The organism is Bradyrhizobium sp. AZCC 1578 (genome assembly GCF_036924675.1).
In the GTDB taxonomy this organism is placed as follows: Bacteria; Pseudomonadota; Alphaproteobacteria; order Rhizobiales; family Xanthobacteraceae; genus Bradyrhizobium.
Map to the genome: position 1 here is coordinate 5,203,435 of NZ_JAZHRZ010000001.1, position 113,072 is coordinate 5,316,506.

Consider the following 113,072-nt stretch of genomic DNA (forward strand, 5'->3'; position numbering starts at 1 on the left):
TGCATGTGTTTCCGGAAGCGATGCGCGGCACCGGCGAGGGCTCGCGGCCCTATGATCTACGTCCGAACTCCACGATGACCAACGCGACGGTCGCGGATTCCGTGGTCGGCAATGACGGCCACGCCCTGACGATCAAATACAAAGGCGGCGAGAAGAAAGTCGTGGTCTCTCCAGAGACGCCGGTCGTGACCTACGTTCCCGCCGACAAATCGGACCTCAAGCCCGGCGCCAAGGTGATCGCATTCATGAAGAAGCTGCCGGACGGCTCACTCGAGACCAGCCGCGTCAGCGTCGGCCGCGACGGCCTGACCCCGCCGATGTGAAGCCGCCTACTGGAATAGCTACCTCCGTGCGGTGTTTGCGTTGAGTTAGGCGCCAATACATCTCGGGAGGAACACCATGCTGAAATCTTCTTCATGGCCGCGCGGGTTTGCGGCCTCGCTGGGCCTTGTCGCGCTGTTTGCCGCGGAGGCCTGGGCACAGCAGCCACCGACAGTGCGCATTCGCGGCACCATCGAGGCCGTCGACGGGCCCATGCTGTCGGTCAAGTCGCGCGAGGGCGCCGACATGAAGGTCCGTCTCACCGACAATGTCGCCGTGTTCGGCGTGGCGAAGACCGCGCTGTCCGAGATCAAGGAAGGCTCCTACATCGGCGTCACTGGCATGCCGGAGCCGGACGGCACCCAGAAAGCGGTCGCGGTGCATATTTTTCCGGAGAACCAGCGCGGCGCGGCCGAAGGTTTTCGGCCGTGGGATCAACGCCCGAACTCGACCATGACCAACGCCACCGTCGCCCAGACGGTGAAGGGCACCGATGGCCAGAATATTTTGGTCAAATACAAAGACGGCGAAAAGAAAGTCGTGGTGCCGCCGGATACGCCGATCGTCACCTTCGTCGCCGGCGACAAGTCCGAGCTGAAGCCGGGCGCCAAGATCATCATCTTCGGCGCGGTGAAGAAGGACGACGGCACGCTGGAAGCCGCGCGCGTCAATGTCGGCCGTGACGGGATCACACCGCCGATGTGAGTGTGCGTCGCTCCATCCCCACGTCGTCCCCGCGAACGCGGGGACCCATAACCACAATTGCCTATTGCAGATGGAAGGCATCCACCACATCGCCTAACCGAAGGGCCGCGGCGTATGGGTCCCGGCGTTCGCCGGGACGACGAGAGAGTTTGATCCGTCGCTACACCGCCAGTACGCGATCGTCGATCTCGGCAATCGTATTGACGCCGCACAGCCCCATCGTGGTGAGCATTTCCTTAGCCAGGATGTCGAGCGCCTTGGCGACGCCGGCTTCGCCGCCAGCCCCTAGGCCATAGGCATAGGCGCGGCCGATCATGCATGATTTGGCGCCGAGCGCGAGCGCGCGCACCACGTCCTGGCCGGAGCGGATGCCGCCGTCGAACATGATTTCCATCTTCGAGCCGATGGTATCGACGATTTCGGGCAGCACCTCGATCGAGGACGGCGCGCCGTCGAGCTGGCGGCCGCCATGGTTGGAAACCACAATCGCCTGCGCGCCGGTCTTGGCCGCGATTTCGGCGTCCTCGACGTCGAGAATGCCTTTGAGGATCAGCTTGCCCGGCCAGATCGAGCGAATCCAGTCGATGTCCTTCCAGTTCAGCGAGGTATCGAATTGCGACGCGGTCCACTCCGAGAGTTTGGTGAGATCCTCGGTGCCTTTGACGTGGCCGACAATGTTGCCGAAGGTGCGGCGCTTGCCGCGCAGCACGCCCGCGACCCATGACGGCTTGCTGGCGAAATCGATCAGCTTCGACAGCGACCATTCCGGCGGCACCGTCATGCCGTTCTTGATATCCTGATGGCGCTGGCCGATCACCTGCAAATCGACGGTCAGCACCAGCGCCGAGCATTTCGCCGCAATGGCGCGCTCGATCAGCGATTTGATGAAGCCGCGGTCCTTCATCACGTAGAGTTGGAACCAGAACGGCTTGTCGACGCTAGCTGCGATATCCTCGATCGAGCAGATCGACATTGTGCTTTGGGTGAAGGGAATGCCGGCGGCCTGCGCGGCGCGGCAGGCATGAATCTCGCCGTCGCCATGCTGCATGCCGAGCAGGCCGACCGGGGCAAGAATCAAGGGCATCGCGGCCGGCTCGCCGAGGATCGTCGTGGAGAGATCGCGCTTGGAGACATCGACCAGGATGCGCTGGCGGAACTTGATCTGCTGCAGATCCTCCGAATTGGCCCGCAGCGTGTCCTCGGTGTAGGAGCCGCGGTCGACGTAGTCGAAAAACGCCTTGGGAACCCTGCGCTTGTGCAACTGGCGCAGATCCTCAATGCAGGTGATATGCTTCATGGACGTCCCGGCCCTTCTTGAACTTCTTCGCTGCGTCGTCATCTAGCATGGTTGGATGGCCAGCCAAATCGCGTCTCGGCGCCACTCCCGGGAGGATATCCCATGACCGGACCGCGCAAAGCCGCCCCCGTCGAGACCGGCCCGGCCGATCGCGAGGAAAAACGCCGGCTCGACGACGCTCTGGACGAGGGGCTGGAGGAGACCTTTCCGGCATCCGACCCGGTCAATGTCACCCAGCCGCCGCCTTCGAAAGGAGACCAGCACGTCAAGCGGAGCGGTTGAGCCGGCAGGCCGATGGCTGCCTGGCGTGAATTATTGCCTTTTGGCCGCCAATGGCCGTAATGATTCATCATATTTTTTGAAGCCATTTTAGCGGGCGAAGGATTATAACCCCCAGCACGCTACGATGGAGGCGTTCGGGATTCGTGGCCGCAAGGCCTTGAAGAAGTCCCGGAAAGGCTGGGGGTCACATGAGCCGCAAATATTTCGGTACCGACGGAATTCGGGGCCGCGCCAATGGTTTGATCACGCCGGAGCTCGCGCTCAAGGTGGGGCAGGCGGCCGGCCTGGTGTTTCAGCGTGGCGATCACCGCCACCGCGTCGTCATCGGCAAGGATACGCGGCTCTCCGGCTATATGATCGAATACGCCATGGTGGCCGGATTTACCTCGGTCGGCATGGACGTGCTGCTGCTCGGCCCGATGCCGACGCCGGCGGTCGCGATGCTGACCAAGTCGATGCGCGCCGATCTCGGCGTGATGATTTCAGCGTCGCACAATCTGTTCGAGGACAACGGCATCAAGCTGTTCGGTCCGCAGGGCTTCAAACTGTCCGACGACGTCGAAAAGCAGATCGAGCAATTGCTCGACGAGCCGATCGACCGCCGCTTGGCGCAGAGCGCGAGTCTCGGGCGCGCCCGCCGTATCGACGGCGTCCACGACCGCTATATCGAATTCGCCAAGCGCACGTTGCCGCGCGAGCTCTCGCTCGACGGCCTGCGCGTCGTGATCGATTGCGCGCACGGCGCGGCCTACAAGGTGGTACCGGAAGCGCTGTGGGAGCTTGGCGCCGACGTAATCGCGATCGGCGTCGAACCCGATGGCTTCAACATCAACAAGGAGTGCGGCTCGACCTCGCCGGAGGCGCTCGCCAGGAAGGTGCGCGAGATGCGTGCCGATATCGGCATTGCGCTCGATGGTGACGCCGACCGCGTCATCCTGGTCGACGAGCGCGGCCACGTCGTCGACGGCGACCAGTTGCTCGCCGTGATTGCGCAAAGCTGGAAGGAAGACGGCCGCCTCGCCAAGCCCGGCATCGTCGCTACCGTGATGTCGAATCTCGGGCTCGAGCGCTTCCTCGAGGGGCAGGGCATCGGCATGGTGCGCACGCCGGTCGGCGACCGCTACGTGCTCGAGCAGATGCTGTCGCAGGGCTACAATCTCGGCGGCGAGCCATCGGGCCATATCATCCTCTCCGACTACGCCACGACAGGCGACGGCTTCGTCGCCGCGCTGCAGGTGCTGGCCGTTGTGCAAAAGCTTGGCCGCCCGGTGTCGGAGGTCTGTCACCGCTTCGATCCGCTGCCGCAGATACTGAAGAACGTACGCTATCGCTCCGGCAAGCCGCTCGACCACGCCGAGGTCAAATCGGCGATCATGGACGGCGAGAATCGTCTCAACGGCCATGGCCGGTTGCTAGTGCGTTCGTCCGGCACCGAGCCTGTGATCCGCGTGATGGGCGAGGGCGACGACCGCCTCCTGGTCGAGGAAGTCGTCGACCAGATCGTCAACGCGCTCGGCCACGCTGCGGCGGCATAAGCACGCTTTATCCAAAGGACACGTGATTGCTGATCGGCGGTGCGCAGGAGCGCATCGCAGCTATCGGCTATTGCTGCTGGTCGCAACCGGGCGGGCGACGTAAAACGCGGCATTGCGTCAGCGAATCCTTTTCGGGAATGCGCCGTTGAACAAGCCCGTCATCGTAACTGAGGAAACCGCGACCGCGCCGGTGGTCGTGCCGGACGCGGCGCCGGGGCTCGCTGCGAAAGCGGCCGTGGCGGGGCCGGCGTATGTCGTGCTGGCCGGCATCAGCTTCTCGCATTTCCTCAACGACACCATGCAGTCGTTGATCGCCTCGGTCTATCCGATCCTGAAGGATGCTTACGCCCTCGACTACGCGCAGATCGGCATGATCACGCTGGCGTTCCAGTTCACCGCGTCGCTGCTGCAGCCCGTCGTCGGGCACTTCACCGACAAGAAGGCGCAGCCGTTCTCGCTTGCGATCGGCATGGGCTTTACGTTTTTCGGCTTGCTGTTGCTCAGCGCCGCGCATCTCTATCCGATCATCCTGATCGCGGCGGCGCTGGTCGGACTGGGGTCTGCGGTGTTTCACCCGGAGTCGGCACGGATTGCGCGGCTGGCGTCCGGCGGGCGCTACGGCTTCGCGCAGTCGGTGTTTCAGCTTGGCGGCAGTTTCGGCACGTCGATGGGACCGGTGCTGGCGGCGCTGATCGTGGTACCGTTCGGCCAGCCCTCGATCGCCTGGTTCTCGTCGATCGCGTTTCTGGCGATCGTGATCCTGTGGCGGATCGGCGTCTGGTACAAGCCGCAGATCACGACGAAGAAAACGGCGGGGGTGGAACGTCATCCGGACCTGCCGGATTCCCGGCGCGTCAGAATCGCGCTCGCAGTGCTGGTTGCGCTGTTGTTCTCGAAGCAGCTTTATGTGTCGAGCCTGTCGAGCTATTACATCTTCTATCTGATCGAAAAGTTTCAGGTGTCGACGCAGGCAGCCCAGCTCTACCTGTTCCTGTTTCTTGCCGCCAATGCGGTGGGCGCATTTTTCGGCGGGCCGCTCGGAGATCGCTTCGGGCGCAAATACGTGATCTGGTTCTCGATCCTCGGCGCGCTGCCGTTCACGCTGGCGCTGCCCTATGCCGGCCTCGTCGGCAGCGCGGTGCTGACGGTGATCATCGGCCTGATCATTTCGTCAGCGACGTCGTCGATCATCGTGTTTGCGCAAGAACTGATGCCGCATCGCTTCGGGATGATCTCCGGCGTGTTCTTCGGCGTCGCCTTCGGCATCGGCGGACTTGGCGCGGCGGTGCTCGGCAAGCTTGCCGACCACACCGGCATCGCCTTCGTCTATCACCTCTGCGCATTCCTGCCCGCGCTCGGCCTGCTCGCAGTGTTCTTGCCGAAGATGCCGAAGCACGCGCGCTGACGCGTTTGCGCGAGGCGAGGGCGGAAGCTCGCTACATCAACAAATTCTTAACGGTGCGGTGGCGCGGATTCTTCTCAATACATCGTTAGGACGTATGGCGGTTTCGCCCATTATTATTCGTGTTGCAAACGCACCGAGACTCGTGTCGCAACAGCGCGGGAAAAAGTCATAGATTGTCAACCTTAAAAATTAGGGTTAAGCGCCGTTTAAGCATTTAATGCCATCGTCCGTCCGTGGATTTTTGAAGTGGGGCCTTTTGCAGTCAGCCTCACCGGACAAAAGGACGAGCCCATGCGTAGCGTTAAGTCTTTCATTGCCGCCGGTGCGGCCACTTTGTTGTCCCAGGCGGCGTTTGCCGCCGACATGGCGATTGCGCCGCCTCCTTATGCTCCGGCCCCGGTGGTCGAGGATTTCGGCGGCTGGTATCTGCGCGGCGACATCGGCATGACCAATCAGAGCGCGAAGAGAATTGACAGCTTGACTGCGCAGACCTTTCCAACGACGACCGTGGGTCTAGGCTTCGACAGCTCGATGCTATTCGACCTCGGTGTCGGCTATCGCTTCAACAACTGGTTCCGTGCGGACGTGATCGGCCAATACCGCGGTCGCGCCAACCTCCACGGCTCGGACACGGTCGTCCTCGGGCCCGACGACATCGGAGTCAATAACTACACCGGCAGCAAATCCGAGTGGGTTGTCATGGCGAATGCCTATGTCGACCTCGGAACCTGGTGGTGCATCACGCCGTTCATCGGCGCCGGTGTCGGTGGGTCGTACAACAAGCTCAGCGGCTTCCGCGACGACGGCGTTCGCTACACCGCAGGCGCCCTGTCGAACAGCGTTACCTACTTCGCCGACAATGGGAAGTGGAATTTGGCCTGGGCGGCCCATGCCGGTCTCGCCTACAAGGTCAGTCCAGCGTTTACCGTCGAACTCGCCTACAGCTACATGAATCTCGGCGATGCAGCCCCCGGCAACTTCCGTGCGTTCGACAACAGCATCTCAGGTGCATCGTCGATCAAGATCAAGGACATCACCTCGCATGACGTCAAGCTTGGCGTGCGTTGGGATCTGACCAGCCCGGAGGTCTACGCACCGCCGCCGCTGATCCGCAAAGGTTAATCGCGACCTTCATTCGTTAACATTTGCAGACGGCGCGGGAGCTCTTCCCGCGCCGTTTGCTTTTGACGGATCGCGATGCAGAGCTGCGACCGCGAAAAATGTTTGCCTGCTTTCCGGCGAGATTGCGCCAATCGGAAGGCGCAACAACCATTGGTTAAGGTTAACAGGCGATGATCAGCGCCAAGTTCAGAGTTTTCCGATGGAGCGTTGCGATGCGTCGTTTTTTGTTGATGGCGGTGATGTGTGGAGCGGTAAGCGGTGCGCAGGCGGCTGACCTGCCGTTTCTCCGCGGTGGTTTCACCGACGGGCTGAGCACCAGCACAGTGAACTGGCAAGGCGGCTACATCGGTGGACACGCCGCCTATGGCACCTCAGACATGAATTTCGCAGGTTCGACGAGGACCATCGCGGCGCGCCTCATGGACGGCCTTGAGATGGAGCAGGTCCAGCAAATATCCCAGTGGCCGGTCATGGGAAAAGTTTCCGCCCACGGAGAGGGGTTTGGCGGATTCGTCGGTTACAATTTCCAGTGGACCGACGTCGTCGTGGGCGTTGAATTGAATTACACGCACGGCAAGTTCGGCGGTTCGCAGACCGGCAGCATGTCGCGGTTCTTTACGCTTCCTTCCGGGTACACGGTTGGCGCGACCTATCAAGGGACTGCGCAGATGAATATTTCCGACATGGGAACGCTTCGGGTCCGCGGCGGCTACGCGTGCGGTTCGTTTCTCCCTTATATGTTTGCCGGCATAGCGCTAGGGCAGGCCGATATCATTCGCACCGCCCGTGTTTTCGGAACTCAGGTCAATCCGGCTGCCGCGCCAGGCTTTCAGAACGTGCCGTTCGATATCAGCGCAACCGACGCCCAGTATAGCCACTTGATCTACGGCTATTCGTTCGGTCTCGGCACCGAAATAATGCTGATATCGAATCTGTTCATGCGCGCGGAATGGGAATACGTGCGCTTTGCCACTTCGGTTGACACCAGCATCAACACGGTGCGGGCCGGCCTCGGCTATAAATTCTGACTTGCGGCGCCGGTCAGGCGCCGTTGACAGAATTGCCGCCGCCTGTTGCACTACCGCCCTAACGAGGGCGGCGCATGAAGATCTACGGCGATACGAATTCCGGCAATTGCCTGAAGGTGAAGTGGATATGCGACCATCTCGCGCTGCCCTACACCTGGATGGCGGTCGATACGCTCAAGGGCGAGACGCGGACGGCGGAATTTCTCAAGCGCAATGGCGCCGGCCAGGTGCCGACGATCGAACTCGACGACGGCCGCACGCTGGCGCAATCCAACGCCATCATCCGCTATCTCGCCCGCGATTCTCGTCTCATTCCGCAGGATGCGTTCGCGGAAGCGAAGATGGACGAGTGGCTGTTCTGGGAACAATACAGTCACGAGCCCTACATCGCCGTCTGCCGCTTCCAGATGTTCTACCTGAAGAAGCCGGCCTCCGATCTCGATCCTGAAAAGGTCAAGCGCGGCTATGCGGCGCTGGCGCGGATGGAGCACCAGCTTGCGCTGACGCCGTTCCTGGTCGGCGACACCATCACGCTCGCCGACGTATCGCTACTGGCCTATACCCGCGTGGCGCACGAAGGCGGCTTCCATCTCGACGGCTACGCCGCAGTGCGCCGCTGGATCGGCGAGACCGAAAAATTCCTCGCCCTTGCGCCGGCGCGGTGACTTCACCGGAACGCATCATGACTGAGATTGCGAAGGTCACCATCCGCTCCGCGCGCCGCGAGGACGTCGGCACCATCATCGCCATGCTGGCGGACGATCCGCTCGGCGGTGCGCGCGAGCGGATCGAAGACCCACTGCCGCAATCCTATTTCACGGCCTTTGAACGGCTGCAGCACGACCCGAACATCTTTCTCGTCGTCGCCGAGGACGGCGAGGGCGCCGTGGTCGGTTGCCTGCAGCTATGCATTCTGCCGGGGCTGAGCTCGCAGGGCGCCTCGCGCGGCCTGATCGAGGATGTCCGCGTCGCCAGCCGCTGCCGCAGCCGCGGTATCGGCGAGCAGATGGTGCAGTGGGCGGTTGTGGAAGCGCGCGCGAGGGAATGCAGACTGGTCGAATTGCTGACGCATCACACCCGCGTCGATGCGCAGCGGTTTTACGAGCGGCTCGGCTTTGCGCGCAGCCATGTCGGCATGACCTTGCGATTTTGATAGCCATAGCGTTTTCGAGCGAAGCCTGTCCCGCACGTGATGCGGGATGGAATCCGGTTCGCGTAAAAAAAACGCGTCAGTAAAGGTCAGCCAACCGCGGTTGAAGCGCGCTTGCGACGAATGCCTGAGGTAGTCGTCACTGTGCGATCCGGTTAACAAGCGATAAACTACGCATGCGTCCGTGATTTTACGGACCGGAACGTCTCCGCTATGCCGGGCTCTCCCATGGGGCTGTGGGCAGCTTGGGGATTTCCAATGAAAAAATATTCGATTGTCCGGATCGGAAGCGAATATGTCGTGCAGGCAGGGGACACCAGCATTTTGAAGGTCTCGAGCCGGGAAGAGGCCGCCAAACTGGTCACCGATGCCGCCGAACTTCTGCAGCAGGAGCCGGCTCCCCGCGTGGACGAGGAGCCATCAATCGAGCGTGAAGCGCCCGAAGCTTCTTGACGATCGGGCCCGATTCCCCTAATGACCGCGGCGGGACACCTCCCCCCAACGGGAGGCTTACTATCTGGAAGGATAGATTTATGACCGTAGCGAAGCCCGCTTCGCGGCCGAACGTGCCGCATTTTTCCTCCGGCCCCTGTGCCAAGCGCCCCGGCTGGAATCCCCAAAATCTCAAGGACGCAGCCCTCGGCCGCTCGCACCGCGCGAAGATCGGCAAGGCCAAGCTCAAGCTCGCGATCGATTTGACGCGCGAAGTGCTGGAAGTGCCGGCCGACTACAAGATCGGCATCGTGCCGGCGTCCGATACCGGCGCGGTCGAAATGGCGTTGTGGTCGCTGCTCGGTGCGCGCCCCGTCACCACGATCGCCTGGGAATCCTTCGGCGAGGGCTGGGTCAGCGACATCGTCAAGGAATTGAAGCTCAAGGACGTCACCAAGCTGCACGCCGGCTATGGCGATCTTCCCGATTTGAGCAAGGCCGATCCGGCTTCCGACATCATCTTCACCTGGAACGGCACGACCTCAGGCGTGCGCGTGCCAAACGCCGACTGGATCAGCGCGGACCGCCAAGGCCTCACGATTTGCGACGCGACGTCGGCTGCGTTTGCGCAAGCACTCGATTTCGCAAAACTCGATGTGGTGACGTTCTCCTGGCAGAAGGCGCTGGGCGGCGAGGCTGCGCACGGCATGCTGATCCTCTCACCGCGCGCGGTGGAGCGGCTCGAGACCTACAAGCCGGCCTGGCCGCTGCCGAAGATTTTCCGCCTCACCAAGGGCGGCAAGCTCAACCAGGGCATCTTCGAGGGCGAGACCATCAACACGCCGTCGATGCTGTGCGTCGAGGACTATCTCGATGCCCTGAACTGGGCGAAATCGATCGGCGGCCTGAAAGCCCTGATCGCGCGCGCCGACGCCAACACCAAGGTGCTGTCGGAGTGGAAGGCGAAAACGCCGTGGATCGACTTCCTGGCCAAGGATGCGTCGATCCGCTCCAACACCTCGGTGTGCCTGAAGTTCATCGATCCCGCGATCACCTCGCTGACCGCCGACGCGCAGGCCGAGTTCTCCAAGAAGCTGGTTGCGCTGGTGGAGAAGGAAGCCGCCGGTTACGACTTCGCCTATTACCGCGATGCGCCCGCGGGCCTGCGGATCTGGTGCGGTGCCACGGTGGAGGCCTCCGACGTGGCCCTGCTGACGCAGTGGATCGACTGGGCGTTTGCCGAGACCAAGGCCGCGCTGCCGAAGGCGGCTTAACTCGTCTCCTTAGCCGTCGTCCCGACCAAGCGAAGCGCGAGCCGGGACCCACAACCACAGCACGGAGTATGGGTCCCGGCTCTACGCGCCAAGAGGCGCTTCGGCCGGGACGACAATCGATTTCCTGAAGGAAACATTCAGATGTCCAAACCCAAAGTTCTCATTTCCGACGCGCTATCTCCCGCAGCCGTCCAGATCTTCAAAGATCGCGGCATCGAGGTCGACTTTCAGCCCAATCTCGGCAAGGACAAGGACAAACTCGCCGAGATCATCGGCAATTACGACGGCCTGGCGATCCGCTCCGCGACGAAGGCGACCGCGAAGATCATCGACAAGGCGAAGAAGCTCAAGGTGATCGGCCGCGCCGGCATCGGCGTCGACAACGTCGAGATTCCCGCGGCGACCGCCAAGGGCATCATCGTGATGAACACGCCGTTCGGCAATTCGATCACGACCGCTGAACACGCGATCACCTTGATGCTGGCGCTGGCGCGTGAAATTCCGCAGGCCGACGCCTCGACGCAGGCCGGCAAGTGGGAGAAGAACCGCTTCATGGGCGTCGAGATCACCGGCAAGACGTTAGGGGTGGTCGGCTGCGGCAACATCGGCTCGATCGCTGCCGACCGCGCGCTCGGCCTGAAAATGAAGGTGGTCGCGTTCGATCCGTTCCTGTCGCCGGAGCGCGCCAAGGATATCGGCGTCGAGAAGGTCGAGCTCGACGAACTGTTCAGGCGCGCCGACTTCATCACGCTGCACACGCCGCTGACCGAGAAGACCAGGAACATCATCGACGCGGCGGCGCTCGCGAAGATGAAGAAGGGCGTGCGCATCATCAACTGCGCGCGCGGCGGTTTGGTCGACGAGCAGGCGTTGCTCGATGCGCTGAATTCCAAGCATGTCGCCGGCGCCGCCTTCGACGTCTTCGTCGAGGAGCCCGCCACCAACAACGTGCTGTTCGGCCATCCCAACGTGATCTGTACGCCGCATCTCGGCGCCTCCACCACGGAAGCGCAGGAGAACGTCGCGCTGCAGGTCGCCGAGCAGATGTCGGACTATCTTCTCACCGGCGCGATCTCGAACGCGGTGAACTTCCCATCGATCACGGCGGAGGAAGCGCCGAAGCTGAAGCCGTTCATCGAGCTCGCCGAAAAGCTCGGCTCGTTCGCGGGCCAGCTCACCGAGAGCGGCATCCTGAAGACGGAGATCACCTATGAGGGACACGTCGCCGAGATGAAGATCAAGGCGATCACCTCGGCGGTGCTGTCGGGTCTGCTGCGCCCGATGCTGGGCGAGGTCAACGTGGTCTCCGCGCCGGTCGTCGCGAAGGAGCGCGGCATGGTGGTCGACGAGATCGTACGGGCGGCGCAGAGCGATTACGAAAGCCTGATCACGGTGACCGTCACCACCGAACGGCAGGAGCGTTCCGTTTCCGGCACCGTCTATCACGACGGCAAGCCGCGGCTGGTCGACATCAAGGGCATCCGGGTCGATGCCGAGTTCGGCAAGTCGATGATCTATGTCACCAACGAGGACAAGCCCGGCTTCATCGGCAGCTTCGCCAGCCTGCTCGGCGACGCCAAGATCAACATCGCCACCTTCCATCTCGGCCGCGTCAAGCAGGGCGGCGACGCCATCGCGCTGGTCGAGATCGACGGCCCCGTGCCGGCCGACGTGCTTGCCAAGGTGCAAGCGCTGCCGCAGGTGAAGCAGGCCAAGGCGCTGGCGTTTTAAAGCGCGCATCCCCTTCCTTCTTCCGGGGAAGGTGCTTCGCCGCGGTGCTGCCGCGGCGAAATCCCGATCGAACCGATTGCTTCCTCGCCGCGTCTCATGACTGGGAGTGGTGGGCGTCGTTTGTCCGCCGCCATCCGGCGGGCGGTTCAGGAGGGTATCCATGCGATTGATTGCGAACAGCTTTTTGACGACGAGCCTCGTCGTTCTGACGGCGCTTGCCGCCGGTGAGGCGCAGGCCGCCGACATCGCCGCGAGCTCGGCGGTCGACGCTGTCACCGTCTATCCCGACGGCGCCAGCGTAACGCGCCTCGTCACGCTCGATCTGCCGGCCGGCGAAAATTCCGCTGTTCTCAAGGATTTTCCGCTCACGCTCGACCCCACGTCGCTGCGGGTCGAGGGTGAGGCCGGCGCAAAGCTCACGATCGGCGCGATCGACGCCAGGCCGCCGCGCGCGGCGCCGCCGGTCAACTTGCCCGAACTCGACAAGCGCATCGAGGCGCTGAAGGACGAGCGCGTCAACCTGCAGGGCGCGATCGATGCGGCGAGAGCGCGGCGCAAATTCGCCGAGCGATTTGCGGATATCGCGCCGGTCGGGATCGGCGACAAGGGCGAGGCGCGGCCGGTATCTGAATGGCGCGCGGCCTTTGCCGCGGTCGGCGAGGAAGTTGCGAGCACTGAGGCCGCGATCCGCGATGCCGAACGCAAGCAGCGCGACCTCGACCGCGAAATCGCGCGCCTCGAGCAGGACAAGGCCCAGAAGCCGCCGAGCAAGCTGGAAGTGCGGATCGAGCTCGCGGCGGCTGCAGCGACCAAGGCGACGCTGCGGGTGACCTATGCGGTGCGCAGTGCGCGCTGGACGCCGCTCTATGATGCCCGTCTCGATACCGGCGCAAAAGACCGCAAGCCCGCGCTCGAACTGGTGCGCCGCGCCGAAATCACGCAGGCCACCGGCGAGGACTGGTCCAATGTCGCGCTCAGTGTCTCCACCGTGCGAACCGCGCGCGGCGGCAGCGCGCCCGAACTCAATCCGCTGATCGTGCAGTATCCGCAACCGCCGCGGCCTCAGGCGTCCGTCAGCGGTGCGATAGATAATAGGTTCCGCTCGGCGCAGGCGCCTGCCGCTAAGGTGGCGGAATCCCTCGCCGAACGTGCCGACGAACAGCAGGCCACGGCTGATGTCAGCGGCTTCCAGGTGGTGTTCAAAATTCCCGGCCGCGTCAGCCTCGGCGCCAGCGAAGGCGCCAAGAGCCTGCGCGTCTCTAGCGTAACGCTCGCGCCCGATCTCGCGGTCCGCGCTGCGCCGGTGAAGGACCCGACCGCGTTCCTCGAAGCGAACTTCAAGCAGAACGAGGACGCGCCGCTATTGCCGGGACGCGTCTCGATCTACCGCGACGGCGTCTTTGTCGGCCGCGGGCAGATGGCCGCCGCGGCCAAGGAGGAGACCGTGCGGCTCGGCTTCGGCGCCGACGACAAGATCAAGATCGAACGCGCGGTTCTCAAGCGCAACGAGGGATCGGCCGGCCTGATCGTGACGACCTCGAAGACCGATGAGCGCGCGTTCAAGACCACCGTGCGCAACGGCCATGATTTCCCGATCCGGATCGCGATCGAGGATCAGTTGCCGGTCAGCGAGAACGAGGAGATCCAGGTCGAAATGCTGCCGTCCACGACGCCGCCGACCGCAAGCAACGTCCGCGACAGACGCGGCGTGCTGGAATGGGCGTTCGAGGCCAAGCCGGGCGAGGTGAGGGACATCAACTTCGCCTGGCGGATCCGCTGGCCCAAGGACAAGGGCGTGGTGATGGTGCCGGCGGGCTAAGGCTGTCTGGCCGCGAAAGGGGCCGTCATTGCGAGCGAAGCGAAGCAATCCATATCTCCGCGCGGGGATAGATGGATTGCTTCGTCGCTTTGCTCCTCGCAATGACGGGGAGGCTTCGTCTTACTTCGCCTTCAAGAATTCCCCCACCTCCAGCAGCACGAACTCGTTATCGTCAGCCTTGTTGGGATCGCGGCTCGACGAAAACGGCAGATTGTTGTCGTTGCCGACGATGATATGCGTCTCGTCGACGCGTTCGACGTTCTCGATGGTGAAGAACGGAAAGGTCAGCACGCCGTCATTGAGCGGTTTGCGCGCCTTCTTGTCGGGATCCTTGATCTTCATCAGGTCGACATAGGCGACCTTGCGCACCGGCTTGCCGACATTGGCGTCGGAGAGCTCGATCTTGTAGACGCGCTTGAATTTGGCGAGGTCCGCAAAGCAGCTCTCGCCGCGCTGACCGGCCGGGCAGGCCTTGTCGGCGGTGCCTTCGCCATTGTCGCGCTCGATGATCAGGCCGTTTGAGGCGTTGATCATGTTGAAATCGCCGATGGCGTGGCCGTTCTGCTCGAACACATAATGCCAATAGCGGCCGGTGAATTTTTCGGCCGCGACGTCGAATTCGAGGATCCGCGCGGCTTCCTTGCCGTCGACTTTTTCGAAGTCCTTCTTCTCGGCATCCCACAGCGGGCCCTCGAGCAGGCCGTAGAGAAACTTGCCGTCCTTCGAGCCAGCAAAACCTTCATAGCCCTTGGAGCGGCGGAGGTTGACGGTGGTGTAGCTCGCGCCTGGAGCGGCAGGCGACTGCACCGACCAATGATCGGGAGAGCGCACCGGCTTGCCGTCGGCGGTGGTTTCGAACACCGCCAGGACCTTGCCGGTCTTGTCGGCCTTCAGCACATAGGGCCCGAACTCGTCGCCGATCCAGAAGGTGTCGCCGATGATCTGAAAACCTTCGGTGTCGAAATCGGCGCCGGTAAGATAGCGCTTGGCGGTGTCCTCATGGAGGATGCGGAACGACACCTTCTTGTCGGGATCGTGCAGGAAGACGGTTTCCTGTCGCTCGATCTTGCCGCTCGCCCAGTCGATCTTGTGCCGGTTCAGATACAGCATGGAGTCGGCCGAGTTGTAGCGCGAGCCCATGCCGTTGTCGGTGAGCACCCAGAACGAGCCGTCCGGCATCACCTTGATGCCGGAATGGCCCTGCAGCGGCTGGCCCTTGAACGGCAGCGAAACGCCGGTCGGGCGTTCGTAGGACTTGCCCATCACGGTGCCCGCGGCGTCGACGCGGCGGCCGGTGGTGTATTTGCCTGATGTCTTGAGATCGTCTGGCGCATCAGCGGGCGCGTCGATAAAGGTCTGCGCCGGCAGCACGGCGTGGCCCTTCAGCGTGGCGGGAAACTCGCCTTCACCTTGAGCGAAGGCGGCGCCGGCCAGAAACATGGACGCGACGGAGCAGAGCAATGACACGCGCATGGCGGATCTCCTGTTGAATGGCGATGCGGTGTGTCTTGCGCAGCGGCTGTTACAACCGGCTGACAGTTTTGTGAAAGCCGCGTAACGGCGTTGGATAAGGCTGCGGTTTCGGTGTTACTGCGCCGCAGCCGGCCGCATGGTTTGCGGCAGCAGGAACGGCACGCCGGCGTCGGTATAGTCGATCTTCACGTCGACCTCAAAAATCCGGCGGATGGTCTCGGCCGTGATCGCATCGCTGCGGCCGCCATCGACGGCGAGCTTACCCCGATGCAACAGCACGATGCGGTCGGCGAACCGCATGGCGAGATTGAGGTCATGCAGCACGGCGATAACGGCCGTGCCGTTCTGCGCGCGCCGCTTCGCCGTCTCCACCAGGTCGATCTGGTGGCGCATGTCGAGGCTCGAGGTCGGCTCGTCCAGCAGCAAGAGTCCCGGCCCATGCTGCGTCTCGCCGCAGGCGAGCTGCACCAGCACGCGGGCGAAATGCGCGCGCTGCTGTTCGCCGCCCGAGAGCGTCGGTAATTGCCGTTGGCTGAAATGCGCCAGATCGACCTCGCCGAGTGCCGCATCGACCAGCCGCTGCGCGGCGGCGCGGCCGGCGTCACCCGCGCCCATATGGACGATCTCCTCGACCGTGAACGGGAAGGTGACGTTGACATGCTGCGACAGCATCGCGCGGTGGAAGGCGAGAAGGCGCGGCGGATAGCTTTGGATGTCGCGCTGCTTCAGGCTGATCTGGCCGCGCGTCGGGCGGAGATCGCCTGACAGCATCCGCAGCAGCGTCGATTTGCCGGCGCCGTTGGGGCCGACAATCGCGACCATCTCGCCGGGGGCAACGCAAAGATCGATGCCATCGACCAGCGTGGCGCCGCCAACGACCATTGAAACCGACTGCGCTTCGAGAACGGCGGTCATAGCGAAACCAGCCCGCGCTGGCGGAGCAGCATCGCCAGAAAGAACGGCGCACCGATTGCTGCGGTCAGGATGCCGATCGGCATTTCCGCGGGCGCCACGATGGTGCGGGCCAGCGTATCGGCGCCCACCAGCAGCACCGCGCCCAGCAGCATGGAAGCGGGTAACAGCAACCGGTGCGCCGGCCCGATCACCAGCCGCAACAGATGCGGCACCACGATGCCGATAAAGCCGACGACGCCGCAGACCGAAACGGCCACGCCCGTCATCGCCGACACCAGCACGATCGAAATCCGCTTCAGTCGTTCGACATCGACACCGCTATGGAACGCCTCGGCCTCGCCCAGCACCAGCACGTCGAGTCCACGCGCGATCGAGAGGCAGGCGATCGCGGCACATCCCAGCACCGGCGCCAGCGTGGCGAGCTTGGGCCAGGTCGCGCCACTCAGCGAGCCCAATAGCCAGAACGTGATGTCGCGCAACTGGCGATCGTCGGCGATGAACACGAGAAGGCCGATGCCGGCATTGGCGATCGCGGCAATGGCAATGCCGGCCAGCAGGAAAATCGCGATCGACGTCCGCCCGGAGCGGCTCGCGATCGAATAAAGGATGACGGTGGTCGCGAGCGAACCGGCGAACGCCGCGACCGGCAGCAACTGATGCTGCATGAAGCGGAAGTTCTGGCCGATCTGGCTGTCGGTGAAGACGATCGCAGCCGCTGCCGCCAGCGCGCCGCCGGAGGAAACGCCGACCAGTGCGGGGTCGGCGAGAGGATTGCGAAACAGCCCCTGCATGATGGCGCCCGATGCCGCGAGCAGCGCGCCGATCATCGCGGCCGCGCCGATCCGTGGAATCCGGATCGACCACAGCACGAGCTGGTCGCGCGCGAGGCTTGGACCTGCAGAACCCTCGCCCCACAGGCCGAGTGCGGCCGGCAGCCGCGCCAGCGGAATTCCGGCAGCGCCTACCGTCAGCGCGATCAGCGCCGCACCGGCCAGCGCGGCGAACAGGCAGATGAGGGTCAGTGAGGCCGGAGGGCGCAACGCGTATCCGCTGCGGCGCTTGGCGCTACCCTCGGTCAGAACGGTCATTTCCGGCAATCGGCGGTGAGTGCCGCAGGCTTGAATTTCTCGGCCTGCGGCGCCAGCGCCGGATAGAGCTTGATCGAGAGATCGCGGGCGGCGGCCGCCGTGCGCGGCCCGAAGCCGAGCAGATAGAGGCCTTCCATCGAGATGAAGGCCTTGTTGGCCGCAGCCGGCGTCAGCGCGAAGGCCGGATGGACGTACACGGCTTCGGCGTCCAGCGAGTCCTTGCCGCGCTGGATCGAGAGCACGACGTCGGGCTTCGCCGCGACGATCGCCTCGTCGTTGATGGGTTTGTAGCCTTCGTAGCCATCGATGGCGTTGATGCCGCCGGCAAGCGCGATGATCTCGTTCGCTGCGGTGTTCTTTCCGGCGGCCATCGCCCGGCCGTTCAACAGCGACATCACGAACATCACGCGCACCGGCTTCGTCACCTTGGCGCGTAGCTCGCGCAATTGCGTCAGGTCGTCCGACACCGCCGCAGTCAGGCATTCGGCGCGCTTGTCCGCGTCCATGGCGTGGCCGACCAGCTTGATCTTGTCGAGCAGGCCGGCTTCCGAAAACGTGTCCGGCACCAGCACCAGCGGCACCTTGGCGGCTTCCAGCACGTCGATGGTTTCCTTCGGCCCGGAGCCTTGCGCTGCCAGCACCAGGGAGGGGTTGAGCCCGAGCACGCCCTCGGCCGAAAGCTGGCGCATGTAGCCGACATCCGGCTTCTCGCGCGCCGCGGCCGGATAGAGGCTGGTCGAGTCGACGCCGACGAGACGGTCCTCGAAACCGAGCGCATAAAGAATTTCCGTGATCGCGCCGCCGATCGAGACGATCCGCGCGGGGTCTGCGATGGTGACGTCGCGATCACGGGCATCATGCACCGTAACGCCCGCAGCGAGCGCGACGCCGCCGAGCAGGAAACAGCCCGCGGCGGCCGACACTGCGAGCGTGCGACAAACTGTCATTTCCGGTTCACCAGGTAAGTCACTTCGTCAGGATCAGCTTGTTCTGCGACGTCAGCCGCAGACGGTAATGCTCCTCGCCATGCGCGATGATGATTTCGCGCTCGGTGGCGAACAGTTCGCGGCTGTCGATCCGGTTGCCGCTGATGGCAAGCGATCTGGTGGAGGCGGGATTGCCGGCTTGCGTCCGGGCGGCTCCGAGCTTGTCTCCTGTTGTCGCGGACATTTTGTGCTTTGGTGCCCCGAAAAATTCAATCGATCCACGCTTGTATAGTTGGGCGCGCCCGCAATCCAACCGCTGAACTTTACAATTGATATAAAGTGCCTGATGCGGTTCTTGACCGCCCGGGAACCGCCACGTAACCAAGCATGATGCGATGTTGGCACAATGCCTGCATCCTGAATGTGGCAGCCAGCAAGCAGCTCGCAAGTTACGCGTAGCGCCCGCCAGCCAGACCTAAAAGAATATCGGGGCTGGGGTTGTATGGCTGACGGGGCTAGGATTTCGCGCGCCCTCTTGTTGGGCGCGTCGGTGTTTTCAATTGCATTGCTGGTCGGGGAAGCCGGCAACGCGCAGACGGCGGGTACGCAGGCTGCAAGCGGCGCGTCCGAGCGGCAGAAGCAGCCGCGGCGCAAGCCGGCGAAGCCGCCGCAGGAGCAGCAGGCAACGGCGCCGGCGATGAATGCGCGGGCGCAGATTGGAGCCGCGCCGGTGCAGTCGCTCGATACCCTTACGGTCGTGGCGTCGAAGACCGAGGAGCGCGCGATCGACGCGCTGGCGCCGGTCAGCGTGGTGACGCTGGAGCAGATTCAGGGTCGCCAGGCCAGCACACTCGGCGGTCTCCTCTACAACATTCCCGGTGTCTGGGTGCAGGATCGCGGCGATGAGCCGTCGACCTCGATCAATATCCGCGGCCTGCAGGATTTCGGTCGCGTTGCCGTGGTGGTCGATGGTGCGCGGCAGAACTATCAGCGCACCGGCCATTTCGCGAACGGCTCCTTCTTCCTCAACCCGGAACTGGTCAGCAGCATCGACATCGTGCGCGGTCCGACGGCCAACATCTACGGTTCGGGCGCGATCGGTGGCGTGGCGTCGTTCCGCACCAAGGACATCGAAGACGTCGTGCGTCCGGGCGAGCGTTGGGGTGTGGACGCCAAAACCATTCTCGGAACGAACTATGGCCGTGCCTTGGGCTCGGTCTTTGGCGGTGTTCACGTCAATCCGAATGTCGATGTGTTCGCCGGCGGTACCTACAGCACGCAGGAAAGCTACAAGGACGGCACTGGTTTCGAAGTCGCCAATACCGGAAACCGGCTTACCGCCGGCCTCGCCAAGGTGACGGTGCGTCCTGCTGACGGACACGAAGTCAAGCTGGGCACGATATTCCAGGAAGATCTTTACAACGTGGGCCAGCCGCCGCGCCGGGCCGGTGATCCCAATTCCACCAATGCGAACGGGACCAATAACCTTTTCGGCACGTCGATCTACAGGACGGACGTAAAGAACTACACGACGACGCTCGGTTGGAAATACTCGCAGCCGGACGACAGGGTTTTCGACTGGGATGCGAAGGTTTATTGGAATCGCACCGAGAACGACCAGATCAAGACGTTCCACACCAGCACGACTCCCTCCGCCTTTTGCGGCGGCGTGCCGGGCAATCCGGTCTCCGGCTGCATCGGCGACAACCGCGGTTACCTGCTCGATACGGTCGGTTTCGACGCGCACAACACCTCGCGCTTCGAGTATGCGGATTGGCACCATGCGGTCACCTACGGCGCCGATGCGTTCCAGGACAACGTGAAGACTGCCGACCGGCGCGGTACTTCGGATGTCACGACTCCGGGCGGTAGACGTACAGTGTCTGGCGGCTTCGTGCAGTGGAAGGCGACATACAGCAACCTGCTGGAGACGATCAGCGCCCTTCGCTACGACAACTACAGCCTGGAATCGGGGGCGACATCATCAGGGGGCGACCGGCTATCGCCGAAGATCACGGTCGCCTTGATGCCGGTGGCGGTGGTGACGCCCTATGCCAGTTACGCAGAAGGCTACCGCGCGCCGTCGATTACGGAGACGCTGGTCAACGGCCCGCATGCCGGCGCTACGGCCTTTGATTCATTCTTCCGTTGTCCGTCAGGTACCCCGGGCCCGGGAGCCGACTCGACCTTCTGTTTCCTGCCTAATCCGAACCTGCGCCCAGAGGTCGGCAAGAACAAGGAAATCGGATTCAATATCCGAAAGAACGATCTGTTCATCGCCGGCGACAGCTTCCGCGGCAAGATCAACTTCTTCCGAAACGATATCACCGATTTCATCGACCAGGTTGCCTTCGGTACGCCGCACCCGATTTTCCGTGCGCTGCCCTTCCTGCAGTATCAGAACGTCGCCTCCGCAAGAATCCAGGGCTTCGAGGCCGAGACGATGTATGACGCCGGCCTCTGGTACGCAGGCATCTCCGGCTCCTTCCAGGACGGCAAGAACCTGCAGACCGGGTTTGGACTGTACACAGTGCCGCCGCAGAAGATCACGACGACGGCCGGTGTTCGGCTGCTCGACAGGACGCTCATTCTTTCCATGCTGTGGACGTCGGCGATCGCAAACAGGAACCTTCCTCCGACCTACACGCCGGCAACGTCGTACGACCTCGTCAACCTGTATCTGCAGTACCAGCCCACGCGGGACCTCACGTTTAATTTCTCAGTCGAGAACCTTCTCAACCAGTACTATCGTCCGTATGCCATTCCGGTCGGGAGCACGGGCGACACGCAGAACGACGTTAAATGGGCCAGCGCCGGTGCTGGAATCGTCTTCAAGGGCGGTCTCAGATATCATTTCGGAGGAACCTGACACGAAGAATCCGAGGGTCTCGCGTGAGACCATCACCTCCAAACGCACCGGGCCGCGCTGATGCTCCAGCGCGGCTTCGGTGCATCCATGTTTCCAACAAACCCAAACGGTACGCCAGGCGCACCCCAGCAACTAAGCCAAGGAGATTTCGAATGTTTATCGCGATGAACCGGTTCCAGGTGAAGATTGGCTCTGAAGCGGCCTTCGAGAATGTCTGGCGCTCGCGCGAGTCCTATCTCAGCAACATGGCCGGCTTCGTCGAGTTTCACCTGCTCAAGGGACCCGTCGCCGAGGATCACACGCTGTATTCGTCGCACACGGTCTGGGTCGACAAGGCGGCCTTCGAAGCCTGGACCCGTTCGGAAGAGTTCCGCCGCGCGCATGCCCGCGCCGACAATCAGACCGGCGAAAGCCTCTACCTCGGCCACCCCAAGTTCGAAGGGTTCGAGGTGATCCTGAGCGAGCGCAAATCCAGCGCCGCCGCGTAAGGGAGGCTGCGATGCTGAGCACGGACCTTGCCGACCTCAAGGCCTATATGGCGGAGAATCCGGGTGCGGTGATCGAGGACGTGGCGCGGGAGCGCAAGGTCACGCCGCGCGCCGTGCTTGAGGCACTCCCTGGCACGATGATGCGCCTCGGCCCCGGCGGTGAGTTCGCCGCCGCGATGAATGACGTCGCGCAATGGGGCGAGGTGACGCTGATCGTTCACACCGACGATGCGATCTTCGAGTTCACCGGCGCCATCCCGGCAGGCGAGATCGGCCGCGGTTACTTCAACCTGATGCAGCCGAAGGGACTGCACGGCCACCTCCGGCACGAGCGCTGCGGAGCCATCGCTTTTGTCGAGCGGCCCTTCATGGGCAAGTCGTCGGCCTTCATCGCGTTCATCAATGTCGACGGCGGCATCATGTTCAAGGTGTTCGTCGGCCGCGACGAGCAGCGCGCGCTGCGCAGCGACCAGTTGCAGCGCTTTCATGCGTTGGCGGAAAGGATCGCGCCTGCCCGCGCGGCATAACCGATCCGCATTGTCAGCCTGGGAGACGATGATGCAGCGAACGATGCTGAACGTTATGATCCGTTGGTGTGGCGTTGCCGGCGTGGCCGGAATGCCGGGCGCGGCGCTCGCCGCCACCGACGTTGCGCTGCTGCCGCGCAACCTGTCGCCCTGGAACATGTTCGTGAATGCGGACGTCGTGGTGCAGGCGGTCATGGTGGGCTTGGCCTTCGCCTCGCTGGTGACGTGGACGATCTGGCTGGCCAAGACCATCGAAATCCACCGCAAGACCGCGACCGCCAAACGGCGCCTCGGCATGCTGGAAACCGATACGGTGCTGGCCAAGGCCGAGCGGGAAACCCGCGGCGGCAACGATGCGGTGGCGCAGATCATCCAGTCCGCCGCCCGCGAAGCCAGCCTCTCCGGCGGACATTTCGACGACGGCCTCAAGGAACGCGTCGCGCTGCGGCTGGAGCGGGTCGAGGCGGCGATGTCCAGGCAGATCGCCCGCGGCACCGGCGTGCTCGCCACCATCGGCGCCACCGCGCCGTTCGTCGGCCTGTTCGGCACGGTCTGGGGCATCATGAATTCCTTCATCGGCATTTCCGAAGCCAAGACCACCAATCTCGCGGTGGTCGCGCCCGGCATTGCGGAGGCATTGCTCGCGACCGCGCTCGGTCTGGTCGCGGCGATCCCGGCGGTCGTGATCTACAACCATCTCACCCGCACGATTTCAGCCCATCGTGCGCTGCTCGGTGATGCCTCGGCGCTGGTGCTGCTTCTGATCAGCCGCGAGGGCGACCGCGGTTCGTTCCGCCTGGCGCGCGCTGCGGAGTAGCCAATGGGCGCGAAGCTCGGACATGTTGTCGGCGGACGCGCGCGCGGCGGCAGCGACGATCTTGCCGAGAATCACGAGATCAACGTCACGCCGTTCATCGACGTGATGCTGGTGCTGCTGATCATCTTCATGGTCGCAGCCCCGCTCGCAACCGTCGATCTCGGCGTCGATCTCCCGGCCAGCGCGGTCGAGCCGTCGCCGCGCCCGGACAAGCCGGTGTTCGTCACCGTGAAGCCGGACCTGTCGGTTGCGGTCGGCGAGGACGTCATTGCGCGCGATGCGCTGACCTCTACGCTCGATAGCGCCACGCAGGGGAAAAAGGACGAGCGCATCTTTCTGCGCGCCGACAAGGCGGTCAGCTATGGCGACCTGATGGAGGTGATGAACCTGTTGCGCAACGCCGGCTATCTCAAGATCGCGCTGGTCGGCCTCGACGGCCGAAGCTAAGGCCATGAACGCGTTCGCGCTCCATGATGTCTCCGACCAGGCCGGCGTCCGGCGCTGGGGCGCATCGGCGTTTGCGATCGTGGCGGCGCATGCCGCGCTGATCGCATTGGCGGTGAACTGGGCGACGCAGCGGCCCACGCCCGGCGTCTCGATGCCGGCGATCATGGTCGACATGGCGCCGGTCTCTTCCGCGCCGCAGCCGACACCGATGGATCTCGCGCCGGGACCGGTGATGCAGCAGGCCGACGCGTCGCCGCCGCCCCAGGCGGCGCAGCGAGAGGTCGTGCCGGAACAGATTGCGCCGACACCGCCACAGGAGAAGCCGGAGGTCGTTGCCCCGCCGGAGCAGAAGACCGAGCCGACCCCGCCGAAGCCCGAGCCCGCCAAGGTCGAGCCCGAGAAAAAGCCAGCGCCGGTGAAGCCGAAGGTGGTGCGTGCGGAGGCAAAGAAGCCGACGGAGGCTCCGCCCGCGCCGCGCACAACGGCTTCCCCTCGGGCCGAGCGTCAGGCACCGGCTGCATCGGCGGTCAGCTCTGGCGCGTCAGCAGCGGCTGTTGCTTCCTACAACCAGCTCGTCCTCGCCCACCTGCGTCGCTTCAAGCAATATCCGCCGGAGGCCAAGGCCGCCGGCAAACAGGGCGTAGGCCGGGTGAATTTCACCCTGAGTCGCAGCGGTCAGGTGACGGCGAGCAAATTGGTCGGATCAACCGGCCATGCGGCGCTCGACGCGGAGAGTCTAGCGACGCTTCGTCGGGCGCAACCATTCCCGCCGTTTCCGCCCGACATGAAGCAGGCTTCGATCAGCTTCACCATGCCGGTGTCGTTTGGGCTTCGCTAGTTACTCCTTCACCGCGCCCGTCAGCGACGACACGTAATAATCCACGAACAGCGAATAGAACAGCGCGACCGGCAGCGAGCCGAGCAGCGAGCCCGCCATCAGCGCGCCCCACTGGTAGACGTCGCCGGTGACGAGCTCGGTCAGGATCGCGACCGGCACCGTCTTGTTGGCACCGCTCTGGATGAAGGCGAGTGCGTAGATGAATTCGTTCCACGACAGCGTGAAGGAGAAGATGCCGGCCGAGATCAGGCCGGGCACGGCGAGCGGCAGCGTGATCCGGCGCAGGATTTGCAGCCTGGTGGCGCCATCGACCAGTGCGCATTCCTCGAGCTCATAGGGGATCGACTTGAAATAGCCGATCAATAGCCAGGTGCAGAACGGCACCAGGAAGGTCGGATACACCAGGATCAGCGCCATCGGTGAGTCGAACAGGCCGAACTGCACGATCACGGTGGCTAACGGAATGAACAGGATCGAGGGCGGCACCAGATAGGCGAGATAGATGCCGAGGCCCACATAGGGGCTGCCGCGGAAGCGCAAGCGCTCGATCGCGTAAGCCGCGAGCGTCGAAGCGAACAGCGACAGGAAGGTGGAGCCGATCGCCACGAACATCGTGGTCTTGAGCCAGGTCGGATAGGCGGTGTCGAACAGCAGATGCTTGATATGCGCCAGCGTCGGCGAGGAGATCCAGAACGGATTGTGCTGCTTGTAGTTCAACAGCTCCGCGTTCGGCTTGAACGAGGTGATCGCCATCCAGTAGAACGGAAACAGCAGGATCAGCACGAAGCAGGCCAGCGGCAGGTAGATCATCATCACCCGCCGCGCGCGGGAATCCCACGCCATGGTGTCCGGCGTGGCGCTGGCGGCGTTGGTGGATTGGGCAGCTACGTCAGTCATTGGCTTCTCCCTGCTGCCATTTGCGGCGCGCCAGGCCGAAGTAGCTGAACAACGTCGCGAACACGAGGAACGGGATCATCGAGACCGCGATCGCTGCACCCTCGCCAAGCTCGCCGCCGGCGATGCCGCGCTGGAACGCCAGCGTCGCCAGCAGGTGCGTGGAATTGACCGGACCGCCGCGCGTGATGGCATAGACGAGCTGGAAGTCGGTAAAAGTGAAGATGATCGAGAACGTCATCACGATCGCCAGAATCGGCATCATCATCGGGAGGGTGATGTAGCGGAAGCGCTGCCAGGCGGTGGCGCCGTCCAGCATCGCGGCTTCATAGAGCGAGGGTGAGATGGTCTGCAGGCCCGCCAGGAGCGAGATCGCCACGAACGGAATGCCGCGCCAGATGTTGGCGGCGATTAGCGAGAAGCGCGCCGGCCAGGGCGTGCCGAGGAAGTCGATGTTGGTCGAGCGGATGTGCAGCACATCGACCAGCAGATAGGAGATGATCGAGAACTGCGGATCGTAGATCCACCAGAACGCCAGCGCCGACAGCACCGTCGGCACGATCCACGGCAACAGCACGATGGCGCGCAACAGGCTCTTGAGCGGGAAGTGGTTGTTGAGCAGGAGCGCCAGCCAGAAGCCGAGCGCGAATTTCCCGAAGGTCGCGATCGCCGTGTAGAACACACTGTAGAACACCGCGCCCCACCACAAGGGATCGGTCCACAGATACTGGAAATTCTCCAGGCCGATAAAGATACCGCGCTGGCCGATCGTGGTGTCGGTGAAGGCGAGCCAGACGCCGAGGCCGAGCGGGTAGGTGAGGAATACCGTCAACAGCCCGATTGCCGGCGCAAGGCACATCACGATCAGGAACGGCTTGTAGTCGAACAGGCGCGCGATCCAGCCCGGTTGCCGGAGCGCGATGCCGCGCGATGGTAGAGTGGTTACGGACATTGAATGTTTATCCACCGTCGTCATTGCGAGGAGCGAAGCGACGAAGCAATCCATTCTTCCTTTGTGGCGCTATGGATTGCGTCGCTTCGCTCGCAATGACGGTTAATCAGGATCTACGGTTCTGCGGCTTACCGCCCCTGGCGCCGGAAGTACCGCTTCGCACGCTGCTCCGCCTCCGCGGCGGCGGCCTCCGGCGTCTGGGCACCTGTCGCGACCGCGGCGCACATCTGGATCAGTACGTAGTCGGCGCTGACCGCACCGGTTGCGGTCGAAATCGGCCCCTTGTAGCCATCGTAATAGGTGCTCTGCATGGTGTTCTTGAAGATCGAGACCTTGGGGTCGCTGGACCAGACCGCGGCATCGGCATAGGCGGCAAGCGGCTGCGACCAGTAGCCGGAGTTGGCGTTGAGCCACGGCTCGTACTGTTCCTTTTCCATCATGAATTGCAGGAACGCCTTTGCGGCATTGGGATAGGGGCTGTGCTTGAACAGCATCGCGTTCAGCGTCAGGCCGGCCATCGGCGATACCTTGGCGAGGCCCTTCGGCAGCAGTTGATGCTCGCTGTCCTCGGCAATCGCCTTGGTCGCCGGATCGTTCTTCAGCGAGAAGTACAGCGAGACGCCGTTGGCGGTCAGCGAGATTTCCTGCGAGGAGTAGGCGCGGTTGTTGCTGACGTCGTTCCACGATGACGTGCCGGCGATGAAGGTCGGGTACAGTGCCTTGACCCACTTCAGCGCTTCGATGGTCTCCTTGCTGTTGATGATGATATTACCCTCTTCATCGAGCAGCGAAGCGTTGTGCGACCACAGCGCCCAGTTGGCAAAACCGTTGCCGTCGCCCTTGGCATTGCCCAACGCGAAGCCGGCCGGCTTGCCGGCCTTGTGCAGCTTCTGGCAAAGGTCCACAAATCCGGCACTGTCTTCCGGGACCTTGTCGTAGCCGATCGATTGCAGCACCGATTTTCGGTAGATCAGCGGGCCGGCAGTAGCGCCGAACGGCAATCCGATCCATTTGTCGCTCTTGCTGCGCTTGCCGTACGTCTGCGCCAGCGGCAGCCAGCCGCCATAGCGCTTGCCGAGATAGTCGGTGACGTCGTTCAGTTCGACCAGCTTGTCGACATAGATGTGCGGCGCATCGGAGAAGCCGATGATGATATCCGGGCCGGCGCCGGAATTCGAGGTCACCGCGGTCTGCTGGCTGATGTCTTCCCAGCCGACGAAGTCGACCTTGACCTCGATGCCGGTTTCCTTGGAGAATTTGGCCGCGTTGGCGCGGAACACGTCCTCGTCGGCTTGCACGAAGCGCACCGGGCGCAGCATGCGCAAGGATGCGCCTTTTTCGATTGCGAACTTGGGGGGCGGGACGTCGGCAGCTTTGATTGGCGATGTGGTCTGCGCCGAAGCTCCGGTCACGGCCAGCGCCGCTGCCGAGGCGCCCAAAGCCAACGCATCGCGACGGGTGATGTCGTTCCTCATGGTGCTCTCCCTGTATCGGTTCCCGGCGTTGAATCGCCGGTGAACCCTGTCGTTCGAAACATTTCGCCGTGTTAGCTGTTCGGGCCGCGATCCATGCTGACAGGCTGCCAGCGGCGGAGCGAGGTGTTTTGCAGCACCGACGGATTGACGCAGCTTACCGGCCACATCCCCTGCAGGACCAGTGACAATTCGTAGCCCACGCGGCGCTTGCGCGCCTCGTCAAAACGTGCCGATGCCGAGGCGACATGGGCAGTCAGGGTGACGTTTTCCATCGAAAGTATCGGATTGTTGTGCGACGGCGGCTCCTTTTCCAGCACGTCGAGGGCGGCGTGCGCAATCCAGCCCTCCTGCAGCGCCTTGATCAGCGCTTCCTCGTCCACCGTGGCGCCGCGGCCGGTATTGATGAAGATGGCGGAATTTTTCATCTGGCGGAAATGCTTCTCGGTCAGCATGTGGTGCACCTCCGGCCGGGCCGGCGCGTGCATCGAGACGAAGTCCGACTGCGACAGCACCTCCGACAGCGTCGCCGGCATCACGCCGTGGTCGTACATCAGCGTTTCCTGGATGAACGGGTCATAGGCCATCATGCGCAGGCCGAAGGGCGCGGCGCGCTTGGCAACGGCGCGGGCCACCCGGCCGAACGAGATGAAGCCGAGCGTCTGGCCCATCAGCCGCGGGATCTTCAACAGCGCAGGCCGGCCCTCGGACCAGCGGCCGGTGCGCGCCATCTTGTCCTGCTCGACCAGCCGCCGAAAGCCCGCCAGCAGCAGCATCATGGCGTGGTCGGCGACCTCTTCAATGAAGGTGTCGGGAATGTTGGTGACGGGAATGCCGCGGGCGGTGGCGGCCTTCACGTCGACACTGTCGACGCCGACGCTGCCGAGCGTGATCACCTTGCAATTTTCGAGCGCGTCGATGACGGCTTTGGTAATCGGCATGCCCTTGGCGTAGATCGCGTCTGCGGTTCTTGCGGCGGCGATGAATTCCGCCTCGTTGGCCGGCGCCTCGATGATTTCGGCCCCAATCGGATCGAGCGCTTCCATCTCATAGTCATAGCCGCCGCCGGCGACCGTGAAGCTCGCGCCCTTCGGCGTCACCACCCTGAATTTCGGCATTTCCTGCTCCCGATTTCATTTTTCGGTGTTGGTTTGAGGCGGCGGGCGCCGCCACTTTCATCGTTGACGTACTTTCACCTTTTACGCGACTTGACTTGCTTCCGCTACAATCGCCAGTTGCCGCTTGATCGGCTGCACCGCGTTCTGCCGGATTTCCGCTGGCCTTCGTAACAAAGCGCTAAAGGGTCTCACGATATTGTGCGCCGAATCAATCGGCCAATCGCGTGCCACGCGCCTATTTCCGGAGATCCCCGTGAAGCTGACCAATCTCAAGATCACCCCCAAACTCGGCATTCTGGTGGGCGTGACCCTGCTTGGCCTCTGCGCCGCCGGTGCGCTCGCGGGCTATTTGATGCAGCGTGAGATGCTCAATGCGCGGATCGAGCAGACCAAGGCGATTGTCGACATGGCGCGCAACATGGCGCTCGGCCTGCAGAAGCAGGTTGCCGCCGGCCAGATGACCAAGGAGGCGGCGATTGCCGAGTTCAGCAAGCGCGGCAATACGCTGACCTTCGACAATGGCAACGGCTACGTGTTTGCCTACACGATGGATGGCGTCGCCGTGCTGGCTCCGGTTCCCAGCCAGATCGGCCAGAACCGCATGGACATCGACACCGGTGGCCGAAAGCTGGTGCGTGAGCTGCGCGATGGCGTCGCGGCGAACGGCGAAATCATGCTGCGCTATGAATTCCGCAAACCCGGACAAGACGAGTTGATCCGCAAATTCTCCTACGCGGTTCCGATCCCCGGCTGGAACATGTTCGTCGGCACCGGCGCTTATCTCGACGACCTCGACGCCAAAATGAAGCCGATCGCGGCAGTGCTCGGGTTTGCCATTCTCGGCATCGCGCTGGTTGCCGGCAGCATCGCCTGGATGATCGGCCGCAGTATCTCGAAGCCGCTCGGTCAGCTTGGCGCCCGCATGCAGGACCTCGCCGAGGGCCGGCTCGACGGTGAAATTCCTGGCATCGGCCGCGGCGACGAGATCGGCGCGATGGCTGCGACCGTGCAGATCTTCAAGGACAACGCGGTTCGCATCCGCGGGCTCGAGCAGAAGGAAGCCGAGGTGCAGGCGCGCGCCGAGGCCGAACGGCGGGCGGCGATGGAAAGCATCGCCAGCGACTTCGAACGCAGCGTGACCGGCATCGTCCGCTCGGTTTCGACGGCGGCCGCCGGCATGCAGAGCACGGCGCAATCCATGACCACGACCGCCAGCGACGCCAGCGCACGCGCGGCGACCGTCGGCGCGGCGTCGCAGCGTTCGTCCGACAATGTCGGCACGGTGGCATCCGCCGCCGAAGAGCTCTCCAGCTCGGTTACTGAAATTTCCCGGCAGGTGACGCGCTCCAGCGAGATCGCCGCCAAGGCGGTCAGCGACGCCGAGCGTACCAACGCCACCGTCGGCGCGCTCTCGACTGGCGCCGAGAAGATCGGCGAAGTGGTCAAGCTGATCCACTCGATCGCTGCCCAAACCAACCTGCTTGCGCTGAACGCCACCATCGAAGCGGCGCGCGCCGGCGATTCCGGGCGCGGCTTTGCGGTGGTGGCGTCGGAAGTGAAGGCGCTTGCCAACCAGACTGCGAAGGCGACCGAGGAAATCTCCGCGCAGGTCGCGGCCATGCAGGCGTCCACCAGCGAAGCCGTGGCGTCGATCGGCGGCATCTCAGAGACCATCGCGCAGATGAGCGAGATCACCGTCTCGATCTCGACCGCCGTCGAGCAGCAGGGCGGCGCCACCCGCGAAATCGCCCGCAACATTCAGTCGGTGGCGGCCGGATCGAACGAGATCTCGGCCCATATCGGCGGCGTCAGTACAGCGGCAGCCGCAACCGGCAAGGCAGCATCCGAAGTGCTGGCGAGCGCCCGCGAACTCGACACCCAGTCCGGCATGCTGCGCAGCGCGGTGGACGAGTTCCTGGGCAAGGTGCGCGTGGCGTAAGGCAGAATTGCAGGGTGGGCAAAGGCGCACTTGCGCCGTGCCCACCATCTATCAACGAGTCATTAAGTGAATGGTGGGCACGCTTCGCTTTGCCCACCCTACGACGCTACGCAGCGCGGCAGCTACTGCTTCTCGATCCCCGCGGCCGTGATCAGCTTCTCCCACACCAGGAGCTGCTCCTTCACGAAGGCATCGAACTCTTCCGGCGTTCCGGAGAACGCCTCCATGCCGCGCTCGGCGAGTTGGCTCTTGATGTCGGGCCGCTCGACCACTTTGCGGATCTCCGCGTTCAGCCTGGTCACGATATCCTTCGGCAGGTTGGCCGGACCGAAATAGCCCTGCCACGAGGTGATATCAAAACCCTTCACCGTGTCGTCCATGGTCGGCAGATCGGGCAGCAGCGCCGAGCGCTTCTTGGTTGTCACCGCCAGCGCCTTCAGCGCCTTGGCGTTGACGTGCGGCAGGCCGGTCGGCACGTCGATGAACATCATGGAGACGCGGCCGGCGATCAGGTCGGTCAGCGCCGGCGGCGAGCTCTTGTAGGGAACGTGCAGCAAGTCGATGCCGGCGAGGCGGGCGAAGGTCGCGCCGGCGACGATCGCCGCCGAGCTGCCGCTGGCATAGGTGTATTTGCCCGGCTCCTTCTTGGCGAGCGCGATCAGCTCGGCCACGGAGTTGGCCGGAACGTCTGGATTGATCACCAGCATGAAGGGCAGGTCGCCGGTGCGCGCGATCGGCGTGAAATCCTTGATCGGATCGTAGGTCATGTTCTTGAGCAGATACGGATTGGCCGAATGCGACGTGTTGGTCGTCACGAACAGCGTGTAGCCGTCGGGCGCGGAACGCGCGACATAGCTCGCCGCGATCGAGCCGTTGGCACCCGCCTTGTTCTCGATCACCATGCCGGCGCCGAGCGCGGTGCCGAGCTCCTTCGAAATGATGCGCGTGGTGGTATCGGTGCCGCTGCCGGCCGCGAACGGCAGCACCAGCGTGATGTTGCGGTTCGGATAGGGCGCCTGCGCGGCAGCCGTGGCGATCATCGCCAGCATCAGGGGAGCCGCTGCGGCGACAGGCCGATACCGCTTCAATAACGCGAACATATAGTTGTTTCCTCGTTTGTTCTTATGTTGAATTGGCAGGCAAGCTAGCCTGCCGAGGGACAAAGTGGAAGCCGGTAAGACGCCAAGCCGCAGGCGCTGCTAAGCTTTCTTCGCCGAGGCCCGCCTTGACGCGATCACGACGCCGGCCAGCACCAGCGCATAGCCCACCAGATGGAATAACCGCAACTGCTCGCCGAGCAGCAGGATCGCCATCGCCGAGCCGAACACCGGCACTAGGTGGAAGAACGGCGCGGCACGATTGGGCCCGATCAGCGCCAGTCCGCGGTTGAAGAACAGGTACGCCAGCGTCGAGGGAAAGACCACGGCATAGCCCAGCGTCGCCATCGAGATCATGTCGAACTTCAGCGTCGCGCCGGTCGAGAATTCCCAGATCGAGAACGGCACCAGCATCAGCGCGCCGCAGCAGGTGGTGAATGAAATCAGCGATAGCGCGTGCGTCACCGGGCGGCGCGGGATCAGCGCCGAATACAATCCGAACGACACCAGGGAGCTCGCAAACATCAGGTCGCCGCGGTTGAAGCTGATGCCGGCGAGCGCGCCGAAATCGCCGCGCAGGATGATGGTCAAGACGCCGGCAAGCGAGATGGTGATGCCGGCAAGCTGCGCACCGGTCAGGCGGACGCCGAACAGCGCCAGCGACCACAGCGCAACAAACAACGGCCCCGCCGACTGGATCAATAGCGCGTTCAGCGCCTCGGTATATTGCAGCGCCCAGTAGGAGATCGCATTGTTGTAGGCAAAACCGACCAGCGACAGGAACAGCATCATCGGCAGATGCGCGCGCAGCACCGGCCAGTCCTGCTTTAGATGCGGCCAGGCGAACGGCAGCAGGATCAGAAAGGTGCCGATCCAGCGAACGCAGGACAGCGTCAACGGCGGTACATGCCCGGCAACATGACGCGCCAGCACGATGTTGCCGGCCCAGAACAGCGAGGTCAGGCTCAGCAGCAGGTAAGGCTGGTTGGTCAGCCACCGGACCGGATGGAAGGCAGGTGGCACTGGTGCGGGCTTGGTCATGGTCGCGAGGCGAGTAGGGCGAAAATTCCGCCGCACGACAAGCCCCGCGCGCGCAATGCTACAATGCCTTGCGTATCGGCTTGCGCTTTTCCTTTATGCCGTTGCGGAACAGGGCGGCTCCGCGCGAAGCACCCCCGCTGTCATACCCCGCGAAAGCGGGTATCCAGTATGCCGCGGCTTCTCGATTGATCGCGAAGGTCAGCTACTGTTCGTCATTGCGAGCGAAGCGAAGCAATCCATCGTGCGGCATAACGGATAGATGGATTGCTTCGTCGCCTTGCTCCTCGCAATGACGTGGTGAGATACTGCAACCCCTCAAATGCGCGGGATACCTGCGTCGTTGATCACCTTCGACCACTTGTCGATCTCCGACGTGATCAGCGCGCGCATTTGCTCCGGCGTGCTGCCGCGGACCTCGCCGCCGGTTGCCGTCTCCAGCGCCGTCTTCGTTGCGGGGTCGGCCAGCATCGACTGGATCTCCGTGTTCAGCCGCTTCACGATATCGGGCGGCGTGCCCTTCGGAGCCACCAGCCCGGCCCAGGTGCGAACGTCGAAACCCGCAACGCCGGCTTCCTGTACGGAAGGCACGTTCGGTAGCAGCTTGGTGCGCGCGGGCGAGGTGACGGCGAGGCCGCGAATGGCGCCGCTTTCGATCTGGCCTGCGAGCAGCACGGTGGTCCCGACGATCACGGGAACGTCTCCGGCGAGCAGGGAGGTGACGGTTAGTGAATCGCCGCGATAGGGGACGTGCACCATCTTGGTGCCGGCGGTGACGTTCAACAACTCGCCCGCGAGATGATGCGTGCTGCCGAAACCGACCGAGCCGTAGCTCAGGGCATCGGGCTTGGCTTTCGCCATCGCAATCAGGTCCGCCAGTGTCTTCGCCTGATGGTCGGCGCGAACCGCAATCACCAGCGCGTAGTAGACCATCGTCGACAACATATCGAAACTGTCGATCGGGCTATAGGCGAGCTGCTTGTACAGCGCGCCCGAGATCGCATGTGCGCCCGTGACGAGACCGATCGTGTAGCCATCCGGCGCGGATTTGGCGACGGCGTCCGCAGCGAGATTGCCGCCGGCGCCCGGCTTGGCTTCCACCACCACCGGCTGCCCCAGGCGCTTGGAAAGTCCGTCGGAGACGATGCGCGCCTGGGCGTCGGCGGCGCCGCCGGCCGCAAAGCCGTGCAGCAGCCGGATCGGCCGGCTGGGATATGTCTGCGCGGCGGCAATGGAAGGCGCCAGGCAGGTGAGGCTAAGCGCTGCGGCAGCGATGCAGCAGCGCAGGGCAAGCAATCGTCCGCGCAGGACGTTCAACGATCGAGCCATTTGTGTTTCACCCCTGGTGTTTTGTTTTTTGAACGTCAGTTCCGGCTGATGGTGGCGTGCGCGATTACTTCACGCCGCGCATCGTCGGAGAAAATTCGGTGGCTTCCTTGGCTGGCCCGACACCCCAGACGTCGCGCGGCAACCCGATCCAGGTCTTCGGCCGCTGCGGACGATCGTGGTGCCAGGGACGCGGCTCGAAATAGCCGAGCTCTTCGTCGAGCATCAGATCCATGCTGTAATAGAGCTCGATCAGGTAACCATCGGGGTTGTAATGGTAGACCGCCACGTTGTGGCCGGGTCCATGCCGCACCGGTCCCCAGAGAATCTGAAACTTGTTGCGGCCGAGCAGGTCGCAGGCCTGATGCATGTGTGAGGCGTCGCGCAGCTCGAAGGCGAGATGATGTAGACGGCCATCGGTACCGCGGGCAAAATTCATCGCATGATGTTCGGGGCCGCAGCGCATGAAGACGAAATTTTCCTCGATACGGTCGGAGATGCGGAAGCCGAGAACGTCGCCGAAGAATTTGGCGGTTCGCTCGGGATCGGGCGTATGGAGCGCGACGTGGCCAAGCTTGGCGACGGCAAGGCCACGGATCGGCTCGACTGCCTTGCAGAACTCCCATCTGGAAAACAATTCGATCCGGTGTCCGTCCGGATCGTTGAAGACGAGTGCCTTCGCTATTCCCGGCGCGGTGTCGCTCCTGATCTCCGATGTGATGCCGAGGCTTGCCAGCGATTTCTGCAGGTCGGCCGGATCGAGGTTGGGCGCAACTTCATAGGCGATGGAAGTCAATTGCGAGGCCGCGCCGCGTTCGAGAACCAGTGTCAGCTCCTCGGACTCGGTGCCGAGCAGGATCCGACCGTCACTGCGTTGGATGACGCCGAGCCCGATGATGGACTGGTAGTAGTCGAGCTGCGCCTCGATGTTCGGACTGGTGAAAGTGACGTGTCGCAGCCGCTTGACCTTGATCATCTCGTGACCTCTTGAATTCAGGCAGAATGTTTGGGCTGTGCGGGCATCCAGCTCAATCCGGGGTCATCACGATCTTGCCGAACGCCGCACCGGAATCGAGCAGTTCATGCGCGGCGCGAACTTCGGAGAGCTTGAAGCGATTGAAGATCGACGGGCGAATGGCGCCATCGGCGAGATAGCCGATCACCTTTCGCATGATGTCGCGCCGGCCTTCGCGGTCGTTATCGTAGATGTGAAAGGAGAAGCAGCGGATCGCCGGGCAGATGTCGAGATACTTCCGCATCTCGCCCATCAGGTTTTCCGTCGGCAGTCCGGCAAACGCGTTGTAGGAGACGATGGTGCCCCATTTATCGAGCGCGCCGAGATAGGAATAGAATTCGGGGCCGCAGACGTGATCGAGGACGAGACTGACGCCACGTCCGCCGGTCAGCGCACGGGTGCGGGCGACCACGTCCTCATCGCGATAATAGATGATCTCGTCCGCCCCCATCTTTCGCGCGAAGGCGGCCTTCTCCGGCGTGGAGACGGTGCCGATCACCTTCATCCCGGCGAGTTTTGCGAGTTGCACCAGCGACGTCCCGACCCCGCCGGCCGCGCCGATGACGAGGGCCGAGTGGGGCGGCGTAGCGGAGCCGCAATTGTGCAGCAGTGCCCAGGCGACCTGGTAGTTCGGCAGGCAAACCGCGTCCTCGAACGCCACGTTGTCCGGCAACACGTGCACCGCGTCGGCAGGCGCTGCGACATATTCGGCGTAGCAGCCGCCGCGCTGGGCAAGGTCGCGCGCGCTCAGGAGTACCCGCTGGCCGACGGCAAGCCCGTTCACCTGCGCACCCACGGCTTCCACGATTCCGGCGACATCATTGCCGGGATTGGCCGGCAGCGGCGGCATCCATTTGTAGACGCCGCTGCGGATCAGCTTGTCGGGCTGGCCAACGCCGAAGGCCTGGGCGCGGATCAGAACGTCCCGCTCGCCCAGCGCCGGCATCGGCACCTCGACATAGTCGAGCGCCTCCGGGCCTCCAGGGCGATGCACCAGTACAGCCTTCATCGAGCGGCTCCCTAACTGCGTATTTTCGAAAATATGTCTCATTACGAAAATCATTGCAACGGGATTCTTTTGGGCTAGGATCGCGGCCTTCGGGTCGCGAGAGAATCAATGACAACGACAGCCCTCAAGGCGCGTAAGGAATTCGGCAAGACGCTCGCCTCCGACATCGCACACCGGCTGCGGAACGAGATCGTCACCTGCCAACTCAAGCCGAATGAATCGCTGAAGTTCGACGCGCTGCGCCTGTCGTTCGGCGCCAGCTTCACGACGCTGCGCGAAGCCTTGACATTGCTGGTGGCGGAGGGGCTCGTCGTCGCCGAGGAGCAGCGTGGCTACAAGGTCGCGCCGGTGACGCTCGAGGACCTGCACGACCTGACGCATGCCCGCATCCTGATCGAGGTCGATCTGATGCGACGCTCGATCGAGAGGGGCGACGACGACTGGGAAATAAGGGTTATTTCGTCGCTTCACCGGCTCGCCAGGATCGAGGAGCGGGCGCCGGAAGATTATGCAAGCAATACCGAATGGAAGGTAGCGCACCGCCAGTTCCATGAGGCGCTGGTCTCGGCATCGGGATCGCCGACGCTGCTTGCCGTGCGAAACTCGCTGTTCGATCGCGCCGAGCGCTACCGCAATCTGTCGGCCATGTTCCGGCCGCACCCGCGCGACAAGGCCGGCGAGCATCGCGCGCTGATGCAGGCCGCGATCGGGCGCAACGCCGATCAGGCGTGCAATCTGATCGCCAGCCACATCCAGACCACCTCCAACAACGTCGCAAAATACGCTTCCGGCGTGATCAGCGCCGGCTGAACGCCTGCGGCCGCTAGCGGACGCCTTTTCTCATAAAGTGCTCGGTCGATGTCGCCCAGGCGACCGATTTTAGTTGCGTTCGGTAATATTTTCGAAAATAGTTGTCTCTGACGAAATTCCAGTTCATCAGCCCGTCCCAACCGAGAAGGATACACGTCCATGCGGCTGCTTTCATTTCTGAACAATGGCAGGGAGACCTGGGGAGCGATCGTCGGCGATGGCGTGGTCGACCTCGGCAGCAAGCTGCCCCACGCCACGCTGCAGGACTTCATTGCAAGCCCCGATTTCGAGAAGCGCTATCGTCTCGTGGCCGGCCACAAGCCCGACCTGAAGCTCGCCGACGTCAAATACCTTCCGGTGATCCCGCGTCCCGAAAAGATCGTCTGCGCTGTCCGCAACTATCTCGACCATCATCAAGAGGCGGTGGCCCACGGCATGAAGCGTGAGATCACGGCGTTTCCGCCGATCTTCCTGCGGGTGTGGCGTTCCCAGGTCGGCCACGACGCGCCGGTGATCCGGCCGAAGGTGTCGACGCATCTGGATTGGGAGGGCGAACTCGCCGTCATCATCGGCAAGCCCGGCCGCTACATTTCCGAGGCCGACGCCATGGGCCACGTCGCCGGCTATTCGATCTACAACGACGTCAGCGTCCGCGACTATCAGATGCATGCGCAGCAGATCGCGGCCGGCAAGAATTTCGTCGGCACCGGGCCGTTCGGGCCGTGGATGGTGACGACGGACGAATTGCCCGATCCGACCAAGCTGAAGCTCGAGACCCGCATCAACGGCAAGACCGTGCAGAAGTCGGACACCTCGTTCCTGATCTTCTCGATTCCGCGGCTGATCAACTACGCCTCCGAGATATTCGATCTGATGCCGGGCGACGTCATCGCTACCGGCACGCCTGCAGGCGTCGGCTTTACGCGCAAGCCGCCGATGTTCCTGGTGCCCGGCGACGTCGTCGAGGTCGAGGTGGAGAAGATCGGCGTGCTGCGTAACCCCGTGATCGATGAGGCCGCGCAGTGATGGCCCAAAGGACAGTCTACGACATCAGGAAGACGCAACTCTCGATCGAAGAAGTCTGGCACGAGCGCGGGCCGCGCCGGACACAGCCGCTATTGATCGGCACCGCGCTTGCCGTGATCAACAATCCCCATGCCGGCCGCTACGAGCCGGACCTGATGCCGTTTCAGGCTGGCTTGCGCGATCTCGGCCGGCAACTGGCGCGGACGTTGTGCGAGCGGCTGGGCGGCAAGGACGTTATCGAAGCCTATGGCAAGGGCGCGATCGTCGGCGGCGACGGCGAGCTTGAGCACGGCGCGGTCTGGCACGAGGCGGGTGGCGCTGCGATCCGCGAAGTGATCGCGCAGGCCAAGGCGATCGTGCCCGCCGCCAAGACCATCGGCGCGGTTGGCGCGCGGCTGATGGTCCCGCTCGGCCATATCGAGGCGGCTTACGTCCGCAGCCATTTCGGCACCGCCGAGATGACGATCTGGGACGCGCCCCGGCGCGACGAGATCGTGTTCGGGCTCGTCATGGCGACCGGCGGCCGCACCCACGCGCGCATCGGCGGCCTGTCGGTGGACCAGATTTCAGTCCACGACGGGCAGCGATGAAGCGTAGCGTTTTCTCGCGCAAACCGGTGCCTTCAACCGAGAAGCCGGATAGCCGGAGTTTCCGAGCTCACCCACTGAGCGGACATGCTGGAGGGCGCCAAAATCGACGCGAATGGCCGATAGCAGACCTAGTCCGGAAATCGGGGTATTCGTCCTTGGCACGACGGCCCGCCAAGGCGGGTATATTTTTCTTGAGCGACCGCCCTTGACGATCCCCTTCGGACATCCATATGCCATCCAAATGGATGGTATATGGATGGTAGTCTCATGTCGAACAATGTCCGCGAACTCAGACCAAAGCCGGCCGATACCGAGAAAATCACGATCAATCTGGGCTATGTCGACCTTGGGCACGTAGACCTCATGGTCCAGGAAGGGTTCTACTCGAACCGAACCGATTTCATTCGCACAGCAATCCGCAACCAACTCGAACGTCATGCGGATGTGGTCAAACAGTCGACCGCTCGCAAAAGTCTGGACCTGGGTCTACGGAATTACAGCCGTGAGGATCTCGAAGCGGTGCGACGAGCCGGCGAGATGCTGCACATTAATGTGCTGGGCCTTGCAACAATTGCCCAAGATGTCACGCCGGAGCTTGCTCGCGCCACGATTGCCTCGGTCTCTGTGCTTGGAGCCCTCCATGCCAGTTCGGCGGTGAAAACCGCGCTCGCCGACAGGACGCGGTGACGGCGATGCTGAACCAGGACATCATTCGCGAAGCTACACGTCTCACGCGCGCGGGCCGACTCGTCGAAGCCACGGCACTTCTCCAGCACATGCTTCGCGGTGAAAGGCAGGCGGACGCGACATTCCGCACCGATGCCATCGCCCTCCCGGGAGATAAGCAATCAATTGTAGACGCGAAAGCAAATCGGGTTCATGAAACGGGGAACTCGCAGTTACCGCGGACCATATCCGCGCAACCACGCAAGTTCAGCGCGCTATCAAATCGCACAAACAATTACCCTGCGCTCCGATTGCGGGGCGCAACCAAGCGGACTCCGCTATCCACGCGCGACGTCGTGCCGGAGGGTGCGAGATTTATCAAAGGTAGCTACAGCAATCCTGCGGGAAGCCGTGCATACAGGCTCTTCATCCCCAGCGGTTATCATGGGCAACCTCTTCCGTTGATCGTCATGCTCCACGGTTGCACCCAATCGCCAGAAGATTTCGCCGCCGGCACGAGAATGAACTTTATCGCGGAAGCGCAAGCTTGCTTTGTGGTCTATCCCGCGCAGCGTAGCGAAGCAAATCAGGCGAAATGCTGGAACTGGTTTCGCGCAACCGATCAGCAGCGTGACACAGGCGAACCCTCGCTTATCGCGGGGATCACGCGCCAAATCATGCGCGAGTACTCAGTTGATCCAAAGCGAGTCTACGTTGCCGGACTTTCGGCTGGAGCGGCCGCAGCTGCTATCATGGGAGCAACATATAACGATCTATACGCGGCCGTTGGTGTACATTCTGGCCTCGCGTGTGGTGCCGCCAACGACCTTCCCTCTGCGCTCCTCGCCATGCGACAAGGCAGCGGTTTCGATCATCAAGCGGTTTTAACCGACGGGCCAACTGTCCCGACCATTGTTTTTCACGGCGATCGCGACAGCACAGTGCACCCAAGCAACGGCGATCAAGTTATCAAGCAGTCCATCAAAGCAACGAGCACGGAAAGAAACGTGTATCGCGGGCAGGTGACTGGAGGTCACGCCTATACTCGCACCGTCCATAGCGACGGCAGTGGGCGCCACGTCTTCGAGCACTGGAGAATCCACGGAGCTGGACACGCATGGTCGGGGGGAAGCTTGGTGGGCTCCTATACTGACCCGCGAGGACCGGACGCAACAAGAGAAATGCTGCGTTTTTTCCTAGAGCATTCGCTTCCGTAGCAGTGACAGAAATGCGCGTCCTAAGCGGACGTCCGCCGACCAATCTGAATTTATGGGTTCACGCCCTATAATCAGAATTGGGCTCTAAAACTTCCGCACCAGATCCGGCGTGATCTCGCTTAGCTTGCGGATGCCAAGCAGCGCGAGGTCGCGGTCGATCTCGGCTTTCAGAAGCCCGATCGCGCGCTGCACGCCGGCTTGGCCGCCGGCGATCGCGGCATAGAGGAAGGGGCGGCCGACCCAGACGAAATGCGCGCCGAGCGCGAGCGCCTTGATCACGTCGGTGCCGCGGCGGATACCGCCATCGACCATGATCGTCATGCCCTTGGCTTCCGCCGCGATCTCCGGCAGCGTGCGCAGGCCGGAGATCGTGTAATCGAGCTGGCGGCCGCCATGGTTGGAGAGCATCACGCCATCGACGCCGCTCTCGCGCGCAACCTTCGCATCGGCCGGCGAGACCAGGCCCTTGATGACGAGCTTGCCCTTCCACCTCTTACGGATCAGCTCGACATGCTTCCAGGCGAGCTGGTCGCGGGCGCCGATGTTGCGCATCAGGTTCTTTGCCAGCACCGGCGGGCCGCGCTGCGCGTCCATGTTCTCGAAATGCGGCATGCCGTGGTTCATCACGGTGCGCGCCCAGATGCCGAACAGCCAGTGCGGATGCGTGACCGTGTCCAAGAACACGCGCGGCGTGATCGCAAGCGGCACCTGAAAGCCGTTGCGTATATTGTTCTCGCGGTTCGGCGGCACCGGCACGTCGGCGGTGACGACGAAGGTGTCGTAGCCGGCCGCCGCCACGCGATCGATCAGCGGCTCGATCCGTTCTGGGAGGCCAGCGAGATAGGCCTGATACCACGCGGCCTGATTGGCGGCGCGGACATCCTCCAGCGTGATCAGCGAGGAGGCGCTCAAGATCATCGGCACGTTCTCGGCTTTAGCGGCCTGCGTCAGCACGATGTCGCCGCGGTAGGCGCATAGCGCCGAAGAGCCCATCGGTGGAATCCCGAACGGCGCAGCGTAGGTCTTGCCGAACAATGTCGTGGTCTGGTCGCGGCCGGAGACGTCGTTGAGCACGCGCGGCACAAAACCGTATTCGTCGAAGGCTTTGCCGTTGTCGCGCAGCGCGGCATCGGTCTCGGCGCCACCGGAAATATAGCCGTAGAGAAATTTTGGGATCCGCTGCCGCGCCACGGCTTCGAAATCGTCGAGCGAAAGGTATTTTTGCAGAGCCCGCGGCACCGCGCTCTCGGTGCGGGTCACGGTCGGAGGCGGCGCAGCCAAGCTTGTGGATTTGTCAAGCACGTCGGGCGTTCCATTTTTTTGATTGTTATGCGAATGGCACCTTAGCGGCGGGGAGGCGGTCCGCCAAATTTCTGGCCGGCCTTGTTGACGGATTCGCTGACGTCGCCGAGCATTTTTCGCGTCTCGGCGATCACCCGCCCGGACTTCTTGTCGAAACTTTCGATCAGCTCGCGCAGCGAAATCACGGTCGGCAGCAGTTCGCCGCCATATTTGTCGCTGGCGAGGCTGCCGAGGAAATCCTTGGTCTTGTCCATTGCGCCGTCGACCGCGCCGATGCCGGATTCGGCGGTCGCGATGATGGACGTGATTTTCGCGCCATTGCCGGAGAGCGAGGCGGTGAACGTCTCGAAATTCCGCAAGGTATCCTTGATCGCCACCTCGTTGTCGGCGATCACGCGGTCGACGTTGCGCAGCGCCACGCGGATTTTTTCCTGGGTATTGAGCATTCCTTCCGGATCGGCGGTGAGCTCCGGAATGCCGTCCGCGCCCTTTGGCGGCGGCGATGCCTCATCGGTGCCGCCGGTAAACGAGATCGCCGCAATCCCCGTCAGCCCCTGAAATTCGAGGCCGACCTGGGTGTCGCTCTTCACCGGCGTGTTGCCGTCGATCATGGCGAGCGCGACCACGCGGCGCGGATGGTCGAGCTTCAGCGACACCACTTCGCCGACCCGGATGCCGGCGAAATTCACGCTGCCGCCGTTGCGCAGGCCGGAGGCCGAGCCTTCGAAGATCACGCGGAACGGCACCTTCTGTTTGATCCCGGCGAGCCTTTGATAGCCGAGCCACGCGCCAAGCGACCCGGCGATCAGGGCCAGGGTCAAGGTGCCGATCATCAGATTGCTGGCGCGGACTTTCATCGAAGGTGCCTTAACGAAGCAGGCCTAAGAGATAACGGCTTTATGACGGCAAGTCACCGCCGCGAACCACCCGGAACTGCAACGTGCACTCATAAATCGGCTGTAATGATGCAGGGGGTGCGATTCCGCCTTTCCTTCGGAAGCAGACATTGGCGCAGCCTGCCGGCATGTCGGGCTTGGGCCCATCTCGGATATCGGTTGCCGATGGCAGATAGCCTGCCGTTGATGCTAAAGTCATCACGCCTGTACGTGTCGCGTCGGAGCGCCGGGTGGAGGGGAAACAGCATGGCAGCGCGCGGATTAGATGGACTGCTCCTTTGCATGGGTCTCCTGCTTGCGATGCCGGCGCTGGCCGCTACGCCGACCGACCGGGGCGAGTGCGCCGCCAGCGCCGACAAGCCCGACGTCAATTTCGCGGCATGCAGCTGCATTATCGACGATGCAAACGTGTCGGTGGCAGAACGCGTCAAGGCTTTCAAGAGCCGAGGCCGCGGCTCCTTCAACAGCAAGGATTACGACCGCGCGATTGCCGACTACGGCGAGGCCATCAAGCTCAGCCCAAAGGACGCCTGGGCCTTTGCGCACCGGTGTGAGGCTTACGAGAGGAAAGAGGACCACGACGCGGCTATTGCGGATTGCACCGAGGCCATCAAGATCGATCCGAAATATGGTTGGGCCTACAACAACCGTGGTGTCGCCTACTACGGTCTGCATGAATACGACGCAGCGCTGGCCGACCACGCCGAGGCGATCAGGGTCAATTCCAGGGACGCGTGGGCCTATGCCCGCCGCGGCATGGCGTGGACGGAAAAGGGTGAATTCGACCAGGCAATCGCCGATATCACCCAGGCGGTCACAATCGATCCGAAATACGCCTTTGGTTTTGGCCAAAGGGGGCAGGCACTGTTCAGGAAGAGGTTGATCACGAAAAAAGGCGGATGGGAGCCCGCGATCGCAGACTACAGCGAAGCAATCAAGCTCGATCCAAATCTGCTTTGGCTGTACAGCTCACGTGGCGTTGCCTACAGCAACAATCGCCAATACGACCTCGCCGTCCCGGATTGCAGCGAGGTCATCAAGCGCGAACCCAACAATTCCGGCGGGTACAATTGCCGCGGCGTCGCTTACGAAGGCTTGAAGGACTATAGCCGCGCGATCGCCGACTATGATCAGTCGATCAGCATCAATCCAAAGAACGGCGTGGCGTATTGGAATCGTGGCAATGCCTATATGGCGCTGCGTAAGATCGATGACGCGATCGCCGACTATGACCAGGCGATCGCGATAAACCCCAAGGACTTCAACTCTTTCAACTCGCGCGCCAAAGCCTACGTCGCAAAGGGTGACAGCAACCGCGCGATTACGGATTTCACGCAGGCGATCCGGTTCGATCCGTCCTATGTCGAGGCCTACAACAACCGCGGCATCTCCTATGAAGTGCTGGGCCGCCGCGCCGAGGCGATCGCCGATTTCCGCAAGGCGCAATCAATCGACTCGGCCAACCGGGTCAGCAAGCAACAGCTCCGCGTGCTCGGTTTCTGACCGCGTGCCGCGAAGCCGCCACAAGCAAGAATGTCTGCAAGTGGGCCAATTTCAGCCGCAAGCCATCCTTCCTCCCGCGCGGGCTGTCGTATATGAGAGATTTGCCACCGGGAACGTGCCGATCGTCCTTTGGGAGCGAATTGGCGGCGTGGATGGCGGCTGCGGTCAGTTGATCCAAAATCCGACACTTCATCGCTGTAAGCGCGGACAGGCATTTCAACCGGGGCATGGCATGGTAACTCGATTTGCGACGGCGCAATCCAGAGTGATGCGGCGCTGGGGGTCTCCCGCCATTGCAGCGCTCGTGGCGATGGCGCTACTTGCGGCGTTGACCGCCGACGCCGCGGCGAGAGAGGCGCGCTCCGCGGCACCCACCGAGGTGACAGCACCGCGCGATGCAGGCGAGCCGATCATGGCGATCGTGTCGATCAAGTCCCAGCAGGTCACTCTCTACGACGCCGACGGCTGGATCCTGCGCGCGCCGGTGTCGACCGGCACCACGGGACGCGAGACGCCGGCCGGCGTCTTCACCGTCGTCGAGAAAAACAAGGACCACCGCTCGAACATGTATGACGATGCCGAGATGCCGAACATGCAGCGCATCACCTGGAACGGCATCGCACTGCACGGCGGGCCGCTGCCCGGGTATGCGGCTTCGCATGGCTGCGTGCGGATGCCCTACGGCTTTGCGGAAAGGCTGTTCGACAAGACGCGGATCGGAATGCGGGTGATCATCTCGCCAAACGACGCGGCTCCGGTCGAGTTTTCTCACCCCGCGCTGTTCGTGCCAAACGCGGAGGCCGTCGCAGCGGCTCCGGCGCGTGCCGAGACACTCGCGCGCGAGGCCGCGGAGGCCGCCAGGACAGCCGACGAGACGAAGAAAGCCGCCGTAACAGCGGCACGTGAGGCAGCATCGCTCACGGCGTCGCTGCGCAAGCTGGAAGGGCTCAAGAGGCGCGCCGACGCCGAGCTCGCGTTAGCCGACAGGGCGATCGGCGCCGCAAAGACGGACGAGGCCAGGGCGCGAGCCGAGGACCTCAAGCAAAAGGCCGCCGCCAAGGCCGCGGACCTGGGGACGCAGCTCGACACCGCCCAGGCCGACGCGAAGTCGAAGCCCACCGTCGCCGCGGCCAAGGACGCAGCCAAGACGGCAGCGACCAGGAAGGCCGACGCCGCCAAGGCGGCAAGCGCGGCGAAGCTCGCGCTCGAGCCGGTCTCGGTCTACGTCAGCCGCGCGACACAGAAGCTTTACGTGCGGCGCAACACGCATAAGCCGGCGCCGGACGGCGGCGGCGAGGTGTTCGATGCGTCCATCGAGGTTCCGGTCACGATCCGCAATCCCGAGAAGCGGATCGGTACGCATGTTTTCACGGCGATGGCGCATAGCGGCAAGGGCCTGCGCTGGACCGCGGTCACAATCGACAACGCCGATGACGCCAAAAGCGCGCTCGACCGCATCACCATCCCGCAGGATGTGCTCGATCGCATCGCGCCGACCGCATTGCCGCGATCCTCGATCATCGTCTCGGACGAGCCGCTGAGCCGCGAGACCAACTATCGCACCGAGTTCGTCGCGGTGCTGAGCAACCAGCCGCAGGGCGGCTTCATTACGCGCCAGCCAACCCCTGATGTCATTGCAAGCGGCAACGACTGGGGTGCCGACGGCTTCTTCCCCTTTTTCTCGCCCAATTCGAACCCCCAACCTGGCACTACGCGCCGGCGCGGCGGGCAGTACTATCAACAGGTGCAGCCGGGCTGGTCGTGGTGAGACGCGGCACAGGTCCTAGGCAGTTCGAGGCTTTCGCGACGCGACAAACACTCCCGTCAGCACCAGCGCAAAGCCGATGAAGTGGAACGCCTGCGGGTGCTCGCCGAGGAAGATGATCGACATGACAGTGCCGAACACCGGTACCACGTGAAAGAAGGGTGCTGCGCGATTGGCGCCGATCATCTGCACACCGCGATTGAAGCAGAGATAGGCGATCGTTGATGGGAACAGCGCGACGTAAGCGAGAGTCAGCAGGTTCGCGGCGTCGATCCGCATCAGCGGCCGCGCGAACAATTCCCAGATGAACAGCGGAATCAGGCAGGCCGCACCGGCGCCGAAGGTGAAGGCGACGAACGACAGACCATGAATGTCGGGGCGCTTCAGCGACAGCACCGAATAGATCCCGAAGATCGCGAGCGCGACCAGGAAAATCAGGTCGCCGATATTGAAGTCGATCTTCGACAGCGTTGTGAGATCGCCGTGCAGGATGATCACCAGCACGCCGGCCATCGAGAGCAGAACGCCGGCCGCCTGCGCCAGCGTCAACCGCACGCCGAGCAGCACGAGCGACCACACCGCGACCACCAGCGGTCCCGCCGACTGCAACAACAGCGTGTTCAGCGCCTGGGTGTGCTCGAGCGCCCAGTATTGCAGCGTGTTGAAGGCGCCGATGCCGGCGACGGAGAGCACGACCATGATGCCGAGCCGGCCGCGGATCGCAGCCCAGTCCTTGACGAGATGCTTCCAGGCAAACGGCAGGATGATCAGGAACGCGAAGGACCAGCGCAGGAACGACAGCGTCACCGGCGGAATGTGTCCGGCGGCCAGCCGCCCGACGATGGCATTGCCGGCCCAGCACAGCGCGGTGATGCTGAGCAGCAGATAAGGCTGATTGGCGAGCCAGTTCCCGGATCGTGCGGGTGAAGTCTGTTCGGTAGCCGACATTCGCGATCCATAGCGTTTTCGAGCGAAGCATGCCCTCGGACTTGATCCGGGGGTGGACACCGGTTCGCGTAAAGAAAATGCGTCAAACCAAGATTGGCCCGGTCATGGCGCCGCGGCCCGCCCGGCGATCGACGCCGGGCCGGAATGTGGCCCGGCCCTGGTCACAGACACCGATTTGCGCCGCTCATCAATGGTGCAAGATGCATCGCGACCATGCAGCCCGCCTTGCTGGCTGTTTGGGGTTGCCAGCGGGTAGATAAGTATGCAATCAAAGGACGATTGATTCATGTGACCCAACCTTGGTTTGTTTTTCGGGGGCACATGCAGTGAGTTATTCCGGGCTACTTTCAGTATTGGGCGTTCGTTCGATCGTTGGGACAACGGTTTGCAGGCGACGCCGCTCTCAAGCGTTTCGCCTGTCCGTGACACTGAATTTTTTGCAGATGATGGGTCATTCCTTGAACAAGCCGACGTCGGCCGAAGAAGCCGAAGCCGAAACACGTCACCAGTTTGCCGTTCGCGCCAATTCCATTCTGGCGTTCATCGAATGCGATGAAGAGCAGCGCCCGAAACTGCGCCAGGCCATCATCGAGGCGATGCTATGGGCGCAGACGCAACCCAAACTCACCAAATAGGGCTCGGCCGCGGCGAAGGCCGCTCACGCCACGAGCGCGCGCGCGATCGCGCCCGCAGCCCTCACGGCGTCGTTGGGATCGAGTTCGATCTGCAGGCCGCGCTGGCCGCCATTGAGGAAAACGCTGGCATGGCCTAGCGCGGCTTCTTCGATCGCGACCGGCACGCGCTTCTTCTGTCCGAACGGCGAGATGCCGCCGACATGATAGCCGGTCAGCCGTTCGGCATCCGCCGGCCGCATCATCTTCGCCGACTTGGCGCCAAACGCGGTCGCGAGCTTTTTCATGCTGACCTCGCAGTCCGACGGCACCACGGCGCAGACCGGCTTGCCATCGACCTCGGCCATCAGCGTCTTCAGCACGCGCGCGGGCGGCACGCCGAGCGCTTCCGCCGCCTGAAGCCCGATGCTCGCTGCATCCGGGTCGTAGTCGTAAGCGTGCAGGGCGAATTTCACGCCGAGCTTTTCCAGCGCTAGCGTCGCACGGGTGGTTTTGGACATGGCCTTTCCATCATTGCCGAACATTAATGCGTTTCTCGCCCGTGCCAGGCCGGGGAGGCCCAGGATTTTACGGGGATATCAATGGGTTGGAGCTGTTCTAAGGCCCCCTTAAAGCCGCCTTCTTGCTTGCCTAGATCGGCCGCTTCCTTTATCCGGTGGGGCGCCCTGCACGCGAGCGGCCCCGGCCGTGATTTTGGCTGGGCGAGCTTAGAGCATGGTCCGGAAACACAGGTACCGGTTCTCCGGTGAAATCATGCTGGAACCAAGAGATTTGCAGGGAAAACTTTAAAAATGGCCAATGTTGTCGTCGTCGGCGCCCAATGGGGCGACGAGGGGAAGGGCAAGATCGTCGACTGGTTGTCGGAGCAGGCCGATATCGTCGTGCGCTTCCAGGGCGGCCATAATGCCGGCCATACGCTCGTCATCAACGGCGAGACCTACAAGCTCGCGCTGCTGCCGTCCGGCGTGTTGCGGCCGTCGAAGCTTGCGGTGATCGGCAATGGCGTGGTGTTCGATCCGCAAGCCTTCCTCGACGAGGTGGTGCGGCTGAAGGGCCAGGGCGTCGCCGTCAGTCCGGAAAACCTGCGCATTGCCGAAAACGTCACATTGATCCTGCCGCTGCACCGCGAGCTCGATGCGCTCCGCGAATCCGCCAACACGGCCACCGCGATCGGCACCACGCGCCGCGGCATCGGCCCGGCCTATGAGGACAAGGTCGGCCGCCGCGCGATTCGTCTGATGGACTTAGCCGACCTCGACACGCTGCCGCACAAGATCGATCGGCTGCTGGCGCACCACAATGCGCTGCGTCGTGGGCTCAATCTCGAGGAGATCGACGGCAACGGCATTCTGAAAGAGCTTACCGCGCTGGCGCCAAAGCTGTTGCCCTATGCGGAGACGGTGTGGCGGCTGCTGGATCTCAAGCGCCGCGAGGGCAAGCGCATCCTGTTCGAAGGCGCGCAGGGTGCGCTGCTCGATGTCGATCACGGCACCTACCCCTACGTCACCTCGTCCAACACGGTGGCGGCGCAAGCCGCGACCGGCACCGGCATGGGCGCGAGCGCGGTCGGCTATGTGCTCGGCATCTGCAAGGCCTATACGACCCGCGTCGGCCAGGGCCCGTTCCCGACCGAGCAGGACAACGAGATCGGCCGCAAGATCGGCGAGCGGGGCCGCGAGTTCGGCACCAACACCGGCCGCCCGCGCCGCTGCGGCTGGTTCGACGCCGCCCTGGTGCGGCAAACGGTCCGCACTTGCGGCATCACGGGTCTCGCGCTTACAAAGCTCGATATTCTCGACGGCTTCGACACCATCGAGGTCTGCACCGGCTATATGCTGGACGGCAAGGAAATCGACCATCTGCCGGCGGGCGAGGGCGCCCAGGCCCGGGTGGTGCCGGTCTACGAGACCATCGAGGGCTGGAAAGAGCCGACCGCCAATGCCCGCTCCTGGGCGGATCTGCCGGCCCAGGCCATTAAATATGTCCGCCGGGTCGAGGAACTCGTGGGTTGTCCGATCGCATTGCTTTCCACCAGCCCCGAACGCGAGGATACTATACTGGTGCAGAACCCGTTTGAGGCTTAACGGGATGTTACCGCCGGGGCTGCAGTATTGAAGAGAAATGGCTGATTATTACCCGCTGATCGCACGCGCTATCGCCGGCCTGGACCCCAATGCTCCAGGCGAGAGCCGCCGTGCGCTCTATGAGCGGGCGCGTACCGCGCTGATCGCGCAGTTGCGCAGCGTGCAGCCACCGCTTTCCGAATCCGAAATCACCCGCGAGCGGCTGTCGCTGGAAGAGGCCGTGCGCAAGGTCGAATCGGAAGCCGCCCAGCGCGCCCGCGAAGCTTCGCGGCCCGGCGGTGGCGGGGCCGCGCGCGGCGGCGATGCCTTCCGCCGCGCCAATGCCCGCCCGGCGGAAGCGGCTGCCACGCCGCCGGGTACGCCGCGCCCGCGTCCGCCATCTCAAGGCCCCTCGCGCGATGGCCGTCCGCCGCTTGGCGAGGAGCCACGCCCGCCGCGCAATCTGCGCGCCGATGCGCCACCGCCCGGCGCGCCGCGCCCGCAGCCGCCGCAGATTCCGACGCAGGATGCTGGCCTGCCGCCACCGCCGCCTCGCGAGCGCGGCCCCCGTCGCGGCCCAGATAATGGCGGCCCGCCGACGCCGCCGCAGCCGCCCGGCATGCGCGGCTTCCGCGACATCGCAGCCGACGCCGACGATCTTGGCCGCGCCGCGGCGCAAGCCAACCGCAACGCGCGGAAGACCTATGCCAACGTGCCGTCGCCCTCGCCGGAATTCGACCGGCTCGAGCCGAGCATGGAGGACCGCGGCGCCGATCCCGAGGTGCCGTATTCGTATGACGAATCGCAGGCGGAAGCCGACCGCTACGCGCCGCAGCCGCCGTTGCGCGATCGTCCGCGTCTGTCGCAGGATCGCGACCAACCGAAAATGCGCGCCCGCGCCGGCGCCGGGTTTCCGTTCAAGAGCGCGATTGCGGTCGGCATCGTGCTCATTCTGGTCGGCGCCGGCATCCTGTGGGGCAGGTCGGTCGTGACAGCCGTGAGCGGCCTGTTCAAATCCTCATCTGTGGTGGAAGCGCCGAAGGATCCGGCCGCGCCGCAGTCGCGCCCGAAGATTCCCGACCGCGTCGGCCAGCCGTCGTCGAGCGAGAACGTGGCGCCGGTGGCGCAGCGCGTCGTGTTGTATGACGAGGATCCGTCCGATCCCAAGGGCAAGCAATATGTCGGCTCGGTGATCTGGCGCACCGAACCGATCAAGGCGAGCGGCAATCAGAAGCCGGACATTGCCGTGCGCGCCGACATCGAGATCCCCGACCGCAAGTTCAAGATGACAATGTCGTTCCGCCGTAACACCGATACCTCCCTGCCGGCGAGCCACACCGCGGAATTGACCTTCATCCTGCCGCAGGATTTTTCCGGCGGGGGGGTCGGCAACGTGCCGGGCATTTTGATGAAGTCCAACGAGCAGGCGCGCGGCACGCCGCTGGCGGGGCTCGCCGTGAAAGTCACCGACGGCTTCTTCCTGGTCGGCCTCTCCAACGTCGATTCCGACCGCGCCCGCAACTTGCAGCTCCTGAAGGAGCGCTCCTGGTTCGACGTGCCGCTTGTCTACGTCAATCAGCGCCGCGCTATCATCGCGATCGAAAAAGGCTCACCGGGCGAACGCGCGTTCAACGACGCCTTCGCGCTGTGGGGGGAGTAGCCGAGTAGCCGCTGATCGTCGCGGCGTAGCCAAAGAGTCCAACGTGAAACGGCCTCAGCATTGCTCGCGCTGAGGCCGTTTTGCTTTCGTCGTCAACTGAAGCGACCGGTCACTGGGAGGCGGCGGCTCGTCGCCGTGCGGCGCCTTCGCGCTCCATCACGGCGCGGCAGCCCGGGCTGACATGCGCGCGGTTCCTGATCATGCAGGCGGTGATTCGCTGGACGTTAGGGACTTCATGGCCGCATAGCCGCATGGCATCGCCGGTGCACATCTGCTGCGCCTCCGAGAAGGCGAGGCTTGGGCGTGCGGAAAGTGCGGTCGCCGCAAAGGCGATGGCGAAGAGAAGTGCGATCTTGCTTGTACGATAGATAGTCATTGAGCCGTTCCCCAAGGGTTGCGTGCAGGGTTGCGTGCGGTGCTGGCCGCTCTTCATTGGGGGCGCTGCACGCGGTTTGCGCTGCCGCACACGTCGTCCATCACCGGGAACTCACCCGGTGTGGTTGCTCGATTTCTGCCGATGTCCGAATCGAAAAGTGCTGCGCGGCCCCACACGAATTATGCGCCAATGCTGCGAAGCTGCAATGGCTCGCTGCGAAGCTGCAATGGCTCGCGCCAACACTTCTCAAGACTGTTGCGTGCGCGCCACGTCGAGCGAAGCGCGAAAGTGAGAACGACTCGGTTTTGCGCTGCGCTCTTGTGTGTCAGCCCTGATGGTTCCGGAGAAGGAACAGATGCGGGTCTTCCGGACGCCGTCTCAGCCGTGATCGAACAGGCCGGCGAACGGGCGTGCGCTCCGCGCCGAAACGTCATTCGGCCGTCCCGTTCATGACGCGGCAAGCATGACTTCGGTTATCCGGTGAGGTCTGCCGAGGCCGATGCTGCTTGGCCCCAACGCCCGGCACGCCCGGCAGATGGCCGGGCCTGCCTTCACCTGCCCAAAACTCCGTAAAAATGCGCAAAATCAGCGTTCCGGAACAACCACCCGTTAGGGAAGGCTGAGTACGATCAGCGGCTATTGCTCGCACCCGCCTCATTGCTGTCGTTGAAGTGAAAAAGGCTGCCGGGACCAGCCTGTCGAATGGCACTCAAATGCGCGTTCATTCCGCCGCCGATGGATTCACGATGATGCCGGCCACCCCCGCGGTGGGCCGTAAGTTGACGCGGCGAGCCGGCACGACCGGTGCGGAGGCGGCATAGCCATGCCTGCTGCATCGCCGAATTTGCGCGCGGAATTGAATGGCGCCGAAAAGGAGGGGCCCGAGCACGACGCCCGGATTTTCGGGGAAGTGACGGACCTGTTCCTGTCCAATGTCGATCGTCTCGGTGAATCGCAGATCGCAGCCGTCGATGGCGTTCTCGCCCACCTGATCGAGCGGGTGGACGCGAAAACCGTGGTCCAACTCAGCGAGGCCCTTTCCACCATCGACCGCGCCCCGCGACAGACTATCCGCAAGCTTGCATTTCATGAAAACCACTTGCTGGCGGCACCGGTTCTCAGATGCTCCAACTGCTTGTCGGAAGCCGACCTCCTTGAAATCGTCAAAAGCCGCAGCCAGCAGCATTTGCTGGCAATATCGGACAGAAAGATCCTCAATGAAGCGCTCACCGACGCGCTGATGCGATTTGGCGACGTCCACGTCTCCAGCGCGCTCGCGCGCAATGCCGGCGCGCGTTTCTCCGAATGCGGCTACGCGACGCTGGTGGGGCGGGCCGAGCGTGATGAAGTCCTCGCGGAAAAGCTCGGGCTTCGATTGGACATTCCGGGCAGCCTGCTTCGGGAGCTTCTGGGCAGAGTTGCCGACGTGGTCCGCGCCCGGTTCTTGACGGCGTCGCGACCTGTTGCGCGGAAGAAAACCCAAGGTTCTGCCGGGGCTGCCGGACAGGGTGACGCCGCCCGGAAGGCGATTGATTATACCCAGGCGCAACGCGAAGTCGTCGCGCTCAATCGCACGGGCAAGCTCAACGATTCGATCGTGAACCGGTTTGCGGTGCGGGGTGAATACACCCACGTCGTCGCAGCGCTCGCCCTGAAGGCCGACGTCAAGATCGAGGCCATCGAACCCTTGCTCGAGCCCGACCGGGTATACGGCCTGATCGTCGCGTGCAAGGCGGCGCTGCTGAGCTGGTCGACAACGACGATGATCGTCCGCAACCGTCCGAACTGTCCGCCATCCACCGACCGGGAACTCGAGCAATGCGTGGCGATCTATGAATCGCTACTGCTGTCGGTGGCGCAGTGGACCATTCGTTTCGGCTCCGACCGGATCCTTGGGAAGAATAATGAGCCCGCGGCGGCTGTAGCGGCTGCCGGTAGAAAGTAAGCCAATCTGCTTACGCACGCCGAGCGGTCAAGTCCGCATGTGGCTCGTCCACATCCACCAGCCGCCTCATGCCGGAATGGCTTCATTGGCGCGGTCGCGAGCCAATGCCACGTAATGGCGAAGATATGCGCCATGCGCCTGGCGGTAAACCTCTTCTCGAACTGCCCGCGCACCTGGCTTCGATCGAGTTCGGAAAGCCTTCCGATCGCTTCGACCGCTTCTGCTTCATCCGTTACGACAAAGCCGGTAATGCCGTTGTCGATGACTTCGGGCACCGAGCCTGATTTGAACGCGATGACGGGCGTGCCGCACGCCATGGCCTCGATCATGACGAGCCCGAACGGTTCTGGCCAATCGATCGGAAACAATAGCGCCGCCGCGCCCGCCAGAAACTGCCGCTTCGCGTCATCATTGACCTCACCGGTGAGCTGGACCTGCTCGCCATCGATCTGCGGCTCGAGTTGTTCCTTAAAATAGCTTCTATCCCCACGCGGCACCTTTGCGGCGATACGAAGCGGCATTTTGGCGGCGCGCGCGATTCGGATGGCGGCTTCCGGTCCTTTCTCCGCCGTCAGCCGGCCCAGGAAAGCAAGGTAGGAGCCGGCCTCGAACGAGGGCCGAAACAGGTCGGCCGGCAAGCCGTGATAAATGGTGCCGATCCAGTTGGCCTCGCTTAACGGAGTGCGCTGATTGTCCGATATCGAAACGAACGGCGCGTCGGGAAAGTGACGAACCACGTCCGAAAAGCCAGGCAGGTCCATGCGCCCATGGCAGGTGGTCAGAAAAGGGACGCCAAGCCGGCTCAGGAGCGGCAGGTGCAGCCAATCGATATGCGCGTGAATGACATCGAATTCGGTCGCATGCCGTGCAACTGCCTCCAGCAGGGCTGCCTGCGCTACCATCGGATCTGTCTTCGGCCGGCCAAGGCGAAGCGCCCGAGGCCAAACGGCATGAAGGCGGGCTGACGTTACCGAGTCCCCGCTGGCAAACAGCGTCACCTCATGCCCGAGGCTTACCAGTTCATCGATCAGCCATGCCACCACGCGCTCGGTGCCGCCGTAAAGCTTGGGAGGAACGCTTTCGGCCAGAGGCGCTATCTGGGCAATCCGCATCGGCTACTTACCATCGAGATGCCGGGGTTAGGACGTGCCATTTTTTCTTTTCCCACCAGCAATAAGTCCGAAAGCGTGTGGAAGTTGCCTCCGCCTTGCGTCGAGCCGCTTTCATGTTGCTGAATGTCCGTTCATCCGCCCTCAGCGCAACCGGATTCAGATGCTGGTGCTGTCGGCAAGTCTCGCGCAACGGGAAGGTAGAGCGGACAAATTTACTTGGCCCTTGAGCTGCTGTATTGGGTAACCAGCGCCAGGAGGCAGTTTCATGAAACGCTATCTGATCTTCGGAGCTATCGGCCCGTTCGTCGGCGGATTTCTGATGCTGTTCGCGACCACGGTGGCCTCGGGCTACTGGACTGACACCAATTGGTCGGAGATCGGGAAATTCCTCGGCGCGTTCGCCAAGACGCTGCAATACAGCTATCTGTTCGGCATTGTGCCTGCGCTGATGATCGGCGCCATCGATGACATTCTCTGTCACGTCAAGCGCATTTCTTTCGTGGTGCGGATCTTGATCGTAGGCGCCATCGGATTTGCTGCGTCAGAACTGCTCTATGGTTCGCGCGGACCGGATACCGGCGTGGTGCAGTTTCTGCTCTACGGCATCGTCGGCACGGTGCCTGCGGCACTGTCGTCGTGGCTCGCGCACCGATACGTGGACGAGCCGCAGCCAGTGCATTCGACGTAAGTGTGCAGCGCTCCGCAGCTCCGTAGGGTGGGCAAAGGCGCGTATGCGCCGTGCCCACCATCTATCATCGAGCACGCCCATCTCTCGGCGATCGCACTTCTCTGACGCGCGTCGTCCCTGCCTCCGTGCGCAATCGCGCACTCGGCGCAGGGACCCATAACCACAGGTTTGCGTTGTTGACGGAGGCCGTCTACCCGCGCGCGAAATAATTTACGCCGCGTTGACCTTTCGGATCCGACCCACGCAAAGCAGCGACCGCATGACGCAACTTGCGCCTCGCATTCGCGTTACCATCTGATGGCCATGGCAGACGACGATATCTTTACGCCGCCCCGTTCGCGTTCCGGACCATCGTCCCGGACGCGCGCGCCCGGACGTGGGCCGGTCATCGACCAGGAGGGGCGCGAACTCCCCGAGCCGAACCTGCATACGCGGTTCGAGGGAATGCGGTTCGATTTCGGTCATTCCGCCGCTAATCCGTTCGGCGAGCTGACGCGCGAGCAGCGGATCGCGCGGCTCGATGCCATCGCCAAATTGCTGGATGTCGCCTTCATCGTGCCCGGCACCAATTTCCGCTACGGTATCGACGGGCTGATCGGCCTGATCCCGGTGGTCGGCGACATCATCACGACGGCGATTTCGCTGTGGGTGGTGCGCGAGGCGCGCGCGCTCGGCGCGCCCTGGCACATCACGGCGCGGATGCTTGCCAATGTTGCGGTTGACGGCGCGGTTGGCCTGGTGCCGGTCGCGGGCGACGCCTTCGACGTCATGTTCCGCGCCAACGTCCGCAATGTCCGCATGCTCAAGCGCTGGCTCGATAAGCAGCCGCGCTAAAGAAAAACGCCCCCGAAATGATTTCCGGGGGCGGCTGTCTGAAAAAATGAAAGCTTTAGGCGGCGTCGGCCTTGTCGTCGGTGGCGGCCGGGCGCGGACGACGCGGCAGCGGGAACGCCTCGCTTTCATAGAGCGAGCGGATGCCGCTCTGGTCAAAGCGCGCTTCCTCGACCTGGAGATAGGCGCCATTCAGCGAGTCCGCAGGCAGCTCCTCGATCGCGAAGCGAACCGCTTCCGCCGCGGTGCCAAAACGCCGATAGGCAAACCCGGCCCGCTTCTTCTTGCGGATCGCAGCGGGAAACAGTTCGGCGGCGGTATTGTAGCTGAATGGACGCATGGACGGTGACCTCAATCTTTTTCGGCTCTTTTCGTATGAGCAATGGGGATTGGATGACGGTGGGCCACAGTGGCGGGCCACGCCGTGCACGTCATTTCAGGTGCCAATATAAGCTTCTTTGCCAAAAATGCGACCCCTGAGGCTCGACATCGGGGGTGATGATGAATCCACGCATGGCTGCGGGATGCGTAAATTAAATCAAGTTATTTCAATGGGTTCCATGGCTTATAGCTTGCCGAGCAGGAGCAGGATCAGAAGCACGATTAAAATCACGCCACCGAGCCCCATCGCGGAATGGCCCCTGCCATAGCCATAGCCGCCGAAACGGCCGGAAAAGCCGCCCAGCAGGAAAATAATCAGAATAATGATGAGTATCGTTCCAAGCGACATCGCACGCTCCCCCCGAGGCCCGCGGGCACGCGGAAAACGACGCCCGCGGCCCGGATCAAAGCATATCCCGGGCCGCGAGTCCCTTGATCGATCCGGGAAACCAGGAGGACGCTGTCATTCCAGGGCGCATCGTAGTTCGATGCTGCGCATCACCCGCAGTGACGCTGCGCATCACGGGGCGAAGGTCCGGTTCGAATGGATCGGAGGTTATTTCGGCTGCAGCTTAAGCGCCGCCGAGTTGATGCAGTAGCGCAGGCCGGTCGGGCCGGGGCCGTCGTTGAAGACGTGGCCGAGATGGCCATTGCATTTCGAGCACAACACTTCGGTGCGGATCATGCCGTGGCTGAAATCGCGTTCCTCATCGACATGGCTGTCCACCGCAGGCTGCGTAAAGCTCGGCCAGCCGCATCCGGAATCGAACTTGGCATCGGATTCGAACAGCGTCTGGCCGCAGCCGGCGCAGGTATAGGTGCCCCTGCGGTGCTCGTGCTCATACTCGCCCGAGAACGGCCGCTCGGTCGCCTTCTCGCGCAGCACGGCGTACTGCATCGGCGTCAACTCCTTGCGCCATTCGGCCTCGCTCTTGACGACCTTGTCGGATGTCTTGGTATCGGACATTTGCCCTCCTTAATTGGTAGCCTTCGCGTTGCGCACCAGCGTCGGCTGCTCGACGTAGTTCTCCGCAAAGATCTTCTTCAGATTCTCGATCTTCGGGATGTCGTTGAAGACAATATAGGGCTGGTTCGGGTGCAGCGTCAGGTAGTCCTGGTGATAGTCTTCCGCCGGGTAGAACGCCTGCAGCGGGCCGACCTTGGTCACGATCGGCTTCTTGTAGACCTTGGCGGCGTTGAGCTGGGCGATATAAGCCTCCGCCACCTTCTTCTGCTCGTCATTGGTGGTGAAGATCGCCGAGCGATATTGCGTGCCGATGTCGGGGCCCTGGCGGTTCAATTGCGTCGGGTCGTGCGCGACCGAGAAGAAGATCTGCAGGATCTTGCCGTAGCTGATCTTCTTCGGATCGTATTTGATCTCGACCGCCTCGGCGTGCCCCGTGGTGCCGGTGCCGATCATGGTGTAGTTCGCGGTCATCTTGCTGCCGCCGGAATAGCCGGAGACCGCGTTGAGCACGCCGGCGGTGTGCTGGTACACGCCCTGCACGCCCCAGAAGCAGCCGCCGGCGATCACGGCGGTCTGGATGCCGTCGGCAGCCTGAACGTCGACGGCAGGGGCCGGAATCACGACGGCCTCTTCCGAGGCGCGCGCAGGCGCGGCAGCGAAGGCCGCGACGGCCAGCGTGCCGATGGCGGCAGCGGCGAGCGACAGGCGGCTGAAATGGCGAGGGGACATGGTTTCCTCTTTCGGCGTTGGTTGGGGCAGTTTAGAGCGGGATCGGCGTTCTGCAATCGGCTCAATTCTCGCCGATGGCCATGATACGGCACTGGCTGCGGATTGTTACGGCGCGCGCCACACGAGTTCGTGAACAGGGTCATCTGCCCCAAGTATTAGGTCCGTCACTTGACCGGTGCGGGCCGGTCTTTCCACAATGAATCGGTGGTCGCGCGCCGCGGTCAAAAATCCATGTGCCGGAGCGTTCCGCCGATGTTGCGGGCCTTGTTGCTGGGTCTCGTCTTGCTTGTCGCCGCCGGCCCCGCGCGGGCCGCGGGCGATGTCGAGACCTGCCGAAATAACTCGGCGGAACCGGCTGCCCGGCTCGCAGCCTGCGAAAGCGTGATTGCCGACGAGAAGATCACGGGGACCTCCAGGGCCGCCGCCTTCTGGTATCGCGGCGATTCCCTGGTGAAGAAGCGCGATTACGACGGCGCGATCGCGGCGTTCACCGCCGCCCACGAGATCGCGCCGCAGAATATCAACGTCATCAACGCGCGCGGCATTGCCTACAGCCACAAGGGCGACGACGAGCGGGCGCTCGCCGACTACGATCTGTGCCTGCAGTTGCGCCCGAGCTTCGGCAGTGCCTACAACAACCGCGGCGTCATCTTCATGCGCCGGGGAGAGCTGCAGCGGGCGCTCGATGAGTTCAACCTGGCGGTCAAACATATCTTCAATGACGAGAGCCGCTATCTGCACCACTACAACCGGGGCCGCCTGCAAGGATTGATGAAGCTGTACGAGGCCTCGCTCGCCGACTATGCCGAGGCGCAAAAGGTCAATCCCGACGGTCCGCATGTTCCGGCCTACCGGTGCGTTACCTACACCAGCATGGGCAGGTTCGATGACGCGCTCGCTGACTGCAATGCGGCGCTGGCCAAGTCACCGAACAACGTTTACGCGCTGACCAGCCGTGCCAATGCCTATCTCGGCAAGGGCAATCTCGATGCCGCGCTCAACGACTACAACCAGGTGCTCAAGATCAATCCGAACTACGTCCGCGCCTATGTCGGCCGCGGGCAGCTTTTCGAGAAACGCCGCAACCTTGCCGCCGCCCGCGCCGACTATCGCTCGGCGGCCAACGCCGTCGCGGCAAGACGCGAGGACATCGATACCACGCTTGCGCGCGGCATCGCCAAGGAGCGGCTGGAAGCCTTGCTGGGCACGGCCGCGCCGTCGACGCCACAACCGGCGGGGCCGCGCAAAGTCGCGCTGATCGTCGGGAACGGCGCCTACAAGAATGCTGCCCCGCTGGATAATCCGCCGCGCGACGCCAAACTGATCGCGTCGACCTTTCGCGAACTCGGCTTTGCCACGGTGACGCTGGCGCCCGATCTCACCCGGGACAAATTCTTCGCCGCCCTGCACGAGTTCGGCCTGGAGGCCGAAAAGGCGGACTGGGCCGTCGTCTATTATGCCGGTCACGGCATGGAGATCGGCGGCGTGAATTACCTGATCCCGGTCGATGCCAGGCTGAAGGCCGATAGTGACGCGGAGACCCAGGCGGTCGCGCTCGAGCAGGTGATCGCCGCGGTCGCGGGCGCGCGAAAACTGCGGCTGGTGATGCTTGATGCCTGCCGCGACAATCCCTTTGAAAAGACCATGCAGCGAACGATTTCGCTAAAGCTGGTCAACCGCGGCTTCTCCAACATCGAGCCGGAAGCCGGCTTCATGGTGGTCTACGCTGCCAAGCATGGCGAGACCGCGCTTGACGGCGATTCCCTCAACAGCCCGTTTGCCGCGGTGCTCGCGCGCGTCATCAAGGAGCCGAAGATCGAGGTGCGCAAGCTGTTCGACATCGTCCGCGACGACGTTTGGAAGGCGACCAACCGCACGCAGCAGCCGTTCACTTACGGCTCATTGCCGGGACGCGAGGATTTTTACTTCGTGGTGGGGAGGTAGGTCGCTGCCGTCATTGCGAGGAGCGAAGCGACGAAGCAATCCAGGCTGACTCCGCGGTGAGATTCTGGATTGCTTCGCTTCGCTCGCAATGACGGAAGAGACCGTCACACCACCACGCTGAGCCGCTTCGCCGCGCGCGTAATCCCGGTGTACAGCCATCTCGCCCGGCTGTCCTGGAAGGCAAAGCTCTCGTCGAATAGCACCACGTCGTCCCACTGCGAGCCCTGCGACTTGTGCACGGTGAGCACGTAGCCATAGTCGAACTCGTCATAGGGCTTGCGCTGCTCCCACGGGATCGCCTCGATGCCGCCCTGGAAGCAATCGTGTCGCACCGAGACCTTGGTGACCTTGTGGCCGAACTCTTCATCAGGCGACAGCCGCATGGTCAGGATCTGCGATTTCGATCGCGGCTGGGTCCGCGACTTGACGCGCCAGAGCCCGCCGTTGAACAGGCCCTTCTTGCGGTTGTTGCGCAGGCACACCAGCTTGTCGCCTGCGACCGGCAAGGGATCCTCGATGCTCTGCTTCTGCCGTATCCGCATGTTGTAGGCGCGGCGGGTGTTGTTGCGGCCGACCAGCACCTGGTCGGCGCTCATGACGCGGTCGGGATCGAGCTCGCCGCGCGGCACCACTTCACTTTCGCCGTGGCGGCCGATTTCGAGCTCGCGGCCCTCGCGAATGTCCATCGACATCCGCACGATCGGGTCGTCCTGCGCCTGCCGGTGCACCTCCGTCAGCATCGCGTCAGGCTCGCAATTGGTGAAGAAGCCGCCGCCCTGGATCGGCGGCAACTGCGCGGGGTCGCCAAGCACGAGCAGTGGACAGTCGAACGACATCAGGTCGCGGCCGAGTTCGGCGTCGACCATCGAACATTCGTCGATCACGATCAGCTTCGCCTTCGAAGCCGGCGCGTCGTCCCACAACTCAAAGCTCGGCTGCTCGACGCCGGATTCCTTGGCGCGATAGATCAGCGAATGGATGGTGGAGGCGTTGTCGCAACCCTTGTTGCGCATCACCAGCGCAGCCTTGCCGGTGAAGGCGGCATATTTCACCTCGCCGTCGACGCCCTCGGCGATGTGCCGCGCCAACGTGGTCTTGCCGGTGCCGGCATAGCCGAACAGGCGGAACACCGGCGGCGTGCCGTTGCGGCCCGGCTTGGCCTTCAGCCATTCGGCGACGGCCTTCAGCGCGGAATCCTGATGCGGCGTAAAAATGGTCATGGGGTCCAGATGGAGAGAAGAGCGGGTGGAAGGCCGCGACTCAACGGACTGTAAAGCTAACCATTCGCGCGTTCCACGCAAGACAACTTCCGTGACGCGGAATTGCCATTTCGCGACCAAGGCTAGACTTGCCATTTGCGGCGAATAGACTGACCGAAAACAACAAGCAGTCTTGAACAAACGGTCCTGGGAGGCGTCATGAAATTCGGCATCTTTTACGAGCTGCAACTGCCGCGCCCCTGGGAGGAGGGCGACGAGCTCCGGCTCTACCAAAATGCGCTGACGCAACTCGAGACCGCCGACCGGCTCGGCTATGACTACGCCTGGGTAGTCGAACATCATTTCCTGGAAGAATATTCGCACTCGCCCGCGCCGGAATCCTTTCTCGCCGCCGCCAGCCAGCGCACCAAGAATATCCGGCTTGGCCACGGCATTTTCCAGCTCACGACCAACCATCCCGCGCGCGTCGCCGAGCGGGTCGCGGTGCTTGATTTGCTCAGCAACGGCCGCTGCGAATTCGGCATGGGCGAGAGTGCCTCCATCACCGAACTGACGCCGTTCGGCCGCGACATGGAGACCAAGCGCGAGGTATTCGAGGAGGCGGTTCAGGCGATCTTCCCGATGTTCACGAAGGTTGGCACCGAGCATCACGGCAAGTATTTCGACATCCCCCTGCGCAACGTGGTTCCCAAGCCCGTTCAGAAGCCGCATCCGCCGCTGTGGATGGCGTGCTCGCAGCTCCCGACCATCGAACGCGCCGGCCAGAACGGTTTTGGCGCGCTCGGCTTCCAGTTCGTCAGCGCTGAAGCGGCGCATGCCTGGGTGCATGCCTATTACAATGCGATCACCAAGCGGCTGAAGAAACTCGCGGACTACGAGATCAATCCGAACATGGCGCTGGTGTCGTTCTTCATGTGCGCCAAGACCGATGAGGAGGCACGGGCGCGTGCCGACGGCGCCACCTTCTTCCAGTTCGCGCTGCGCTATTACGGCGCCTCGCAGAACCGCCAGCGTCCCGACCCCGGCACCGTCAACATGTGGGACGAGTACAACAAATGGAAGCGTGAAAATCCCGAGGCGCAGGAGGCGGCGCTGCGCGGCGGCCTGATCGGGTCGCCGGCAACCATCCGCAAAAAGCTAAGACGTTTCCGCTCATCCCACATCGACCAGGTGATCTTGCTCAATCAGGCGGGCAAGAATACCCATGAGCACATCTGCGAGTCGCTGGAACTGTTCGCCAAAGAGGTGATGCCCGAATTCCAGAACGACCCCGAACACGACGCCTGGAAGCAGGGCGTGATGAGCGGGGCGATCCAACTCGAGGAGATCGACACCGAGGCCTTTACGGATCGCTACGGCAAGCTCGCGATCAATGTCGCGCCGGCGGCAAAGGTAGCGGCTGCGGAGTGAACGTTTCATGAGCAGACGGAACCTCACGTCTCTGTGTTGAAAGAATTTCGCTGCAGCCAATCCGAATGTTGAAACAATGAGAGCGCCCGATGCGCGCATGATAGTGCGGGCATCGTTATTTTCGCGAGACGCTCGACAGCTCATACGGACCGTCCCATCATTCTGACATCGCATGATCGTGCGCCTTGCACGCATGATCGTCAGGAGAACTGGAATGAAGCGTCGTAAGTTCTTGGGATGGTCGGTTGGCGGCGCCATCGCCGCGTTGTCGTCGCGTGCAGTCGCGCAATCATCCGTCAAGCAAATCCGCATCGGCTACCAGAAGACCGGCGTTCTCGTGATCGCGCGCCAGCAGGCGCTGCTTGAAAGGCACTTTGCGCCAAAGCAGATCGCGATCAAATGGATCGAATTCACCTCCGGTCCGCCGCTGCTGGAGGCTATGAACACCGGCAGCGTCGATTTCGGCGCAGTCGGCGATACGCCGCCGATCTTCGCGCAGGCCGCCAATGCCAATATCGTCTATGTAGCGGGATCGCAGATCACCAACGGGCAGGGCATTCTCGTTCCCGCCAATTCGACGATTCGCACGATCGCTGACCTGAAAGGCAAGCGGATCGGATTCACCAAAGGCACCAGCGCGCATAACGTCGTGATCGCAACCCTGGAAAAGGCAGGGCTGACCTACGAGGACGTTACGCCGGTCTATCTGTCGCCGCCCGACGCCGGACCGGCGTTCGCCAATGGCAGCATCGAGGCTTGGGCAATCTGGGATCCATACTTTGCGATCGGCGAAAAGCGGCAGAACGGAAGGATTCTTGTCAACGCCTACGAGGTCGCCAAAACCAACTCGTTCTATCTTGCCAATCGCGATTTCGCCTATGCAAATGTCCAGCACACCCGCGATGTCATCAAGGGGCTGGCGGATGCCGCGCAATGGGCAGAGGCGCACCGCACAGAGGTTGCGACTGCGCTGGCCGCCGTGACCGGCGTGCCGCTGGATGTCCAGATTGTCGCGGCCAACCGCGCCTCGTTTGTGATCGGCGCGGTCACGGACGACATCATCGAAACTCAGCAGTCGGTTGCGGATCGTTTCCACAAGCTGCGACTCGTTCCAAGGAAGATCAGCATCCGCGAGATCGTCTGGCGCCCCACCCAGACCTGACTTCAAAGCACGTTTCACACAGGAGAAGGACATGCGTTGGTTTCAACGAATGATGACGGCTGCCGTACTGTCGGCGAGCGGGGTCGCCGCGAGCGTCGGCGTCAGCTACGGGCAGGACCCCAAGCAGGAAAAGGTGGTCCGCATCGGCTTCCAGAAATACGGCAAGCTCGTGCTGCTCAAGAGCAAGGGCACGCTGGAGGAAAAGCTGAAGGCCGCCGGCTACAAGGTCGTGTGGACGGAATTTCCATCCGGCCCTCCGCTGCTCGAAGCACTCAATGTCGGCGCAATCGACTTCGGCAACACCGGCGAAGCGCCGCCGATCTTCGCGCAGGCTGCGGGCGCGCCGATCCAGTACGTCGCCTATGAGCCGCCGGCGCCGAAAGGCGAGGCCATCCTGGTGCCGAAGGACAGCAAGCTGGCCTCCGTTGCCGACCTGAAAGGCAAGAAGGTCGCGCTGAACAAGGGCTCCAATGTGCACTATCTCCTTGTTAAGGCGCTGGCGAAGGCCGGTGTCAAATATTCGGAGATCGAGCCGGTATTCCTGGCGCCGGCCGATGCCCGCGCGGCGTTCGAGCGCGGCGCCGTGGATGCCTGGGTAATCTGGGATCCATTCCTGGCCGCGGCCGAAGCCGCCACCGGCGCGCGCACGCTCGCCGATGGCACCGGCATCGTCTCGAACTACCAGTTCTACTTCTCGTCGAAGACGTTCGTCGACAGCGATCCGAAGATCGTCGATCTCGTGTTGGCTCAACTGAGCGAGGTCGACGACTGGGCCAAGGGCGACATCCATGCCGTAGCGCAGCAACTGGCGCCGGCGATAGGGCTTTCCGTTCCGGTCGTTGAAGTCGCGCTCAAGCGGCAGTCCTACGGCATCAAACCAGTCACCGAGAGCGTGATCGCCGACCAGCAACAGGTCGCGGACACGTTATTTTCGCTCGGACTTATTCCAAAACAAATCAAGATTTCTGACGTGGCACGGAGGTCTGGATCGTGAGCGCGCAACCCAACGCCAATATCCTTTGGTTCCTGCCGACCCATGGTGATGGCCGTTATCTCGGCACCACTACCGGCGGCCGTGAGGTGAGCTTCAACTACCTGCGCCAGATCGCGCAGGCCGCCGATCAACTCGGCTATTTCGGCGTCTTGCTGCCGACCGGGCGGAGCTGCGAGGATTCCTGGGTGGTAGCTTCGGCTGTCGCGCCTTGGACCGAGCGCTTGCGTTATCTCGTAGCGGTACGACCCGGCTTGCAGTCGCCGAGCGTTGCAGCTCGCATGACCGCAACGCTCGATCGGATGTCGAACGGACGTCTGCTGATCAATGTCGTCACCGGCGGTGACCCGATTGAGAACAAGGGCGACGGCATCTTCCTGCCGCACGACGAACGGTACGCGGTAACGCGCGAGTTCCTCAATGTTTATAGCGACCTGCTGACCGGAAAGACCGTCAACGTCGACGGCAAGCATATCCGCATCGAGGAGGGGCGCCTGCTGTTCCAGCCTGTGCAGTCCCCGCGGCCGCCGCTCTATTTTGGCGGATCGTCCGATGCTGGCATCGACGTTGCCGTCGACACCGTCGACAAATATTTGACCTGGGGCGAGCCGCCAGCGCAGGTCGCCGAAAAGGTCAGCCGCGTGAGAGCAGTAGCAGCTAGCCGAGGCCGCAAGCTATCGTTCGGCATTCGCCTGCATGTGATCGTGCGCGAGACCAATACGGAAGCCTGGAAGGCGGCGGATGAGCTGATCCAGCACGTGAGCGATGAGACGGTCGCCTCAGCGCAGAAGATCTTCGCGCGGATGGATTCGGTCGGCCAGCAGCGCATGGCGCAGCTTCACGGAGGTCACCGGGACAAGCTGGAAATCAGCCCCAATCTCTGGGCCGGCGTCGGCCTGGTGCGCGGCGGCGCGGGCACTGCGCTGGTCGGCGACCCCGAGACGGTGGCGGCGCGGATCAGGGAATATCAGGATATCGGCATCGATACCTTCATCATGTCCGGTTATCCGCATCTGGAGGAAGCCTATCGATTTGCCGAACTGGTGTTCCCGTTGCTGTCGCTGGACAAAGCGACCAACGTCACACCGATCCGCGTCAACACGGGGCCGTTCGGCGAAACCATCGGCAATGAATACCGGCCGCAAAAACAGGTGTCGCAATCATGAGTCTCATCGACAGTCTTCCCCGCGTTCGCGCGCCAAAACTGCCACGCGTCGACGGCTTGGTTCCTTGGATTGTGCCGCTCGCGGCCATTCTGATCTGGCAGGCCGCCTGCGTCACCGGCTTCGTCTCGGCGCGGGTGTTGCCGGCGCCGAGCGACGTCGCGCTGGCGGGCTGGAAGCTCGCGCTGTCGGGTGAGCTTGCGCGCAACATCTGGGTCAGCTTCTGGCGCGCCAGCGTCGGCTTCCTGATCGGAGGTAGTATCGGCTTCGCGTTTGGCTTGGCGAATGGCTTGTCGCAAATTTCCAGCAGACTCACCGACACGACACTGCAGATGGTGCGCAACATCCCGCATCTGGCGCTGATCCCGCTGGTCATCCTGTGGTTCGGCATCGACGAATCCGCAAAGCTGTTCCTGGTCGCGCTCGGCGTGTTCTTCCCGATCTATCTGAATACGCTGCACGGCATCCGCACGGTCGATCCGCAATTGATCGAGATGGGCCGCATCTACGGCATGAGCGACGGCGAGTTGTTCCGGCGGGTGATCTTCCCGGGCGCGCTGCCATCGATTTTCGTCGGTCTGCGCTTCGCGCTCGGCATCATGTGGCTGACCCTGATCGTGGCGGAAACCATCGCCGCTTCTTCGGGCCTCGGTTACATGGCGATGCAGGCGCGCGAGTTCATGTTGATCGACGTCGTGGCGCTCTCGATCCTGATCTATGCCTTGCTCGGAAAGCTGGCCGACAGCGCCTCGCGCGCGCTGGAGCGGCTGACGCTCTCCTGGCATCCAGCCTTCCAGAAACACTGAGGATATCATGCAAGAAGCCCTTCGTTTCCGTTTGTCGGATGCCGACCCCTTGAGCCGCGCCGAGATCATCGAGCAAGCGCGGTTTGCGCGTCGCAGGCCGAGAACTGCGTCTCGCGGCCTTTCGCTTACCATCCGTGGCTTGCGCAAATCGTTCGGCGACAACGAGGTATTGCGCGGCATCGACCTGCACATTCCGGCCGGCCAGTTCGTCGTCATCGTCGGCCGCAGCGGCTGCGGCAAGAGCACGTTGCTGCGGCTGATCGCGGGCCTCGAGACCGTAACCGCGGGCAGCATCGACTTCGGTGAGGAGGCGCGCGCGGAAGACATCCGCGTGATGTTTCAGGAACCGCGGTTGCTGCCCTGGGCGCGGGTGCTTTCAAATGTCGAAGTCGGGCTTGGTCGCGAACGGGCATCGCAGGATGCGCAGGCGAGGGCGGAAAGCGCGCTGGTCGAGGTCGGTCTCGACGACAAGCGGGCGAAATGGCCGGCGGTTCTGTCCGGCGGACAGCGGCAGCGCGTGGCACTGGCGCGGGCGCTGGTGAGCCGTCCCCGCGTGCTGGCGTTCGATGAGCCGCTCGGCGCGCTCGATGCGCTGACACGGATATCGATGCAGCAACTGCTCGAACGGGTCTGGCACGACCAGGGCTTTACCGCGATCCTGGTGACGCACGACGTGTCGGAGGCCGTGGCGCTGGCCGATCGCGTTCTGGTCATCGAGGATGGCGGCATCGCCCACGACATCGAAGTCGATATCCCGCGCCCCAGGCGGCGCGGCTCGGCGGAACTTGCTGCGCTGGAGGGCTCGATCCTGAAGAACCTGCTGCAAGGGACTGAAGACACGTCCGACCTGTGAGGTGGCCATGAACTCTATCGTCTGCAACGTTTCGATCGACCGCGGGGTTTCCGCAGGCGATTTTCGCCAGGCGATGCGCCGGTTGACGGGCGGCGTCAGCGTCATCACCGCGGGCATAGGCTGGGACATCTCAGGCATGACGGTTACATCGGTATCGTCGTTGTCCGTCGACCCGCCCGCCTTGATCGTCAGCATCAACCGGGAAGCCTCGTCCTGGCCGCTCATGAGACGATACGGCTTCTTCGGCGTCAACATCCTGACCTCGGACCAGATCGACATCGCCGACCGCTTTACCGGGAAAGGCGGACTGAAGGGCACCGAACGCTTCGGTGGCGCGCATTGGACGACGCGCGTATCGGGAGTGCCGCTACTGACAGACGCCCTGGCCGCGATTGATTGCGAAGTCGAGGATATGGTCGAACGGCATTCCCATGCGATTGTCATTGGGCGCGTGCTGGATGTTGCCGTCTCCACGCGCACCGCGGCGCTGGCCTATTGGCAGGGGCAGTATGTCGCCATCGACCGCGACGAAGGCGCGCTCAAACTGGCGGATGTGAGTCTGCCTGCATCGCGGTCCACGCGAAGGACCTGACGATCCCGCCGAAAGTTCCGGATTTCTCGCGCTCGACGGGCTGGCCATTTGCGGCCCGGCATTCTAGATATCCGCGATGAAGCGATTGGCTACTTGGGTTTTCTACGGCGTCGGCGCGATCGCGATCGCCTATCTCGCGCTGTATGCCTATGCTGTTTTCACCGGGCGCGACCTGCAGCCCGGGGACCCTATTCACATTTTCCGCAAGCCCGACGCGCCGAGTTATTCCGCGCTTTCCACGTCATTGCGAGCGTAGCGAAGCAATCCATGCTCTGCGGCAGAACGGATAGCTGGATTGCTTCGTCGCTTGCGCTCCTCGCAATAACGGCGGAGGGATCTGTGCTACCCCGCCGCCACAAACCGCTGACTGTCGCCCGATCCCGCCGGCGTAATCGGTATCCCGCCGTCGGCATATTCGTTCAGCTTGTTGCGCAGCGTGCGGATCGAGATGCCGAGGATGTTGGCGGCATGGGTGCGATTGCCGAGGCAGTGCTTCAGCGTCTCCAGGATCAGGTCGCGCTCCACGTCCGCGACGGTGCGGCCGACGAGAGCACGGGTCACCTGTTCGGCGGCAAAGGTGGCGTGGGCCACGGCAGGCGCGGTCTTGGCGAGGTCGAGGCGGTCGCCGTCGGGGGTCAGGATGGCCTCAGGCCCAATCTCGTCCCCTTGCGCCATCAGCACCGAACGGTGGATGGTGTTTTCCAGCTCGCGGACGTTGCCCTGCCAGCGGTTTGATGTCAGCACCCGCCGCGCATCGGCGGAAATGGGGCGCAGCGGCACGCCGTTGGCGTCGGCGTATTTCTTGGCAAAGTGCTGCGCCAGCTCGAGGATGTCGGCCGGACGGTCGCGCAGCGGCGGGATCTTCAGGTTGACGACGTTGAGGCGGAACAGCAGATCCTCGCGGAAGGAGCCTTCGCGCACGGCGTCTGCGAGGTTGCGGTTCGAGGTCGCGATGATGCGGATGTCGACCGGCACCGGCTTGGTGCCACCGACGCGGTCGATCACGCGTTCCTGGATCGCGCGCAACAGTTTGGATTGCAGCCGTACGTCCATTTCCGAGATTTCGTCGAGCAGCAGCGTGCCGCCGGTGGCTTCCTCGAACTTGCCGATACGGCGGGCGACCGCGCCGGTGAAGGCGCCCTTCTCGTGGCCGAACAGTTCGGATTCCAGCAGGTGTTCGGGAATCGCCGCGCAATTGATCGAGATGAACGGCCGCTTGGCGCGGGTCGAGCGGGTGTGGACATAACGCGCCAGCACTTCCTTGCCGGTTCCGGATTCGCCAGTGATCATCACGGAGGCGTCGGAGCCCGCGATCTGCTGCGCCAGCTTGATCACCTTGCCCATGGCTTCATCGCGATAAACCAGATCACGTGAGTCATTGGCGACGGCAGCGAGCACCGCGGCGATCAGTTCCGGATCCGGCGGCAGCGGGATGTATTCCTTGGCGCCGGCGTGGATCGCGGCGACCGCGGCGCGGGCATCATTGGAGATGCCGCAGGCCACGATCGGCACGTGAATATGTTCGGCTTCCAGCCGCATCACCAGGTCGCGGATGTCGAGGGCGACGTCGACCAGCAGCAGGTCGGCACCCTTGCCGCCGCGCAGCACGGCCATCGCCTGTTCGGTCGCCTCGGCATGGGTCACCGAGGCCCCGTTTTCCATCGCGATCTTGGTGGCGGTCGTGAGCTGGCCCTTCAATGTGCCAACGATGAGAAGCCGCATGTCTGTCTCCTGTCCGTCTGTTCGCGCCTCACGCGCGCGTATCGCCAAAATTGTTAGTTGCGTTCCGCCTTGATGATTTCCGTCATGGTCACGCCGAGCTTGTCTTCGACCAGCACGACTTCGCCACGCGCCACCAGGCGGTTGTTGACGTAGATGTCGATGGCTTCGCCGACGCGGCGGTCGAGTTCGAGCACGGTGCCGGGTCCGAGCTTCAGCAGCTCGCCGACGTCCATCTTGGAGCGGCCGAGCACGGCCGAGACCTGCACGGGCACGTCGAATACGGCCTCGAGGTCGGCTGCGATGCGCGAGGCCTGTTCGTCCTCGTTGTAGGCGAGGTCGTCGACCGGCGGCGCATCCGCGGCGTTGAGATCGGGTAGCGGTACCTGTGCGTCGGTGTCACTCATGGTTCAGTCCTCATGGCCTTCACATTGCGGCCTGATCGCGGGACGCCAGATAGCGCCCGACGAGTTCGCTGATCTTCGCTTCGATGGCCGCGCGCTCCAGCACGACGCCGCCGTCGGCCCATTCGATCCGGCAGTCGCCGGTGGCGATGCCGGGCTCGGCCAGGATGACGAGCCGGCCCTCGAAGCCGCTTTGGGCCGCCTGGCGTTCGATCTTCTCACGGGCGGCCTCGTAGAGCTGCTCGTTGATGCGGACGACGAGATGTGGGGTGGCGACCAGATGCGAGAAACAGTCGCTGACCAGCGCCATGATCTCGCCGAGCGGCTCGCGGCCGATCAGCTCGCTACACAGCTTGCGTGCCACAGCGACCGCGACATCGACGGCCTCGGTTTCCATCCTGGCCTCGATGCCGGAGAAACGCGTGGCGATGCCCTTGATGGCGATGCCGATCTCTTCCAGCGCCAGCGCTGAGCGGCGGTCGCTCTCGACCTTGGCCTCGTGCTGGGCCGCCTCGTAGCCGGCGCGGTAGGCACGTGCCTCGGCCTCCGCGACCTTCTGCGCGATCTCGGCGGCCGTGGCGGCACGCTCGCGCGTCCTGTCGGGCGCTGCGAAGTCGGTGTCGAACAGGAATTTTGCGGGCGCGGCCATCAGTACACCAATTCGTCGTCGGCGCGGTTCTTGGTCAGGGTGATTTCACCCCTGGCGGCCATGTCCTTGGCGAGGTTGACGAGCAGTGCCTGCGCCTCGTCAACGTCGCGCAGCCGCACCGGTCCCATCGCGGCCATGTCGTCCAGCAGCATCTTGCCGGCGCGCGAGGACATGTTGCCGAGGAAGAAGGCGCGCACCTCTTCATTGGCGCTCTTGAGCGCGATGCCGAGCTTGTCCTTGTCGACGTTGCGCATCAGCGTCTGGGCCGAGGCGGAATCGAGCTTGATCAGGTCATCGAAGGTGAACATCAGCGCCTTGATGCGCTCGGCGGATTCGCGGTTTTCCTCTTCCAGCGAGGTGATGAAGCGAGTCTCGGTCTGGCGGTCGAAATTGTTGAAGATTTCGGCCATCACCTCGTGGGCGTCGCGGCGGCGGGTCTGCGACAGGTTGGACATGAATTCGGTGCGCAGCGTCTGCTCGACGCGCTCGATGACTTCTTTCTGGACGGCTTCCATCTTCAGCATGCGGCCGACCACATCGAGCGCGAGGTCCTCGGGCAGGATCGCCAGCACGCGCGCGGCGTGCTCGGGCTTCAGCTTCGACAGCACCACCGCGATGGTCTGCGGGTATTCGTTCTTGAGGTAGTTGGCGAGCACCTCTTCCTGCACGTTGGAAAGCTTCTCCCACATGTTGCGGCCGGCGGGGCCGCGAATTTCATCCATGATGCCGCTGACGCGCTCGGAGGGCAGATATTGCTGCAACAGCCGTTCAGTGGCGTCGAAGGTGCCCATCAGGGCGCCGGAGGCCGACATCCGCGAGACGAATTCGAGCAGCAGGTCTTCCACGACATCGGCCTCGACGGTGCCGAGCGTCGACATGTGGATCGACAGTTCGCGCACCTCGTCGTCGTCCAGCAGCGACCACACCTTGCCGCCATATTGCTCGCCCAGCGCCAGCATCAGGATGGCGGCGCGCTTCGGGCCGCTCAACGGCTTGCCCTTGGGCCGGTTGCTCTGACGGCTCGCCAGCGCCGAGATGACGGTGGTGATATCGTTGGCGTTTGAGGTTTGCGGTACGGCGGCCATGTCAGCTCTCGGCGGGTTCGCTCAACCATTGGCGAACAATGGAGGCGGTCTCGTTCGGATTACGTTCGGCCAGTTCGCCAACCCTGTGCACGGCCTGGGCGTGGACCTGGCCCTGGACCTGCGCGACGTCGATCAACTGGGCGGTGCCGCTGGTGCCGGCAATCAAGGCCTGATTGGGCCCGAGTTCTCCGTTTGGACCGCTGCCCTCGATCAATGCGGGCGTCGGTTCGGTCAGTGCGGGAACGACTTCGGCAGCCAGGATGCGCTTGACCAGCGGACGGATCACCAGGAACAGCACCACGAGGCCGAGCAGCATCATGACACCGAGCTCGATGACGTACATGACGTCGTCCTTGGTGAACTGCAGCATGCCGAGAAGCCCGCCCGGCTCGACGACCGCTGGCACGGAGGGCGCTTCGGCAAAGCGGAGATTGACGACCTCGACCTGATCGCCCCGCTTCTGGTCGAAGCCGATCGCCGAGCGCACCAGCGTGGCGATGCGGTCGAGCTGCTCCTTGCTGCGGTCCTGATAGACCATTTCGCCTTTTTCGTTCTTGGTGTAGGCGCCATCGACCAGCACCGCGACCGAGATCCGGTTGACCCGTCCGGCCTCGGTGACCTCGGTCTTGGTGGTGCGGGAAATCTCGTAGTTGTTGGTCTCCTCGCTCTTCTTGCTCTGGTCGCGGGCCGCCGGCGTGGTGTTGGTTTGATTGCCGGGCAGTTCGTTGTTGACCGTTACCTGGCCATTGTTCTCGGCAGTGAGGGAAGATTCCTCGCGGGTCTGGGTGGAGCGCAGTACGCGGCCCTCGGGATCGAACTTGTCGGAAGTCTGGGTGACCTTGTTGTAGTCGAAGTCGGCGGTGAGCTGGACGCGGGCGCGGCCCTGGCCCACTACCGAGGAGACGATCGCCTCGACTTCGTTGCGCATGCGCTTCTCGAAGGCGGTGCGGCGCTCGTCGCCGACGGCGATCTCGGGGTCCTTGCTGGCGCCGTCGGCCAGCAACCGGCCGGCTTCGTCGACGATCGACACCCGCTGCGGCTTTAGTCCGTTGACGGCGGAGGCAACGACGTGACGGATGGCGCGGATCTGCTGGGGTTCGAGGCTGCCGCGCACCCGCACCACGATCGAAGCCGACGGCTCCGGCGCCTCGCGGGCGAACAATGGCCGTTCCGGCAGCACCAGATGGACGCGGGCGGCCTGGATGCGGTCGATGGCGCGGATGGTGCGGGCAAGTTCGCCCTCCAGCGCGCGCAGATGGTTGATGTTCTGGACGAAGCTCGTGGTGCCCAGCGCGTCGGACTTGTCGAAAATCTCGTAGCCGACACCACCGCCCTTGGGCAGGTTGCTTTCGGCCAGCTTCATCCGCAGCCTGGTGACCTTGTCCTTCGGGACCATGATGACCGCGCCTTCGTTGCGCAGCTCGAAGGGAATGGCCTGGCGTTCAAGATCCTTGATGATGCTGGAGGAATCTTCAAAGGAGAGGTCGGTGAACAGGGTGGTCATTTGCGGCGTCGTGACGCGCATGATGACGAAGGCGAAGAAGCCGATCAGCGCGGTCGTCACCGCAACCATGGCCATCAGCCGCGCTGCGCCCAGGCCTTTCAGGAAAGCAACGAGACTTTGCACCAACCGCCCCCAGGGATTCGGCCCGAGGGACCGACTGGGCAATTATTGCCTAGGGGATGGTTTCCATATGGTTAACAACCCTTAAAGCCGCCGCGAATAGTTCCAGCATGAAAAAAACCGGCTTCGCAAAACGAAGCCGGTTTTCATCAAATCTTTCGATCCGGGAGAGTTTACTGGCGATATTGCTGGATCCGGGTGGTCCGCAAGCCTGCCAGGCCATGCTGGTCGATGGAAAACTGCCACGACAGGAATTCGTCGACGGTCAGCGTATAGCGGCTGCAGGCTTCCTCAAGGGAGAGCAGGCCACCACGGACCGCAGCGACAACTTCGGCTTTGCGGCGGATCACCCACCGTTTGGTGCCTGGCGCGGGCAGGTCAGCAATTGTTAACGGACTGCCGTCAGGCCCGATGACGTATTTCACCCTCGGGCGATGGGGTTCTGTCATGGCGTACTCACAAACTCTCAACCACTGAACTCACCATGGTAACCTACGCCCCTCGGCTTAAAATTTGCCTAAGCCTACGGCTTCAATACGAATCTCCTTGAAAATGACCGAAAATGGCTCCGGCCCGGTTCCCTGTGACGCTTTTGCGTACAATCAGGGATTGCCGGGCCGGGAGCGGTGGATCAACCGAGGCGAGTGGGCTGGGCTTAGCTGGAAGAGGTCGGACGGACCACGCGCTTGATTTTGTCGGTGGTGTAGCTCTGGCCGCCGATCGACAGCAGCGGCGGAGAGGCGCTGAGATCGACCGAGTCGACGATGCCCTGGACCTCGGTGGAGATCGCGACGTTGTTGCCGGAGCTGTCCTTGCCGGTGGCGGTCAAAGTGTAGGTGCCGGCCGGCCACTGCACGCCGTCATTGCCCTTGCCGTCCCATACGAAACTGGAGCCGCCCTTCTTCAGCGTATAGTTGCCGGTATAGGCCGTCTGTCCCGCCGAATTGGTGATCGTGATCGTCGCGCTGGTGTCTTTCTCGGAATTGAAATTCCACGTTGCCGATTTGTCGAACTGCGCCTTGCTGCCGTCGACGGCGACCATGTTGCCGACGTAGACCAGCGCCTGCGTCGCCTGGGCGCTCTTTTCGATTTCCACCAGCGCCTTCAACTGCTCGTTCGATTTGAGCTGTTGCTCGATGCCGGCGAACTGCACGAGCTGCTGGGTGAACTGGTTGGTGTCGAGCGGATCGAGCGGGTTCTGGTGCTGCAACTGCGTGGTCAGCAGCGTCAGGAAGGTCTGGAAATTATCCGCGATTCCCGTCGTCTTCTCCGACGCGGTGTTGTTGCTCGTCGCGGTGCCGGTTCCCGGCGCCGAGACGACCGTTGTCGGCATGGTTGCTGCATCGACTGCCATGGCGATCTCCTTAAACCCTGATATCGACGCCGCCGCTCGAACCGAGCATGCGACCATAGCTGCGGCCGGCGACCACGGCGGGAACGTTGTCTTCTTCGCTCACCACCAGGTGATGGGCGTTGGGATTGGATTGGTTGCCGTCGTTCTGGCCCTGCGAAGACTGGTCGCGCAGGCTGAATTGCAGGCCGCCATTGCCGGTCGAGAGGCCGGCATTGTCGAGTGCGCGCTGCAACTGGTTGGCGTCCTGACGCAGCATCGACAGCGTTTCCGGCCGTTCGACGGTCAGATGCGACGTCACCTGGCCGTGGCGATCGACATCGATGCGGACGTCGATGCGGCCGAGTTCAGCGGGATCGAGCCGGATTTCGAAGCGGGTCTTGCCGCTCTTGGCAGAAGCGGCGATTTCCATCGCAAGCCCGCTCACCGGCACCGCCGCGCTTGTCGCTGCCGTGGCGGTAAGTTGGGTAGCGGCAGCCGCCGTCGTGGTGGAAGCGGCCGGTTGCTGCGTCTGGATCGTGCCGGCGGCCTGCAGGCCGTTGCCGGACGTATTGACCGGCGTCTGGCCGACGACATCTGGGGCGGCAAAATGCGCGCTGGCGTTGGCGGCCGATGGCACGATGGGGTTGCCCGAGGCGTCAGCCTTCGCGGTGTCGGCGCTGCCATTCTCGGTCTTCAACTTGCCTGCGGCTTCGGTCGGTGGCGTGACGGCGGGCACGATGGTATCAGCGGCAGGCGCTGCGGGTGCGATCGCGTCGGTGGGTTTGACCTGCTCGACGACCGTCGTGGCGCCTTTTCGGGCGAGATCGGGGCTCTTGAGCGGCACGGCCGATTTGGTGGCGGCGGGTGTCGCTGCAACTACCGAAGCGGCCTGAGCGATGTCGGTTGTGACGGACGGGTCGGCGGATGTGGCCTGCGCGCTGACGGCCTGGCCGATGCCCTGTGCGTTGGTCTTGGTACCGTCCCCTTGCGCAGCGTTCGCGGTCGTGGTGGCGGTCGCTTCGGCGCTTTCACCGGCGGGACTGGCTGGTGCGGTCTCGGCGGCGAGCGAAGCGGAGGCTGCAATCGCAGCCGCCGCGATGGCAAGCGGCGCGGTTGCCTTATCGGTCGCGGGTGCGGCGGAGGCCGTCGTCGCCGGCGGCGTCGCGGCAGCAGGGATGGCGGCGGCAATCGCGTCGGCCGTTACCACGGCCGTTCCATCGTGCGCCAGTTCGGTCTGATCGGCCGCTGGTGAGGCGTCCGCGGAAGACGCCTGCGTCGCTTCGTCGGACGACGCCTTCTCGGACTTCGGTGCGTCGGACTTTGATTTGGCGCGACCGGTCTTTGCGGACTTGGTCTCGGCATCGGCGTTGGTGTCGGCGTCAACCTTGCCGGCGTCGCGTGTCTTGTCGTCCCGTGTCTTGTCGTCGCGCATCTTGGCCGCGGCGTCGCGATTGTTCGAATCGTTGCGCGCGGCCTTGTCGGCCTTGTCGGATGCGGCGGCGCTGTCGCGCGAACGGTTGTCGGAAGCTGATTGCGCGTCGTCGGAGCGACGCGGGGAGGGCGCTGCGTCCTGCGCGCGGTCGTTGTGGCTCGCGGCCGTGTTGCTGTCGACCAGCGCCGCGAAGCTGTCGTTTCCGCCGGGCGGATCGGAATCCGGCCGCGCGGACCTCGCCGCCGCGCTCTGGAAAGATGCGTTTGCCGATACTTCTGACGTGACACTAACCACGGTAACCCTCGCGCTGAGCTCTCGGCTACCATTCAGCAAGGACCGGGCCAGCCGCTGCGGTAAAAAATATCGTGTAATTTCAAATAGTTAAAAGGATGGCGTCGGGATTTCGGAGCGTGACCACGGCCGCCTTTTCTGCCCGGCGGCAAGATTTGCCGTCCTTGACAAGCTCCAGAATGGCGATCGGCTGATTGCTTCACGGGAATACGGCCTATATTAAAGAGCTAAGTCCGATCCGGCCCGGTATGGCCGAATTGCGCCTTAAGGCCTTATGCATAAAGGCTTTTTAAACCCTGGCCGCGAACCGCCATGGCGCGTTCGCGATTGAAGTCGATGACCCCTGGCATGCGAAACAGTTTGGATCTCGAAGGCCGTCCGCAGGACACACGGATCGTGGTCGCCATGTCCGGCGGCGTCGATTCCTCGGTGACGGCTGCCTTGCTGAAGTCCGAAGGCTATGACGTGGTCGGGATCACGCTGCAGCTTTACGACCACGGCGCTGCCACCCATCGCAAGGGGGCCTGCTGCGCGGGACGGGACATCCACGACGCCCGCAACGTGGCGGAGCGGATCGGCATCCCGCATTACGTGCTCGACTATGAGAGCCGCTTCCGCGAATCCGTGATCGACAATTTCGCCGACAGCTACGCGCTCGGCGAAACGCCGGTGCCCTGCATCGAGTGCAACCGCTCGATCAAGTTTCGCGATCTCTTGGCGACCGCGCGTGAACTCGGCGCACAGGCGCTCGCGACCGGACACTATGTCGCCTCGCGCCGCCTTGCCGACGGATCGCGCGCGATGGTCTGCGCCGCGGATTCCGATCGCGACCAGAGCTATTTCCTGTTCGCGACCACGCGCGAGCAACTCGATTATCTGCGCTTTCCGCTCGGCGACATGACCAAGCCGCAGACGCGCGAACTGGCGCGGCGCTTCGGCCTCGAAGTCGCCGAAAAGCAGGACAGCCAGGACATCTGCTTCGTGCCGACCGGGCGCTACACCGACATCATCGGCCGCCTCAAGCCCGGCGCGATCGAGCCCGGCGACATCGTCGATCTCGAGGGCCGTACAATCGGCCGCCATCAAGGGATCGTTCATTTCACCGTCGGCCAGCGCAAGGGACTGGGCATTGCAGCCGGCGCGCCGCTCTATGTCGTCAAGCTCGATGCCACCAGCCGCCGCGTCGTGGTGGGACCGCGCGAGGCGTTGCGGATGGACCGCATCCTGCTGCGCGACGTCAACTGGATCGGCGACGGGCTGCTCGACCAGGTCATTGGCGACGGCATCGAGATGTTCGTGCGCGTGCGATCGACGCGCGCGCCGCAGCCGGCCTGGCTGCGCGCGGTCGATGGCGGCTATGAGGTCGAACTCGTTGCCGGCGAGGAGGGCGTATCGCCCGGCCAGGCCTGCGTGTTCTACGATGCGCCTGCAGGACAGGCGCGCGTGCTCGGCGGCGGATTCATCAAGAGCGCGACCGCACGCCATCCGGTGACGAGGGGAGGGGTGCAGGAAAAGGCCGCGCCGCTCGCCGAGGTGATGCGCACTTAAGAAAAAATCGGGGCAGAGGGAATGGCTGGGGACATCGACCGCGAGGGGGTCGAAAAGGCTTATGGGCGCTGGGCGCCGGTCTACGATCTGGTTTTCGGCAAGGTGTTCGACGAGGGCCGCCGATCGACTATTGCGGAGGCCGACAAAATCGGCGGACGTGTTCTCGACGTCGGCGTCGGTACCGGGCTGTCGCTGTCTGAATATTCGCGCAACACGAAATTGTGCGGCGTCGACATTTCCGAGCCGATGCTGCGGCGGGCGCTCAAGCGCGTGCGCGAGTTCGGCCTGACCAATGTTGAAGCGCTTGCGGTGATGGACGCCAAGAACCTGGCGTTTCCGGATTCGTTCTTCGATGCGGTGGTGGCGCAATATGTCATCACGGCGGTGCCGGATCCGGAACGCACGCTGGATGATTTCATCCGCGTGCTGAAACCCGGCGGCGAACTCATTCTGGTCAATCACATCGGCGCCGAAACCGGTCCGCGCCGCGCGTTCGAACTGGCGTTCGCGCCCCTGGCGCGGCGGCTGGGCTGGCGGCCGGAATTTCCGTGGGAACGCCTGACCAACTGGGCCGCCAAACATGGCGGCGTCACCCTGACCGAGCGGCGGCCGATGCCGCCGATGGGGCATTTTTCGCTGATCCGTTTTCGGAAATCGTGAAGCGCATAGCGTTTTCGCTCAAGAAAACGCGTCAAACAAAAAAGCGGCGCACTAACCGCGGAACCTCAGCGCGCGCGGACCGTTTTCCCGGCATGGCAATGCACCGGGCACTTCTTCTTTCATGTGTGTTGATGGCGGCTACGAGTATGGCGGGCGCTCAGGCCCCGCCCAGCCCGGCGACGCCGCCCGCCCAGACCGCACCGCCATCGCCCGACCGCGCCGCGGCCGCCAATTGCGCGCCGATGCAGCCGGCGCCGAATTCCGGCGCGACGGTTCCGGAAGGGAAGGGGCGGGAAGGAACGACCACCGGTCAGCGGGCCGAGCCACTCGGCGACAAGCTGGCCCGGTCGGAGGGTGTATTGTGTCCGCCGCCGGGCGTTGATCCCGAAATTCATGCGCCCACGCCGGAAGATGGCAAGACGCCAGTGATTCCGCCGCCTGGCAGTCCCGGCGGCGACCCGTCAATCCGACCGAAATAGCGCAATTTTGCAGATGCTTGCCCGGACGGCTCGCTTTGCTTGACAGGTCGTCGACCCGCTCCTTATATGCCGCGCGTTCGCGACCGCGGCATTGCCTGCCGCCACCGCGATGCCGTGGCGGGGTAGCTCAGCTGGTTAGAGCACGGGAATCATAATCCTGGGGTCGGGGGTTCGAGTCCCTCCCCCGCTACCACATTCCCGGTAAATCCCTGAAATCTTTCGTCTTGACCGATCGCTGTTACGCAACGAGGGATGTATCAATGATACTGTTGCGTGAACCTCTCGGCAACGGCCGTAAAGGCCGATCGGAGTAACAAACTTAACGTTACACTGCGAAGGCGCCGCCGTTCGACTGCATGACGCTCTTCAACTCGGTTGCGCCGTTGTTCGCCTTCGGCGGCCGGCCGCGTGCGGGCTGCTGGTTGCGCGCCTTGTCAGCGGAGGCATGCAGCTTCGCAACAAAGCCGGGTTGTGCGGCGAGTTCGCTGATACAGTCGATCAGTGCGCTCACATCGAACCGGTCACGCAGGAAGCTCCATTGCGCACTCACGACGGCCTGTCCGACATCGCGCGACAGTGCGTTCTGCGCTGCCTCGAGGGCGCGTTTGGCGGCCTCCACCGACGCTCCATAGCCCTGGATAGTGGGCATCTTGTTCTCCTTTCGCTAGTGAAAAGCGGGCTCGTCGGCCCGCCTCCTTAGATGTCGCCGCTTCTCCGGAAACCGTCAAGCACATGCCTCGAGTTGCGCCTTGCAGGTGCGGCATCCATCGTTGGTCGACGCATCGACCAACGTGGGGAACAGACATGTTTGTGGAGCCAGCCAGGAGTGATCAGACGATTGCTCGATACCAGATCGAAGCTACCAAATTCATCGGGCAGTACTGTCGCGAGCATCCGGCGGAGGCGTGCCACGCGCCCCATGAGAGCCGCGTCGTCATAGCCGTCCTCTGGTTTCTGAGCTGCGACGGCAGATGGTCCGAGAGCTATATCCGCCTCGTCGCCGCAGCTCTAGGCCAGCTGGTGGAGCTCTTCGTGATGATGGAGTTGATCCGCGACAATCCGGAATCGGAGAAATCGCTGCTCTGGCGTCTGAAGTACGACCGGCCGAAGCCCGCCGAAAAGATCAAGAGATCCCAAAAAAGCCGGCAGGTTGCCCGGCAAAAGCAGGTGGCGGCCAAGAGAAAGAAGCGAGCGAAGCTCCGCAAATCGATCCCGATGCGGGAGCTCCGCTCACTCATCCGCTATTTTCGTTCGAAAAGGGATGAATTTTCGCACTGGATCGTCGGATATATCATCCTTGCCTCGCGCGTCGGATGGCGCCCCGGGGAAATTCTTGTTCTGGAGCGCGAAGGCAATATTCTTCGCGCCGACGCCGAAAAGCGCAGCAACCAGCGCGGGCTGGCCGACAACTGCGAAATTGATATCAGCATCTATTTTGAGAAGTCCGGGCTCATCAAAAAGGCGTCCTTGGCTTCTGAACTCGATAAATGGATTGCCAACACTCGTAAATGGCACGACTACGGACGGTCGAAGCTGCAGGATAACGTCAACAGCCGCTTGGCAACGGCGTGCAAGAAGCTGAAAATTAAGCGCGTCTGCACCTACACTTTTCGCCACTTCGCGATCTCGTGCCTGAAGGCGAGCGGATTTTCCCGCGCGGAGATCGCCGTAATCGTGAATCACGCGACGGATCGCACTGCGACCGAGCATTACGGCAAACGACGCCACGGATTTAAGCGGGCAAAGAAGATGTTGAGTTTTAACAAGGCGCGTCTGCCTCTGGTGCGCGCCAAGGCTCGTCACTATTGTGAAAGGGGCATGGCGCTTTCGATGAATCCCTATTGATGCCCCAGGGCTTGCTTTTTGAGATGAGTAGGCGGGAGTGATTGCTAAAAGGTCGAGGGAACGAATAAAGAAACTCGGAGGTTCGATCCCTCCCGCCCCAGCCAGCGCGCCGACCACCGTTGAAAACACTGAAAAATCGGCCTGGCTGGGGAGCTGATGCACAGCTCTGCGACACATCCCTGCTGCACAGGAAGTCGCATTCCGATGGCTGTCCACATCTTTCGCCGCGAGGCGACCTACTATTGGCGTCGGCGCGTGCCCCGCGCGCTTGCCATTTTCCAGGGTCGCCCGCATGTTTTTATGAGCCTGCGAACGACGAGCCCGGTGACGGCGCGACGGCTGGCAATCCAACTCGACGCCATTCTGGAAGACGCCGCGATGCTTGCCGAGAACGCCGACCTGCACCTGTCACGGTCCCAAATCGAGACGATGCTCGGCGCTGTCGTGGAGCGGCATCTGACCAAGCTGGAGCGGGTGGCGCTCGCTGCGAAAAGCGCGCCTGGTTTTGACGTCGACCAGGCGCGGTCGGACGACAAGCGGGCCTTGTGGACCTACACGCTGCTCGACGCCCAGGGCGCCACTGCCGCCGTGCGTCCCGAGGATCGCATCCGCATGGCTGCCGACGGACTCTCGGAAGCCGACATCGAGGCCGTGCAGCGTCATCTGATCGTGCTTCGGAAGAACGACCTGGTGCCGACCAAGGATCGTGTCCTTCGGCAAATGATCGAGGGCGTGGCGGCCGCACCGACTGCGATGAACGTGAGCGTGGCCCAGGGGACCTACTTCCGCGGGATGAAGCTTGCACTCGCCGAAATCGACCGCCGCTATGGAGGGCAGCGTGTCGAGGATGGCGACGTCGTGGATCGCATCCTCCTATCGAGGAGCGATCCACGGCTGCCGGTTTCACCGGTTGTGGTGGATGGCGAGGATCACCGTCGCGATTCACCGGCGGTCGAGCCTGCGCCAGGACCGCAAGCCATTCCGATGGCAGACTTCTTGAAATTTGCGGAAGACGTTATCAAGCTGAACGCCAAGAATGGTCACTGGGATCAAAAGACCCAGCGGCAGGCTAGGAGCGTCTCGAACCTGTTCGTCAAGTTCATGGTTGAGGACCAGGAGATCGACGATCTGAATGCACTGCGCAAGGCACACGCGGGCAAGTTCGCCGATTTCCTCTTACTCGAGATATACAAACACTACGGCAAGTCAGTCAGGGATGAGCATCTGACGATCGCGCAGCTTCGCGAGAAGGGACGTGAATTCGATGAAAAAAGAGAGGAGGGTGGAAAAAGCAAGTGCGGTCTCAGCAGCGGAACCGTCAATCGGCATTTGACCTTTCTTGGTCAGATATTCGTCCATGCAGCGCTCGCGGCTTGGAGAACCTTGACGAGATCGACCTCTCAAAACTTCGCACCAAGAGCGACAAGGATACGCGTGATCGGGACGAAAGGCTCAAGCTGTCCATCGATCGCGCCATGGCGATCTACCGCACGGCTCCGTTTAACAATTGCGCGGGTTGGGACGCGCTTGAAAAGCCGGGCCTGGAAGGCGCTCGACAAATCTTCGACTGCGCGCTCTATTTCGTGCCGATCCTCATCTATTACACGGGCTGCCGCCGCGAGGAACTCTGTGGAGCGATGGTCGATGACGTGATCTTCGACAGCGATGACATTCCCTTTCCCTATCTCCACATTGCCAAGAATGAACGCCGGCGGATCAAGAATGCCCAGTCCCAGCGTAACATTCCGCTGCATCCGGAGGTGATCCGGTTGAACTTTCTGGCCTATGTGAAAGCGATCAAGGCGCTCGGGTACAAACTGCTATTCCCCGATCTTTTTTCGCCATCCAGCCGGTCGCCTCTCGGCGACCGCTTCTACAAGCAGTTCAAGCCGATCCTCATTGCAGCGGGTGTGACGGAAGAGGGGCTAGGGTCCCACGCGGTGCGTCATCTGTTCGGGGCGCAGTTGAAGAAGAAGCTGGTGGCCGTGGAGGATCGCGCCGATCTGCTCGGCCACGGTGGCGACACCGAAACGAGCGAGCGCTATTGCGAGTCGCACGAAATCGCCACGTTGCTGAAATTTGTGATGGAACTGCCCGTGGTCACCGCTGATCTGCAGCCGCAGAAAATTAATCTCATCCCTTGGGTCGCCGAGAAGAGGGTCGCGCCGTTTTCGCAGCCCTCGCGTTCCAAACGGAGGGGATAGAACGTGACTCGTAGAGGGTCAGCGCTTCGTGTTCGTTGGATTTTCCAGGAGCCATTGTATTTTGACTTGCTCTGCCTTTGTTGGCTCGCCGACTCATAAGGTTTTGAGTATTTGCTGATCAGTTCGCATTGCTCCACGACGCAAGTCGGCTATGCGCGATTGGCAGCAGCAACATAACGCTGTCGTGTCTGAGCGTCGGTAGAGAGCGGGATTAATGCGCCGGTTCTTTCAATTGAAACCAAATTCGAGTGGAGTGCATCGCCGTGCACCATCGTCGGCAAGAACGGCCATGCGAGCCTCAAGAGCCTGCGGTTGATGTGAAAGCTGCACACGGGCGACTCGCCCGGCGTCGGAGAGCCCGGCTACTGGGGTCTCGACGTCTCGCCAGCCACCCCAAGCTGACTTTCGCGGCCACATATGCAGGCACAGGACCAGATAGCCGGTCTGCCGCAGCGTTCTCGCCAGATTCTTCTCTATCGTCGCGGGCTCGTCAGTTTTCCTCGAAGTAACCTATACCGTTGGACCCAGTCTGTCGCAAATGCCGGTTTATCTTGTTGTTGGTAAGGCTTAGCCGCGACGCAATAGTGCTTTCGATTGCTTGACTGCCCACGAAGCGGGCACTCATTCTGGACCCATGAATTATGATTTCGCGAGTTTGTCCCACAGCGAGTTTGAGGATCTCGCCCGCGACCTCGTTGGGCGCGAGATAGAGCTGCGTTTCGAAGCCTTTGCCGAGGGCCCGGACGACGGGATGGACGGCCGCCATGCGCGTGCCGATGGATCGATCGTGATGCAGGCGAAGCATTATCACGGGTCCGGTTTCGCGGCGTTGAAGTCGAAGATGACGAAGGAGCGGCTATCCATCGACCGGCTGGCGCCGACGCGGTACATCCTTGTGACCTCTGCGCCACTCACGCCAAAGAACAAGAATGCGTTGGCCGAGATCGTCGGCCCATCGCTGCGAACGCCGGGCGACATCTTCGGACCCGGCGACCTCAACGCCCTGTTGCGCAAATATCCAGACATCGAGAAGGCCCATCAAAAGCTTTGGGCGCAGAGCACATCGGTTCTGCAAACGGTTATCACTGAGGCCGTCGGAAAGGCACTTTCAAAGCCGGGGGCGGTTCCCGCCGTCCTTGCCAATCTCCTGCCCCCTAGGGAGGCTACCGGAAACGCAGCGCCTGTCGAGAAAGCGGCTCGGGACACCATATTTCTAATCAAGGCGTCGCCGATCGACGACGAATTCGCGCTTTGGCTCGCGCCCAAGCTTGAGGCCGAAGGGTACCGCGTGTTCGCCGACATCCTGACGCTTCAGCCCGGCGACCGATGGCGCCGTGAGATCAATCAGGCGCTGCAATACCGGGCGGCGAAAGTTCTGCTCCTCTGCCGCGATGCCACGCTCTCCGACTCGCATGTCCAGGACGACCTCGATATTGCGCTGGAGTTGTCGAAGGAGCTAGACGATTCCCGGTTTATCATTCCGCTGCGGCTCGAACCGGGAAAGAAGGTCAAGGGCGTCGGTGATGCGGTGACCGTCGATTTTGTGCGCGGCTGGGGAGAAGGCGTCGGCCTCCTGCTTGACGCGCTGCAGCGCCAGAAAGTGCCACGTCCCGCTGGCCAGACAGTGATCGATCCGAATTGGGAGGTTTTCCGGCGGCGCGGCGCGATCCCGCTCGTCGAGGAAGCCGAGCGATTGACCTCGAACTGGCTGCGCGCCGCCGAAGCGCCCGACGTCATCCGATTTTTCGAGAGCTCCGGCGCGATCGAGGGCCGATTGCTCGATCGCGCGCTCGAGGATTTCCCCTATCCGTGCGCGAAACAGGGCTCCGGTATCATCACCTTTGCGGAGCAATCCGAAGTCGACACCGCGTACGCGTCTGCCGGCCGGTTCAAGCTGAAGCACGAGATCCCGTTGCTGGAATTTGTCGACAACGGCTTTTCTCCGCTCGGGATCGAACGTCAGGTCGCGTCCAACCTGGTCATCGCGATGATCAAGAAAGCATGGCTGTCGTTCTGCAGGGAGAAGGGCTTCGTCGAGTATCACTATTCTAACGCTGTCGGCTTCCACGCTTCGGCCGCGCAGGCGGCGATCGGACGACGCATCCCTTGGGGCAAGCAAGGCGACCGGCGGTCCTCAATGCTTCGCAATGTCGCGAAGGGACATATTTGGCAGTTCGGCGTCACCGCGATGCCCTATTTCTGGCCGTTCTGGCACCTCAAGCTCAAGGCGAGGGTCCTGTTCGCGGTCGATAACGAAACACCGGCGGGTCTCAGCATCGACGATCCCAGGAAGCTGCACCGTTTGCGGCGAAGCATTTGCAAGGGTTGGCGCAACAAGCAGTGGCATGGCCGCATGCTCGCATTTCTCGAGCTGCTTTCGGGTGAGTCGGCCTATATCAGGTTGGCGCTGTCGGCGAACGCCGCGCTCCTGATCGAAGCCGCGCCGATGTTGTTCACTTCGCCGGTGAGCACCGCGCTTCCCAACGTTCTCGATGCCGACGAAGAAGAGACCGATAGCAGCACGCTTGGTCGGCCGGACAATGATGACGAGGTTGAGGAATGAGATTTCCTGAGAAATCTCTTCAAGTCGAACACTTCGACGAACCACCGCTGGAGTTTGCATTCTCGCAGCGCAGTCCGCACCCCAAGGACGGGTTGTTCCTTTATGGACCTCACGCCAAGGCTAAGAAGAGCCGCGAGATTCGGGTCGGCGTAGTCGGCACCACCGACGGGATCGGTCACTTTCGGGCATGGGGCCGAAAGCTCAAATCGGTCGTGCGCGTCCCGCCCCCCGGAAAAGGCGAAAAGGCCGACCGGCTGCACCTCGCGAACTTCCCTGGGCTGGACGAAGCGTTCGGGATTTCGTTCGAGCCGGACGAAGTCAGCGCCCTGTCGATTCCATGGAAGGACATCGATCGCGCAACGCGCATCATTAACCTCAACGAGGCCGTGGACAAGGTCGCGCGCCTCTACATCGATCGCGTCAAGCAGCACTTGCGCAACGACGAGCGATCGGTCGAGGTCTGGATCCTGATCCTGCCAGAAATCGTCTACGAGCGATGCAGGCCTCAGTCCAAGCGAACGGGCCTGCCAATGGAAAAGGGGGAGTTCACGAAGCGGCAAAAGGCGAAGGAGAGCATCCCGCTGCTCGCCGCCATGGGCGCCGTCAATCAGACCAACGAGGCGATTTTCGAGGACGTCCCGGATTTCCATCGCAGGATCAAGGCCGAGTTCCTGAAGATCGCGCCGACCCAACTGGTTCGCGAGACGACGCTCGCGCCGGGTGCCTATCTCAACAAGGCCGGATACCCGCTGCGCAAGACGCAGGACGCCGCAACGGTTGCCTGGAATCTCGCCACCGGGCTCTACTACAAGACGCAGCCGAAGCCACCGTGGCGGCTGGCGGATGTTCGGGCGGGGGTCTGCTACATCGGCATGCTCTACAAGAGCCTGCCGAACGATCCCGATGGGCATGCCTGCTGCGCGGCGCAGATGTTTCTCAACGAGGGAGACGGTGTCGTATTTCGCGGCGCCAATGGACCGTGGAAGACCGGAGATTACGATTATCATCTCAAGGCGCCCGCGGCGAAGAACCTGCTCGCGCTGGTGCTGAAGACCTACGCTGAGACGCATGGCGGCCCGCCCAAGGAGCTGTTCATCCATGGGCAGACCTATTTCAATGACGAGGAGTGGAACGCCTTTGTCGAGGCGGCGCCGAAGGAGACCAACGTCATCGGCGTGCGAATCCGCTCGACCGGCGGCGAGACGAAGCTTTTTCGTGATGGCGACTATCCCGTGCTGCGCGGGACCGCGCTCATGCTCGATGATCAGACGGCCTATCTTTGGACGACGGGCTATGTGCCGCAGCTCGACACCTACATCGGGCCCGAAACGCCCAATCCGCTGCACATCACTGTGATACGCAGCAAGAAGGCAAAGCCCGACATTCGCACGGTGCTCGCAGACATCATGGGTCTCACCAAGATCAATTACAACTCCTGTAACTTCAATGATGGCCTTCCTGTCACCGTCCGATTTGCGCGGATGGTTGGGGACGTCCTCACTATGGGGTCGGCGAAGGGAGAGGAAAAACAACCGTTCAAGTTTTATGTGTGAACGCCCACCTCAGCGTCTTTGCGGCCGTCACCGGCGTAGTGCAACGTCGTGTTCGGCGAAATTGGCAAGCCAACCTATTCCGCCGCCTCGCCCTTCACCTCGATCATCAGCACGTCCAGGCTCTCGATCTCCTGCATGGCGCGGCCAGCGATACCCTGCAGATCGCCGTAGAGCCCGGCGGTCGAGTCGAGCACGCCCCTGAGCTGCTCCTCGCGTTTGGCCCACAGGCGCGTCATGGTCGCGCGCTCGCGATCGAGATCGGCCTGCATATCGGTGAACTTTTCGACGATGGCGTCGATGCGGTGGCGGAAGCGCGGACCAGTCAGGTAGGCGTACACCATCTCCATCTTGGTCTGCTGGCCTTCCTGCGCCTGACGGCTGGCGGCGACGTCGATCAACGACTGCCGGAGAGCAATGGCAAGCGGGATCGCGAACCTGGGCTCCGTGACCCAGACGTTATCAACGAGATCGAAGCTCTCGATCCCCTTGGGTAGCGCGGTGGAAACGATCAGCGCGACCTCCGCTTTGGCGGCGCGCTGGTCATCGCGCAGTTTGCCGAGCCAGGCATTATTCCAGGTCTTCGTTCGTTTCGACTCCCAGAGGATCGTGCCGCAGCGCTGTCCATTGGTGGCCATCACCCCGTGCACCACATCTCCGCCGAACTCGCCCTTGGCCACCGGCTCGATCAGATCACGCGGGAAACGGCTGCGGAGTAGGGATTCAAGTTCGATTTCAAGCGCTTCGCCCTGCAGCTGCTGCGAGCCTTGGTCAGCCTTGCGACGGAGCTCCTCGATCTGGCGCTGCATGCCGGCGATCTGGGTCTCCTTTTCCGTGACCTTGGACTTCAGCGCGTCCTCCGCTTCCAGCCTTGCCTTGTCGCGAACGGTTGCAAGGTTCTCCTGGACCTTCTTCTCCACCGTGAGGTCCATCTCGCGCTTGGCTTCCTCAAGCTCCCGTTCCTTGCGCAACACCTCTGCCTGGACCTTCTGGGCTTCGGCAAGCTTCGCATTGTTGGTGGCGAGCATCTGCTGCAGGTCCGCGAGCTGCCGGTCGCGCTGGCTGAGATCATCCGCCAATGCGAGGCGCGCCTTCTTTGCCTCGGCCTCGGCGATGGCGACGCGTTCGGCCCTCAGCTTGGCAGCGACCTGTTCGTCGATGGCTTCGCGCGCCCTGGTGAGGTCGGCTTGCGTTTGTCTGAGTTGGGCCTCGCGACGTTCAAAATCGGCTTCTTTGGCCGCAAGCTGCGCCTCGAATTGCTTGCGGGTGGCGGCAATCATGGGGGCCGCAAGCGATTCCGTCAGCTTGATCTCGGTGTGGCAGCTCGGGCAGACGATCTGAGGGTCGCTCACGGTATCGGTCCTGTGGTGGTGAGGCGTGATTGTATCCGCATTTCCGGCGATGCCTGGGCGGTGCCGCGACGTTATCCCCGGCAATCGCGTTGGCCGCGGTAGCGGCGATACGCTGTGTGGCGGTGTCGGTTTCGGCTGCTCGGCTGGATCGTGCGTCATGGTCAGTTCCTCGTGGCGCGAAGGTCGCGTTCGCGCAGGATGGCTTCGACGATCCGACGGAGGCGGCGCACCGAGCCTCCGCGCCAGTGCCGCGCGACCGCGGCATGTTGGGCACCGTCGAGAGGCAGTACCCAGCTTCCGTCCAAACCGCGCTCTTTGGCGAGATCGGCAATCACCGCCGGCAAGAGCGCATCCAGATCGTCCACGCTCGGCTTCGGAAAGGTGACGACACGAAACCTGTCGCGGATCGGACTCGGGAGCGGATCGAGGCGGTTGGCCGTCGCCACAAAGGAGACATGCGACAGATCGAGATTCGTCTGCAGCGCGGGATCCGGGTAGCGGGAATTGGTTTCGGGTTCTAGGAAGCCCAGCAGGCAGTCCCAGAGCCGTCCATAGTCGCTGCGCGTGCCGGCCTTCTCCAATTCATCGATCAGCACAAGTGGGTTGGCGATCTTGCCTGCGGCGATGGCGAGAAACGGGTGGCTCGGCTCGGCCGAGTACCAGCGCCGGTCGGTTCCCCCGAATACAGCCCCGTCGGCGCGGGACGCGTCCTCACGCCAAACGTTCAGGCCAAGCGCCTCTCCGAGGCGACGAGCAAATCGGGTTTTGCCGCCGCCGGGATCGCCGACCAACAGCAGCGGGCGTAGCCGAACCGTGAAGCGGCCCACGAGGTCGGCGAGCGCGAAATCGATGACCTCCGTGGCATATGGGAATTCGAATAGCAGCGCATTACGTACCTGATGCAGCGGCGGCACCTCGACTAGCGGCAAGGGCACGTTGATGACGCTCTTTAGCGGTCCGAGTATCTCCCTAAGCTTGACGTTCTTCATCTCCTCGCTACTCAGGCGGGCGACTACGAGGTGATGATCAGGCACCGCTTCGGCCGAAGATGAGACCTGATGCAGGGTCTCGGCCGCTTCTTCTTTCTCCGCCTCTTCTCTGGCCTGCCGCTCTTCCTCCTGTCTTCGCCTGGCGGTCGCCTGCATGGCTGCGATGCGATGCTCCGCCATGCGCGAGCCCAGGAGGGCCGCGTTCACGGCAGCCGATTCGTGTCTCACCATCATGTGGCTGCAGGCGGGCAGCGCCGCCCAGCCGAAGGCAAATCGCTCAACGTCGCTGCGGAGCTGCTCATCGCTGTCATGGACGATCTTGTTGAACGCCAGAAGCAGCGCCTTTGCCACGCGGCGATGTTCCTCGAAAAACGAGGCACCCCGCGGCATCGGCAGGCTCAACAGCCGGACGCAATCGGCGACACTGCGCAAATTCGGGTCATTCTCCGTGGCGGCACGACGATCGAGCTCGGCGGCGAGCGCAAGGCCCGCGTCCACAGTGAGCGCCGCGGCCCACTCCGCGTTGAGCGGCAAATTTGGGCAGAGCTCGTTGATCTCGGCAATCAGCCGCGGCTCGACATGACCGGCGTTGTCGATGACCAGCATGGCATAGCGCAGAAGCCTGGGCAGGCCTTTGAGGCGTTCGTCCCAGTCAGCCGAATCCGCTGCCGCTCCCGTGGAGACGGCATCGGGCTCGACCGCGGGCAGGTCGAGGTTATCTGCGTCGTCGCTCGCGCTCATGACTCGTCCTCCGAACCGTCGCCCGCGTCGGCGAAGACCATGATCCGCGTCAGCATGCGGTGGACATCATCGTTGTGGAGAGGCGGGCCCAGCCGATAGTAGCGGGACAGGGTACGGACCCATGTGCCGCCAGGGTCGGCAAACCAAACGGGCGAGGTGGCGATGGGGCGATCGCCGCGCAGAGGGTGGCCGGTAACGTGTCCGACCAACTGCACGCCCAGCGGCGTCACCGTTGGGAACCAGTTTTCGAGCAATGGAGCCTTCTGTAGCAGCATGGGTGAGACCGAGCGGCCGAGTTCGAGGCGCTCGCAGTCGTCGGCCAAGATGCGCAGTCGGCGGGCCAGATCGGGCGCGATCTGGGCAGGATCGAGGAAAGGGAATCGGGCGGTAAGCATGGGAAACTCTCAACAACGCAGAGCATGAGCAGAGCAGGGAGGAAGCGCAGGAGGGAAAGTGAAAGCCTTCACGCGCCCACCTCCACCACCAGGGCACCGTTGAAGGAGGCGTTTTCTGACCCGTATCCGTGCGGATTACACAGGATCCTCGTCTCGCCGACGCGATAATCGGACGAGTTGTGAACGTGGCCATGCACCCACAATCTCGGCTGATAGCGCCCTATCAACGCGGATTGGTCTGAAACGAATGCCCCGGTGACCGGATCGCTGCGGAACTTCGGATGAACGGCTTGCCAATGAACGGCGTGGTGAGTAATCACTACGGTGGGACCGTCGAACGGAGTTGCCAGGATATCTTCGAGATACGTCCTCGACTGATGGTGCAGCAGCGCCGCCTCCTGCGGCCTGAATCGCAACCAGGGCCGCTTCTGCCACCCGATCAGGCGATGATCGTTCATGCCGTTGGCGCAGGCGTTCATCACCGCGGCCTGGTTGGCTTCACCGAAGATTCGGTAGTCAGTCCAGAGCGTCGCGCCGACGAAGCGGACGGCGCCGCCGAGCACAACGGTGTCGTCAGACATCACGTGGATATTGAATGCACGAGCCTGAGAACGCGCCAGCGCCAGTTCGTCGGGGATGAATCGGCGGTAAAATTCGTGATTCCCGAGCACCATCACGATGGGAATATGCATTGGCACAATCCGGCGCAGGTGTTCGAAGGCGCGCAGTACGCCTTCACAGGTGTCGCCGGCGACGATCACGAGATCGACGCCGGGCATGATGGTGATCGGCTTGATCGGATGCACGTCGAGATGGAGGTCGGAGAAGATCTGGACTCTCATGCCGGACGTCCCTCGTTGAACGCCTCAACCTTCGCCTGACACGGGCATACGCGGCTCTGCGAGGTGACCTCGCTACGCGAACGACTCTGGTTTCGACTCAGCCACGACTTCGCCAGGCGGTTCTTAAGCTTGTGGTCGAGCGGCATTTTGCGGAGCATATGCGCCATCACGAGCGCGGCGCCGGCGCTGCCCATGAGTGCGCTGTGCAACAGCAGGGTCATCCTGGCGTCCGTCGGGTAGTCGATCTCGTCAGGGACCGCCATGCGCAGCGCGATTCCTGCGGCGCAGGCGGCGTCGCCCGCGATTGCCGGCCGATATTGCTTGATGGTGGACATGAACATGCCGATGTGGCCGGCGACCTCGAGCTTGCGAGCCTCGTTGAAGCGCCCGGCGGGTAGTGTCCTCCACAATTCGTCCGGCAGAGGCTCCTTGGCGGCGAACATCGACGCGGTCTCGCTCAACTTTCTCTGCTTGGTGATCTTACTCATGGCACATACCTTCTCCGTTCGCGCCGAAGGGCGCGTTGGCATCCGTTGGGATACCGGCTCGGTTGATTTGATTAATTGTGGTGCGGTGCTAGGTCATGCGCGCGCGCCACGGCCCTGGCCCGGTCGGGCGAGCATTCAGCACCCGGCCGATCGCGCTTTCGCGAATCTCCGCCTCGGCGGTCGCCGCCACCAAGGGCGGAACGGTGACGTCCGCGCCGAGTGCCTGATTTGCGGCGTGAGACAGGTTCGTCAGCGCCGGCATCAGCAGGTTGCCCATTTCGGCGTGCAGCGCGCGCTGCAACTCGGCCGTCATGGCATCGATGGTGTCGAGTACCGGCACGCCGAAATGCCCATCGAGTTCTTCCCTTGTCAGCCTCATCTCCTTGCTGAAGCCCGAGGCGCCGTAATAGTCGATCACGGCACTGGTCACGGAGCGGATGCCGTCGTAGCCACATTTGGCCAGGAATGACGCCAGGACCAGGCGCGAGGCGCGTAAGTCGTGTTCGATGGGACGGCGCTTGCGGGACTCAGTGGCACCATTGCCGCGCTTGACGTCGTAGGCGCCGGCCCAACCACTTTCAGTATCGACAACGATCAGATCGAGCGTCACCATGCGGCTCGTCTTCGAATCGGCCTTCAACTTGATCTTGGCCAGATCGCGGTCGGAGTTCTGCGAGGTCAACAGATCTTGCGCAGCCTCAGTAATCGGCAGCGGCACCTCTGTCAGGATCTCGAAGCGACCGCTCGCGGCGAGCGCGTCGCCGAGGGTCCGCTGGATCAACAAGCCATGACGCTTCACGACGCTATTGATGATCGAAAAGGACTTGGAAAGATCCGCCCCGATTACCGGATCGATCGGGAAGTCGCCGGCCATGGCGTTGGCGATCACGGCGTGAGAAGCTCGGGCAATCGCGGCGGGAGATACGAGCGGGGCGGTATCGATGGAGGTCACAGGAAGGTCCTTTCGTTGTCTGTAGAAAGATCATCTCATGACCGACCCAATTTGTCACCTGAAGTGACAAATTATGGTTAACGTGTTCCAAATTCGCGCAGCTCGCGCATGGATTGGCCTATCCCAAGAAGAGTTGGCGGACGAAGCCGGCATTGCACGGAGAACGCTTATCCGCCTTGAAAACTCGGAGGAGCCCGGCTCCGAACGCACGATGGAAAAGTTGCGGGTCGCCCTAGAGAAGCACGGCATCGAATTCCTGTTCGAAGGTCTGCAAGGCGTCGGCGTTAGGTACCGCGGCCTCAAGAACTGATTTGCGGCATAACCCCGCCACGTCACGATGAGGGCGCAAGGGAAAGAACCTGAAACGCGATGGTGCTCTCTCCAAATGCGACAGAGAAGTAGCGACTTTCTTGGAATGATACGCGCGGCGCGGTGACGATCCACGAAGCCGATCGCAGGGAGGCCGGGCGTGTCCGTCCGGCCATCATACTGGTGATGTAGTCACGGCTTCGTCGTAGATATGTTCTCACTGTGCCGCGCGATCAGCGGGTAGTTCCAGCCATCCATCCCCATCTCTTGCATAGCGTCGTGGATCGCTTCGATTTCGCGAATCGTGAAACGATCCAGCAGCGACAGCGCCGGCATCCCGCACGGAAGCAGTGTGCTGGCCAGCCCCACGATGAAATTCTCGCCAGTCGACTCGGTGCCGATCGCACCGGTGCCGCTGACCCCACGCTCAATGTAGAGTTTCCACCGTTTCGCGGCACCCTTTCTGGCGTTGAGACGCTGACGTTCCAGATGCTGCAGCTCGATTGGCGTGTTCGCCAGCGCCAGCGCGTTGCCGGCTGCCTCCAACAGATCAGCCTTGTCGCCGGCCACGAGTGCGCCACCTTCGTACACCTTGTCGGGTGACGACCATGCATGCCAACCGTGATGATCCTGCCTGACTAACGCGCTCAGGCCCTCGTCTGACTCGACCAGATAAACATCTGGACCGAGCCAAGCGATCGGCTTGATCGACTTGATCCGATTCTTATGAGTTTCAACCATCGTTCTCTTTCCTCTAACTGGGTTGGATTGTTTGGAAGCGTGTGCCGGCGATCAATAGTGCCCAGAGCCGTACACGCTCGGTCCGTCCCACTGCTGACCGCGAAACGTTGAATTATATTTCCGGACGATGGTGCGCTGACGCATGTCGAGACGTTCCCAGGCATCGCGCTTTGCCTGATAGGGCTCTGGCAGATCTTCGAAGCGTCCAAGCGCAAGGCACGCGGTGACGATCTCCGATGTCGAACCGCAAGCTATGCTCATGGTCATTATCCCAGCCAAGACATTCGTGATCAAATTCTCTTCAGCGCTCATTCAAGACACTCCAGTTTGTTGATGGTTGCATTGATTTGGGCTGGCAGAAGGAGGAACGCAAACCGGCAACGGCTCAAACCTGCCTACGCGCAAGGATTCGTTTTTTGATGTGATTGAATCTTCAACCGAAAAAAATGCAGGCGATTGGTTAAAAGGCGTCGGCTTGACCGCCATTCTTGCGCGCTCTGACCGTGCTTCAGCCGTACCCTGTTTGGATCTACCGTTGCAACGCAAGCGGATCGTGTCGGTGCTCAACTTAAGAATTGGTCGCGGACGAAGATAGCGCCGATCCGCTTGGGCACGGTGGTGACAGAGAAACCAGCGAGCGACATTGCGAGCCTCATGAGATCGAGACTTCGTTCGAGTTCGTGATGAAGCTGCCCGTTGTGACTGCCGACGCGCCGCGAAAACTCGTGTGCTTCCCTGGGTGCGGCAAAAGCGTGTTGCACCGTTCTCTCAGCCCTCCCATTCAAAGCGGGTGGTCTGTCGCCTGCGTGATTATAAGGAAGCGTCTCCTTCTAGGAACGCTTGCTTGGTCTCGCTCTTTCGTTTGACGACTGTTTTCGCGGTCATACCCACTCCAATGATGGCAACTCGGTACGACTAGCTTCCTGACCTGACGGCGGAATTTGGCTTTCCACATTTAGTAATTTTGACCAAAACTATTTTCCTTTGATCACGCCTTCATTCACGCCAATATTGGGGTGGGCACGTCGAAGCGCAAACCAGATCGGATGCAAGCGAATAAGGGACGCAAATGGCCGAGTATCCCCTGTCGAGGAATTGCGGAGGCAGAGATGGCTGCTGTACGCGAAGACCACATACTGTCATGCATAGCCCAATCGCCGACGACCATGATACGCCACGCGACGATGACAATCCTTTTCGTCATGCGTGGCGCAAGCTCGCCGCGTAGCTAATGCTCGATCCGGTGCGCGCAAGAAAGCGACAAACGGAAAGCAAGGCAAGCAACAAGCATAGAAAGGACGGATCCGGAATGACCGAGACATTGACGCACGCAGACATCCAGGACCTTCTGAAAGGGTTCGGCGCGGCGATCGAGCTAGATCAGCGCCGCGTCAGCGCGATGCCGGCGACGAATTTCAAAGCTCCATACGACGACAGAATGTGGCGCGCGTGGCGGGCCGGTCATATCGGCTTCATCAACAAGCTGCTTTCGTCTGTGGAGATGATGCCGTCGGTGATGCTGACAGAGCTGACCGCGATCGCGATCACCTATGAGCCGAAAGTTGTCAGAAAAGTCGCGATCGAGCTCTTCGCCGAGGTCGTAAGTGACAGTTGTGCGGAGGAGGAGCTCGCAACGGCGCAGTCCTTCTTTGCCTGCCTAATCAGGCTGGTCGGCGAGCACTCCGAAGCCGGCCGGCGATCCCAAAACGCTGGGAGTTCGATCTTGCAGTGGCTGGCTGTCACCGACCCGCTGTGCATTGCTCAGGATCCGGAATTTAGCTACGGCCAGCCCAGTGGGTTCGTCAGCTGAAGGTGACGATACTCATTCTCAGCTTGGGGCTGCCTAGGTTGTGTCACTCCCTTTTCGTAGTTCCAGTCCAAACCATAAGTAAAGCAGAAGATCCGCTGACTCTTAATCAGCGGGTCCCAGGTTCGAGCCCTGCCTTGGTCCCCAACCGCCAACTCACATTTTTCCACTTGGCGTCAGCAAGCATGTCTTCCGACGGCATCGACAACAGATCCGGGATATGTCGCTCACGGGGGCGCCCCCGACCAGCTATCGGAAAGATGCACTCCTGCCGGATATACTCTCTGACGCCCCAGGATACCGACTGCCCAAACCAGCCCGCGCGCCTTGTCAGCGATTGAGTGACAGGGTCGGCGCAATGGTTGCGGAGTCGTCGTTTTGCAGATCACTGACCAGCACATAACCGCCAAACAGGATGACGGCCAGCAAGCCATAGACAAGACAGGAACGCCGTCCGGATCTCTGACCGCTCATTTCGCTGCAATCCGTGTCTTGGCGAACCGGCCGCTCAGCTCTTTGTGGCCGTCTTGGAGAGTTCGGCTTCCACGCCGGCTGCGCAGGCCCTGGCGAATGAATAGTCCATGCTCGTGGAGGCAACGGTCTTGACGTATTCGCTGATGACGTTGTCCTTTGAATAGGGGCCCGCCGCCTTGAACTTGGCGACGGCGCCGTCGGCCGCCGTGAACTGCGCGACGCAGATCGGGACCAGGACAGACATCCGGCCGTTGCTCTCTGCCGTGGCGCTCATGGTCTTGGCAGTGCCGCCGGTGACCCAGCCGCCCCACATGAATCCGATCGCCATCGCCGCAACACCGCCGAACGCGATACCCTGGAGAAAACGGGTCCGCGCCTCACCTTGCAAAATGTCGGGCATTCTCATGATGGTCTCCTTTGTTGTTGTTTGCGCGCACGAGCGCGTTCGCAGCCGCAGGACGCCGCTTGCGTCCGCGCTTGGCAAAAACATTCAGCCTATTGAGATTGCGCCTTCCGATGGCACGCAAGCTGCCGCTACGAGGACGAGCGCGACTTCGGACGTCACCGCTTCATGGACAGCTTCAAGGCGAACAACTGTACCTTGTCGTTCAACGGTAGACCCTTGTCGTGATGCTGTACAGCACGTTCTTGGTCTCTAGTCAGAAGGTCGTAAGTGTTTCGTTTCAGAAATTTGCGGCGACCAGATCGTAAGAGCCGCGGCTGCCACGGACGTAAACCTTCGCAGCCGCCGCGCATATCACATCACGGTTGCAATCGAACGCGTCCAGTAAGCCGGACTCGTCGGGGCGGGCATCTGGTTGAATTCGCCTCAATGCGCCTTCGTCGATGAAGAATGACGCTTCCAGCGCGCTATCGTGTCCCCAAAACCGCACGGCTCGCCGGGTTTGGTCATATGAACGGCTATGATTTGGAAATTCGATCATGGGTTGCCACCGTTCAGATTATCAGCCGCCGCGTCTCACCAACTCTCTCACGACCTCTGTCGAGGCCTGATTCAATGGCCTCGAGACCCGCCCATCGAAGCGACGTGCGTTTGGTCAATGTCGTTGACGAGATTTGGCGTAGGCTAAGCTTCGCGCTGCCGTAAGGGCGATGCTGAAGCAATACGATGGCGCTGGGATTCAGATGGCTGCTCAATGCCGCATTACAAGCCTTGCCAGCCGGCCCCAGAAAACAAACTGCGATTCTCCTCGCTATTGGGCAGATCGTCCCTATATGCAAGACATCACCGCGCGCCTCCCAGGCTACTATCGGTGACGGAGAGCGTTGCGCTCCCGCCTCAACCAAAAGGGCGGTCATATGCCAAAATTCCCCCCATTCAATCTTCGTGAGTGGTTGGTACCCCCGGTATTGATGCCGATCTTTCTAGTGCTGCTGGTCGCCGCTGCGATGGTTATTCAATGGTGATCCGGCGTAGCGCGGTTACGCCGCAGGACCGGCCGTCTCCGAGCAAACAAACCCGATCGGCGCTTGCCTGCGATCTGGACGCAGGGGCGGTGATCGCCCTCGACGAGGCTCGCGGGATGCCGCCGGGGGATGAGCGCACCGAGGCGATTCACAAAGCAACAATCCTTCGGAATGCCGTCGAGATTCACGAACTTCTCTCCGGCAAGCGCGACGGGCCGGCGGTATGACGGCAGCGTTGGCGTGAAACCCATCCCACGAGCCGGCTACCGCTGGCGGTGGGCGCATTCCGCTTGCTGCGAGCTTATTCGGTTGGCGGCGACTTTATTGCGTCATTGTTGAGCCAACGGGGGATCATATAGACAACGAGATGCTTGTCCCAGGTCGACCGCCTGTTCCAGTCGATGGCCGTCCCCGCGAGCGCCCTATGATGACCCCTGATCATCCATGCATTCCCGCCGTAGTTCTCGTTGTCGAGGACGAGATGATGCTCCGCATGCGTGCGATCGACATCGTGGAAGCCGCGGGATACATGCCACTCGAGGCGATGGACGCCGCCGGGGCCGTCGCCGTCCTGAAATCCAGGTCCGACGTCGTGCTGATGTGCACCGACATCTAGATGCCTGGCCAAATGGACGGCATAGGGCTTGCCCATGCCGTGCATGATCGTTGGCCGACAATTGAAATCATCGTGGTATCGGGGCAATTGAACCTGTCTGACCTCGATCTTCCGCCCCGCAGCAGATTTTTCAGCAAGCCGCTCAATGCCAGGGAAGTGACAGTCGGAATGCGTGACATGATCGGCCATGCCTGAAGAGACAAAATGCAACGGCTACCGCTAGTGCAGTGAAAAGGCCGCCTCAGTTGGCCGTCTTTTTCGTATGTCGCCAAATGGCCCTGAGCTGAAGGAGCTCGAAGTCTCCCGCACGTCCGCTGTGACGGCTAGACCGGACCTCTCATCGCACCGCTTCCTACCGCCGCTTGTGACCCAACTCGGAAGTCGCCGGAGCGTGAGGTGTTGCTTACGACGGGGCGTGAATGACATAATCGGAAGCCAACCGTTCTCTGATGACATCGGGAGGAAGCCATGCTCGCATTCGGACGAGTCTTGTTGGTGGCGCTGTTGGCGATGGCTCCAACTCAGGTGTTCGCAGGTCCCGAGGAGGAAGCGGACGCTTTGTTTGCCCGCTGGAAAGCTGCTTACGACGCCAACGATAATGTCGCCGTCGCTAAGCTGTATGCGACCGACGCGATCCTACATGGCACCAGGAGCAGAGATCTAACGTTGGGGCGTGAGGCAATTGCGCAATACTTTACCGTGGTCGTCGGCACCGGCAACAAGGTCGAGTTCGTGGAGAAGCAGCTGAGGCTGATCAATCCCACAACCATACTGGCAGTCGGCTTCAACGATTTCATGCGCAACCGCGAGGGCAAACTCGTGCCAGAGCCAGCACGCTTCACAATGGTTCTTGTCAAAGAGGGTAACGACTGGGTCATAGCCCATCATCACTCGTCATTGCGCCCACCGCCTAAGCAGTGAAGTTCGGCTCTTGGCCCCGAGCCGAAGAGGCACGAGATGCCGCGTAGGTCTGCTGCCACGGGTAGATCGGACTTGCCTACTCATAACCCCGACCGCCGCTGCTGATCCGAACCTGACGTCGGCCGCTCGCCGATCAATGTCACAGCCTAGGCTGCAAGAAGGCACCGATGCGCTCGATCGCTGCACGTGCTTCTGGCAGGATGCGCGCGAACATATGCCAGACGTGGAACATGCGCGGCCACAACTCGAGTTCGACATCGCAGCCGGCTGCTCGCAAGCGCTTGGCCATTCGCACCGCATCATCGCGCAGTGCCTCATCGCTGGCGGCAAGAACCAGAGTCGACGGCAGGCCCACCGGATCGCCATAGAGTGGAGAGGCATAGGGCGAGCGCGGATCCGTATTGCCGAGATAAAGCTCAACCGCCTTCGGCATCAGCTCAACCGGCACCATCGGATCGGAAGAACCGTAATCGGTGACCGATTGGCCCGTCAGGGCGAGATCGGTCCACGGCGAGACCACGACGGCAGCGGCCGGCAAGGATGATCCCTCATCGCGCAAACGCATCATGCTCGCCAGCGCAAGCCCGCCGCCGGAAGACTCCCCGACAAACGCCACGTGACGCGGTTCGGCGCGCTGCGAGATGAGCCATCGATAGGCGGCCGTCACATCCTCGACCGCCGCTGGAAACGAATGCTCGGGCGCAAGCCGGTAGTCGATGCATAACACCCGCGCGCCGGTCACGTCGGCGATGCGCCAGTTAAAATCGCGAAACAGTGCCGGAAAGCCGAGCAGATAGGCGCCACCGTGAAGGTGGACGACGTATCGGTTTGGAAGCGAGCGGGGCGTCGCGATCCGCTCGGCTTTGACGCCGCCGGCGTCAACTACAACCAGCTCGGTCCCGCGCGGTACGCGCGGCACGAGCTGCGCGAAGCGGGCCACCTGTCGACGGGCATCCTCGATCTGAATGTCCGATTGCAACCGTGGCCGCATGAACCAAGGCAGACAGAAGCGGACAAGCTCGGCGCGCAAACTCATTTGCTCAAGCCAACAAAGTGGACGCGTAGCCGGAGGCGATTTGTGACAGTCCCTGCGTCGTAGCCCGAAACGGGAGGCTCGCGTCAGATAGCGCGCGGGCCCTGTTTCCGAACCTTGCACGCCGGCGTTGCCGTTAGCCGGCAATTCGCTGCTGCCGTCTTACCCGACGATCTGGAACGCGTCAGCCGCACGCAACACGGTGCCGTCCTCCCAGTGGCGTCCGATCAGCATCATCCCAACAGGGAGCCCCGCCGACATGCCTGCAGGAACCGTGGCCGCAGGATGGCCAGTGACGTCGAACGGGCAAGTGTTGGAAATCATCTCGAGTGCCCGCGCAACGTAGTCCTCGCGGCTCGCGTCCGGGGCCGGGAGTAGCGTGGCCTTCAAAGGTAACGTCGGCATGAGCAGGAGATCGACGCCTTTGAGTTGCTCATCGTAGGCGGCGCGGAGCACGCGCGCGAGGTTTTGGGCCTTCGCGTAGTAGCGGCCCTGATAATTGTCCTGCATGTACTGGCCGAGCAGGACGACGAGTTTGACGGTCTCCGAAAGGTCGTTGGCGCGCACCCGCCGGCTCCGGCCGTAGAAGTCCAGCAGCGAAGTCGTGTAGTGCCCTTTCCAGTTGGTTCCCATGCTGTTGCCCGCGACCATCAGCGCCGTGGCGCCCTCGACGGCGATAGCGTTCCAAATATGGATGCCATCGCGGTGGAGAGGGATCGATACCTCGCTCACGGCTCCCCCCGCTCGCGTCAAGCGCTGTGCCGCCTCGCGTACCATGGTGTCGACATCGGGCTCGGAATTGGGCCAGCCAAACCCCTCCTTAACGATCCCGATCCGCAGGCCGCGGGCGTCTCCGGTGAGCTGCTTGCCATACGCTTCCGTGCGCAGTCCCGCCGGTTGGCGCGGGTCGAGGCCATCGGCGCCGGCGAGCACCTCGAGAAGCCGGGCGGCATCGCCGGCGGTACGGGCAATGGGTCCGGTATGATCAAGTGTTAATTCAATCGGGAAGACACCTGTGTAGGGCACAAGCCCGTGGGTGGGCTTGTGGCCAACCGCTCCGCAGAAAGAGCTGGGAATTCGGATCGACCCTCCCTGGTCGCCCCCGATGGCCATGTCGCACTCGCCGGCGACGACGAGCGCCGCGCTGCCGCTGGAGGAGCCTCCGGCAGATCGCTTCGGATCGTGCGGATTGAGTACGGGCCCAGTGTCGGAGGTATGGCTACCGCCCGAGAAGCAAAGATGCTCGCACACGGCCTTGCCGACGACCTCCCCACCGGCGTCGAGGATGCGGGTCACAATGGTCGCGTCCACGTCAGGGACGTAACCCTCCAGCACGTTGGAACCGTTCATCATCGGGATGCCGGCAACGCACACATTGTCTTTGATGGCGATTTTCTTGCCCGCGAGAGGCCCCGAAGTTGCGCCTTTGATCGAGCACCTCCAGTACCAAGCGTTGAGCCGATTGTCCGAGGCACCTGGACGGAACCCCGCGTCCCGCGGGTACTTCACCGCCAATGTCGGCTCCGCGAACTGGTCCAATCGACGGTACGACGCGAGCACACCGTCCATGAGGTTGCGGAACGACGTCAGATCGTCGCGGCTGAGAGCCAAGTTGTAAGATTTGGCGATGCGCTCCAATTCAGGCAGCGGTGGCTTGCGCAGAATCCGCGGCGCCGTCGCGGTCGGGGGTGGCGGTTGCGTACCCGCCTCGGCGGCCGCACGAACGGGCGTTGTCGCCGCGGCGACAACGGTTGCTGCTGCGCCGGCCGCGCCGGCATGAAGGAACCGACGACGCGAATAGTCTGGCGAGGCTCTCATAGCACATCCTCCCTCGACCAATGGGCTGACTTCTCAAATCCACCGCTCGCCCTAAAGTGTAGGGGCCGTCTGGTGGTCGGTAGCCGCGACGGTCGCCAAGCGGGGCCGCCGACGCTGCGGCCGGCGTGCCAAGCTGCAACGTCACAATGAGCTCTTGCATCCGGACAGGGCTGAGGCGCAGCAGCCGCATGAGGTCGGAACGTGAGGCGGCCGAGCAGATCGGTAACTAAGGCCTCTACTAGATGCCTCCAGCATCCTCGCGCGGACTGCGGAGCGACGCGCCGTCCAGCAGGCAGATTATCGTGCAGCCACCGGCGATCTTCAAGAGCTTGCATCTTTCCCGGTCTGCGCTCGTCAGCCACGTCGCGGGCACCTCGACCTTCGCGACACACGCACAGTCGAGCCACGCGCGCGATGTCCAGGCGTCTTTGACGCCGACGGGCTCTCAGAATGTCTGCTTATTGGGGTAGACCGGAAGTGATCGGCAGAGGGCCAAACCGTCGCTTCTGACCCAAAGCGGTCTTTGCGCGAACGCCCGAAACGGACATCATTGCCGTCATGATTTGCGCTTGTGGACGGTCGCCGCACCTGACGTCGCCCATTGGCTAAAGACCCGGCGTGTCTTTTCGTTCATAGGAAAGAAGCTCTCGATGCGCATTTCCTGCAAGGTAGGGTCTTGAGGCATGCCGAGGATCGTCAGGGTCGTGAACAGTTCGAGCGAGACCTGGCCTTTCGCGAACCGCATCGGCAGTATCGGCACGGCTACGGTCTCGGCGGATGATGGCATTGTAAGACTTTCCTGGACTCCCGGATAGCTCAGCAACCGGTCGCGCAGGGCCGCAGTCTCCCTTGTCGCGTCGGCAGCGGCGTCGGCCTCAACGCTTCGCACAAAGTAAGCCACGACTTCCTGCCAATTCGTCAGGTAAGGTCGCAACACGTCGGGCGCGACCAGCGCGTCGGCAAGATTGACTGCGGCGCCGGGTGTGAGCGGGCCCACCAGAAACTCCACCATCGCGACGGTGCCCTTGTTGGCTTGAAGCAGATTCCAGCGGCGGTCCACGACAACGGCAGGGTACGGCTCCTGCTGCTCCAGCATAAAATTCAACGCCTGCCGGACAGGAGCAAGCGTCTCGGCATCAAAGGGAGTATCCGACCAGATGGGCGCAAATCCTGCGGACAGGAGCAGATCGTTCGACTGCCGGAACGAAAGCCCGAGCGCGGCCGACAGGCGTCGCATCATCTCCCGGCTGGGCTGAGTCCGCCCGAGTTCGAGGAAGCTGATGTGGCGCTGCGAGCAGTTCGCCGCCGCAGCAAGCTGCAGCTGCGACAAGCCGCGCCATTTCCGAAGGCTGGCGAGCCGTGCCGGAAAGCTCGATTTCTTGTCCATGACTACCTGGCATGTAGTTGATTGCAGTCACCTGTGCCGCGATAGTGCCTGCGAGGTCTGTTCGCGACAAGTGTCACCGGCGAGAGGACAACAATTGAAAGCTGCGTTCGCCGGATCGTTTGCCGTGCGTTTGATCGAGCCCGTTCGCAAGCGGCTGACAATTCCCTGCGAGATCGTCTCGGGCGATGAGGCCGGCATCCTCGATCAACTCGGCGACGCTGACGTTCTGGTTTCCATGGCCTTTACAAGAGAGATGGCAGCAGCCGGCAACATGCTGCGGCTCGTGCAGGTGCCGGGGGCCGGCCTGGATCGTATCGACCGTTCCCAGCTTCGCGCAGGCTTGGCGCTTGCCAATGCGTTCGGCCACGAGGCAGGTATCGCCGAATACATCGTCGGCGCAATGATCGCGCTCACACGCTCTTTCCACCGCCTCGACCAGAAACTCAGGGCGGGAGAATGGGAGAGCCAGTGGTCGGTTGGCACGCCGGCACCTCCGCTGTGGCCGGAGCTGGCGGGAAAGACCCTGGGCATCCTGGGGTTTGGCCATATAGGCGAGGCGCTGGCGCGACGCGCGCATGCCTTCGACATGAAGGTGTGCGCAGTCCGGCGGCACGCACAAGCGGGCCCACCGCACGGATTGATGTTCGTAGGCGGGCCGGAACGGCTCGACGAACTGCTCGGTCGATCCGATTATCTCGCGATTACCCTGTCGCTCTCGGCTGAAACGCGCGGTCTGATCGATGCCCGCCGGCTCCGCCTCATGAAGCCGTCGGCTTATCTGATCAACGTGGCGCGCGCGGAGATCGTCGAAGAGCAGACGCTCTACGATGCGCTTGCGGGAGGTCGTCTCGCCGGTGCCGCGCTCGATGTCTGGTACCGCTACCCGACAAGCGCGGGGAGCACGGCGCCCGCGACGGCCCCGTTCCATGGATTGAGCAATGTCATCATGACCCCGCATGTGTCCGGATGGACCGAGGGCATGCTCAAGGCGCGCGCCGGTGTGATCGTCGAAAATATCGCTCGGACGGCGCGCGGCGAGGCCCCGGTCAATGCCATCGCGCTCGCTGATTGATCGCTGCATGGAGCAGATTTCAAAACATTGGTGGGCGCGGCTGCCGTTCTATTATGGCTGGCTCATCGTCGGCATCGCGTTCGTGACGATGGCCATCGGCGTGACGGGACGCACGGCATTCTCCCTGCTTCTGCCGCCATTGATCGACGAGTTCAAATGGGACCGCGGCCTTGCGGCCGGCGCTTTCTCTTTCGGCTTTCTTTTCTCGGCGGTCGTGAGCCCGTTCGTCGGGCGGGTGGTTGACACCCGCGGTCCCCGGATCGTCATCTGGACTGGCGTCGCCTTCATGTCGGCCGGCCTGCTGCTGGCGCCATACGTGACGAGCCCGTGGCAGCTTTATGCCACGCTTGGCGTGGCGGTCAGCGGCGGCGCCAACATGATGACCTACACCGTGCATTCTCAGTTTCTGCCGCATTGGTTCGTGCGCCGGCGCGCACTCGCCATCAGCATCGCGTTCGCGGGCGCCGGTGTCGGGTCTGTTCTCCTGCTGCCCTGGCTGCAGACCATCATTCTCACCGAAGGATGGCGCGCATCCTGTGTCGCAATGGGATGGCTTGTGCTGTTCGGAATTGCACCGCTCACGTTTTTCGTAAAGAAAAATCCTGCCGACGTGGGACAAAGTCCGGACGGCGATCGCGCTTCGTCGGACACGGCGGGCAAGCGGTTTGCCGCAGTGATCATCCATGGGGAGTGGGCGGCAACCGAATGGACGCTTCGCCGAGCGTTGCGCACCGCTCGGTTCTGGTGGATCGCGGTCGGTTACTTTCTGGCGCTGATTGCGTGGTATGCCGTGCAGGTGCATCAGACGAAGTATCTCGTCGAAATCGGCTTCTCGCCGCTGGTTGCGGCCTGGGCGCTTGGCGCTGTCAGCGTCATTGCCATTCCCGGCCAGATTCTGCTCGGGGCCTTGTCGGATCGCATCGGCCGCGAGTGGATATGGACGGCGGGGTGCCTCGGATTTGCAGTGTCATACGCGGCGCTACTTGGCCTGGAGTATTGGCAGTCGACCGTGCTCCTCTATTCCATGGTCCTCGCGCAAGGATTTTTCGGATATGCCCTGACCTCCGTCATGGGACCGATCGTGGCGGAGATCTTCGAGGGACCGCATTACGGTTCGATCTTCGGCACCCTCACCATCGGCCTGATCGGCGGCGGTGCCGCAGGACCGTGGCTGGCCGGCGCCATTCATGATGCAACCGGCAGCTATCGGCTGGCCTTTTTCTTGATCATCGGCTTTTGCCTCGTGTCTGTCGCGGCGATCTGGATTGCTGCGCCACGCAAGATCCGCCCTGTTTCCGGACAGATCCCGCAGTCATGATGCGGGAAGGTATGTCCGCTTCGGAGCGCTAGAAATCAATCGGCGCTCGTCTTCTGTTGGCACTTTTGAGACATGCCCGCCTATCCTGAGAATCCGTTCACCGGGGTAGACCGGAAGTCGCCGTGGTCCGGCCCAACCGACGCGAATGACCCAAAGCGGCTCCTAGCGACTTGAGTGTAGCAAGCGCCTTTTGTATTTTGCACCGATGCAGAACGAAGCCAGCAACATCTTGCAATTCCTTGCGTTGTCCGAGCGGCTGAAACGCGAATTGCGACACAGCTGGTTATCCGACGGGCGCCGGGAAAGCGTGGCTGAACACACATGGCAAATGGCGCTCATTGCTCTCCTTGCGTATCGACATCTTGAGCAGCAAGTTGAAATTGGGCGAGTTCTCAAGATGATCCTCGTTCACGACTTGGTAGAGGCAATTGCGGGTGACGTGCCGTACTTTGAGGAGGGAACCCGAAAGGAGCTGAAAGTGCAGCGGGAGCTCGCCGCGATCGAAGAAATTCGAACCAAGGTGCCTGGTGAGACAGGTCAAGAATTGTTCGATTTGTGGCATGAATTTGAGGCTCGCACGACGCTAGAGGCGAAATTCTCTGCCGCATTGGATCACCTCGAAGTTCAAATCCAACACAACTTGGCCGACATCAAAACGTGGGAGCCTATCGAGTACGACCTAGTTTACACGAAGATGCACGATCGCTGCTCATACGACCCTTTTTTGGCGGCACTTTGCGCGGCTGTCAGGTCTCAAGCTGAAAGCAAGATGGTATCGTCCGGCATAGACCTGGCGTTGATCAAAAGGCGAATTGGCATCGAATAGCCGGACGTCCGAATCTGGCACCTTTGAGACATGCCGAAGCAGGCCCAGGATGTCTGTTTATCGGTGTTGACCGGAAGTGATCTGCCGGCAGTCAGAATGACGCGATTGACCGTGCGCCCCAAGGGCGCGAGCTACCAGTGAGGGAGGGTCTCACCCGGATAATTGTCGATTGGTCCGGAAGCTGGCAGGCGGCTCGGCCGGGTAACTGGCTGGGTCGGAGCCCTGCGACGAAGGCGGCCTTGGGCTGCTGAGCGATTCGATGGGCCGTAACAAAGTGAAGCCCGAGCAGGCCTCGAAAGTTCGAATGCGGATGCCGACCCTCCGGTCATTTGGGGAAGGCCGCACGCGTGGGGAAGTAATCGACACGCGCACCCACGCGATCCGCCGGGGTAGTGGGCACGGCACGTCGGAAGGGTGGTTCGCAGTTACAGGGGGAGACCCGTCGCGGACGAGGGTAGCGGCCTCAGCATCGCAATAGGCGGTGGTCACGGCGGGAGTCGGACGGGGCAATAGGAGCGTTGATGCCGGGAAATGCCGGTGGAGCAAAGGGCCCCGACTTCTGGTGCGCTTTTGAAGATGGTGAGGTGAAGGTGATTGGTGATGAGCCTGACAACGCCTGATAAGATCCGGAACCTTCAGAGAAAGCTCTACTGCAAGGCGAAGGCGGAGCCCACTTTCCGCTTCTATCTGCTCTACGACAAGATCTGTCGCGAGGACATCCTGCTCCACGCCTATCGTCTCGCTCGCGTCAATGCGGGTGCAGCGGGTGTAGATGGGATGACGTTTTCTCGCATCGAGGAGCAGCGGAACTGGTCTCGAAGACGTACCGACCTGATCCGGTGCGGCGGGTGATGATCCCCAAAGCGAACGGTGGCGAGCGTCCGCTCGGCATTCCAACCATTCGTGATCGTGTGATTCAGACTGCCGCCAAGATCGTGATCGAACCCATCTTCGAGGCTGACTTCGAGGACAATGCCTACGGCTACCGGCCCGCTCGCGGGGCGGTGGACGCGGTCAAGGAAGTGCACCGGCATTTATGCCGGGGCTACGCTGACGTAGTTGATGCTGATTTGTCCAAGTTCTTCGATACGATCCCGCATTCCGAGCTGACAAAGTCAGTAGCCCGGCGTGTCGTGGATCGAAACGTCCTGCGCCTCATCAAGATGTGGCTGAGGGCGCCGATCGAGGAACGGGACGCGGACGACACCCGGCACATGAGTGGTGGCAAGCGAAACACGCGCGGCACACCGCAAGGCGGCGTCGCAAGTCCATTGCTGGCCAACATCTACATGAACCGGTTCCTGAAGCATTGGCGTTTGACTGGCTGCGGCGACACGTTCCAGGCTCACGTCGTCTCCTATGCCGACGACTTCGTTATCCTCAGCCGCGGTCGCGCGGCGGAGGCCTTAGCGTGGACGAAGGCGGTGATGACCAAGCTCGGGTTGACGATCAACGAGGCGAAAACTTCGCTGAGAAGCGCCCGACAGGAACGCTTCGACTTCCTCGGCTACTCGTTCGGCGCACATTGGTTTGAGGCGAACGGGAAGTGGTATCTGGGTGCAAGCCCGTCCAAGAAGAGTGTGCAACGGTTCAAGACAAGAGTCGGCGATCTGCTGGTGCCGAGCAACACCGATCCATGGCCGGAAGTACGTGACAAGCTGAACAGATCACTGCGCGGCTGGTCCAACTACTTTGGCTACGGCTCGCGGGGCAAGGCATACCGTAGTGTCGATCAATACGTCTTTGAACGATTGCGCAGGTTCCTCGCGCGAAGGCACAAGGTGCAAGGGCGCGGCAATCGCCGATTTACATTCGATGTCATTCATCGAGAACTCGGCGTTGTGTGCCTCCAACGCCTGCCCCGAGCGGCCCCGTCGTGTGCCTTGCGGTGAAGCCAGTCGGAAAGCCGGATGCCGGAAATCGGCTCGTCCGGTTTGATGAGCGGGGATGGGAAACGGGGCGATGGCCAAAGGCCCCCAAGCTACCGCGCCCATCCTCGACTCTATCACAACGGAAGTCTCGTGGCCAAAAGGACTCGTTGACTCGGAGCAAACATTTAGCGGGGTTGAGCGCGCCACCGAATGGATCGCTGCCGATCGGCCTTGCGCCGAGAGCCAAGCAGGCAGACTCTCACGCTCGGCGTTCGGCTCACTCGGAAGATTGGGTAAAGTCACCGCCAACGACTATCGACCTTCCTCTGAGAGCATGAGTAACGGCAATCCGCAAGGAGGCGAAAATGTCGAGAGATCGTAGAGAGTTCATGAAACTCGCCGGTGCCACGGCGGCAGTGGTGGGCACGGCGACACCGGCCGCCGCCCAGATGAGCGGGCAGTTCAAGTCTATCAAGGCGTTGGCATTTGATGCCTACGGCACACTGTTCGACGTCTTCTCAGTTACGGCGTTGTGCGAGCAGTTGTTCCCTGGCAAGGGCAACCAGCTGGCGCAAATCTGGCGGTTCAAGCAGTTGCAATACAGCCTAATGCGCAGCCTCATGGGCCGCCATCGCGACTTCTGGGGCCTGACCGAGGACGGGTTGGTCTGGGCGAGCAAGAATCTCCAGCTCGACCTGACGGCCGACAAGAAGAAACAGCTGATGGATGCTTATTTGAGCCTCGCGGCCTTCCCGGACGTGAAGCCGGGCCTCGATGCACTGAAGAAACAGGGGATCAAGCTTGCGATCCTGTCCAACGGTGAGCCCAGAATGCTCGAGGCGGCCGCGAAAAGCGCAGGCATCCGCGATCTGCTCGACGAAATCATCAGCGTCGAGGAGGTGAAGATCTTCAAGGTCAGCCCGCGCGTCTACAACCTCGCGCCCGAGCGCATGAAGGTAAGCAACCCCGAACTCGGCTTCGTCACGGCGAATAACTGGGACGCTGTCGCCGCCGCGTCGGCCGGACTGCGGACATTTTGGATTCAGCGCAGTACCGTCGAGGTTCCCGAGGAATTGGGATTCCAGGTTGATACAATCGTCAAGGCGATCACCGATCTAGCGCCGCTGCTGCGCGGCTGAGCACTGGTAGGCCATCGCTCAAGAGGACTATAGGGCCCGTACTCAACGAGCGGTTCTCGAGATCGGCCGTGCTAACGGAGAGTGCCGAATGCCCGGGTTTGGCCCAACCCGGACCCACGCCCCGCTATTGGGGGGGACAAGCGGACATCAATTCTGCCTCATCTGACCGCCTCGGTCTGCTGGCATTCCCGTTCACCCCGCGAGCCTGATCCGGCTTGCCGGTGCAACCTTCCTGATCCTTGGCGTCGTCCTGATACGGACGTAGCCGCAGAAGTTGATGCGGCCGTAGTCTCTATGGCGTAACCTTGAAACGCCAGCGTCATCACACCAGCCAGCCAACGGCGCCTTGTGAGAGGTCCAGCGATGCCCGCAGATCATGATACGCGCCCTATGGGTCGAACCGGCATCGATGTGCTGCCCTTGGGCATCGGCACGAACAAGTGGCGGCGTGCCGATCGTGGGGCCGTGTTGGAAATCTACAGGACCATTCATGATGCCGGCCCGTGCATGATCGACACGGCTGAGATCTATTTCTCGGAGCGCATCGTGGGTGACTGCCTGCGCGCCGGTCCCACCCGCGCGGTGATAGCATCAAAGTTTCTTCCCTTTCCGGGCCGAACCTCTCCGCGACGCCTGATAAGCGCGCTTGACGGTTCGCTCGCGCGCTTGGGCCTCAAGACAATCGATCTCTACTATGTCCATTATCCGCTGCCCTTCATCGACGTGGGAGTGTTCGCCGAAGGCCTCGTCGAAGCGGTGAAGTCCGGCAAGGCACGCGCGGTCGGCGTGGCAAATTTCAATGCGGACCAGATGCGCCGCATCGCCGATCACCTCGCAAGGGCAGGCGTTCCGCTCGCCGCCAATCAGGTCAACTACAGCCTGCTCCGACGAGCGGCGGAAACGAATGGCGTGCTCGAAGCCTGCCGTGAGCTCGATGTGGCACTGGTGGCGTATTTTCCCCTTGCGTCCGGCCGCCTCACGCAGCCGTCGGACAGCATGGGCACGAAAGCGCTGCTGACGTGTCTCGCCGATATTGCCCGCGCGCACGACGCCAGCATCGGCCAGGTCGCCCTGAACTGGCTGTTGGCGCGCGACAGTCACGTGATTCCCATCCCCGGCGCGACCAAGCCTCATCACGCCAGGACCAATCTCGATGCACTCGGTTGGCGCTTGGGTGAGACCGAATTCGACGCGATCGACCGAGCCTCAGCAAAGAGTGGAACATGAATCCGGCGCACATCAAACCCCTCATCTCCATCTCTGACCTCGACAAGATCGACGTCCGCGTCGGGACCATTCTCGCTGTCGAGGACGTGGCACATTCGGAGAGGCTCGTACGGCTGCGTGTCGATTTCGGCGACCACGCGCGCTCGATTCTCGTCGGCATGAAAAAGTAGTGGCCATATCCAAAGGTGTAGATCGGCGTCTGGTTTGCCCCTTTGGCGTCCAATATTGACCCCACTATGGATCGATTAACTGACTGAGGCCGCGTCCGAAAAAGATTGCCGCGACCGGGGTCAAGGTTGGACGCCGAAAGGCGTCAATGTTCGGAGCCGGAACGCAATCCAGCTTTGGGGCATCGCTTTCGCCTATCGTTTCCTTTTGCGCCTGGCGCTGCTTGATGCCAGCCTGACGGATTGGGGCGCCGCGCACCTCAGCATCGTACTTGCCAGCCTCGCTACCCCACGCGTGCCAGCCGTGGCGCGTCTCACGCGAGAAGATGTCGGCGCGCCGCCAACCCGGCGTGCGATCCGCGATCATCTGATAAAGCTCATCCGGCTTGCGGCTGTGCTGGCGCGCGATGCCGTCAAAGATCGATGGAAACGTGATCAGTGGCGGCTTTCCGATGGTGCCGATCAGGACCTGCTCGTGCATTGATCGCGTCCAAAATCCGCAACCCATACGCAGCTTCCCGCGCCTCGTGACCTTGCGCCAGACGATGTTACTTTTATACCTGACACGCCACGCTTCAAGGCAGGCGAGCGCGTCCGGCAGCATAGGTATGGTGGCCCAACACATCACGATGGCGTCATCCTGGCAGAGATCGCGGACAGGAAGCGCCTTGATCGCGTCGAGCGGCATCACGGTGTAATGTGCCTGAGCCGACTTGCCTTGTCCGGCACGCGAGTAGGTTTGAAATTCCCACGGCGGATCAATCAGCACGAGCCGGAATGAACGCGGCAACAACGGCTCGAAAAGCCAGGGAGTGATCGACACGGTACACCTCACGATCCTGCCCCAACGAAATATCCACGCTGGCCACATCGCTCGGCCGAAGACCGGCAGCTCGCAATGCGAATGCTCCTGGCAACGCCTGTGAGCGCCTGTCCCGCCCTGGCAGCTTTATTGCGCCCGGCTTGTCGTTTTCCGCAAGGTATATGACATCGCGTTCCTTGAACACGGCCGCGATCTCTTGGGTCCAGACGGCGGCGACACCATGTTGCCGCGCATCGGCACCAATTCGAGTTCATCGTCAATCTGAAGACGGCCAAGGCGCTCGGGATTGAACTGCCGCGGGCACTCCTCGCCATCGCCGACGAGGTGATCGAATGACCGCTTGTGGCCCAACT

The 113,072-nt window shown here is 62.5% G+C and carries 115 protein-coding genes, 1 tRNA gene and 2 pseudogenes (1 of these 118 running past the window's edge); 66 read left to right on the forward strand and 52 right to left on the reverse strand.

Annotation, left to right across the window (positions count from 1 at the left end; all coding sequences use genetic code 11):
- Both V1290_RS25005 and V1290_RS25010 read left to right on the forward strand, forming a co-directional pair.
- A protein-coding gene (locus tag V1290_RS25005; RefSeq protein ID WP_334369168.1) for a hypothetical protein crosses the window boundary here: on the forward strand, positions 1–323 show its 3' portion. 256 nt of this gene lie to the left of the window's left edge; 323 of the gene's 579 nt are visible here — the last part of the coding sequence; its start codon lies off the left edge, out of view; it ends in the stop codon at positions 321–323.
- Positions 324–399: 76 nt separating this feature from the next.
- Positions 400–1,026: a hypothetical protein gene (locus V1290_RS25010; RefSeq protein ID WP_334366832.1), complete on the forward strand. Its 627-nt coding sequence runs from the start codon at positions 400–402 to the stop codon at positions 1,024–1,026.
- Between the two features lie 160 nt (positions 1,027–1,186).
- Here V1290_RS25010 and V1290_RS25015 read toward each other — a convergent pair whose 3' ends face one another.
- On the reverse strand, positions 1,187–2,323 hold the full coding sequence (locus V1290_RS25015) for an alpha-hydroxy acid oxidase (protein ID WP_334366833.1): 1,137 nt from the start codon (positions 2,321–2,323) through the stop codon (positions 1,187–1,189).
- Between the two features lie 102 nt (positions 2,324–2,425).
- On the opposite strand from V1290_RS25015, the gene V1290_RS25020 reads away from it, so the two are divergent.
- The 11 genes from V1290_RS25020 to V1290_RS25070 all read left to right on the forward strand — a co-directional run bounded on the left by V1290_RS25020 (position 2,426) and on the right by V1290_RS25070 (position 14,101).
- On the forward strand, positions 2,426–2,605 hold the full coding sequence (locus V1290_RS25020; RefSeq protein WP_334366834.1) for a hypothetical protein: 180 nt from the start codon (positions 2,426–2,428) through the stop codon (positions 2,603–2,605).
- A 188-nt stretch (positions 2,606–2,793) separates the two neighbouring features.
- Positions 2,794–4,140, forward strand: a complete 1,347-nt coding sequence (glmM, locus tag V1290_RS25025) for a phosphoglucosamine mutase (RefSeq protein WP_334366835.1) — start codon at positions 2,794–2,796, stop codon at positions 4,138–4,140.
- A 145-nt stretch (positions 4,141–4,285) separates the two neighbouring features.
- Positions 4,286–5,545, forward strand: a complete 1,260-nt coding sequence (locus tag V1290_RS25030; protein ID WP_334366836.1) for an MFS transporter — start codon at positions 4,286–4,288, stop codon at positions 5,543–5,545.
- 291 nt (positions 5,546–5,836) lie between these two features.
- The gene (locus V1290_RS25035) at positions 5,837–6,667 is read left to right on the forward strand and encodes an outer membrane protein (RefSeq protein ID WP_334366837.1); all 831 of its coding nucleotides are present in this window, start codon (positions 5,837–5,839) and stop codon (positions 6,665–6,667) included.
- A gap of 212 nt (positions 6,668–6,879) precedes the next feature.
- Positions 6,880–7,695, forward strand: a complete 816-nt coding sequence (locus tag V1290_RS25040) for an outer membrane protein (protein WP_334366838.1) — start codon at positions 6,880–6,882, stop codon at positions 7,693–7,695.
- A 74-nt stretch (positions 7,696–7,769) separates the two neighbouring features.
- Positions 7,770–8,360, forward strand: coding sequence for a glutathione S-transferase family protein (locus V1290_RS25045; protein ID WP_334366839.1), 591 nt, complete (start codon positions 7,770–7,772; stop codon positions 8,358–8,360).
- Between the two features lie 17 nt (positions 8,361–8,377).
- A complete protein-coding gene (locus V1290_RS25050) occupies positions 8,378–8,848 on the forward strand; it encodes a GNAT family N-acetyltransferase (RefSeq protein ID WP_334366840.1) in 471 nt (156 codons plus the stop codon).
- Positions 8,849–9,103: 255 nt separating this feature from the next.
- Complete coding sequence (locus V1290_RS25055) at positions 9,104–9,298, forward strand: hypothetical protein (protein ID WP_334366841.1); 195 nt, start codon at positions 9,104–9,106, stop codon at positions 9,296–9,298.
- Between the two features lie 80 nt (positions 9,299–9,378).
- Positions 9,379–10,551, forward strand: coding sequence for a phosphoserine transaminase (locus tag V1290_RS25060; RefSeq protein ID WP_334366842.1), 1,173 nt, complete (start codon positions 9,379–9,381; stop codon positions 10,549–10,551).
- A 141-nt stretch (positions 10,552–10,692) separates the two neighbouring features.
- Positions 10,693–12,282, forward strand: a complete 1,590-nt coding sequence (gene serA / locus V1290_RS25065) for a phosphoglycerate dehydrogenase (RefSeq protein ID WP_334366843.1) — start codon at positions 10,693–10,695, stop codon at positions 12,280–12,282.
- A gap of 160 nt (positions 12,283–12,442) precedes the next feature.
- Entirely contained in the window at positions 12,443–14,101 is a 1,659-nt protein-coding gene (locus V1290_RS25070) for a mucoidy inhibitor MuiA family protein (RefSeq protein ID WP_334366844.1), read from the forward strand.
- Between the two features lie 120 nt (positions 14,102–14,221).
- On the opposite strand, the gene V1290_RS25075 is transcribed toward V1290_RS25070, so the two are convergent.
- From V1290_RS25075 to V1290_RS25095, 5 genes are all read right to left on the reverse strand, one after another.
- Positions 14,222–15,574: an esterase-like activity of phytase family protein gene (locus V1290_RS25075; protein WP_334366845.1), complete on the reverse strand. Its 1,353-nt coding sequence runs from the start codon at positions 15,572–15,574 to the stop codon at positions 14,222–14,224.
- 114 nt (positions 15,575–15,688) lie between these two features.
- On the reverse strand, positions 15,689–16,489 hold the full coding sequence (locus V1290_RS25080) for a heme ABC transporter ATP-binding protein (protein WP_334366846.1): 801 nt from the start codon (positions 16,487–16,489) through the stop codon (positions 15,689–15,691).
- Complete coding sequence (locus V1290_RS25085) at positions 16,486–17,577, reverse strand: FecCD family ABC transporter permease (RefSeq protein ID WP_334366847.1); 1,092 nt, start codon at positions 17,575–17,577, stop codon at positions 16,486–16,488. Before V1290_RS25085 ends, V1290_RS25080 begins: the two co-directional genes overlap by 4 nt.
- Positions 17,574–18,524 (reverse strand): heme/hemin ABC transporter substrate-binding protein, encoded by a 951-nt coding sequence (locus tag V1290_RS25090; RefSeq protein WP_334366848.1) that lies wholly within the window; start codon positions 18,522–18,524, stop codon positions 17,574–17,576. The genes V1290_RS25085 and V1290_RS25090 overlap by 4 nt, the downstream gene beginning before the upstream one ends.
- Before the next feature lie 19 nt (positions 18,525–18,543).
- The gene (locus V1290_RS25095; protein WP_334366849.1) at positions 18,544–18,747 is read right to left on the reverse strand and encodes a hemin uptake protein HemP; all 204 of its coding nucleotides are present in this window, start codon (positions 18,745–18,747) and stop codon (positions 18,544–18,546) included.
- Positions 18,748–19,005: 258 nt separating this feature from the next.
- On the opposite strand from V1290_RS25095, the gene V1290_RS25100 reads away from it, so the two are divergent.
- The 6 genes from V1290_RS25100 to V1290_RS25125 all read left to right on the forward strand — a co-directional run bounded on the left by V1290_RS25100 (position 19,006) and on the right by V1290_RS25125 (position 24,489).
- A complete protein-coding gene (locus tag V1290_RS25100; RefSeq protein WP_334366850.1) occupies positions 19,006–21,372 on the forward strand; it encodes a TonB-dependent hemoglobin/transferrin/lactoferrin family receptor in 2,367 nt (788 codons plus the stop codon).
- A gap of 152 nt (positions 21,373–21,524) precedes the next feature.
- A complete protein-coding gene (locus tag V1290_RS25105; RefSeq protein ID WP_334366851.1) occupies positions 21,525–21,860 on the forward strand; it encodes an antibiotic biosynthesis monooxygenase family protein in 336 nt (111 codons plus the stop codon).
- 11 nt (positions 21,861–21,871) lie between these two features.
- Positions 21,872–22,387: a heme utilization cystosolic carrier protein HutX gene (gene hutX, locus V1290_RS25110; RefSeq protein WP_334366852.1), complete on the forward strand. Its 516-nt coding sequence runs from the start codon at positions 21,872–21,874 to the stop codon at positions 22,385–22,387.
- Positions 22,388–22,442: 55 nt separating this feature from the next.
- Positions 22,443–23,204, forward strand: a complete 762-nt coding sequence (gene exbB / locus V1290_RS25115) for a tonB-system energizer ExbB (protein ID WP_442895075.1) — start codon at positions 22,443–22,445, stop codon at positions 23,202–23,204.
- 3 nt (positions 23,205–23,207) lie between these two features.
- Complete coding sequence (gene exbD, locus V1290_RS25120) at positions 23,208–23,651, forward strand: TonB system transport protein ExbD (protein ID WP_334366853.1); 444 nt, start codon at positions 23,208–23,210, stop codon at positions 23,649–23,651.
- Between the two features lie 4 nt (positions 23,652–23,655).
- On the forward strand, positions 23,656–24,489 hold the full coding sequence (locus tag V1290_RS25125) for an energy transducer TonB family protein (RefSeq protein ID WP_334366854.1): 834 nt from the start codon (positions 23,656–23,658) through the stop codon (positions 24,487–24,489).
- Here V1290_RS25125 and V1290_RS25130 read toward each other — a convergent pair whose 3' ends face one another.
- From V1290_RS25130 to V1290_RS25145, 4 genes are all read right to left on the reverse strand, one after another.
- Entirely contained in the window at positions 24,490–25,386 is an 897-nt protein-coding gene (locus V1290_RS25130; RefSeq protein WP_057842177.1) for a carbohydrate ABC transporter permease, read from the reverse strand.
- Positions 25,379–26,335, reverse strand: a complete 957-nt coding sequence (locus tag V1290_RS25135) for a carbohydrate ABC transporter permease (RefSeq protein ID WP_334366855.1) — start codon at positions 26,333–26,335, stop codon at positions 25,379–25,381. Before V1290_RS25135 ends, V1290_RS25130 begins: the two co-directional genes overlap by 8 nt.
- Positions 26,336–26,463: 128 nt before the next feature.
- Positions 26,464–27,810, reverse strand: a complete 1,347-nt coding sequence (locus V1290_RS25140; RefSeq protein WP_334366856.1) for an ABC transporter substrate-binding protein — start codon at positions 27,808–27,810, stop codon at positions 26,464–26,466.
- A gap of 71 nt (positions 27,811–27,881) precedes the next feature.
- Positions 27,882–28,925, reverse strand: coding sequence for a C-terminal binding protein (locus V1290_RS25145; RefSeq protein WP_334366857.1), 1,044 nt, complete (start codon positions 28,923–28,925; stop codon positions 27,882–27,884).
- Positions 28,926–29,178: 253 nt separating this feature from the next.
- On the opposite strand from V1290_RS25145, the gene V1290_RS25150 reads away from it, so the two are divergent.
- Positions 29,179–30,864: a methyl-accepting chemotaxis protein gene (locus V1290_RS25150; protein WP_334366858.1), complete on the forward strand. Its 1,686-nt coding sequence runs from the start codon at positions 29,179–29,181 to the stop codon at positions 30,862–30,864.
- 122 nt (positions 30,865–30,986) lie between these two features.
- Here the strand turns inward: V1290_RS25150 and V1290_RS25155 are convergent, their stop codons facing one another.
- From V1290_RS25155 to V1290_RS25175, 5 genes are all read right to left on the reverse strand, one after another.
- Entirely contained in the window at positions 30,987–31,913 is a 927-nt protein-coding gene (locus V1290_RS25155) for a Bug family tripartite tricarboxylate transporter substrate binding protein (RefSeq protein ID WP_442894140.1), read from the reverse strand.
- A gap of 150 nt (positions 31,914–32,063) precedes the next feature.
- Entirely contained in the window at positions 32,064–33,002 is a 939-nt protein-coding gene (locus tag V1290_RS25160) for a DMT family transporter (RefSeq protein ID WP_334366860.1), read from the reverse strand.
- A gap of 315 nt (positions 33,003–33,317) precedes the next feature.
- Positions 33,318–34,328, reverse strand: a complete 1,011-nt coding sequence (locus tag V1290_RS25165) for a tripartite tricarboxylate transporter substrate binding protein (protein ID WP_334366861.1) — start codon at positions 34,326–34,328, stop codon at positions 33,318–33,320.
- Positions 34,329–34,392: 64 nt separating this feature from the next.
- Positions 34,393–35,301, reverse strand: a complete 909-nt coding sequence (locus tag V1290_RS25170; RefSeq protein ID WP_334366862.1) for a VOC family protein — start codon at positions 35,299–35,301, stop codon at positions 34,393–34,395.
- A gap of 52 nt (positions 35,302–35,353) precedes the next feature.
- The gene (locus V1290_RS25175; protein WP_334366863.1) at positions 35,354–36,349 is read right to left on the reverse strand and encodes a zinc-dependent alcohol dehydrogenase family protein; all 996 of its coding nucleotides are present in this window, start codon (positions 36,347–36,349) and stop codon (positions 35,354–35,356) included.
- Positions 36,350–36,457: 108 nt separating this feature from the next.
- Between V1290_RS25175 and V1290_RS25180 the strand changes: the two genes are divergently transcribed.
- The 5 genes from V1290_RS25180 (at position 36,458) to V1290_RS25200 (ending at position 40,658) form a co-directional block, all read left to right on the forward strand.
- Positions 36,458–37,159 (forward strand): GntR family transcriptional regulator, encoded by a 702-nt coding sequence (locus V1290_RS25180; protein WP_334366864.1) that lies wholly within the window; start codon positions 36,458–36,460, stop codon positions 37,157–37,159.
- 159 nt (positions 37,160–37,318) lie between these two features.
- Positions 37,319–38,185, forward strand: coding sequence for a fumarylacetoacetate hydrolase family protein (locus tag V1290_RS25185; RefSeq protein ID WP_334366865.1), 867 nt, complete (start codon positions 37,319–37,321; stop codon positions 38,183–38,185).
- Positions 38,185–38,775, forward strand: coding sequence for an amino acid synthesis family protein (locus V1290_RS25190; protein ID WP_334366866.1), 591 nt, complete (start codon positions 38,185–38,187; stop codon positions 38,773–38,775). The genes V1290_RS25185 and V1290_RS25190 overlap by 1 nt, the downstream gene beginning before the upstream one ends.
- A gap of 267 nt (positions 38,776–39,042) precedes the next feature.
- On the forward strand, positions 39,043–39,462 hold the full coding sequence (locus V1290_RS25195; protein ID WP_334366867.1) for a CopG family transcriptional regulator: 420 nt from the start codon (positions 39,043–39,045) through the stop codon (positions 39,460–39,462).
- A 5-nt stretch (positions 39,463–39,467) separates the two neighbouring features.
- A complete protein-coding gene (locus V1290_RS25200) occupies positions 39,468–40,658 on the forward strand; it encodes an extracellular catalytic domain type 1 short-chain-length polyhydroxyalkanoate depolymerase (RefSeq protein WP_334366868.1) in 1,191 nt (396 codons plus the stop codon).
- 84 nt (positions 40,659–40,742) lie between these two features.
- On the opposite strand, the gene V1290_RS25205 is transcribed toward V1290_RS25200, so the two are convergent.
- Positions 40,743–41,897, reverse strand: coding sequence for an alpha-hydroxy acid oxidase (locus tag V1290_RS25205; RefSeq protein ID WP_442894141.1), 1,155 nt, complete (start codon positions 41,895–41,897; stop codon positions 40,743–40,745).
- 104 nt (positions 41,898–42,001) lie between these two features.
- Complete coding sequence (locus V1290_RS25210) at positions 42,002–42,817, reverse strand: MlaD family protein (RefSeq protein WP_334366870.1); 816 nt, start codon at positions 42,815–42,817, stop codon at positions 42,002–42,004.
- A 285-nt stretch (positions 42,818–43,102) separates the two neighbouring features.
- Here V1290_RS25210 and V1290_RS25215 point away from each other — a divergent pair, with 285 nt between their 5' ends.
- Together V1290_RS25215 and V1290_RS25220 are read left to right on the forward strand one after the other, a co-directional pair.
- A complete protein-coding gene (locus V1290_RS25215; protein WP_334366871.1) occupies positions 43,103–44,359 on the forward strand; it encodes a tetratricopeptide repeat protein in 1,257 nt (418 codons plus the stop codon).
- Between the two features lie 232 nt (positions 44,360–44,591).
- A complete protein-coding gene (locus tag V1290_RS25220) occupies positions 44,592–46,127 on the forward strand; it encodes a L,D-transpeptidase (protein ID WP_334366872.1) in 1,536 nt (511 codons plus the stop codon).
- A 15-nt stretch (positions 46,128–46,142) separates the two neighbouring features.
- On the opposite strand, the gene V1290_RS25225 is transcribed toward V1290_RS25220, so the two are convergent.
- Entirely contained in the window at positions 46,143–47,072 is a 930-nt protein-coding gene (locus tag V1290_RS25225; protein WP_334366873.1) for a DMT family transporter, read from the reverse strand.
- A 326-nt stretch (positions 47,073–47,398) separates the two neighbouring features.
- On the opposite strand from V1290_RS25225, the gene V1290_RS25230 reads away from it, so the two are divergent.
- A complete protein-coding gene (locus tag V1290_RS25230) occupies positions 47,399–47,707 on the forward strand; it encodes a hypothetical protein (protein WP_334366874.1) in 309 nt (102 codons plus the stop codon).
- Between the two features lie 23 nt (positions 47,708–47,730).
- On the opposite strand, the gene ybaK is transcribed toward V1290_RS25230, so the two are convergent.
- Positions 47,731–48,204 carry a Cys-tRNA(Pro) deacylase gene (ybaK, locus tag V1290_RS25235; protein WP_334366875.1) on the reverse strand — a complete coding sequence of 158 codons (474 nt, stop codon included), beginning with the start codon at positions 48,202–48,204 and terminating at the stop codon, positions 47,731–47,733.
- A gap of 291 nt (positions 48,205–48,495) precedes the next feature.
- On the opposite strand from ybaK, the gene V1290_RS25240 reads away from it, so the two are divergent.
- Positions 48,496–49,788: an adenylosuccinate synthase gene (locus V1290_RS25240; RefSeq protein WP_334366876.1), complete on the forward strand. Its 1,293-nt coding sequence runs from the start codon at positions 48,496–48,498 to the stop codon at positions 49,786–49,788.
- A gap of 37 nt (positions 49,789–49,825) precedes the next feature.
- Positions 49,826–51,427: a hypothetical protein gene (locus tag V1290_RS25245; protein ID WP_334366877.1), complete on the forward strand. Its 1,602-nt coding sequence runs from the start codon at positions 49,826–49,828 to the stop codon at positions 51,425–51,427.
- 109 nt (positions 51,428–51,536) lie between these two features.
- Here the strand turns inward: V1290_RS25245 and V1290_RS25250 are convergent, their stop codons facing one another.
- Positions 51,537–51,803 carry a hypothetical protein gene (locus V1290_RS25250; protein WP_334366878.1) on the reverse strand — a complete coding sequence of 89 codons (267 nt, stop codon included), beginning with the start codon at positions 51,801–51,803 and terminating at the stop codon, positions 51,537–51,539.
- Between the two features lie 823 nt (positions 51,804–52,626).
- Between V1290_RS25250 and V1290_RS25255 the strand changes: the two genes are divergently transcribed.
- The gene (locus tag V1290_RS25255) at positions 52,627–53,748 is read left to right on the forward strand and encodes a DUF2336 domain-containing protein (protein WP_334366879.1); all 1,122 of its coding nucleotides are present in this window, start codon (positions 52,627–52,629) and stop codon (positions 53,746–53,748) included.
- Here the strand turns inward: V1290_RS25255 and V1290_RS25260 are convergent.
- Entirely contained in the window at positions 53,634–54,860 is a 1,227-nt protein-coding gene (locus V1290_RS25260) for a glycosyltransferase family 4 protein (protein ID WP_334366880.1), read from the reverse strand. The two genes, V1290_RS25255 and V1290_RS25260, sit on opposite strands and share 115 nt — an antisense overlap.
- Positions 54,861–55,125: 265 nt before the next feature.
- Here V1290_RS25260 and V1290_RS25265 point away from each other — a divergent pair, with 265 nt between their 5' ends.
- The gene (locus tag V1290_RS25265) at positions 55,126–55,548 is read left to right on the forward strand and encodes a DUF5413 family protein (protein ID WP_334366881.1); all 423 of its coding nucleotides are present in this window, start codon (positions 55,126–55,128) and stop codon (positions 55,546–55,548) included.
- A gap of 297 nt (positions 55,549–55,845) precedes the next feature.
- Positions 55,846–56,382, forward strand: a complete 537-nt coding sequence (locus tag V1290_RS25270; protein ID WP_057842297.1) for a DUF4112 domain-containing protein — start codon at positions 55,846–55,848, stop codon at positions 56,380–56,382.
- 55 nt (positions 56,383–56,437) lie between these two features.
- Here V1290_RS25270 and V1290_RS25275 read toward each other — a convergent pair whose 3' ends face one another.
- From V1290_RS25275 to msrA, 4 genes are all read right to left on the reverse strand, one after another.
- Positions 56,438–56,719 carry a hypothetical protein gene (locus V1290_RS25275; protein ID WP_057842144.1) on the reverse strand — a complete coding sequence of 94 codons (282 nt, stop codon included), beginning with the start codon at positions 56,717–56,719 and terminating at the stop codon, positions 56,438–56,440.
- Positions 56,720–56,944: 225 nt separating this feature from the next.
- Entirely contained in the window at positions 56,945–57,109 is a 165-nt protein-coding gene (locus V1290_RS25280) for a DUF3309 family protein (protein ID WP_065743452.1), read from the reverse strand.
- A gap of 207 nt (positions 57,110–57,316) precedes the next feature.
- On the reverse strand, positions 57,317–57,727 hold the full coding sequence (gene msrB, locus V1290_RS25285) for a peptide-methionine (R)-S-oxide reductase MsrB (protein WP_334366882.1): 411 nt from the start codon (positions 57,725–57,727) through the stop codon (positions 57,317–57,319).
- Between the two features lie 9 nt (positions 57,728–57,736).
- Positions 57,737–58,456, reverse strand: coding sequence for a peptide-methionine (S)-S-oxide reductase MsrA (gene msrA, locus V1290_RS25290; RefSeq protein ID WP_334366883.1), 720 nt, complete (start codon positions 58,454–58,456; stop codon positions 57,737–57,739).
- Between the two features lie 252 nt (positions 58,457–58,708).
- Here msrA and V1290_RS25295 point away from each other — a divergent pair, with 252 nt between their 5' ends.
- Complete coding sequence (locus V1290_RS25295) at positions 58,709–60,400, forward strand: caspase family protein (RefSeq protein ID WP_334366884.1); 1,692 nt, start codon at positions 58,709–58,711, stop codon at positions 60,398–60,400.
- A 104-nt stretch (positions 60,401–60,504) separates the two neighbouring features.
- Here V1290_RS25295 and V1290_RS25300 read toward each other — a convergent pair whose 3' ends face one another.
- The gene (locus V1290_RS25300; RefSeq protein WP_334366885.1) at positions 60,505–61,620 is read right to left on the reverse strand and encodes an ATP-dependent DNA helicase; all 1,116 of its coding nucleotides are present in this window, start codon (positions 61,618–61,620) and stop codon (positions 60,505–60,507) included.
- Positions 61,621–61,818: 198 nt separating this feature from the next.
- Between V1290_RS25300 and V1290_RS25305 the strand changes: the two genes are divergently transcribed.
- From V1290_RS25305 to V1290_RS25340, 8 genes are all read left to right on the forward strand, one after another.
- A complete protein-coding gene (locus V1290_RS25305; RefSeq protein WP_334366886.1) occupies positions 61,819–63,030 on the forward strand; it encodes an LLM class flavin-dependent oxidoreductase in 1,212 nt (403 codons plus the stop codon).
- 214 nt (positions 63,031–63,244) lie between these two features.
- Positions 63,245–64,192 carry a sulfonate ABC transporter substrate-binding protein gene (locus V1290_RS25310; protein ID WP_334366887.1) on the forward strand — a complete coding sequence of 316 codons (948 nt, stop codon included), beginning with the start codon at positions 63,245–63,247 and terminating at the stop codon, positions 64,190–64,192.
- A 31-nt stretch (positions 64,193–64,223) separates the two neighbouring features.
- Positions 64,224–65,186, forward strand: a complete 963-nt coding sequence (locus V1290_RS25315) for a sulfonate ABC transporter substrate-binding protein (protein WP_334366888.1) — start codon at positions 64,224–64,226, stop codon at positions 65,184–65,186.
- Positions 65,183–66,349, forward strand: coding sequence for an FMNH2-dependent alkanesulfonate monooxygenase (ssuD, locus tag V1290_RS25320; RefSeq protein WP_334366889.1), 1,167 nt, complete (start codon positions 65,183–65,185; stop codon positions 66,347–66,349). Before V1290_RS25315 ends, ssuD begins: the two co-directional genes overlap by 4 nt.
- A complete protein-coding gene (locus tag V1290_RS25325; protein ID WP_334366890.1) occupies positions 66,346–67,152 on the forward strand; it encodes an ABC transporter permease subunit in 807 nt (268 codons plus the stop codon). The genes ssuD and V1290_RS25325 overlap by 4 nt, the downstream gene beginning before the upstream one ends.
- Positions 67,153–67,159: 7 nt before the next feature.
- Positions 67,160–68,005 carry an ATP-binding cassette domain-containing protein gene (locus tag V1290_RS25330; RefSeq protein ID WP_334366891.1) on the forward strand — a complete coding sequence of 282 codons (846 nt, stop codon included), beginning with the start codon at positions 67,160–67,162 and terminating at the stop codon, positions 68,003–68,005.
- 7 nt (positions 68,006–68,012) lie between these two features.
- The gene (locus tag V1290_RS25335; RefSeq protein WP_334366892.1) at positions 68,013–68,597 is read left to right on the forward strand and encodes a flavin reductase family protein; all 585 of its coding nucleotides are present in this window, start codon (positions 68,013–68,015) and stop codon (positions 68,595–68,597) included.
- A 76-nt stretch (positions 68,598–68,673) separates the two neighbouring features.
- Positions 68,674–68,853: a hypothetical protein gene (locus V1290_RS25340; protein ID WP_334366893.1), complete on the forward strand. Its 180-nt coding sequence runs from the start codon at positions 68,674–68,676 to the stop codon at positions 68,851–68,853.
- An 86-nt stretch (positions 68,854–68,939) separates the two neighbouring features.
- On the opposite strand, the gene flbD is transcribed toward V1290_RS25340, so the two are convergent.
- The 8 genes from flbD to V1290_RS25380 form a co-directional block, all read right to left on the reverse strand.
- Positions 68,940–70,319 (reverse strand): sigma-54-dependent transcriptional regulator FlbD, encoded by a 1,380-nt coding sequence (flbD, locus tag V1290_RS25345; RefSeq protein WP_334366894.1) that lies wholly within the window; start codon positions 70,317–70,319, stop codon positions 68,940–68,942.
- 53 nt (positions 70,320–70,372) lie between these two features.
- The gene (fliN, locus tag V1290_RS25350) at positions 70,373–70,723 is read right to left on the reverse strand and encodes a flagellar motor switch protein FliN (protein ID WP_057847186.1); all 351 of its coding nucleotides are present in this window, start codon (positions 70,721–70,723) and stop codon (positions 70,373–70,375) included.
- Positions 70,724–70,742: 19 nt separating this feature from the next.
- A complete protein-coding gene (locus tag V1290_RS25355) occupies positions 70,743–71,369 on the reverse strand; it encodes a FliH/SctL family protein (protein WP_334366895.1) in 627 nt (208 codons plus the stop codon).
- Positions 71,369–72,454, reverse strand: a complete 1,086-nt coding sequence (gene fliG / locus V1290_RS25360) for a flagellar motor switch protein FliG (RefSeq protein ID WP_028349460.1) — start codon at positions 72,452–72,454, stop codon at positions 71,369–71,371. The genes V1290_RS25355 and fliG overlap by 1 nt, the downstream gene beginning before the upstream one ends.
- Position 72,455: 1 nt before the next feature.
- A complete protein-coding gene (gene fliF / locus V1290_RS25365; protein WP_334366896.1) occupies positions 72,456–74,081 on the reverse strand; it encodes a flagellar basal-body MS-ring/collar protein FliF in 1,626 nt (541 codons plus the stop codon).
- Positions 74,082–74,251: 170 nt separating this feature from the next.
- Positions 74,252–74,527 (reverse strand): CtrA inhibitor SciP, encoded by a 276-nt coding sequence (sciP, locus tag V1290_RS25370; RefSeq protein ID WP_002714638.1) that lies wholly within the window; start codon positions 74,525–74,527, stop codon positions 74,252–74,254.
- Between the two features lie 206 nt (positions 74,528–74,733).
- Positions 74,734–75,432 (reverse strand): flagellar hook assembly protein FlgD, encoded by a 699-nt coding sequence (locus tag V1290_RS25375; protein ID WP_334366897.1) that lies wholly within the window; start codon positions 75,430–75,432, stop codon positions 74,734–74,736.
- Positions 75,433–75,442: 10 nt separating this feature from the next.
- Positions 75,443–77,137, reverse strand: coding sequence for a flagellar hook-length control protein FliK (locus V1290_RS25380; RefSeq protein WP_334366898.1), 1,695 nt, complete (start codon positions 77,135–77,137; stop codon positions 75,443–75,445).
- Between the two features lie 345 nt (positions 77,138–77,482).
- On the opposite strand from V1290_RS25380, the gene mnmA reads away from it, so the two are divergent.
- The 4 genes from mnmA to V1290_RS25400 all read left to right on the forward strand — a co-directional run bounded on the left by mnmA (position 77,483) and on the right by V1290_RS25400 (position 80,014).
- Positions 77,483–78,682, forward strand: a complete 1,200-nt coding sequence (gene mnmA, locus V1290_RS25385; RefSeq protein WP_334366899.1) for a tRNA 2-thiouridine(34) synthase MnmA — start codon at positions 77,483–77,485, stop codon at positions 78,680–78,682.
- A 21-nt stretch (positions 78,683–78,703) separates the two neighbouring features.
- Positions 78,704–79,342, forward strand: coding sequence for a class I SAM-dependent methyltransferase (locus tag V1290_RS25390; protein WP_057847181.1), 639 nt, complete (start codon positions 78,704–78,706; stop codon positions 79,340–79,342).
- 92 nt (positions 79,343–79,434) lie between these two features.
- On the forward strand, positions 79,435–79,821 hold the full coding sequence (locus V1290_RS25395; protein ID WP_334366900.1) for a hypothetical protein: 387 nt from the start codon (positions 79,435–79,437) through the stop codon (positions 79,819–79,821).
- 116 nt (positions 79,822–79,937) lie between these two features.
- Positions 79,938–80,014: transfer RNA gene (locus V1290_RS25400), tRNA-Met, on the forward strand.
- Between the two features lie 132 nt (positions 80,015–80,146).
- Here the strand turns inward: V1290_RS25400 and V1290_RS25405 are convergent.
- Positions 80,147–80,470, reverse strand: coding sequence for a DNA-binding protein (locus V1290_RS25405; RefSeq protein WP_334366901.1), 324 nt, complete (start codon positions 80,468–80,470; stop codon positions 80,147–80,149).
- Positions 80,471–80,625: 155 nt separating this feature from the next.
- On the opposite strand from V1290_RS25405, the gene V1290_RS25410 reads away from it, so the two are divergent.
- The 6 genes and pseudogenes from V1290_RS25410 (at position 80,626) to V1290_RS25430 (ending at position 87,986) form a co-directional block, all read left to right on the forward strand.
- Positions 80,626–81,666 (forward strand): hypothetical protein, encoded by a 1,041-nt coding sequence (locus tag V1290_RS25410; RefSeq protein WP_334366902.1) that lies wholly within the window; start codon positions 80,626–80,628, stop codon positions 81,664–81,666.
- Positions 81,667–81,870: 204 nt separating this feature from the next.
- Positions 81,871–82,026 (forward strand): annotated as a pseudogene (locus tag V1290_RS36570) (DUF6538 domain-containing protein); the annotation flags it as partial.
- Positions 82,027–82,140: 114 nt separating this feature from the next.
- A complete protein-coding gene (locus V1290_RS25415; protein ID WP_334366903.1) occupies positions 82,141–83,319 on the forward strand; it encodes a hypothetical protein in 1,179 nt (392 codons plus the stop codon).
- A complete protein-coding gene (locus tag V1290_RS25420; protein ID WP_334366904.1) occupies positions 83,304–83,870 on the forward strand; it encodes a hypothetical protein in 567 nt (188 codons plus the stop codon). Before V1290_RS25415 ends, V1290_RS25420 begins: the two co-directional genes overlap by 16 nt.
- Positions 83,871–84,504: 634 nt before the next feature.
- Entirely contained in the window at positions 84,505–86,433 is a 1,929-nt protein-coding gene (locus V1290_RS25425) for a toll/interleukin-1 receptor domain-containing protein (protein WP_334366905.1), read from the forward strand.
- The gene (locus tag V1290_RS25430; RefSeq protein ID WP_334366906.1) at positions 86,430–87,986 is read left to right on the forward strand and encodes an argonaute/piwi family protein; all 1,557 of its coding nucleotides are present in this window, start codon (positions 86,430–86,432) and stop codon (positions 87,984–87,986) included. The genes V1290_RS25425 and V1290_RS25430 overlap by 4 nt, the downstream gene beginning before the upstream one ends.
- A gap of 74 nt (positions 87,987–88,060) precedes the next feature.
- Here the strand turns inward: V1290_RS25430 and V1290_RS25435 are convergent, their stop codons facing one another.
- From V1290_RS25435 to V1290_RS25460, 6 genes are all read right to left on the reverse strand, one after another.
- Positions 88,061–89,335 (reverse strand): DUF2130 domain-containing protein, encoded by a 1,275-nt coding sequence (locus V1290_RS25435; protein ID WP_334366907.1) that lies wholly within the window; start codon positions 89,333–89,335, stop codon positions 88,061–88,063.
- Positions 89,336–89,496: 161 nt separating this feature from the next.
- Positions 89,497–91,065, reverse strand: a complete 1,569-nt coding sequence (locus tag V1290_RS25440) for an AAA family ATPase (protein ID WP_334366908.1) — start codon at positions 91,063–91,065, stop codon at positions 89,497–89,499.
- Positions 91,062–91,460 carry a DUF6634 family protein gene (locus V1290_RS25445; protein ID WP_334366909.1) on the reverse strand — a complete coding sequence of 133 codons (399 nt, stop codon included), beginning with the start codon at positions 91,458–91,460 and terminating at the stop codon, positions 91,062–91,064. The genes V1290_RS25440 and V1290_RS25445 overlap by 4 nt, the downstream gene beginning before the upstream one ends.
- 68 nt (positions 91,461–91,528) lie before the next feature.
- Positions 91,529–92,302: a metallophosphoesterase gene (locus V1290_RS25450; RefSeq protein WP_334366910.1), complete on the reverse strand. Its 774-nt coding sequence runs from the start codon at positions 92,300–92,302 to the stop codon at positions 91,529–91,531.
- Complete coding sequence (locus V1290_RS25455; RefSeq protein ID WP_334366911.1) at positions 92,299–92,763, reverse strand: hypothetical protein; 465 nt, start codon at positions 92,761–92,763, stop codon at positions 92,299–92,301. Before V1290_RS25455 ends, V1290_RS25450 begins: the two co-directional genes overlap by 4 nt.
- A 115-nt stretch (positions 92,764–92,878) precedes the next feature.
- The gene (locus tag V1290_RS25460) at positions 92,879–93,742 is read right to left on the reverse strand and encodes a hypothetical protein (protein ID WP_334366912.1); all 864 of its coding nucleotides are present in this window, start codon (positions 93,740–93,742) and stop codon (positions 92,879–92,881) included.
- A 73-nt stretch (positions 93,743–93,815) separates the two neighbouring features.
- On the opposite strand from V1290_RS25460, the gene V1290_RS25465 reads away from it, so the two are divergent.
- The gene (locus tag V1290_RS25465; protein WP_334366913.1) at positions 93,816–94,052 is read left to right on the forward strand and encodes a helix-turn-helix transcriptional regulator; all 237 of its coding nucleotides are present in this window, start codon (positions 93,816–93,818) and stop codon (positions 94,050–94,052) included.
- A 191-nt stretch (positions 94,053–94,243) separates the two neighbouring features.
- Here V1290_RS25465 and V1290_RS25470 read toward each other — a convergent pair whose 3' ends face one another.
- Positions 94,244–94,792 (reverse strand): hypothetical protein, encoded by a 549-nt coding sequence (locus V1290_RS25470; protein ID WP_334366914.1) that lies wholly within the window; start codon positions 94,790–94,792, stop codon positions 94,244–94,246.
- 51 nt (positions 94,793–94,843) lie between these two features.
- Entirely contained in the window at positions 94,844–95,104 is a 261-nt protein-coding gene (locus V1290_RS25475) for a hypothetical protein (RefSeq protein WP_334366915.1), read from the reverse strand.
- 997 nt (positions 95,105–96,101) lie between these two features.
- Here V1290_RS25475 and V1290_RS25480 point away from each other — a divergent pair.
- Positions 96,102–96,602, forward strand: coding sequence for a hypothetical protein (locus tag V1290_RS25480; protein WP_334366916.1), 501 nt, complete (start codon positions 96,102–96,104; stop codon positions 96,600–96,602).
- Positions 96,603–96,723: 121 nt separating this feature from the next.
- Here V1290_RS25480 and V1290_RS25485 read toward each other — a convergent pair.
- From V1290_RS25485 to V1290_RS25500, 4 genes and pseudogenes are all read right to left on the reverse strand, one after another.
- Positions 96,724–96,925: pseudogene (locus V1290_RS25485) on the reverse strand (transposase); the annotation flags it as partial.
- A gap of 4 nt (positions 96,926–96,929) precedes the next feature.
- Positions 96,930–97,073 carry a hypothetical protein gene (locus tag V1290_RS25490; protein WP_334366917.1) on the reverse strand — a complete coding sequence of 48 codons (144 nt, stop codon included), beginning with the start codon at positions 97,071–97,073 and terminating at the stop codon, positions 96,930–96,932.
- Between the two features lie 34 nt (positions 97,074–97,107).
- The gene (locus V1290_RS25495; protein WP_334366918.1) at positions 97,108–97,479 is read right to left on the reverse strand and encodes a hypothetical protein; all 372 of its coding nucleotides are present in this window, start codon (positions 97,477–97,479) and stop codon (positions 97,108–97,110) included.
- 277 nt (positions 97,480–97,756) lie between these two features.
- Positions 97,757–98,017, reverse strand: coding sequence for a DUF1488 domain-containing protein (locus V1290_RS25500; RefSeq protein ID WP_213288566.1), 261 nt, complete (start codon positions 98,015–98,017; stop codon positions 97,757–97,759).
- 477 nt (positions 98,018–98,494) lie between these two features.
- Between V1290_RS25500 and V1290_RS25505 the strand changes: the two genes are divergently transcribed.
- The 4 genes from V1290_RS25505 to V1290_RS25520 all read left to right on the forward strand — a co-directional run bounded on the left by V1290_RS25505 (position 98,495) and on the right by V1290_RS25520 (position 100,038).
- Positions 98,495–98,728, forward strand: a complete 234-nt coding sequence (locus tag V1290_RS25505; protein WP_334366919.1) for a hypothetical protein — start codon at positions 98,495–98,497, stop codon at positions 98,726–98,728.
- A 197-nt stretch (positions 98,729–98,925) separates the two neighbouring features.
- Complete coding sequence (locus V1290_RS25510) at positions 98,926–99,117, forward strand: hypothetical protein (RefSeq protein ID WP_334366920.1); 192 nt, start codon at positions 98,926–98,928, stop codon at positions 99,115–99,117.
- Positions 99,118–99,129: 12 nt separating this feature from the next.
- Positions 99,130–99,312, forward strand: coding sequence for a hypothetical protein (locus V1290_RS25515; RefSeq protein ID WP_334366921.1), 183 nt, complete (start codon positions 99,130–99,132; stop codon positions 99,310–99,312).
- Between the two features lie 273 nt (positions 99,313–99,585).
- Positions 99,586–100,038: an SgcJ/EcaC family oxidoreductase gene (locus V1290_RS25520; RefSeq protein WP_334366922.1), complete on the forward strand. Its 453-nt coding sequence runs from the start codon at positions 99,586–99,588 to the stop codon at positions 100,036–100,038.
- A 139-nt stretch (positions 100,039–100,177) separates the two neighbouring features.
- Here the strand turns inward: V1290_RS25520 and V1290_RS25525 are convergent, their stop codons facing one another.
- The 3 genes from V1290_RS25525 to V1290_RS25535 form a co-directional block, all read right to left on the reverse strand.
- Positions 100,178–101,017 carry an alpha/beta hydrolase gene (locus V1290_RS25525; RefSeq protein ID WP_334366923.1) on the reverse strand — a complete coding sequence of 280 codons (840 nt, stop codon included), beginning with the start codon at positions 101,015–101,017 and terminating at the stop codon, positions 100,178–100,180.
- A gap of 216 nt (positions 101,018–101,233) precedes the next feature.
- Complete coding sequence (locus V1290_RS25530) at positions 101,234–102,889, reverse strand: amidase (RefSeq protein ID WP_334366924.1); 1,656 nt, start codon at positions 102,887–102,889, stop codon at positions 101,234–101,236.
- A gap of 556 nt (positions 102,890–103,445) precedes the next feature.
- Positions 103,446–104,276 (reverse strand): helix-turn-helix domain-containing protein, encoded by an 831-nt coding sequence (locus V1290_RS25535; protein ID WP_334366925.1) that lies wholly within the window; start codon positions 104,274–104,276, stop codon positions 103,446–103,448.
- A gap of 94 nt (positions 104,277–104,370) precedes the next feature.
- Between V1290_RS25535 and V1290_RS25540 the strand changes: the two genes are divergently transcribed.
- The 8 genes from V1290_RS25540 (at position 104,371) to V1290_RS25575 (ending at position 111,899) form a co-directional block, all read left to right on the forward strand.
- A complete protein-coding gene (locus V1290_RS25540; RefSeq protein WP_334366926.1) occupies positions 104,371–105,348 on the forward strand; it encodes a 2-hydroxyacid dehydrogenase in 978 nt (325 codons plus the stop codon).
- Between the two features lie 7 nt (positions 105,349–105,355).
- Positions 105,356–106,666: an MFS transporter gene (locus V1290_RS25545; RefSeq protein WP_334366927.1), complete on the forward strand. Its 1,311-nt coding sequence runs from the start codon at positions 105,356–105,358 to the stop codon at positions 106,664–106,666.
- A gap of 205 nt (positions 106,667–106,871) precedes the next feature.
- Entirely contained in the window at positions 106,872–107,492 is a 621-nt protein-coding gene (locus V1290_RS25550; protein WP_334366928.1) for an HD domain-containing protein, read from the forward strand.
- Positions 107,493–108,092: 600 nt separating this feature from the next.
- Positions 108,093–108,344, forward strand: a complete 252-nt coding sequence (locus V1290_RS25555) for a hypothetical protein (RefSeq protein WP_334366929.1) — start codon at positions 108,093–108,095, stop codon at positions 108,342–108,344.
- Positions 108,344–109,384: a group II intron reverse transcriptase/maturase gene (ltrA, locus tag V1290_RS25560; protein WP_334366930.1), complete on the forward strand. Its 1,041-nt coding sequence runs from the start codon at positions 108,344–108,346 to the stop codon at positions 109,382–109,384. The genes V1290_RS25555 and ltrA overlap by 1 nt, the downstream gene beginning before the upstream one ends.
- A gap of 344 nt (positions 109,385–109,728) precedes the next feature.
- A complete protein-coding gene (locus V1290_RS25565) occupies positions 109,729–110,502 on the forward strand; it encodes a haloacid dehalogenase type II (protein ID WP_334366931.1) in 774 nt (257 codons plus the stop codon).
- Between the two features lie 363 nt (positions 110,503–110,865).
- Entirely contained in the window at positions 110,866–111,729 is an 864-nt protein-coding gene (locus V1290_RS25570; RefSeq protein ID WP_334366932.1) for an aldo/keto reductase, read from the forward strand.
- Positions 111,726–111,899 (forward strand): tRNA-binding protein, encoded by a 174-nt coding sequence (locus V1290_RS25575; RefSeq protein ID WP_035726484.1) that lies wholly within the window; start codon positions 111,726–111,728, stop codon positions 111,897–111,899. The genes V1290_RS25570 and V1290_RS25575 overlap by 4 nt, the downstream gene beginning before the upstream one ends.
- 64 nt (positions 111,900–111,963) lie before the next feature.
- On the opposite strand, the gene V1290_RS25580 is transcribed toward V1290_RS25575, so the two are convergent.
- Positions 111,964–112,767, reverse strand: a complete 804-nt coding sequence (locus V1290_RS25580) for an MT-A70 family methyltransferase (RefSeq protein WP_334366933.1) — start codon at positions 112,765–112,767, stop codon at positions 111,964–111,966.
- Entirely contained in the window at positions 112,655–112,903 is a 249-nt protein-coding gene (locus tag V1290_RS25585; RefSeq protein WP_334369293.1) for a hypothetical protein, read from the reverse strand. The genes V1290_RS25580 and V1290_RS25585 overlap by 113 nt, the downstream gene beginning before the upstream one ends.
- Positions 112,904–113,072: the final 169 nt, after the last annotated feature.

Coding starts and splice junctions, on each gene's coding strand:
- V1290_RS25430 (WP_334366906.1), top strand. CDS start 86,430: ATGAGATTTCCTGAGAAATCTCTTCAAGTCGAACACTTCGACGAACCA.
- V1290_RS25375 (WP_334366897.1), bottom strand. CDS start 75,432: ATGGCAGTCGATGCAGCAACCATGCCGACAACGGTCGTCTCGGCGCCG.
- V1290_RS25050 (WP_334366840.1), top strand. CDS start 8,378: ATGACTGAGATTGCGAAGGTCACCATCCGCTCCGCGCGCCGCGAGGAC.
- V1290_RS25300 (WP_334366885.1), bottom strand. CDS start 61,620: ATGACCATTTTTACGCCGCATCAGGATTCCGCGCTGAAGGCCGTCGCC.
- V1290_RS25445 (WP_334366909.1), bottom strand. CDS start 91,460: ATGCTTACCGCCCGATTCCCTTTCCTCGATCCTGCCCAGATCGCGCCC.
- fliG (WP_028349460.1), bottom strand. CDS start 72,454: ATGGCCGCCGTACCGCAAACCTCAAACGCCAACGATATCACCACCGTC.
- V1290_RS25575 (WP_035726484.1), top strand. CDS start 111,726: ATGAATCCGGCGCACATCAAACCCCTCATCTCCATCTCTGACCTCGAC.
- V1290_RS25325 (WP_334366890.1), top strand. CDS start 66,346: ATGAGTCTCATCGACAGTCTTCCCCGCGTTCGCGCGCCAAAACTGCCA.
- sciP (WP_002714638.1), bottom strand. CDS start 74,527: ATGACAGAACCCCATCGCCCGAGGGTGAAATACGTCATCGGGCCTGAC.
- V1290_RS25105 (WP_334366851.1), top strand. CDS start 21,525: ATGTTTATCGCGATGAACCGGTTCCAGGTGAAGATTGGCTCTGAAGCG.
- V1290_RS25410 (WP_334366902.1), top strand. CDS start 80,626: ATGTTTGTGGAGCCAGCCAGGAGTGATCAGACGATTGCTCGATACCAG.
- V1290_RS25280 (WP_065743452.1), bottom strand. CDS start 57,109: ATGTCGCTTGGAACGATACTCATCATTATTCTGATTATTTTCCTGCTG.
- V1290_RS25500 (WP_213288566.1), bottom strand. CDS start 98,017: ATGATCGAATTTCCAAATCATAGCCGTTCATATGACCAAACCCGGCGA.
- hutX (WP_334366852.1), top strand. CDS start 21,872: ATGCTGAGCACGGACCTTGCCGACCTCAAGGCCTATATGGCGGAGAAT.
- V1290_RS25225 (WP_334366873.1), bottom strand. CDS start 47,072: ATGTCGGCTACCGAACAGACTTCACCCGCACGATCCGGGAACTGGCTC.
- V1290_RS25175 (WP_334366863.1), bottom strand. CDS start 36,349: ATGAAGGCTGTACTGGTGCATCGCCCTGGAGGCCCGGAGGCGCTCGAC.
- ltrA (WP_334366930.1), top strand. CDS start 108,344: ATGATCCCCAAAGCGAACGGTGGCGAGCGTCCGCTCGGCATTCCAACC.
- exbB (WP_442895075.1), top strand. CDS start 22,443: ATGATCCGTTGGTGTGGCGTTGCCGGCGTGGCCGGAATGCCGGGCGCG.
- V1290_RS25090 (WP_334366848.1), bottom strand. CDS start 18,524: ATGACAGTTTGTCGCACGCTCGCAGTGTCGGCCGCCGCGGGCTGTTTC.
- V1290_RS25245 (WP_334366877.1), top strand. CDS start 49,826: ATGGCTGATTATTACCCGCTGATCGCACGCGCTATCGCCGGCCTGGAC.
- V1290_RS25185 (WP_334366865.1), top strand. CDS start 37,319: ATGCGGCTGCTTTCATTTCTGAACAATGGCAGGGAGACCTGGGGAGCG.
- V1290_RS25210 (WP_334366870.1), bottom strand. CDS start 42,817: ATGAAAGTCCGCGCCAGCAATCTGATGATCGGCACCTTGACCCTGGCC.
- V1290_RS25265 (WP_334366881.1), top strand. CDS start 55,126: ATGAAACGCTATCTGATCTTCGGAGCTATCGGCCCGTTCGTCGGCGGA.
- V1290_RS25355 (WP_334366895.1), bottom strand. CDS start 71,369: ATGGCCGCGCCCGCAAAATTCCTGTTCGACACCGACTTCGCAGCGCCC.
- V1290_RS25195 (WP_334366867.1), top strand. CDS start 39,043: ATGTCGAACAATGTCCGCGAACTCAGACCAAAGCCGGCCGATACCGAG.
- V1290_RS25295 (WP_334366884.1), top strand. CDS start 58,709: ATGTTGCGGGCCTTGTTGCTGGGTCTCGTCTTGCTTGTCGCCGCCGGC.
- V1290_RS25075 (WP_334366845.1), bottom strand. CDS start 15,574: ATGCGCGTGTCATTGCTCTGCTCCGTCGCGTCCATGTTTCTGGCCGGC.
- V1290_RS25015 (WP_334366833.1), bottom strand. CDS start 2,323: ATGAAGCATATCACCTGCATTGAGGATCTGCGCCAGTTGCACAAGCGC.
- V1290_RS25545 (WP_334366927.1), top strand. CDS start 105,356: ATGGAGCAGATTTCAAAACATTGGTGGGCGCGGCTGCCGTTCTATTAT.
- V1290_RS25085 (WP_334366847.1), bottom strand. CDS start 17,577: ATGACCGTTCTGACCGAGGGTAGCGCCAAGCGCCGCAGCGGATACGCG.
- V1290_RS25475 (WP_334366915.1), bottom strand. CDS start 95,104: ATGAGCGCTGAAGAGAATTTGATCACGAATGTCTTGGCTGGGATAATG.
- V1290_RS25570 (WP_334366932.1), top strand. CDS start 110,866: ATGCCCGCAGATCATGATACGCGCCCTATGGGTCGAACCGGCATCGAT.
- V1290_RS25220 (WP_334366872.1), top strand. CDS start 44,592: ATGGTAACTCGATTTGCGACGGCGCAATCCAGAGTGATGCGGCGCTGG.
- ybaK (WP_334366875.1), bottom strand. CDS start 48,204: ATGTCCAAAACCACCCGTGCGACGCTAGCGCTGGAAAAGCTCGGCGTG.
- V1290_RS25145 (WP_334366857.1), bottom strand. CDS start 28,925: ATGCCGAAATTCAGGGTGGTGACGCCGAAGGGCGCGAGCTTCACGGTC.
- V1290_RS25200 (WP_334366868.1), top strand. CDS start 39,468: ATGCTGAACCAGGACATCATTCGCGAAGCTACACGTCTCACGCGCGCG.
- V1290_RS25160 (WP_334366860.1), bottom strand. CDS start 33,002: ATGACCAAGCCCGCACCAGTGCCACCTGCCTTCCATCCGGTCCGGTGG.
- V1290_RS25010 (WP_334366832.1), top strand. CDS start 400: ATGCTGAAATCTTCTTCATGGCCGCGCGGGTTTGCGGCCTCGCTGGGC.
- V1290_RS25020 (WP_334366834.1), top strand. CDS start 2,426: ATGACCGGACCGCGCAAAGCCGCCCCCGTCGAGACCGGCCCGGCCGAT.
- V1290_RS25310 (WP_334366887.1), top strand. CDS start 63,245: ATGAAGCGTCGTAAGTTCTTGGGATGGTCGGTTGGCGGCGCCATCGCC.
- V1290_RS25395 (WP_334366900.1), top strand. CDS start 79,435: ATGGCAATGCACCGGGCACTTCTTCTTTCATGTGTGTTGATGGCGGCT.
- V1290_RS25520 (WP_334366922.1), top strand. CDS start 99,586: ATGCTCGCATTCGGACGAGTCTTGTTGGTGGCGCTGTTGGCGATGGCT.
- V1290_RS25565 (WP_334366931.1), top strand. CDS start 109,729: ATGTCGAGAGATCGTAGAGAGTTCATGAAACTCGCCGGTGCCACGGCG.
- V1290_RS25510 (WP_334366920.1), top strand. CDS start 98,926: ATGATGACCCCTGATCATCCATGCATTCCCGCCGTAGTTCTCGTTGTC.
- V1290_RS25125 (WP_334366854.1), top strand. CDS start 23,656: ATGAACGCGTTCGCGCTCCATGATGTCTCCGACCAGGCCGGCGTCCGG.
- V1290_RS25530 (WP_334366924.1), bottom strand. CDS start 102,889: ATGAGAGCCTCGCCAGACTATTCGCGTCGTCGGTTCCTTCATGCCGGC.
- serA (WP_334366843.1), top strand. CDS start 10,693: ATGTCCAAACCCAAAGTTCTCATTTCCGACGCGCTATCTCCCGCAGCC.
- V1290_RS25095 (WP_334366849.1), bottom strand. CDS start 18,747: ATGTCCGCGACAACAGGAGACAAGCTCGGAGCCGCCCGGACGCAAGCC.
- V1290_RS25215 (WP_334366871.1), top strand. CDS start 43,103: ATGGCAGCGCGCGGATTAGATGGACTGCTCCTTTGCATGGGTCTCCTG.
- exbD (WP_334366853.1), top strand. CDS start 23,208: ATGGGCGCGAAGCTCGGACATGTTGTCGGCGGACGCGCGCGCGGCGGC.
- V1290_RS25340 (WP_334366893.1), top strand. CDS start 68,674: ATGAAGCGATTGGCTACTTGGGTTTTCTACGGCGTCGGCGCGATCGCG.
- V1290_RS25130 (WP_057842177.1), bottom strand. CDS start 25,386: ATGACTGACGTAGCTGCCCAATCCACCAACGCCGCCAGCGCCACGCCG.
- V1290_RS25315 (WP_334366888.1), top strand. CDS start 64,224: ATGCGTTGGTTTCAACGAATGATGACGGCTGCCGTACTGTCGGCGAGC.
- V1290_RS25055 (WP_334366841.1), top strand. CDS start 9,104: ATGAAAAAATATTCGATTGTCCGGATCGGAAGCGAATATGTCGTGCAG.
- V1290_RS25505 (WP_334366919.1), top strand. CDS start 98,495: ATGGTGATCCGGCGTAGCGCGGTTACGCCGCAGGACCGGCCGTCTCCG.
- V1290_RS25275 (WP_057842144.1), bottom strand. CDS start 56,719: ATGCGTCCATTCAGCTACAATACCGCCGCCGAACTGTTTCCCGCTGCG.
- V1290_RS25250 (WP_334366878.1), bottom strand. CDS start 51,803: ATGACTATCTATCGTACAAGCAAGATCGCACTTCTCTTCGCCATCGCC.
- V1290_RS25580 (WP_334366933.1), bottom strand. CDS start 112,767: ATGTGGCCAGCGTGGATATTTCGTTGGGGCAGGATCGTGAGGTGTACC.
- msrB (WP_334366882.1), bottom strand. CDS start 57,727: ATGTCCGATACCAAGACATCCGACAAGGTCGTCAAGAGCGAGGCCGAA.
- V1290_RS25100 (WP_334366850.1), top strand. CDS start 19,006: ATGGCTGACGGGGCTAGGATTTCGCGCGCCCTCTTGTTGGGCGCGTCG.
- V1290_RS25035 (WP_334366837.1), top strand. CDS start 5,837: ATGCGTAGCGTTAAGTCTTTCATTGCCGCCGGTGCGGCCACTTTGTTG.
- V1290_RS25080 (WP_334366846.1), bottom strand. CDS start 16,489: ATGACCGCCGTTCTCGAAGCGCAGTCGGTTTCAATGGTCGTTGGCGGC.
- V1290_RS25440 (WP_334366908.1), bottom strand. CDS start 91,065: ATGAGCGCGAGCGACGACGCAGATAACCTCGACCTGCCCGCGGTCGAG.
- V1290_RS25060 (WP_334366842.1), top strand. CDS start 9,379: ATGACCGTAGCGAAGCCCGCTTCGCGGCCGAACGTGCCGCATTTTTCC.
- V1290_RS25135 (WP_334366855.1), bottom strand. CDS start 26,335: ATGTCCGTAACCACTCTACCATCGCGCGGCATCGCGCTCCGGCAACCG.
- V1290_RS25330 (WP_334366891.1), top strand. CDS start 67,160: ATGCAAGAAGCCCTTCGTTTCCGTTTGTCGGATGCCGACCCCTTGAGC.
- glmM (WP_334366835.1), top strand. CDS start 2,794: ATGAGCCGCAAATATTTCGGTACCGACGGAATTCGGGGCCGCGCCAAT.
- V1290_RS25515 (WP_334366921.1), top strand. CDS start 99,130: ATGGACGGCATAGGGCTTGCCCATGCCGTGCATGATCGTTGGCCGACA.
- V1290_RS25390 (WP_057847181.1), top strand. CDS start 78,704: ATGGCTGGGGACATCGACCGCGAGGGGGTCGAAAAGGCTTATGGGCGC.
- V1290_RS25255 (WP_334366879.1), top strand. CDS start 52,627: ATGCCTGCTGCATCGCCGAATTTGCGCGCGGAATTGAATGGCGCCGAA.
- msrA (WP_334366883.1), bottom strand. CDS start 58,456: ATGTCCCCTCGCCATTTCAGCCGCCTGTCGCTCGCCGCTGCCGCCATC.
- V1290_RS25495 (WP_334366918.1), bottom strand. CDS start 97,479: ATGAGAATGCCCGACATTTTGCAAGGTGAGGCGCGGACCCGTTTTCTC.
- V1290_RS25180 (WP_334366864.1), top strand. CDS start 36,458: ATGACAACGACAGCCCTCAAGGCGCGTAAGGAATTCGGCAAGACGCTC.
- V1290_RS25470 (WP_334366914.1), bottom strand. CDS start 94,792: ATGGTTGAAACTCATAAGAATCGGATCAAGTCGATCAAGCCGATCGCT.
- V1290_RS25240 (WP_334366876.1), top strand. CDS start 48,496: ATGGCCAATGTTGTCGTCGTCGGCGCCCAATGGGGCGACGAGGGGAAG.
- V1290_RS25260 (WP_334366880.1), bottom strand. CDS start 54,860: ATGCGGATTGCCCAGATAGCGCCTCTGGCCGAAAGCGTTCCTCCCAAG.
- V1290_RS25465 (WP_334366913.1), top strand. CDS start 93,816: ATGGTTAACGTGTTCCAAATTCGCGCAGCTCGCGCATGGATTGGCCTA.
- V1290_RS25425 (WP_334366905.1), top strand. CDS start 84,505: ATGAATTATGATTTCGCGAGTTTGTCCCACAGCGAGTTTGAGGATCTC.
- V1290_RS25305 (WP_334366886.1), top strand. CDS start 61,819: ATGAAATTCGGCATCTTTTACGAGCTGCAACTGCCGCGCCCCTGGGAG.
- V1290_RS25420 (WP_334366904.1), top strand. CDS start 83,304: ATGGTCGATGACGTGATCTTCGACAGCGATGACATTCCCTTTCCCTAT.
- V1290_RS25555 (WP_334366929.1), top strand. CDS start 108,093: ATGAGCCTGACAACGCCTGATAAGATCCGGAACCTTCAGAGAAAGCTC.
- V1290_RS25170 (WP_334366862.1), bottom strand. CDS start 35,301: ATGATCAAGGTCAAGCGGCTGCGACACGTCACTTTCACCAGTCCGAAC.
- V1290_RS25070 (WP_334366844.1), top strand. CDS start 12,443: ATGCGATTGATTGCGAACAGCTTTTTGACGACGAGCCTCGTCGTTCTG.
- V1290_RS25490 (WP_334366917.1), bottom strand. CDS start 97,073: ATGAGCGGTCAGAGATCCGGACGGCGTTCCTGTCTTGTCTATGGCTTG.
- V1290_RS25405 (WP_334366901.1), bottom strand. CDS start 80,470: ATGCCCACTATCCAGGGCTATGGAGCGTCGGTGGAGGCCGCCAAACGC.
- V1290_RS25270 (WP_057842297.1), top strand. CDS start 55,846: ATGGCCATGGCAGACGACGATATCTTTACGCCGCCCCGTTCGCGTTCC.
- flbD (WP_334366894.1), bottom strand. CDS start 70,319: ATGCGGCTTCTCATCGTTGGCACATTGAAGGGCCAGCTCACGACCGCC.
- V1290_RS25335 (WP_334366892.1), top strand. CDS start 68,013: ATGAACTCTATCGTCTGCAACGTTTCGATCGACCGCGGGGTTTCCGCA.
- V1290_RS25450 (WP_334366910.1), bottom strand. CDS start 92,302: ATGAGAGTCCAGATCTTCTCCGACCTCCATCTCGACGTGCATCCGATC.
- V1290_RS25155 (WP_442894140.1), bottom strand. CDS start 31,913: ATGCTGGCGATGATCGCCACGGCTGCCGCGCAGGCGCCCTATCCGAAC.
- V1290_RS25480 (WP_334366916.1), top strand. CDS start 96,102: ATGACCGAGACATTGACGCACGCAGACATCCAGGACCTTCTGAAAGGG.
- V1290_RS25535 (WP_334366925.1), bottom strand. CDS start 104,276: ATGGACAAGAAATCGAGCTTTCCGGCACGGCTCGCCAGCCTTCGGAAA.
- fliN (WP_057847186.1), bottom strand. CDS start 70,723: ATGAGTGACACCGACGCACAGGTACCGCTACCCGATCTCAACGCCGCG.
- V1290_RS25190 (WP_334366866.1), top strand. CDS start 38,185: ATGGCCCAAAGGACAGTCTACGACATCAGGAAGACGCAACTCTCGATC.
- V1290_RS25165 (WP_334366861.1), bottom strand. CDS start 34,328: ATGGCTCGATCGTTGAACGTCCTGCGCGGACGATTGCTTGCCCTGCGC.
- V1290_RS25040 (WP_334366838.1), top strand. CDS start 6,880: ATGCGTCGTTTTTTGTTGATGGCGGTGATGTGTGGAGCGGTAAGCGGT.
- mnmA (WP_334366899.1), top strand. CDS start 77,483: ATGCGAAACAGTTTGGATCTCGAAGGCCGTCCGCAGGACACACGGATC.
- V1290_RS25140 (WP_334366856.1), bottom strand. CDS start 27,810: ATGAGGAACGACATCACCCGTCGCGATGCGTTGGCTTTGGGCGCCTCG.
- V1290_RS25550 (WP_334366928.1), top strand. CDS start 106,872: ATGCAGAACGAAGCCAGCAACATCTTGCAATTCCTTGCGTTGTCCGAG.
- V1290_RS25045 (WP_334366839.1), top strand. CDS start 7,770: ATGAAGATCTACGGCGATACGAATTCCGGCAATTGCCTGAAGGTGAAG.